Origin of the sequence: Paracoccus alkanivorans (assembly GCF_003697785.1) — a bacterium.
Lineage (GTDB): Bacteria > Pseudomonadota > Alphaproteobacteria > Rhodobacterales > Rhodobacteraceae > Paracoccus > Paracoccus alkanivorans.
Window position 1 is genome coordinate 167004 of record NZ_QOKZ01000006.1, and the last position, 111168, is coordinate 278171.

Annotated in this window: 119 protein-coding genes and 2 tRNA genes (2 of these 121 running past the window's edge); 33 read left to right on the forward strand and 88 right to left on the reverse strand. The window is 63.3% G+C overall.

The genetic code is table 11. The features are described from left to right. A protein-coding gene (locus C9E81_RS15850; protein WP_243698687.1) for an alpha/beta fold hydrolase crosses the window boundary here: on the forward strand, window positions 1-226 show its 3' end. Its footprint begins 500 nt before the window's first position; the window shows 226 of its 726 coding nt (coding positions 501-726); the start codon falls outside the window, past its left edge; its stop codon occupies window positions 224-226. Window positions 227-292: 66 nt separating this feature from the next. Here C9E81_RS15850 and C9E81_RS15855 read toward each other — a convergent pair whose 3' ends face one another. The 6 genes from C9E81_RS15855 to C9E81_RS15880 all read right to left on the reverse strand — a co-directional run bounded on the left by C9E81_RS15855 (window position 293) and on the right by C9E81_RS15880 (window position 7009). Then, window positions 293-1864 carry a ribulokinase gene (locus C9E81_RS15855; protein ID WP_122113330.1) on the reverse strand — a complete coding sequence of 524 codons (1572 nt, stop codon included), beginning with the start codon at window positions 1862-1864 and terminating at the stop codon, window positions 293-295. A gap of 28 nt (window positions 1865-1892) precedes the next feature. Continuing rightward, complete coding sequence (araD, locus tag C9E81_RS15860; RefSeq protein WP_122113331.1) at window positions 1893-2582, reverse strand: L-ribulose-5-phosphate 4-epimerase AraD; 690 nt, start codon at window positions 2580-2582, stop codon at window positions 1893-1895. 98 nt (window positions 2583-2680) lie between these two features. Beyond that, on the reverse strand, window positions 2681-3628 hold the full coding sequence (locus tag C9E81_RS15865; protein ID WP_122113332.1) for an ABC transporter substrate-binding protein: 948 nt from the start codon (window positions 3626-3628) through the stop codon (window positions 2681-2683). A 45-nt stretch (window positions 3629-3673) separates the two neighbouring features. After that, entirely contained in the window at window positions 3674-4669 is a 996-nt protein-coding gene (locus C9E81_RS15870) for an ABC transporter permease subunit (protein ID WP_122113333.1), read from the reverse strand. Window positions 4670-4703: 34 nt separating this feature from the next. Further along, the gene (locus C9E81_RS15875; protein ID WP_122113334.1) at window positions 4704-6230 is read right to left on the reverse strand and encodes a sugar ABC transporter ATP-binding protein; all 1527 of its coding nucleotides are present in this window, start codon (window positions 6228-6230) and stop codon (window positions 4704-4706) included. Next, the gene (locus C9E81_RS15880; protein WP_208021199.1) at window positions 6227-7009 is read right to left on the reverse strand and encodes a DeoR/GlpR family DNA-binding transcription regulator; all 783 of its coding nucleotides are present in this window, start codon (window positions 7007-7009) and stop codon (window positions 6227-6229) included. Before C9E81_RS15880 ends, C9E81_RS15875 begins: the two co-directional genes overlap by 4 nt. A gap of 25 nt (window positions 7010-7034) precedes the next feature. Here C9E81_RS15880 and C9E81_RS22725 point away from each other — a divergent pair, with 25 nt between their 5' ends. Continuing rightward, complete coding sequence (locus C9E81_RS22725) at window positions 7035-7463, forward strand: hypothetical protein (RefSeq protein ID WP_147457616.1); 429 nt, start codon at window positions 7035-7037, stop codon at window positions 7461-7463. On the opposite strand, the gene C9E81_RS15890 is transcribed toward C9E81_RS22725, so the two are convergent. The 5 genes from C9E81_RS15890 to C9E81_RS15910 all read right to left on the reverse strand — a co-directional run bounded on the left by C9E81_RS15890 (window position 7429) and on the right by C9E81_RS15910 (window position 12971). Beyond that, entirely contained in the window at window positions 7429-8283 is an 855-nt protein-coding gene (locus C9E81_RS15890; RefSeq protein WP_122113337.1) for a sugar phosphate isomerase/epimerase family protein, read from the reverse strand. The genes C9E81_RS22725 and C9E81_RS15890 overlap by 35 nt on opposite strands. Before the next feature lie 38 nt (window positions 8284-8321). Further along, entirely contained in the window at window positions 8322-9338 is a 1017-nt protein-coding gene (locus C9E81_RS15895; RefSeq protein WP_122113338.1) for an ABC transporter permease, read from the reverse strand. Then, a complete protein-coding gene (locus tag C9E81_RS15900; protein WP_122113339.1) occupies window positions 9335-10360 on the reverse strand; it encodes an ABC transporter permease in 1026 nt (341 codons plus the stop codon). The genes C9E81_RS15895 and C9E81_RS15900 overlap by 4 nt, the downstream gene beginning before the upstream one ends. After that, on the reverse strand, window positions 10353-11870 hold the full coding sequence (locus C9E81_RS15905) for a sugar ABC transporter ATP-binding protein (protein WP_122113340.1): 1518 nt from the start codon (window positions 11868-11870) through the stop codon (window positions 10353-10355). Before C9E81_RS15905 ends, C9E81_RS15900 begins: the two co-directional genes overlap by 8 nt. Before the next feature lie 96 nt (window positions 11871-11966). Continuing rightward, on the reverse strand, window positions 11967-12971 hold the full coding sequence (locus C9E81_RS15910) for a substrate-binding domain-containing protein (protein ID WP_166461948.1): 1005 nt from the start codon (window positions 12969-12971) through the stop codon (window positions 11967-11969). Window positions 12972-13159: 188 nt separating this feature from the next. Between C9E81_RS15910 and C9E81_RS15915 the strand changes: the two genes are divergently transcribed. Next, the gene (locus C9E81_RS15915) at window positions 13160-14182 is read left to right on the forward strand and encodes a LacI family DNA-binding transcriptional regulator (protein ID WP_122113341.1); all 1023 of its coding nucleotides are present in this window, start codon (window positions 13160-13162) and stop codon (window positions 14180-14182) included. 129 nt (window positions 14183-14311) lie between these two features. Here C9E81_RS15915 and zapA read toward each other — a convergent pair whose 3' ends face one another. The 3 genes from zapA to C9E81_RS15930 form a co-directional block, all read right to left on the reverse strand. Then, the gene (gene zapA / locus C9E81_RS15920) at window positions 14312-14674 is read right to left on the reverse strand and encodes a cell division protein ZapA (protein WP_122113342.1); all 363 of its coding nucleotides are present in this window, start codon (window positions 14672-14674) and stop codon (window positions 14312-14314) included. Continuing rightward, a complete protein-coding gene (locus C9E81_RS15925) occupies window positions 14675-15283 on the reverse strand; it encodes a hypothetical protein (protein ID WP_208021200.1) in 609 nt (202 codons plus the stop codon). A gap of 106 nt (window positions 15284-15389) precedes the next feature. Further along, window positions 15390-17051 (reverse strand): BCCT family transporter, encoded by a 1662-nt coding sequence (locus C9E81_RS15930; protein WP_166461954.1) that lies wholly within the window; start codon window positions 17049-17051, stop codon window positions 15390-15392. A gap of 332 nt (window positions 17052-17383) precedes the next feature. Between C9E81_RS15930 and C9E81_RS15935 the strand changes: the two genes are divergently transcribed. From C9E81_RS15935 to hisH, 4 genes are all read left to right on the forward strand, one after another. Further along, window positions 17384-18073, forward strand: a complete 690-nt coding sequence (locus C9E81_RS15935) for a potassium channel family protein (RefSeq protein WP_425010653.1) — start codon at window positions 17384-17386, stop codon at window positions 18071-18073. A gap of 74 nt (window positions 18074-18147) precedes the next feature. Further along, on the forward strand, window positions 18148-19416 hold the full coding sequence (locus C9E81_RS15940) for a TrkH family potassium uptake protein (protein ID WP_122113483.1): 1269 nt from the start codon (window positions 18148-18150) through the stop codon (window positions 19414-19416). A 46-nt stretch (window positions 19417-19462) separates the two neighbouring features. Continuing rightward, window positions 19463-20050 carry an imidazoleglycerol-phosphate dehydratase HisB gene (hisB, locus tag C9E81_RS15945; protein WP_122113345.1) on the forward strand — a complete coding sequence of 196 codons (588 nt, stop codon included), beginning with the start codon at window positions 19463-19465 and terminating at the stop codon, window positions 20048-20050. Continuing rightward, entirely contained in the window at window positions 20050-20679 is a 630-nt protein-coding gene (hisH, locus tag C9E81_RS15950) for an imidazole glycerol phosphate synthase subunit HisH (RefSeq protein WP_122113346.1), read from the forward strand. Before hisB ends, hisH begins: the two co-directional genes overlap by 1 nt. A gap of 35 nt (window positions 20680-20714) precedes the next feature. On the opposite strand, the gene C9E81_RS15955 is transcribed toward hisH, so the two are convergent. The 15 genes from C9E81_RS15955 to C9E81_RS16025 form a co-directional block, all read right to left on the reverse strand. Continuing rightward, window positions 20715-21818 carry a substrate-binding domain-containing protein gene (locus C9E81_RS15955; protein ID WP_122113347.1) on the reverse strand — a complete coding sequence of 368 codons (1104 nt, stop codon included), beginning with the start codon at window positions 21816-21818 and terminating at the stop codon, window positions 20715-20717. A gap of 34 nt (window positions 21819-21852) precedes the next feature. Next, window positions 21853-22899, reverse strand: coding sequence for an ABC transporter permease (locus C9E81_RS15960; RefSeq protein ID WP_122113348.1), 1047 nt, complete (start codon window positions 22897-22899; stop codon window positions 21853-21855). Next, the gene (locus C9E81_RS15965; RefSeq protein WP_122113349.1) at window positions 22899-24476 is read right to left on the reverse strand and encodes a sugar ABC transporter ATP-binding protein; all 1578 of its coding nucleotides are present in this window, start codon (window positions 24474-24476) and stop codon (window positions 22899-22901) included. Before C9E81_RS15965 ends, C9E81_RS15960 begins: the two co-directional genes overlap by 1 nt. Next, on the reverse strand, window positions 24473-25396 hold the full coding sequence (locus C9E81_RS15970; protein WP_122113350.1) for an SMP-30/gluconolactonase/LRE family protein: 924 nt from the start codon (window positions 25394-25396) through the stop codon (window positions 24473-24475). Before C9E81_RS15970 ends, C9E81_RS15965 begins: the two co-directional genes overlap by 4 nt. Before the next feature lie 67 nt (window positions 25397-25463). Beyond that, on the reverse strand, window positions 25464-26441 hold the full coding sequence (locus tag C9E81_RS15975) for a YncE family protein (protein ID WP_122113351.1): 978 nt from the start codon (window positions 26439-26441) through the stop codon (window positions 25464-25466). Window positions 26442-26553: 112 nt separating this feature from the next. Continuing rightward, the gene (locus C9E81_RS15980) at window positions 26554-27219 is read right to left on the reverse strand and encodes an aspartate/glutamate racemase family protein (protein ID WP_122113352.1); all 666 of its coding nucleotides are present in this window, start codon (window positions 27217-27219) and stop codon (window positions 26554-26556) included. Next, window positions 27216-28676, reverse strand: coding sequence for a dihydropyrimidinase (hydA, locus tag C9E81_RS15985; RefSeq protein WP_122113353.1), 1461 nt, complete (start codon window positions 28674-28676; stop codon window positions 27216-27218). Before hydA ends, C9E81_RS15980 begins: the two co-directional genes overlap by 4 nt. A gap of 2 nt (window positions 28677-28678) precedes the next feature. Then, window positions 28679-29467, reverse strand: coding sequence for an SDR family oxidoreductase (locus C9E81_RS15990; RefSeq protein ID WP_122113354.1), 789 nt, complete (start codon window positions 29465-29467; stop codon window positions 28679-28681). Continuing rightward, a complete protein-coding gene (locus C9E81_RS15995; RefSeq protein ID WP_122113355.1) occupies window positions 29467-30402 on the reverse strand; it encodes a dihydrodipicolinate synthase family protein in 936 nt (311 codons plus the stop codon). The genes C9E81_RS15990 and C9E81_RS15995 overlap by 1 nt, the downstream gene beginning before the upstream one ends. Then, window positions 30399-31025 (reverse strand): flavin reductase family protein, encoded by a 627-nt coding sequence (locus C9E81_RS16000; RefSeq protein ID WP_122113356.1) that lies wholly within the window; start codon window positions 31023-31025, stop codon window positions 30399-30401. Before C9E81_RS16000 ends, C9E81_RS15995 begins: the two co-directional genes overlap by 4 nt. Continuing rightward, window positions 31022-31948, reverse strand: coding sequence for an N-carbamoyl-D-amino-acid hydrolase (locus C9E81_RS16005; RefSeq protein ID WP_122113357.1), 927 nt, complete (start codon window positions 31946-31948; stop codon window positions 31022-31024). The genes C9E81_RS16000 and C9E81_RS16005 overlap by 4 nt, the downstream gene beginning before the upstream one ends. A 10-nt stretch (window positions 31949-31958) precedes the next feature. After that, window positions 31959-32624 (reverse strand): amino acid ABC transporter permease, encoded by a 666-nt coding sequence (locus C9E81_RS16010; RefSeq protein WP_122113358.1) that lies wholly within the window; start codon window positions 32622-32624, stop codon window positions 31959-31961. A 3-nt stretch (window positions 32625-32627) separates the two neighbouring features. Further along, window positions 32628-33311 carry an amino acid ABC transporter permease gene (locus tag C9E81_RS16015; protein WP_122113359.1) on the reverse strand — a complete coding sequence of 228 codons (684 nt, stop codon included), beginning with the start codon at window positions 33309-33311 and terminating at the stop codon, window positions 32628-32630. Then, window positions 33308-34114, reverse strand: coding sequence for an amino acid ABC transporter ATP-binding protein (locus C9E81_RS16020; RefSeq protein ID WP_122113360.1), 807 nt, complete (start codon window positions 34112-34114; stop codon window positions 33308-33310). The genes C9E81_RS16015 and C9E81_RS16020 overlap by 4 nt, the downstream gene beginning before the upstream one ends. Beyond that, on the reverse strand, window positions 34080-34910 hold the full coding sequence (locus C9E81_RS16025) for a transporter substrate-binding domain-containing protein (RefSeq protein ID WP_122113361.1): 831 nt from the start codon (window positions 34908-34910) through the stop codon (window positions 34080-34082). Before C9E81_RS16025 ends, C9E81_RS16020 begins: the two co-directional genes overlap by 35 nt. A gap of 210 nt (window positions 34911-35120) precedes the next feature. On the opposite strand from C9E81_RS16025, the gene C9E81_RS16030 reads away from it, so the two are divergent. Then, entirely contained in the window at window positions 35121-36050 is a 930-nt protein-coding gene (locus C9E81_RS16030) for a LysR family transcriptional regulator (RefSeq protein ID WP_122113362.1), read from the forward strand. A gap of 98 nt (window positions 36051-36148) precedes the next feature. On the opposite strand, the gene C9E81_RS16035 is transcribed toward C9E81_RS16030, so the two are convergent. Next, window positions 36149-36745: a nitroreductase family protein gene (locus C9E81_RS16035; RefSeq protein WP_147457617.1), complete on the reverse strand. Its 597-nt coding sequence runs from the start codon at window positions 36743-36745 to the stop codon at window positions 36149-36151. A 350-nt stretch (window positions 36746-37095) separates the two neighbouring features. Between C9E81_RS16035 and C9E81_RS22965 the strand changes: the two genes are divergently transcribed. Beyond that, entirely contained in the window at window positions 37096-37272 is a 177-nt protein-coding gene (locus tag C9E81_RS22965; protein ID WP_166461949.1) for a hypothetical protein, read from the forward strand. An 84-nt stretch (window positions 37273-37356) separates the two neighbouring features. On the opposite strand, the gene speB is transcribed toward C9E81_RS22965, so the two are convergent. The 5 genes from speB to C9E81_RS16060 form a co-directional block, all read right to left on the reverse strand. Continuing rightward, window positions 37357-38328, reverse strand: coding sequence for an agmatinase (gene speB, locus C9E81_RS16040; RefSeq protein WP_122113364.1), 972 nt, complete (start codon window positions 38326-38328; stop codon window positions 37357-37359). 83 nt (window positions 38329-38411) lie between these two features. Further along, the gene (locus C9E81_RS16045; RefSeq protein ID WP_122113365.1) at window positions 38412-40676 is read right to left on the reverse strand and encodes an adenosylcobalamin-dependent ribonucleoside-diphosphate reductase; all 2265 of its coding nucleotides are present in this window, start codon (window positions 40674-40676) and stop codon (window positions 38412-38414) included. A 60-nt stretch (window positions 40677-40736) separates the two neighbouring features. After that, the gene (gene olsA, locus C9E81_RS16050) at window positions 40737-41621 is read right to left on the reverse strand and encodes a lyso-ornithine lipid O-acyltransferase (protein ID WP_122113366.1); all 885 of its coding nucleotides are present in this window, start codon (window positions 41619-41621) and stop codon (window positions 40737-40739) included. Beyond that, entirely contained in the window at window positions 41618-42400 is a 783-nt protein-coding gene (olsB, locus tag C9E81_RS16055) for an L-ornithine N(alpha)-acyltransferase (RefSeq protein WP_122113367.1), read from the reverse strand. Before olsB ends, olsA begins: the two co-directional genes overlap by 4 nt. A 152-nt stretch (window positions 42401-42552) precedes the next feature. Then, on the reverse strand, window positions 42553-42732 hold the full coding sequence (locus tag C9E81_RS16060) for a DUF3553 domain-containing protein (protein ID WP_122113368.1): 180 nt from the start codon (window positions 42730-42732) through the stop codon (window positions 42553-42555). A gap of 38 nt (window positions 42733-42770) precedes the next feature. On the opposite strand from C9E81_RS16060, the gene C9E81_RS16065 reads away from it, so the two are divergent. Further along, a complete protein-coding gene (locus C9E81_RS16065) occupies window positions 42771-43403 on the forward strand; it encodes a histidine phosphotransferase family protein (RefSeq protein WP_122113369.1) in 633 nt (210 codons plus the stop codon). Window positions 43404-43458: 55 nt separating this feature from the next. Here C9E81_RS16065 and C9E81_RS16070 read toward each other — a convergent pair whose 3' ends face one another. Next, window positions 43459-44724, reverse strand: coding sequence for a glutamate-5-semialdehyde dehydrogenase (locus tag C9E81_RS16070; RefSeq protein ID WP_122113370.1), 1266 nt, complete (start codon window positions 44722-44724; stop codon window positions 43459-43461). 100 nt (window positions 44725-44824) lie between these two features. On the opposite strand from C9E81_RS16070, the gene C9E81_RS16075 reads away from it, so the two are divergent. Continuing rightward, window positions 44825-45292: a DUF1203 domain-containing protein gene (locus C9E81_RS16075; RefSeq protein ID WP_122113371.1), complete on the forward strand. Its 468-nt coding sequence runs from the start codon at window positions 44825-44827 to the stop codon at window positions 45290-45292. A 40-nt stretch (window positions 45293-45332) separates the two neighbouring features. Here C9E81_RS16075 and C9E81_RS16080 read toward each other — a convergent pair. The 3 genes from C9E81_RS16080 to C9E81_RS16090 form a co-directional block, all read right to left on the reverse strand. After that, window positions 45333-45409: transfer RNA gene (locus tag C9E81_RS16080), tRNA-Asp, on the reverse strand. A gap of 27 nt (window positions 45410-45436) precedes the next feature. Further along, window positions 45437-45513 (reverse strand) — tRNA-Asp (locus C9E81_RS16085). Window positions 45514-45757: 244 nt separating this feature from the next. After that, window positions 45758-46873, reverse strand: coding sequence for an anhydro-N-acetylmuramic acid kinase (locus tag C9E81_RS16090; RefSeq protein ID WP_122113484.1), 1116 nt, complete (start codon window positions 46871-46873; stop codon window positions 45758-45760). Between the two features lie 61 nt (window positions 46874-46934). Between C9E81_RS16090 and tyrS the strand changes: the two genes are divergently transcribed. Next, window positions 46935-48182, forward strand: coding sequence for a tyrosine--tRNA ligase (gene tyrS / locus C9E81_RS16095; RefSeq protein WP_122113372.1), 1248 nt, complete (start codon window positions 46935-46937; stop codon window positions 48180-48182). A 190-nt stretch (window positions 48183-48372) separates the two neighbouring features. After that, complete coding sequence (locus tag C9E81_RS16100; RefSeq protein ID WP_122113373.1) at window positions 48373-48975, forward strand: thiamine phosphate synthase; 603 nt, start codon at window positions 48373-48375, stop codon at window positions 48973-48975. Between the two features lie 39 nt (window positions 48976-49014). Here C9E81_RS16100 and C9E81_RS16105 read toward each other — a convergent pair whose 3' ends face one another. Together C9E81_RS16105 and C9E81_RS16110 are read right to left on the reverse strand one after the other, a co-directional pair. Then, window positions 49015-49242, reverse strand: coding sequence for a DUF1150 family protein (locus C9E81_RS16105; RefSeq protein ID WP_122113374.1), 228 nt, complete (start codon window positions 49240-49242; stop codon window positions 49015-49017). Window positions 49243-49252: 10 nt separating this feature from the next. Further along, window positions 49253-49663, reverse strand: coding sequence for an Hsp20 family protein (locus C9E81_RS16110; RefSeq protein WP_122113375.1), 411 nt, complete (start codon window positions 49661-49663; stop codon window positions 49253-49255). Window positions 49664-49891: 228 nt separating this feature from the next. On the opposite strand from C9E81_RS16110, the gene C9E81_RS16115 reads away from it, so the two are divergent. Genes C9E81_RS16115 through C9E81_RS16125 form a run of 3 tightly spaced genes read left to right on the forward strand, consistent with a single transcriptional unit; the run spans window position 49892 to window position 51697 of the window. Then, window positions 49892-50125 carry a YdcH family protein gene (locus C9E81_RS16115; RefSeq protein ID WP_122113376.1) on the forward strand — a complete coding sequence of 78 codons (234 nt, stop codon included), beginning with the start codon at window positions 49892-49894 and terminating at the stop codon, window positions 50123-50125. 56 nt (window positions 50126-50181) lie between these two features. Further along, on the forward strand, window positions 50182-50667 hold the full coding sequence (purE, locus tag C9E81_RS16120) for a 5-(carboxyamino)imidazole ribonucleotide mutase (protein WP_122113377.1): 486 nt from the start codon (window positions 50182-50184) through the stop codon (window positions 50665-50667). Then, window positions 50660-51697 carry a 5-(carboxyamino)imidazole ribonucleotide synthase gene (locus C9E81_RS16125; protein WP_122113378.1) on the forward strand — a complete coding sequence of 346 codons (1038 nt, stop codon included), beginning with the start codon at window positions 50660-50662 and terminating at the stop codon, window positions 51695-51697. The genes purE and C9E81_RS16125 overlap by 8 nt, the downstream gene beginning before the upstream one ends. A 151-nt stretch (window positions 51698-51848) precedes the next feature. Here C9E81_RS16125 and C9E81_RS16130 read toward each other — a convergent pair whose 3' ends face one another. Next, a complete protein-coding gene (locus C9E81_RS16130; protein ID WP_122113379.1) occupies window positions 51849-52649 on the reverse strand; it encodes a bifunctional sulfate adenylyltransferase/adenylylsulfate kinase in 801 nt (266 codons plus the stop codon). Window positions 52650-52796: 147 nt separating this feature from the next. Further along, window positions 52797-53789, reverse strand: coding sequence for a thioredoxin-disulfide reductase (gene trxB / locus C9E81_RS16135; RefSeq protein WP_122113380.1), 993 nt, complete (start codon window positions 53787-53789; stop codon window positions 52797-52799). 147 nt (window positions 53790-53936) lie between these two features. Here trxB and C9E81_RS16140 point away from each other — a divergent pair, with 147 nt between their 5' ends. Next, window positions 53937-54437 (forward strand): Lrp/AsnC family transcriptional regulator, encoded by a 501-nt coding sequence (locus C9E81_RS16140; RefSeq protein ID WP_122113381.1) that lies wholly within the window; start codon window positions 53937-53939, stop codon window positions 54435-54437. A gap of 108 nt (window positions 54438-54545) precedes the next feature. Here C9E81_RS16140 and C9E81_RS16145 read toward each other — a convergent pair whose 3' ends face one another. From C9E81_RS16145 to C9E81_RS16265, 25 genes are all read right to left on the reverse strand, one after another. Beyond that, window positions 54546-56222 carry a ribonuclease J gene (locus C9E81_RS16145; RefSeq protein ID WP_122113382.1) on the reverse strand — a complete coding sequence of 559 codons (1677 nt, stop codon included), beginning with the start codon at window positions 56220-56222 and terminating at the stop codon, window positions 54546-54548. Continuing rightward, a complete protein-coding gene (locus C9E81_RS16150) occupies window positions 56215-56994 on the reverse strand; it encodes a type III pantothenate kinase (protein WP_122113383.1) in 780 nt (259 codons plus the stop codon). The genes C9E81_RS16145 and C9E81_RS16150 overlap by 8 nt, the downstream gene beginning before the upstream one ends. A 3-nt stretch (window positions 56995-56997) precedes the next feature. Next, window positions 56998-57774 carry a biotin--[acetyl-CoA-carboxylase] ligase gene (locus C9E81_RS16155; RefSeq protein WP_166461932.1) on the reverse strand — a complete coding sequence of 259 codons (777 nt, stop codon included), beginning with the start codon at window positions 57772-57774 and terminating at the stop codon, window positions 56998-57000. Next, the gene (nuoN, locus tag C9E81_RS16160; RefSeq protein ID WP_122113385.1) at window positions 57767-59302 is read right to left on the reverse strand and encodes an NADH-quinone oxidoreductase subunit NuoN; all 1536 of its coding nucleotides are present in this window, start codon (window positions 59300-59302) and stop codon (window positions 57767-57769) included. The genes C9E81_RS16155 and nuoN overlap by 8 nt, the downstream gene beginning before the upstream one ends. Before the next feature lie 10 nt (window positions 59303-59312). Beyond that, the gene (locus C9E81_RS16165) at window positions 59313-60881 is read right to left on the reverse strand and encodes an NADH-quinone oxidoreductase subunit M (RefSeq protein WP_122113386.1); all 1569 of its coding nucleotides are present in this window, start codon (window positions 60879-60881) and stop codon (window positions 59313-59315) included. 1 nt (window position 60882) lies between these two features. Further along, window positions 60883-63030 carry an NADH-quinone oxidoreductase subunit L gene (nuoL, locus tag C9E81_RS16170; RefSeq protein ID WP_122113387.1) on the reverse strand — a complete coding sequence of 716 codons (2148 nt, stop codon included), beginning with the start codon at window positions 63028-63030 and terminating at the stop codon, window positions 60883-60885. Between the two features lie 6 nt (window positions 63031-63036). Continuing rightward, window positions 63037-63342, reverse strand: coding sequence for an NADH-quinone oxidoreductase subunit NuoK (nuoK, locus tag C9E81_RS16175; protein ID WP_122113388.1), 306 nt, complete (start codon window positions 63340-63342; stop codon window positions 63037-63039). A 99-nt stretch (window positions 63343-63441) separates the two neighbouring features. Further along, complete coding sequence (locus C9E81_RS16180) at window positions 63442-64044, reverse strand: NADH-quinone oxidoreductase subunit J (protein WP_122113389.1); 603 nt, start codon at window positions 64042-64044, stop codon at window positions 63442-63444. Then, window positions 64041-64454, reverse strand: a complete 414-nt coding sequence (locus C9E81_RS16185) for a carboxymuconolactone decarboxylase family protein (protein WP_122113390.1) — start codon at window positions 64452-64454, stop codon at window positions 64041-64043. Before C9E81_RS16185 ends, C9E81_RS16180 begins: the two co-directional genes overlap by 4 nt. Continuing rightward, window positions 64451-64942, reverse strand: coding sequence for an NADH-quinone oxidoreductase subunit NuoI (nuoI, locus tag C9E81_RS16190; protein ID WP_122113391.1), 492 nt, complete (start codon window positions 64940-64942; stop codon window positions 64451-64453). Before nuoI ends, C9E81_RS16185 begins: the two co-directional genes overlap by 4 nt. A gap of 3 nt (window positions 64943-64945) precedes the next feature. Further along, entirely contained in the window at window positions 64946-65977 is a 1032-nt protein-coding gene (gene nuoH, locus C9E81_RS16195; RefSeq protein WP_122113392.1) for an NADH-quinone oxidoreductase subunit NuoH, read from the reverse strand. An 18-nt stretch (window positions 65978-65995) separates the two neighbouring features. Next, window positions 65996-66763, reverse strand: a complete 768-nt coding sequence (locus C9E81_RS16200) for a hypothetical protein (RefSeq protein ID WP_243698689.1) — start codon at window positions 66761-66763, stop codon at window positions 65996-65998. Window positions 66764-66768: 5 nt separating this feature from the next. Next, the gene (gene nuoG, locus C9E81_RS16205) at window positions 66769-68790 is read right to left on the reverse strand and encodes an NADH-quinone oxidoreductase subunit NuoG (RefSeq protein WP_122113393.1); all 2022 of its coding nucleotides are present in this window, start codon (window positions 68788-68790) and stop codon (window positions 66769-66771) included. An 11-nt stretch (window positions 68791-68801) separates the two neighbouring features. Then, entirely contained in the window at window positions 68802-69221 is a 420-nt protein-coding gene (locus tag C9E81_RS16210) for a DUF5333 domain-containing protein (RefSeq protein ID WP_243698690.1), read from the reverse strand. Window positions 69222-69403: 182 nt separating this feature from the next. Next, the gene (locus C9E81_RS16215) at window positions 69404-69790 is read right to left on the reverse strand and encodes a hypothetical protein (RefSeq protein ID WP_122113394.1); all 387 of its coding nucleotides are present in this window, start codon (window positions 69788-69790) and stop codon (window positions 69404-69406) included. Between the two features lie 3 nt (window positions 69791-69793). Next, entirely contained in the window at window positions 69794-71089 is a 1296-nt protein-coding gene (nuoF, locus tag C9E81_RS16220; RefSeq protein WP_122113395.1) for an NADH-quinone oxidoreductase subunit NuoF, read from the reverse strand. Window positions 71090-71117: 28 nt separating this feature from the next. Continuing rightward, entirely contained in the window at window positions 71118-71333 is a 216-nt protein-coding gene (locus C9E81_RS16225; RefSeq protein ID WP_122113396.1) for a DUF5337 family protein, read from the reverse strand. Then, entirely contained in the window at window positions 71333-72070 is a 738-nt protein-coding gene (locus tag C9E81_RS16230; RefSeq protein ID WP_122113397.1) for a hypothetical protein, read from the reverse strand. Before C9E81_RS16230 ends, C9E81_RS16225 begins: the two co-directional genes overlap by 1 nt. A gap of 31 nt (window positions 72071-72101) precedes the next feature. Next, window positions 72102-73181, reverse strand: coding sequence for an NADH-quinone oxidoreductase subunit NuoE (gene nuoE, locus C9E81_RS16235; protein ID WP_122113398.1), 1080 nt, complete (start codon window positions 73179-73181; stop codon window positions 72102-72104). Window positions 73182-73188: 7 nt separating this feature from the next. Continuing rightward, window positions 73189-73536: a hypothetical protein gene (locus C9E81_RS16240; RefSeq protein WP_122113399.1), complete on the reverse strand. Its 348-nt coding sequence runs from the start codon at window positions 73534-73536 to the stop codon at window positions 73189-73191. Between the two features lie 19 nt (window positions 73537-73555). Next, window positions 73556-74794, reverse strand: a complete 1239-nt coding sequence (locus C9E81_RS16245) for an NADH-quinone oxidoreductase subunit D (RefSeq protein ID WP_122113400.1) — start codon at window positions 74792-74794, stop codon at window positions 73556-73558. Next, window positions 74794-75216 carry a GFA family protein gene (locus C9E81_RS16250; protein ID WP_122113401.1) on the reverse strand — a complete coding sequence of 141 codons (423 nt, stop codon included), beginning with the start codon at window positions 75214-75216 and terminating at the stop codon, window positions 74794-74796. Before C9E81_RS16250 ends, C9E81_RS16245 begins: the two co-directional genes overlap by 1 nt. Then, window positions 75213-75833: an NADH-quinone oxidoreductase subunit C gene (locus tag C9E81_RS16255; protein WP_122113402.1), complete on the reverse strand. Its 621-nt coding sequence runs from the start codon at window positions 75831-75833 to the stop codon at window positions 75213-75215. The genes C9E81_RS16250 and C9E81_RS16255 overlap by 4 nt, the downstream gene beginning before the upstream one ends. A gap of 2 nt (window positions 75834-75835) precedes the next feature. Further along, complete coding sequence (locus C9E81_RS16260) at window positions 75836-76360, reverse strand: NuoB/complex I 20 kDa subunit family protein (RefSeq protein WP_208021206.1); 525 nt, start codon at window positions 76358-76360, stop codon at window positions 75836-75838. Continuing rightward, window positions 76360-76725, reverse strand: a complete 366-nt coding sequence (locus C9E81_RS16265; RefSeq protein ID WP_106690306.1) for an NADH-quinone oxidoreductase subunit A — start codon at window positions 76723-76725, stop codon at window positions 76360-76362. Before C9E81_RS16265 ends, C9E81_RS16260 begins: the two co-directional genes overlap by 1 nt. A gap of 330 nt (window positions 76726-77055) precedes the next feature. Here C9E81_RS16265 and C9E81_RS22730 point away from each other — a divergent pair, with 330 nt between their 5' ends. Continuing rightward, on the forward strand, window positions 77056-77364 hold the full coding sequence (locus C9E81_RS22730; RefSeq protein WP_147457618.1) for a hypothetical protein: 309 nt from the start codon (window positions 77056-77058) through the stop codon (window positions 77362-77364). Window positions 77365-77418: 54 nt separating this feature from the next. Here C9E81_RS22730 and C9E81_RS16275 read toward each other — a convergent pair whose 3' ends face one another. The 3 genes from C9E81_RS16275 to C9E81_RS16285 all read right to left on the reverse strand — a co-directional run bounded on the left by C9E81_RS16275 (window position 77419) and on the right by C9E81_RS16285 (window position 82620). After that, window positions 77419-80853, reverse strand: coding sequence for a pyruvate carboxylase (locus tag C9E81_RS16275; RefSeq protein ID WP_122113404.1), 3435 nt, complete (start codon window positions 80851-80853; stop codon window positions 77419-77421). A gap of 166 nt (window positions 80854-81019) precedes the next feature. Further along, window positions 81020-81949: a nickel/cobalt transporter gene (locus C9E81_RS16280; protein WP_122113405.1), complete on the reverse strand. Its 930-nt coding sequence runs from the start codon at window positions 81947-81949 to the stop codon at window positions 81020-81022. Further along, on the reverse strand, window positions 81946-82620 hold the full coding sequence (locus C9E81_RS16285) for a DUF1007 family protein (RefSeq protein WP_122113406.1): 675 nt from the start codon (window positions 82618-82620) through the stop codon (window positions 81946-81948). Before C9E81_RS16285 ends, C9E81_RS16280 begins: the two co-directional genes overlap by 4 nt. Before the next feature lie 167 nt (window positions 82621-82787). Between C9E81_RS16285 and C9E81_RS16290 the strand changes: the two genes are divergently transcribed. The 4 genes from C9E81_RS16290 (at window position 82788) to parE (ending at window position 86195) form a co-directional block, all read left to right on the forward strand. Next, window positions 82788-83447, forward strand: a complete 660-nt coding sequence (locus tag C9E81_RS16290) for a glutathione S-transferase family protein (protein WP_122113407.1) — start codon at window positions 82788-82790, stop codon at window positions 83445-83447. A gap of 55 nt (window positions 83448-83502) precedes the next feature. Beyond that, window positions 83503-83751, forward strand: coding sequence for a type II toxin-antitoxin system Phd/YefM family antitoxin (locus C9E81_RS16295; protein ID WP_122113408.1), 249 nt, complete (start codon window positions 83503-83505; stop codon window positions 83749-83751). Beyond that, on the forward strand, window positions 83751-84125 hold the full coding sequence (locus C9E81_RS16300) for a type II toxin-antitoxin system death-on-curing family toxin (RefSeq protein WP_122113409.1): 375 nt from the start codon (window positions 83751-83753) through the stop codon (window positions 84123-84125). The genes C9E81_RS16295 and C9E81_RS16300 overlap by 1 nt, the downstream gene beginning before the upstream one ends. Before the next feature lie 108 nt (window positions 84126-84233). Next, window positions 84234-86195, forward strand: coding sequence for a DNA topoisomerase IV subunit B (gene parE, locus C9E81_RS16305; protein ID WP_122113410.1), 1962 nt, complete (start codon window positions 84234-84236; stop codon window positions 86193-86195). A 164-nt stretch (window positions 86196-86359) separates the two neighbouring features. Here parE and guaB read toward each other — a convergent pair whose 3' ends face one another. Further along, window positions 86360-87808, reverse strand: coding sequence for an IMP dehydrogenase (gene guaB / locus C9E81_RS16310; protein WP_122113487.1), 1449 nt, complete (start codon window positions 87806-87808; stop codon window positions 86360-86362). A 270-nt stretch (window positions 87809-88078) separates the two neighbouring features. Between guaB and C9E81_RS16315 the strand changes: the two genes are divergently transcribed. The 6 genes from C9E81_RS16315 (at window position 88079) to C9E81_RS16340 (ending at window position 94344) form a co-directional block, all read left to right on the forward strand. Then, window positions 88079-89242: an OmpP1/FadL family transporter gene (locus C9E81_RS16315; RefSeq protein WP_122113411.1), complete on the forward strand. Its 1164-nt coding sequence runs from the start codon at window positions 88079-88081 to the stop codon at window positions 89240-89242. Between the two features lie 485 nt (window positions 89243-89727). Continuing rightward, window positions 89728-90579: an ATPase gene (locus tag C9E81_RS16320; protein WP_122113488.1), complete on the forward strand. Its 852-nt coding sequence runs from the start codon at window positions 89728-89730 to the stop codon at window positions 90577-90579. 5 nt (window positions 90580-90584) lie between these two features. Beyond that, entirely contained in the window at window positions 90585-91511 is a 927-nt protein-coding gene (locus C9E81_RS16325) for a homoserine O-succinyltransferase (RefSeq protein WP_122113412.1), read from the forward strand. A gap of 5 nt (window positions 91512-91516) precedes the next feature. Next, on the forward strand, window positions 91517-92398 hold the full coding sequence (gene ppk2, locus C9E81_RS16330; protein ID WP_122113413.1) for a polyphosphate kinase 2: 882 nt from the start codon (window positions 91517-91519) through the stop codon (window positions 92396-92398). Window positions 92399-92476: 78 nt separating this feature from the next. After that, window positions 92477-93220: an SDR family oxidoreductase gene (locus tag C9E81_RS16335; RefSeq protein ID WP_122113414.1), complete on the forward strand. Its 744-nt coding sequence runs from the start codon at window positions 92477-92479 to the stop codon at window positions 93218-93220. A gap of 83 nt (window positions 93221-93303) precedes the next feature. After that, window positions 93304-94344: an ABC transporter substrate-binding protein gene (locus tag C9E81_RS16340; protein WP_122113415.1), complete on the forward strand. Its 1041-nt coding sequence runs from the start codon at window positions 93304-93306 to the stop codon at window positions 94342-94344. A gap of 67 nt (window positions 94345-94411) precedes the next feature. Here C9E81_RS16340 and C9E81_RS16345 read toward each other — a convergent pair whose 3' ends face one another. Further along, window positions 94412-94771, reverse strand: coding sequence for a Rieske (2Fe-2S) protein (locus C9E81_RS16345; protein WP_122113416.1), 360 nt, complete (start codon window positions 94769-94771; stop codon window positions 94412-94414). A gap of 66 nt (window positions 94772-94837) precedes the next feature. Here C9E81_RS16345 and C9E81_RS16350 point away from each other — a divergent pair, with 66 nt between their 5' ends. Continuing rightward, the gene (locus C9E81_RS16350; RefSeq protein ID WP_122113417.1) at window positions 94838-95041 is read left to right on the forward strand and encodes a dodecin family protein; all 204 of its coding nucleotides are present in this window, start codon (window positions 94838-94840) and stop codon (window positions 95039-95041) included. Window positions 95042-95101: 60 nt separating this feature from the next. Here C9E81_RS16350 and hppD read toward each other — a convergent pair whose 3' ends face one another. Then, window positions 95102-96214, reverse strand: a complete 1113-nt coding sequence (gene hppD, locus C9E81_RS16355) for a 4-hydroxyphenylpyruvate dioxygenase (protein ID WP_122113418.1) — start codon at window positions 96212-96214, stop codon at window positions 95102-95104. Window positions 96215-96335: 121 nt separating this feature from the next. Here hppD and C9E81_RS16360 point away from each other — a divergent pair, with 121 nt between their 5' ends. Next, complete coding sequence (locus C9E81_RS16360) at window positions 96336-96809, forward strand: Lrp/AsnC family transcriptional regulator (protein WP_243698691.1); 474 nt, start codon at window positions 96336-96338, stop codon at window positions 96807-96809. A 19-nt stretch (window positions 96810-96828) separates the two neighbouring features. Here C9E81_RS16360 and C9E81_RS16365 read toward each other — a convergent pair whose 3' ends face one another. The 12 genes from C9E81_RS16365 to C9E81_RS16420 all read right to left on the reverse strand — a co-directional run bounded on the left by C9E81_RS16365 (window position 96829) and on the right by C9E81_RS16420 (window position 107654). Then, window positions 96829-97869, reverse strand: coding sequence for a threonine aldolase family protein (locus C9E81_RS16365; protein WP_122113419.1), 1041 nt, complete (start codon window positions 97867-97869; stop codon window positions 96829-96831). After that, complete coding sequence (locus C9E81_RS16370) at window positions 97866-98306, reverse strand: YcgN family cysteine cluster protein (RefSeq protein WP_122113420.1); 441 nt, start codon at window positions 98304-98306, stop codon at window positions 97866-97868. Before C9E81_RS16370 ends, C9E81_RS16365 begins: the two co-directional genes overlap by 4 nt. Beyond that, window positions 98306-99235, reverse strand: coding sequence for a bifunctional riboflavin kinase/FAD synthetase (locus C9E81_RS16375; protein ID WP_122113490.1), 930 nt, complete (start codon window positions 99233-99235; stop codon window positions 98306-98308). Before C9E81_RS16375 ends, C9E81_RS16370 begins: the two co-directional genes overlap by 1 nt. A 31-nt stretch (window positions 99236-99266) precedes the next feature. Then, the gene (locus tag C9E81_RS16380; RefSeq protein ID WP_106692559.1) at window positions 99267-99710 is read right to left on the reverse strand and encodes a MaoC family dehydratase; all 444 of its coding nucleotides are present in this window, start codon (window positions 99708-99710) and stop codon (window positions 99267-99269) included. A 188-nt stretch (window positions 99711-99898) separates the two neighbouring features. Beyond that, window positions 99899-100768, reverse strand: coding sequence for a TIGR01459 family HAD-type hydrolase (locus C9E81_RS16385; protein WP_122113421.1), 870 nt, complete (start codon window positions 100766-100768; stop codon window positions 99899-99901). Continuing rightward, window positions 100768-101685 (reverse strand): manganese-dependent inorganic pyrophosphatase, encoded by a 918-nt coding sequence (locus tag C9E81_RS16390; RefSeq protein ID WP_122113422.1) that lies wholly within the window; start codon window positions 101683-101685, stop codon window positions 100768-100770. Before C9E81_RS16390 ends, C9E81_RS16385 begins: the two co-directional genes overlap by 1 nt. Before the next feature lie 363 nt (window positions 101686-102048). Beyond that, window positions 102049-102405: an iron chaperone gene (locus C9E81_RS16395; protein ID WP_122113423.1), complete on the reverse strand. Its 357-nt coding sequence runs from the start codon at window positions 102403-102405 to the stop codon at window positions 102049-102051. 156 nt (window positions 102406-102561) lie between these two features. After that, complete coding sequence (locus C9E81_RS16400; RefSeq protein WP_122113424.1) at window positions 102562-103071, reverse strand: CarD family transcriptional regulator; 510 nt, start codon at window positions 103069-103071, stop codon at window positions 102562-102564. Window positions 103072-103440: 369 nt separating this feature from the next. Then, entirely contained in the window at window positions 103441-103779 is a 339-nt protein-coding gene (gene fdxA / locus C9E81_RS16405; RefSeq protein WP_106692535.1) for a ferredoxin FdxA, read from the reverse strand. A gap of 257 nt (window positions 103780-104036) precedes the next feature. Continuing rightward, the gene (locus tag C9E81_RS16410) at window positions 104037-104348 is read right to left on the reverse strand and encodes an RNA-binding S4 domain-containing protein (RefSeq protein WP_122113425.1); all 312 of its coding nucleotides are present in this window, start codon (window positions 104346-104348) and stop codon (window positions 104037-104039) included. Beyond that, the gene (locus tag C9E81_RS16415) at window positions 104345-107176 is read right to left on the reverse strand and encodes a helicase-related protein (RefSeq protein ID WP_122113491.1); all 2832 of its coding nucleotides are present in this window, start codon (window positions 107174-107176) and stop codon (window positions 104345-104347) included. The genes C9E81_RS16410 and C9E81_RS16415 overlap by 4 nt, the downstream gene beginning before the upstream one ends. 10 nt (window positions 107177-107186) lie before the next feature. Further along, window positions 107187-107654 carry a tetratricopeptide repeat protein gene (locus C9E81_RS16420; RefSeq protein ID WP_341802644.1) on the reverse strand — a complete coding sequence of 156 codons (468 nt, stop codon included), beginning with the start codon at window positions 107652-107654 and terminating at the stop codon, window positions 107187-107189. A gap of 175 nt (window positions 107655-107829) precedes the next feature. Between C9E81_RS16420 and C9E81_RS16425 the strand changes: the two genes are divergently transcribed. Beyond that, window positions 107830-108114, forward strand: a complete 285-nt coding sequence (locus C9E81_RS16425; RefSeq protein WP_122113492.1) for an SCP2 sterol-binding domain-containing protein — start codon at window positions 107830-107832, stop codon at window positions 108112-108114. An 11-nt stretch (window positions 108115-108125) separates the two neighbouring features. Beyond that, entirely contained in the window at window positions 108126-109073 is a 948-nt protein-coding gene (locus tag C9E81_RS16430) for an alpha/beta fold hydrolase (RefSeq protein ID WP_243698692.1), read from the forward strand. Window positions 109074-109205: 132 nt separating this feature from the next. Here C9E81_RS16430 and C9E81_RS16435 read toward each other — a convergent pair whose 3' ends face one another. Further along, window positions 109206-109754, reverse strand: a complete 549-nt coding sequence (locus tag C9E81_RS16435) for a peroxiredoxin (RefSeq protein ID WP_122113427.1) — start codon at window positions 109752-109754, stop codon at window positions 109206-109208. A 147-nt stretch (window positions 109755-109901) separates the two neighbouring features. On the opposite strand from C9E81_RS16435, the gene lipA reads away from it, so the two are divergent. Beyond that, window positions 109902-110855: a lipoyl synthase gene (gene lipA, locus C9E81_RS16440; RefSeq protein WP_122113428.1), complete on the forward strand. Its 954-nt coding sequence runs from the start codon at window positions 109902-109904 to the stop codon at window positions 110853-110855. A gap of 30 nt (window positions 110856-110885) precedes the next feature. On the opposite strand, the gene C9E81_RS16445 is transcribed toward lipA, so the two are convergent. Further along, window positions 110886-111168, reverse strand: partial view of an AraC family transcriptional regulator gene (locus C9E81_RS16445; RefSeq protein ID WP_122113429.1) — the end only. It continues 701 nt past the right edge of the window; only the last 283 of its 984 coding nucleotides appear in the window; its start codon lies off the right edge, out of view; its stop codon occupies window positions 110886-110888.

Consider the following 111168-nt stretch of genomic DNA (forward strand, 5'->3'; position numbering starts at 1 on the left):
TCGCCCCCGGATCCTGCGTGAAGGCGGGCTCGAATCGATCACCGCGCCGGTTCTTTTGATTTCGGGAGGCGACTCGCCGCGGGTGATCCACGATATCGCCGATGCTCTCGCCGCGCGGCTGCCCGATGTCGGGCGGGCGACGGTGCCGGATGCGGGGCATATGCTGCCGATCACCCATCCCGACGAGGTGTCGGGACTGATCGGCGTCAACCTGGACCGGGCATGAACCAAAGGCGGTTCCCTGCCGGAACCGCCTTTCCGCAAGCGGGTATTCCTCTTGGGCAGATGCCCGTCACTGCCCGAGCCTGAATTGCCGGAGGGCAGGCAGAACCCGGCTCAGATCGCAGTCCCGGCCCTCGCCAAAGGCGAAATAGACATCCCGGAACAACTCCGAGAGCTGCGCATAGGCATCGGCCCGGTCCGGTCGCGGGGCAAAGACGCGCATCGGCGGACACATGCGGCGCTGCGCGCTGGCCACGTCGGGAAAGGCTCCCGCAGCCGTCGCCGCGAAGATGCAGGCGCCAACACCGACAGGCGAGCGCTCGGGCACATGGACCTCGCGCTGCAGCACATCGGCATAGATCTGGTTCAGCACATCGTTCTTTTGCGGGATGCCGCCCGCGTTGATGACGCGGCTGAAAGAGGCACCGCCGGATTCCATCCGGTCGATGATCAGGCTGACATGCATGGCCATGCCCTCGATGGCGGCATGCATCTCGTCGGCGGCCGTGTGGCCGAGATCCCAGCCCAAGGCGATACCGCCCAGATCGGAACGCACAAGCACGGTGCGGTCGCCATTGTCCCATGGCAGACGCAGCATTCCCGTCGCGCCGGGGCCATAACCGGCGATACCCCGGCACAGGCTGGCCACATCGCTGCCGGCGCGTCTCGCGATGGCGTCGAACAGGTCCCCGGTCGCCGACTGGCCGGCCTCGATCCCCATGGCCCCGGGAATGACGCTGTCGGGCACCGCGCCGCAGATGCCGGGAACAGGGCCACTGTCAGCTCCGCCCAGGGCGATGATGCAGGTCGAGGTGCCGACCACGTTGACCACATCGCCCGCCGCGCAACCCGAGCCGATGGCGTCCCAATGCGCATCGAATGCACCGATCGGGATGGGAATGCCCGGCTTCAGCCCCATCCTTTCGGCCCATTCCGGCGCGAGATGTCCGGCCAATTGCAGCGAATGGCCCCACCTGCCCGTCATCCGGGCATTGATACCTTCCAGCAGCGGATCGACGCCGGACAGGAACTCCTGCGGCGGCAGCCCGCCCCAACGCCTTCCCCACATCCATTTATGCCCCATGGCACAGATGCTGCGCGGCATCTCCTCGACCGAGGTGATGCCGCACAGGGTCGCGGCGACCATGTCGCAATTCTCGGCGGCCGTCGCCAGCCGGTCGCGCAGGTCCGGATTGTGGCGCAGGAAATGCAGCAGCTTGGAATAGCCCCATTCATGGCTGTAGACCCCGCCGCACCACTCTATCGCCTCGATCCCGTCGGCATGGGCGCGGGCGGTGATTTCGCCCGCCTCCTCATGGGCGCTGTGATCGCACCAAAGGTAATAATCAGCCAGTGGCTGCAGTCGCGCATCCAGAGGGATCACGCTCGATCCCGTCGTATCGGCGGCGAAGGCGGCGATATCGTGGCCGTCGATCCCCGCCTGCCCGATCGCCTCTTTCATCGCCGCGCAAAGCGCGCGCATCTGATCGTCATGGGATTGCCGTGCAACCAGCGGATCCCCGGGCGTCCGGTGCAACGGATACGGGGCGGCAGCGGATGCCAGCGTCTCGCCGCTTTCGCTGTCCATGATGGTCACGCGCGTGCTGAGCGTGCCGAAATCCGCTCCGGCAACATAGGTCATCGGCGGATCCTCCCTCGAAGCTGTTGGGTTACTGTCCGTAGGTGGCATTGGCACCGTGCTTGCGCAGGTAATGCCGGTCAAGCAGGGTTTGCGAGATCACCGGCGGCTGCGGGTCGATCACCGCACCATGCCACGCCATCTTTGCCACCTCTTCGAGGATCACCGCGTTGAGCACCGCCTCCTGCGGATCACGCCCCCACACGAAAGGCCCGTGCCCTGCCACCAGCACCGCCGGGATCTCCAACGGATCGCCGTCGCCGACGGTTTCGGCGATCACCTCGCCGGTGGCCGCGACATAGCGGGTGTTGATCTCTTCGGAGGTCAGGTCACGGGTCACGGGAATGGTGCCGTGGAAGTAATCGGCATGGGTGGTGCCAAGCGGCGGAACCGGGCGGCGGGCCTGCGCCATGATCGTGGCATAGGTGGAATGGGTATGGATGATCGCGCCGATCTGCGGAAATTCGCGGTAGAGAACCACATGGGTGTCCAGATCGGACGAGGGCCGCAGGCGGTTGTCCAGCGGCACGCCGTCAAGATCGGTGATGACCATGTGATCGGGGGTCATCCGGTCATAGGGAACACCCGAGGGCTTGATCGCGATGCGTCCGCTTGCGCGGTCGATGCCGCTGGCATTGCCGAAAGTCGCCTTGACCAGGCCATGGCTCACGGTCGCAAGATTGGCCTCCAATACGGCGGTTTTCAACGCGGTCAGCGGCATGGGTCGCGGTTCCTTCCTTCCCCTCGGGATCAATGGGCCGCCTGCGATGCGGCCCGGAATTGGCAGCGCCCCCGGCCAGGGGCGCTGCCATCGGCAGATCAGCGCGCTGCGGTCCAGCCCTGGTAGCTGTCGAGATTGTCGGCGGTGATCAGCTTGGGCTCAAGCAGCACGGTATCCTCTTCGGGCGTCTTGCCCATGAAGACGTCGTAACCCATCTTCATCGCCTCGCCGGCCATGACATAAGGGTCCTGCGATGCCGAAGCCTTGATCAGCGAATCCCCGCTCGCCAGTTCCTTTTCGATCTCCGGAGCGCCATCGACACCGGTGATGATGAACTCGCTGCGGTTCAGCTGCTTGGCGGCCAGCGCCGCGCCCACGGCGGTCGGGTCGTTGATCGCGAAAACCGCGTCGATATGGTCGTAACGGGTCAGCAGCCCCTGCATCACTTCCAGCCCGCCATCGCGGGAGGCCTGCCCGTTCTGGTCGTCCGAAAGCACATTGATGCCCTCATTGGCAGCGAACACCTCCTGGCAGCCCTTGACCCGGTCGATGATCGACGAGCTTTGCGGCCCGTTGATGATGATCACATCGCCCTTACCCTCCAGGTGATCGACGATGTGCTGGCAGGCCTTGCGCCCGGCATCGACATTGTCGGTCATCACCGTGACATTTGCACCCGGCGCCGACACGTCGAAGGCCGCGACCACGATACCCGCCTCGGTGGCCCGCGTGACCGCCGGAGCGATGGCGCTGGCATCGACCGCGTTGAGCATGATGATATCCACGCCCGAGGCGATGAAATTGTCGATCTGGCTCGCCTGCTTGTTCAGGTCGTAATCGGCAGAGACCGCGGTGACCTCGACATCGGGATTGATCTCTTTCGCGCGATCCTCGATGCCCTTGATGGTGGCGACGAAGAACGGGTTGCCCAGCAGCCCGACCGAGATGCCGATGCTTTCCAGCTTCTTGTCCTGCGCCTGTGCTCCGCCCGCCAGCATGAGTGCCGCCGTGGCCGCCGTTGCCATGAACTTCGTGACTTTACGCATGGTTTCCTCCCTTGGATGCGTGAGAATATGCTGCCTGACAGTGCGTCATGTGCGCGCTCCGCCCTGCAGCCGGTAACGGTCGAGGGCCACGGCGATGATGATCACCAGCCCCTTGATGATGAATTGCCAGATATCCGACACGCCGGTCAGGATCAGCCCGTTGGACAGGACCGCGATGATCAGCGCACCGATCAGCGTGCCCCAGATCGAGCCGACACCGCCGACAAAGGAGGTGCCGCCGAGGATCACCGCCGCGATGGCGTCGAGTTCGTAGGCCTGTCCAAGCTGCAAGCCGTTCGCGGCATAAAGCCGGGCGGCGGACATTACCCCGCCAAGACCGGCGAACAGCCCCGAGATGCCATAGACGAAAAGCAGCACGAGGCCGACCTTGATACCCGCCAGCCGGGCTGCCTCCTGGTTGCCGCCGACCGCGTAGATCCAGGTGCCCAGCACCGTGCGGCGCAGGATGAACCACGAGACCAGCACCACGGCGAGCGCGAAAATGGCCAGCCAGGGAACGCCGAACAACGAGCCGTTTCCGATGAATTCGAAGGGCAGATCGGGGTTGAACACGGTGGTGTCGCCGCCCATCAGCCGGGCGACGCCGCGCACCGCGGTCAGCGCCCCCAATGTGACGATGAATGGCGGCAGGCCGACAAAGGCGACAAGGGCGCCATTCGCGATTCCGAATGCCAGCCCCATCGCCAGCCCCGCCGGGATACCCGCCATGCCCCAGCCCGGGATCAGCGAGATGCTGACCGCCGCCATCGCCGCTGCGGCAAGGACAGAGCCCACCGACAGGTCGATCCCGCCGGTCAGGATGACAAAGGTCATCCCCGCCGCCAGCACGATATTGATCGATGCCTGCTGGGTGACGATCGACAGGTTGTTGACGGACAGGAATTTCCCGGTCAGCAGCTCGAAACCGATTGCCAGCAGGATCAGCACGGGCAGCATCCCCAATGCCATGATGGTGCTTTTCAGCCTCGCGGAACCGGCCGGACCGTCCCTCGTGGCAGAGATGTCTTGCGTCTCGCTCATTGCGTGTCAGTCCTCCTGTATCCCCCGGGCGCCGTCACGCGGCGCTCCCGGTCGATAATGTCATGATCTCTTCCTGCTCCACCGGCTTGCCCGGCGCGGCGCGGACCTCGCCGGCGATATGCCCGTCGCGCATGACCAGCACACGATCCGCCACGCCGACGATCTCGGGCAGTTCGGACGAGATCATCACCACCGCGAGCCCTTCGCGGGCCAGGGCGTCTATCAGGCGATAGATTTCCGATTTCGCGCCGACATCGACCCCCCGCGTGGGTTCGTCGAGGATCACCACTTTCGGCTTGGCCTCGAGCAGCCGCGCCAGCAACACCTTTTGCTGGTTCCCGCCCGACAGCGCGCCGACATTCAGCCTTGCCGAAGGCGTCTTGATCCCAAGATCGCGGATGGCCCTGCCCGCGCGTTCGGCGGCGGCCCGGAAGTTTAGCACCCCGCCCCTGCCCGCATCTGCCTGCAACACGCAGATCGAGATATTCTGCTGGATCGACATGTCGAGGAACAGGCCAAGCGCCTTGCGGTCCTCGGTCAGGTAGACGATCCCGTGGGACAGCGCCTCACGCGGGCTTTTGGGCGTCACCTCGGTCCCGTTCAACCAGACCTTTCCCGCGCTGGCCGGATCGGCGCCATAGATCAGCCGTGCAAGCTCGGTCCGGCCCGATCCGACAAGCCCCGAGATGCCCAGCACCTCGCCCTCATGCACCTCGAAGCTGCAATCGCTGACCAGCCGTCCGTCGGACATCCCCTCGACCTTCAGCACCACGTTGCGCGGGCTGTCCACGGCAACATGATCCTTCTTGTAGAATGAACTCAGATCGCGCCCGACCATCATCGAGACCAGCTTTCTGGCGGACAGCTCGTCGCGGGTAAGCGTTCCGACATAGCCGCCATCCCGCAGCACCGAGCAACGGTCCGAAAGCCGGTAGATCTCGTCCATGCGGTGACTGATATAAACGATCGCGATGCCCTGCGCGGTCAATGCCTCGATGACACCGAAAAGCCTTTCAGTCTCGCGGCTTGTCAGCGAAGTGGTCGGCTCGTCCATGACGATGATCCGCGCGTCCGAGGCCAGCGCGCGGGCGATCTCCACCAGTTGCCGTTCACCAAGCGAAAGGCTTGCGACCCGGGTGCCGGGGGCGAAATCCACGCCCAACCGCTCCAGCACGGGCTGCGCGCGGGCGGACATGCCGCGCCGGTTGACCATCCCCCGCGAGGCGGGCTCCCGCCCCAGGAAGATGTTCTCGGCCACGCTCAGATTCGGCGCCAGCGACAGTTCCTGGTAGATGACCGCAATACCGCGCGCCCGCGCCTCCTTGGGATCGCCCGTCGGCATGGGCCGGCCATCCACAAGGATCTCGCCGCCCCGGTCGGCCACATAGGCGCCCGAAAGCACCTTCATCAGCGTCGATTTCCCGGCTCCGTTCTCTCCCATCAGGGCATGGACTTCGCCCGGCCATGCCGACAGCGAGACATCCCGCAGCGCTTTTACCGCCCCGAAGGTCTTGGAAATGTTGCGCATCTCCAGAAGCGGCGTTCCGGTCGTTTCGCTCATGCTGCCCCCGTTCTGGTCTGGGCCACCGTGAAGGTGACGCCTTCCTCTTCCAGCATCGCGGCGTCGCGGTCGCTGAGCCCGTCATCGGTGATCAGCCGGGTCACCCGCGCCAGCGGCAGGGCGACATTCGGCGGACGCTCGGAAAACTTGCGGCTGTCGACCAGCACGATGATCTCGTTCGACAGCCCGCACATGTCGTTGATGAACCGCACCAGGAGCGGGTGGCTTTCCAAAAGCCCGTCGCTGCTGACGCCAAGCGCGCCGACAAAGAATTGCGACGCGTAGAATTCATATCCTCCCCGCGCGGGATCATAGAGGATACCCGGTTCGCGGTGCAGATCCCCTCCGCCGACGGTCAACTGGCAGGTGCCGTGCTCGCTCAGATAACCGGCAAGCGGCATGGAATTGGTGAAGACGCGGATATTGCGGTTGGCGATATGGGTGCCGAACTGAAAGCAGGTAGAGCCACCATGCACGATGATCAGGCTGCCGTCGCGCACCAGCAGACCAGCCTCGCGGGCGATGGCACGCTTTGCCTCGACGGCGATATCGCGGTTCTCGATGAATGGCAGCGAGACGGCCTTGCGGCGCGGCGTCCCTTCGAGCGCGGCGAGCCCGCCATGCACCTTGCGCGCCAACCCCGCCTCGTCGAGCTTGTCGATATCGCGCCTGACCGTCGCCGGCGAGACTGACAGCATGAGCTGCAACTCCTTCACAGAGATGAAGGGCCGCTCGTCCAGCAGCGAGATGATCATGTGATGACGATGAGATTCGCTCACCCCGGCCCTCCGTTTCGTCACAGTAATGACGGAAAAACATCATTTTGCAATTATTTTTTCAAATACCGATCAAATTATTGAAATATATACGATATTTATCTTCATGAATGAATTTTATGCTTGGTATCAATCAGGGAATCCAGAAGATATGATTCGAAAAACGCATCATGAGACTTTTCCCGCACCCAACCGCTCTTACCGGCAGAACCGGCAGCGCACCTTCGGGCACCGACAATCCGTCGGCCGGAACCGGGCCGAAGCAAGAATGCCGGATCACATAGGACATGCCGAGGCCGCAGCCGGAATCGTGCCTGCATCGGACAGATTCCGGCCGCGCCTCGGCTGCATCGCCATCCATTGGAAAGGCGGCAAGAAATGCGCAGGTCAGGGAGAGCGCGGTCCAGCGCCCGCCCCGGCGGTCAGATCAGGCCGTATTGCCGCGCCTTCATCTTGAGGAAATTCAGCCCGTCGGTCAGCACCTCCTCGCGGGACGGGGCGACCGCGCGCCAGACCGACAATGCATCCGCGATCTGCGGCGGAACGGTGATGAAGCTTTCCATCGCCATGCCGCCCCGGTAGTCGATGGCCGCCAACGCGGCGAACACCTCGTCCCACTGGATCGTGTCCATGCCGGGCGTTCCCCGGTCGGATGCCGAGAGATGGATATATTTCAAATGCTCCCGCGCCCGCAGGATGCCGTTGGCCAGTCCCTTTTCCTCGATATTCATGTGATAGGTATCAAGATGGACAAAGAGATTGTCGGCCCCGACCTTCTCGCAAAGATATACCGCCTGCTCGGCGGAATTGAGCAGGTGGTTCTCGTAGCGGTTCACCGCCTCCAGCCCGTATCCCATCCCCTTCGACTTCGCATAGGCCGCGGCTTTCTCGACAACACGGGCGGTGGCATCATATTCGGCCTCGGTGGGTGGCTTCCCGGTGCGCTGACCGATGCCTCCATAGATCACGCCGCTCATCGCCTTGGCACCGATGGCCTCGGATACATCCAGCGCCATCCTGAGGAAATCCAGCGCCCCTTCCGGGTTGTTGGTGGGCAGCCTGTCCAGCGGCAGCCCCAGTGACGCGACGCACTCGACCTCGTTCGCCTCCAGCAGGCTGCGGGTATGGGCGGTATCGACATTCCCGGGGTCGAGCATGGTGATCTCGAGAAAGTCGATATCGTATTTCACCGCCTCCGGAATGGCGAATTCCGCCGCCTCGCGATTCCATTCCATGGCCCACATCGCCGTGTGCACGCCAAAGCCGCTAACGCTCATTTCCAATTCCTTTCATGATTGGCAAAGACAGGCAGGGATCAACGCATCCGGCCGGCGACCCTGCCCCAGATAAAGCGCATCACCATCACCGAGATGAGAATGCCGCCCCAAAGCGCGGTCGCCAGATGCTGGTTGGTGCCCAGAAGGTTCAGCCCCGATCCGATGACCTGCAGGATCACCAGCGCGAGAATGACCGGCGCGACGCGGCCGAAACCTCCGAACGGGTCCACGCGGCCCAGGAAGCAGGCAAGGACCGTGATCAGCAGATAGGCCTCGCCATGGCCAACACGGACCGAGTTGAAGCGGCTGGCCATGACGATACCCGCCACCGCGCACATGATGCCCGACAGGACATAGACCATGGTCAGCGCCCATCTGGTATTGATACCGGAATAGCGCGTCGCCTCCAGGTTCGAGCCAAGCTGGTAGATCGCAAAGCCCAGCCTTGTCCGGGTCAGGATCAGCGCCCAGATCCCGACGCAAAGCGCAAAGATCACAAGCGGCACCGGAATGCCCATTACATTGCCCTGCCCCAGCCAGGTCACTTCCGGCGGAAACCCCGAGACACTGCCACCACGGGTCAGGAACTCGCCCAGCCCGCGCAGGAAGATCATCATCGCCAGAGAGGCAAGGATGGGATGCGCCCCGGTATAGGCAACGACCGCGCCCAGCACCCAACCGATCACGGCGCCGCTGACAAGCGCCAGGATGATTGCCGGGATCAGCGCAGTCAGTCCCGCATCCGCGCCGCCTCCCCACATCAGCACCCAGGCCAATACGAGCCCCGAGATATTGGCCGAGAAGGTCACCGCCAGATTCAGCCCGCCCGACAGGATCGGGATCAGCATGGCCAGCGTCAGCAGGCCCAGCTCCGGCAATTGATAGGCGATCGAGGCAAAGGTCGCGCCGGTCAGGAAACGATCGCTGATTGCCGAGAACAGGACCACCAGCCCGAACAGCACGGCCACGAGGGCGAGATTCTCGCGCGCGGCTGGAACCGATGCCGCACCGGGGCCGGGCTTGCCGGAAAGCAGTTGCGCCAGGATCTGTTTCATTCGGCACCTCCACTGGCGACATCATCGGCACGGCGCGAGCGGCGCATGCGCTCGGTCAGGAAGCCGAGCGTTTCGCCCGACATGCTGATCGCGACGAGGATGATAAAGCCCACGATCATGCGGAACGCATAGGGCGATACGCCCAGCAGGTTGAGGCCGTTCTGCGTAATGGCGACCAGTGCCAGTCCCAGGATCGCCCCGAGAAGCGTTCCCCGTCCACCGCCAAGCCGCGCCCCGCCCAGCACAACCGCTGCCAGCACCTCGAGCTCGCGGCCATAAAGCGCGTTGGGCACGACCTCTTGCGCGTAATGCGCCTGCATCAGCCCGGCAATTCCGGCACAGGCGCCAAGCCAGCCATAGGCAAGATAATGCATCGCACCGATATTGATGCCCAAGCGCCGCGCGCCTTCGACATTGTCGCCCATCGCGAAGATCTGCCGCCCGAGGCTCAGCTTGCGCATCAGGAACCAGGTCGCCAGCACCACCACCGCCATCACCAGCACCGGCAAGGTGATCTCTGCCCAGCCTGCCGGTGTTTCATGCTCGAACAGGATGACCCGCCGCGTCATCCAGTCAGGCAGCAGATAGATCGAGACGCCGCCGGTAAAGAACATCAGCAACCCGAAGAACAGGTTGAACGTGGCTATGGTCACGACGATCGAGATGATCCGGAAATGATAGATCAGGGTCGCGTTGACCGCACCCAGGCAGAAACCGAAGAAAGCCGCCAAAATCAAGCCGATGGCCCAGTTTCCTCCGCCCAGCTTCATCAGCGCGATGACGGCCAGATACTGCACGACCGAGGCCCCGACCGCAAAAGAGATGTCGATGCCGCCCGCCACCAGCACCACCAGCAGCCCCGCCGCAAAGATCACGTTCACCGCCGATGAATTCAGCAGGTCAAAGGCGTTGACCAGCGTAAAGAAAGTATCGGTCGCCAGCGACAGGCCGATGCAGATGCAGGCGATGACAAGGATCAGCCAGCGTTCGGTGGCACCGATGGAGGAAAGAAATCTAGGCATGAATGGCCTCCTCCACATGGTCAAGCGTGGTTCGGGCCGGGATGAACTCTTCGATCAGGCGCCCGTCGCGCATATGCAATATCCGGTCCGCGTTGAAATAAACCTCGGGCGCCTCGTCAGAGATCAGCAGGATCGCCAGCCCGTCCTTTGCCAGTTGATCCACGATGGCAAAGATTCCCGCCCGCGCGCCGACATCGACACCGACGGTAGGGCTGTCCAGGATCAGCAGCTTCGGCTCGGTCGCCAGCCATTTGGCCAGCACGATCCGCTGCTGGTTGCCGCCCGACAACGTCGATACCGGATCCCCGGCCGCGCCGATCTTGACCCTCAGCCGGTCGATCCAGTCATCGACCAGCCGCTTTTTCTTTTTCGGAGACAACAGCTTGCCCGGCCCCAACAGGCGGTCAAGCACCGTCACCACGGTATTGTCGGCAATGGATTGCGGCTGCACCAGCCCCAGTGACAACCGGTCTTCCGAGACATAGGCGATACCGGCGCGGATGGCATCGCGGTTCGATTGCAGGCGCAGCGGCCTGCCCTGCCAGATGATTTCGCCCGCATCGGGCCGGGTCATGCCAAACAGCGACAGCGCCAGCTCCGTCCGGCCAGAACCGAGGCGCCCCGTCAGGCCGACGACCTCGCCCGGCGCGATGTCAAAGCTGACATCCCGGTATTCGCCCTCTCTCGTCAGGTTCTTCACCGACAGGATCGGCGCGGGCCTGTCGGTTCTTTCCGGCCGCGCGGCATAATCGAAACTGCTGCCGGTCATCAGCTCGGTCAGCCGCGCCTGCGTCATGCCCTCGGTCGAATAGGTTCCCACATAGCGGCCGTCGCGCAGCACCGTGACCCGTGACGAGATCTCCAGCACTTCGGCAAGCCGGTGCGAGACGAAGACCACCGCGATATTCTGTTCGCTTAGCCGCCGGACAATGGCGATCAGCGCATCGGTCTCTTTCTGCGAAAGCGAGGCGGTAGGCTCGTCCATGAAGACCAGCCGCGCATCGGCGACCAGCGCGCGGGCGATAGCCACGAGCTGGCGGTTGGCGATCGACAGGCTGCGCACCGGCGCATCCAGCGGGATGCTCACGCCCAGGCGTTCTAGTATGGCACCCGCTTCCCTGCGCATGGCGGCGGCATCGACCACGCGCGGCCTTGCACCGAGATTGCGTTCGAAGGCGATATTCTCGGCCACCGACATCTCGGGAAACAGCGCCAGATCCTGCCAGATGACCTGGATCCCCATCGCCCGTGCCCTGGCCGGGTCGAGGCCGGTCATGTCCTGCCCCTCCCACTCCATGACCGCCCCCGGCTCGGGCCTGTGCACGCCGCTGATGGTCTTGATCAGGGTCGATTTCCCGCAGCCGTTCTCGCCGGCAAGGCACAGCACCTCGCCCGGACGAATGTTGAAGGAGATGTCATCCAGCGCCTGCACACCGCCAAAGCGCTTGGAGACATGCTCCAGCCGCAGAAGATACGGGCCACGTTCGTCGGTAGTCGCGTCGTTGTTCATGGCGGAAACTCTTCGTCCGGGCCGTGGCGGCCAGGCTCGTTTCGGGTGAACGGAACAGCGGGCCGGCCGGAAAACGCACCGGCCCTGCTTGCGGCCTTACAGGCCCAACGCGGCGAGATCGTCGACCGTGTCGGGATTTATCTCGACCAGCTGATCGACGATGATGTCCTTGTTCTCGGCATCCGGCTCGACCACGCCAAGCCCCTCGATCTCCATACCGGATTCGATCGGCTCGCCATTGGCGATCATGTTCCCGAGCGTCACGAACACTTCGCCCGCCTGTTTCGGATTCCACATGTAGCCACCGGTCAGGATTCCGTCATGCATCAGCTGACGCCCCTGCCCCGGCGAGAACGGCCCCATCACCAGGATCTCGCCACCCTTGCGCCGTTCCTCGACGGCGCGCGCGGCGCCGATCGGCCCCTGGCTGCCAAAGGCCAGGAAGCCTTTCAGATCCTCGTGGGCACGCATCAGGTCAAGTGCCGTACGCCGCGACGCGTCCACGTCCTCGGCCACGCCGTAACGGTCGCCGACGACTTCCATATCGGGGTAGTTTTCCTCGATATAGGCGATGGCGGCATCGGCCCAGGCATTGTGCAGCGGCACGGTCAGACCGCCGACGAATACCGCGTATTTTCCCTTGCCGCCCAGCATCTCGCCAAGCTGCTTGCCATAGGCTTCGCCGAACCCCTTGGCCGAGGCCAGTTCGAAATTCCAGTCGACATTCTCCTGGTCCGGCGATTCATGGGAAATAACGTGGATACCCTGTTCCTTGGCCCGGGCCAGCACCGGTTCAAGCACGGCGGCATCGTTCGGCACGACGCCGATCACATCGACCCCCTGCGCGATCAGATCCTCGACGGCACGGACCTGCAAGGCCGGATCCGAGCTGGTCGGGCCGACCATGAAAGCCTCGACTCCCAGTGTCTCGGCGCGTTCCTTGATGCCGGCCTCCATCGCGTTGAACCACGGGATGCCGCCGATCTTGACGACGACGCCGATGGTCGTCTTGTCGTCCTGGGCAAACGCCGTGCCCGCCATCAGCCCGGTCGCAACGGCAGCGCCAATCAGCACCCGGCGTGTGAAACTCAGTCTTGTCATGGATTTTCCTCCCTCTCCTGTCACACAGCAACCGACTTTCCACCGATCGGATTTCGCTGTTGAACTTCTGCTAAATCCATTTAGCATATTTCGTCAACAGGCAAATTTTCTGCCGATGCGGGGGCAGATTTCCACCCTATTGCGGGATAGATGGAAAACACCCCGCGAAAGAAGGTCATATAACCGCTATGAACAGGCAGGGAAAAAAGATCACGATCAGGGAACTCGCCGAGGCCGCCGGAACTTCCGCGGCAACAGCGAGCCTGGTGATGAACGGTTCATGGAAACAGCACCGGATCAATCCCGATACGGCCGAACGGATACGGGTGCTGGCCCAGCAACTCGGCTACCAGCCGAATCAGCGGGCCCGGGCGCTCAGGCTCAGCCGGTCATCGCTTTCGGGCCTTATCATCCCCCATCATCGCAACCGATTCTTCGCCGGGCTGGCAGAGCATTTCGAACATGAATCCCATCGCCGCGGGCTGATTCCGATCATCGGCAGCACGCAGCGCGTTCCCGAGATCGAGGACAAGGTCGGCGCATCGATGATCGCGCAGGAGGTCGAGTTCCTGGTCCTGGCAGGGATCAGGAATCCGTCGAAGATCAATGCCATGAGCCGCAGGGCGGGTGTGCGCTGCGTCAATCTCGACCTGCCCGGGAAGGATACGTTCTCGGTCGTGACCGACAATATGGGCGGGGCGCTGGAACTGACCCGCCGGCTGCTGGCCGGGCTGCCCCTGAACGCTCCGGTGATGTTTCTTGGCGGGCGCATGCGCGAATACGCCACCGATCTGAGGATCGAGGGCTTTCACGCCGCATTGAGCGAGACCGGGCGGGCAAAAACATCGGCAACCGTCTTGTGCTGCGGCTATGATCCGCAAGCCGCCCGCGACGCCTTGCAGCGGATAATCGATGCGGGAAACGACCTGCCCGCCGCGCTTCTGGTCAACTCGATCACCGCCTTCGAGGGCTTCGCCACCCTCTGGCGCGATCATCCGGAGCTGTTCAGCGGTATTCGGGTCGCCTGCTTTGACTGGGATCCTTTCGCGTCATGCCTGCCGATAGAGACAATCATGCTGCGGCAGGATGTCGAGGGGCTTATCGGCCGCTGCTTCGACTGGTTCGATGCCGGACAGGAGCGCGCCGGAGAACTGGTCCTTGTCCCGCCGCGGGTCGTTCTGGACAACTATCCTCCCGACAGGAACAAATGACGGGCATGGAACCGGCGCTCCTTGAGCTCGCGGATGAATGAAAAAACCTGAAGGGCGTGCGGCAGGCTGGAGCGAGGCAATACCCCGGCCATCGCGGAACACGAAAACCCATCAGGCCCGACAGGCCGCTCAGCCGTTCTGCTGATCCTCCAGGCGCTCGGCCAGCGATTCAGCGCGGGCGGCCAGTTCGGCCATCGCCTCTTTCAGGTCGGACGGGATCACCGGCACCTCGACGCGAGTCGGGTTGGATTGCAGGCGATTGGCAAGCCTCTCGGCCTTCTCGGCGCGCGCCTCCACCGACGCGAAACGATCCGCCAGCATCAGCCCCGCCAGCAGCAACAGCCTTGGCTCGGGCATCCGGCCCGCCTGCTCGATGATCTGCCGCGCCTCGCCATCCAGAATGGCGGCGGCACGCTGCAACTGCTTTTCCTCGCCATCCTGGGTTCCAAGATTGTATTGCTTGTGCCCGATGGTGAATTCGACTTCCGCCATTTACTTGTCCTCCACCCCGGTTCCGTCATCGGGCGCGTCGCCATATACACCGGAGAAAACGCCCTGCTCCTTCCGGCGGCCGCCATCTTCCTCGTCTTCAGGCACGCCGACATCATCACCGGCCATCTCCGGCACGGGCGCCGGGCTGTGATCGGCTTCGGGCAACAATCGCTCCAGTTCGATGATGATATCGCCGAGATTCGAAATCTCGGCGGCGCGGGCGGCCCGCAGGGCCTCGATCTCGGCCTCCAGCGCCTCGCGGATGGCGGTGACGGAATCCCCGTCGGCCTGCGCGGCGGTCTCGATCAGCACCCGGTTCGCCGCCGCGAGTTCATCATTCGCCGCCGCCAGCCTCGCCGCCTGCTCGCCCGCCTCGAAAAGCCGGTCTCCGGGATCGTCGGACGCGACTGCATCCGGGCTCTTTCGGAGTTCCGCGATTTCGGCCCTGAGCCGGGCATTCTCAGCCTGCGTCGCCTCCAGCGCGGCCCGCAGATCCGGATCGCCTGCGGCAAGCGGCTGCGCGGATCGGAAGCGGCCTGTTTCAAGAAGCTGGTCAATGCGATCGAGTGCGGCGCTGAGACGGCGTTCACTGGCGGTAATTTCGCTCATCGTGGCAGTCCTTCGGAATCGATATCCCCGGTTTTGACACCCATGGACCGATAAAACAAGAACGGGCGGGAAAATCCCGCCCGTTCCGATGACTATCGCCGCAAACTCAGGCGAGTTCTCGCCGCTCCGCGATCAGCCCTTTCACCATGGCCCAACAGGCGCCCAGCAGGACCAGGGTGAACGGGAAGCCCGCCGAGACGGCCATCGCCTGCAACGCGGTCAACCCACCGCCCAGCAACAGGGCGATAGCGACCAGACCCTCGATCGAGCACCAGAAGATCCGCTGCGGAACCGGCGAGTTCACCTTGCCGCCCGCCGAGATCGTGTCGATCACTAGCGAGCCCGAGTCGGAAGAGGTCACGAAGAACACGATGACCAGCACGATCCCGACAAAGCTGGTGATCGCCGTCAGCGGCAGATGCGAGAGCATCTCGAACAGCTTCAGCTCCAGCGCGGCATCGGTGATCGTGCTGACCCCTCCCTGGGTCAGCGATACCGCCGTGCCGCCAAGCGCGGTCATCCACAGCACCGAGATCAGCGACGGCACGATCAGCACCGCGATAAGGAACTCGCGCACGGTGCGCCCGCGCGAGACACGGGCGATGAACATGCCGACAAACGGGGACCAGCTTATCCACCAGGCCCAGTAGAAGGCAGTCCAGCCCTGCCGGAAATTGTCATCCGTGCGTCCGAACGGGTTGGACAGCGGAATCAGCTCTTTGGCATAAGCACCGAGATTGCCGAAGAAGCCGGTGATGATGGCCATGGTCGGCCCTACCGCGATCACGAAGAACAGCAGGATCACTGCAAGGATCATGTTGATCTCGGACAACCGCTTCACGCCCTTTTCCACGCCCAGGACGACCGACATCGTGGCGACGAAGGTGATGGCGATGATCAGGACGATCTTGGTTGTGCCGCTTGCCGTCAGACCCAGAAGGAACTCCAGCCCCGCGGCAGCCTGTTCTGCCCCCAGTCCCAGAGATGTGGCCAGTCCGAACAGCGTCGCCAGCACTGCCAGCACATCGATGATATGGCCCGGCCAGCCCCAGACCGCCTCACCGAAGAGCGGATAAAAGACCGAGCGCAGGGTCAGCGGCAGCCCCTTGTTATAGGCGAACAGCGCCAGCGACAGCGCGACGACGGCATAGATGGCCCAGGGATGCAGGCCCCAGTGGAAAATCGTCGCGGCCATGCCGAGGCGACGTGCGGCGGCCTCGTCGCCCTCCGCCCCGTTCAACGGCGCCCAATCGGTGCGCACACCATCCTCGACGGTGGGTCCGTCAAAGGCGGCCTGGAAATGCCCGAGGGGTTCGCTGACACCATAGAACATCAGCCCGATCCCCATGCCAGCGGCGAACAGCATCGCGAACCAGCCGGTATAGGTGAAATCGGGCGTCGCCTCCGGTCCGCCGAGCCGTATCTTGCCGAGCGGCGAGAAGATCAGCCCGAGGCTGAGCAGCACGAAGATATTCCCGGCCAGCAGAAAGAACCAATCCAGGTTCGAGGTCAGCGAGTCGCGCAGACCGGTAAAGACAAGCTCGATTCCGCTGGATTGCGCAACACCGTCGATGGGTGGCACCGCCGTCGCGTATTGCAGGATGACCGTTCCAAGGGTGAAGAGCACGGCAGAGCCCGCTGAAATCGCGAAGACCGGGTTATGGATATCGAAGGGAAACGGAGCCTGTCCCTCGATATTGTCCTGCCCGATCTGGAATTCGGTCGCGATGATCTCGGTCGGTCCTTCGGGCTGTGGCATCGCCTCCATGCCCGGATCGGGCTCGGGCTCAAAGCGGCCGCTCAGGGCGTCGCGTTCGCGCCGCTCGTCGCCGGGCCGGCCTTTATGCCCCTTGCGCAGCCCCTTGCCGGGTGGGTTGGGTGTTTGATCTGACATGCGTCCCTTTCTCGTTCCGTTTCGGTTTCGGTCGGGTCGGTCCGGCACTGCCGTGGATCAGGGATCTCACGCAGCGCTCACTGACATTCACATTCCTATCACAATGACCAAAGGGCTGCAAAAAGCGCCACATTTACGACAGGTTGCCGGTCACAAACGACCAATACCCCGCTGGTGCTTGACCTTCGCGGTGCCGCGGGGGAAAAATGGACGGCATTTGGCAATCCGCCGGAGACCCGATGGGCAAGGAAAATCGTAGTTTCGTCGTCGTCGGTCTTGGCTCTTTCGGCGGCGTGGTCGCAGCGGAACTGGCGCGGTTCGGCAATCGTGTCCTGGGCGTGGACAGGGATCACAAACGGGTCGCGGCACTGGCCGAACAGCTTTCCAACGTGGTGATACTCGACGCCACCGACGAGGGCGCGCTGCGCGAGGCCGGGGCGGATCGTTACGATGTCGGGCTGGTGTCGATCGGCAATGACCTGGAAAGCAGCGTCATCGCGGCAATGAACCTGCGGCTGATCGGGATCGAGACCATCTGGGCCAAGGCCGAAAGCCGCACCCATCACCGCATCCTTTCCAAGGTCGGCGCCGATCGGGTGGTTCTGCCGGGACTCGAAATGGGCCGTCATACCGCGCAGATGCTGAACAATCCGGCGGTGCAGGATTACGTCAGCCTCGGCAACGGGTTCTCGGTGGTCAACCTGCTGATCCCCGAACGGCTGAAGGGCAGGAAGCTGTCCGACCTGCCGTTCAATTCCGCCATCACCAGGCTGGGAATGATGCGCGGCACCGAGTATTTCGATCTGCACGAGTGCGACCCGGTCCTGATGACCAATGACCGGCTGCTGCTGCTGGGCAAGCGGGCCGAACTGACCCAGTTTGGCGACCAGTTGTGAAGCTTCCATTCTGGACTGCCCTGCGGCGCTGGCTTGGACGGACACCGCCGCCCGCGGTGCTGGCCACGCTTTACATGGTGCTGATCCTGCTGGGCGGCCTGGCACTGATGCTGCCCTGCATGACACGAGAGGCGATCAGCCTCAGCGACGCGCTTTTCACCTCGACCTCGGCCGTGACCGTGACCGGGCTTGCCGTGATCGATACGGAGCTGACGCTGACCTTCTGGGGCCAGCTTGTGCTGGTGCTGCTGATCCAGCTGGGCGGCTTGGGGCTGATGACCTTCGCCGTGCTGGTCCTGTCGGCACTGGGGCTGCCGCTTGGCATCACCCATCACACCTATCTGCGCGAGGACCTCAACCAGACTTCCTATGTCCGGCTGATGAAACTGGTGAAGACGATCTTCCGGGTCGTGCTGATGGCCGAGATCGCGGGCGCGATGCTGCTTTGCCTGGTCTTTATCCCGAGCACCGGGCTGGGGCCGGGATTGTGGCACGCGGTCTTCCACTCGGTCTCGGCCTTCAACAATGCGGGCTTCTCGACCTTTTCATCGGGGCTGACGGGCTATGCCACCGATCCCGTCGTCAACAGCGTCATCCCGCTGCTGTTCATCATTGGCGGCATCGGCTATGTGGTCATCTCGGATGTCTTCCGGCAGCGGTTCTGGCATAGCTGGTCGCTGCATACCAGGCTGATGCTGGTGGGCACGGTGGCGCTGGTGGTGATCGGGGTCGGACTGACCGCCATTCTTGAATGGAACAATCCCCGCACGCTCGGCGCCTATGACAGCGCCACATCGCGGATGACGATCGCGTGGTTCCAGGGCGTGACGACGCGGACGGCGGGATTCAACACCACCGATATCGGCGGGCTGCATGATTCCACCTCGCTGCTCTACATGGCGCTGATGGTGATCGGCGGCGGGCCGACCTCGACGGCGGGCGGCGTCAAGGTAACGACGGTGGTTGTCATGCTGCTGGCCACGCTGGCCTTCTTTCGCCGCCGCACCGAGATATGGGCCTTCGGGCGTTCGGTCGGACTGGACGAGGTGCTCAAGGTCATGGCCCTGATCGCCATCGCCGCGATGCTGCTATTCACGGCAATGTTCCTGATGACGGCCACCCATGACGGCCATTTTCTCGATATCAGCTTCGAGGTCGCCTCGGCCTTCAGCAATACCGGCCTGACGCGCAGTTACACCACCGAACTGAACGAGCTTGGTCGTGGCGTCATCATGCTGGTGATGTTCCTGGGCCGGGTCGGGCCGCTGACGCTCGGCTTTTTCCTTGCCACACGCATCCCCCCCCGCGTCCGCTATCCCGAGGGTCAGGTCCATCTTGGCTGATCGCGCCGCCCGTCCTATAAGCGCCATGCAATGAGAAGGATATCCCATGCGCAAGGCCAAGATCACCCGCAAGACCGCCGAGACGCAGATCGAGGTGGAGCTAAATCTCGATGGAACCGGGCAGTATGAAAATCATACCGGCGTGGGGTTCTTCGATCACATGCTGGACCAGCTCTCGCGGCATTCGCTGATCGACCTGAGCGTGACCGCCAGGGGAGACCTGCATATCGACGATCACCACACGGTCGAGGATACCGGCATCGCCATCGGGCAGGCGCTGGTCAAGGCGCTTGGCGACAAGAAGGGCATCCGCCGCTATGGCAGCTTTCACCTGGCGATGGATGATGCGCTGGTCCGCGCGGCGCTGGATTTGTCGGGGCGGTCCTATCTGGTCTGGAATGTCGATTTCCCCAGTCAGAAGATCGGCACATTCGACTGTGAGCTGATACGCGAGTTCTTCCAGGCGCTGTCCACGCATGGCGGCATCACCTTGCATATCGACCGGTTGCACGGGCTGAACAGCCACCATATCGCCGAGGCCGCCTTCAAGGCCGCCGCCCGTGCCCTGCGCGAAGCGGTCGAGCCCGATCCGCGCATGCCCGGCGTGCTGCCCTCGACCAAGGGCGCGTTGTGATGCGCGTCGCGCTGATCGATTACGACAGCGGTAACCTCCATTCGGCGGCCAAGGCGTTCCAGTTGATGGGGCGCGAGGCCGGGGCCGAGGTGGTCGTGACCTCGGACCCCGAAACCGCCCTCGCCGCCGACCGTATCGTGCTGCCCGGCGACGGCGCCTTCCCCGCCTGCCGCGAGGCCCTGGGCGAGGTGGACGGCATGGCCGAGGCGATCCGCGAGGCGGTGCTGGTGCGTGGCCTGCCCTTCATGGGGATCTGTGTCGGCATGCAGATGCTGGCCACCAAGGGATACGAATATCGCGAAACCGCCGGGCTGGACTGGATCGGCGGCAAGATCGAGGCCATCGGCGCGCCGGGCCTGAAAGTGCCGCATATGGGCTGGAACGACCTGGTGATCGACCGCCCGCACCCGGTGCTGGAGGGCATCGGGACAGGCGATCACGCCTATTTCGTCCATGGCTGGCAATTCCAGGTCGCCGATCCGGCGCATCTGCTGGCGCATGTCGATTACGGCGGGCCGGTAACGGCGGTGGTCGGGCGCGACAATATCGTCGGTACCCAGTTCCACCCGGAAAAATCCCAGCAGATCGGGCTGCGCCTGATCGCCAATTTCCTGCGCTGGACGCCCTGAAGGCATCGAGGCCGCGCGTGGCGGCCCCGACCTTGTCAGTCCTTGCTCCAGATGGCCCTGTAAGCCTCGCGGTAGCCGTTATCGGGATCGAACCGGTTCTCTGCTCCGCCGTCGCGCTCGACATTTTCATGGGTGACGACATGCAAAGGCGACTGATAGCCAGACCATTCCTCTTTGGCGAATGCGCGGTTCATCTCGTCGATCATCTGCCAGCCCTGCAGGTTCAGCGGCTCGGCAACGGTGACCGCCTGGTATTCCCGGCTCCGGATCCGCTGGTAGGCCGCCTCGGAGCCGTCGCCGGCCGCCACGGCCCTGGGCATGCCATCCCCGGGAATACCGGCGGCAGCAAGCGAGGGCCGCATGAAATCGAAATAAAGATCGTTGATCGCTAGCGAATGCGTCCATTTCGCGCCATGCCGTTGCAGCAGCGTCGTCGTAAGCTGCGGCATCCGGGTCGAGGTTTCGGCTATTGGCGTATCCACATATTCGAGCACCTCGCCCCCCAGGGACTCGATCGTCTCCTTCATCCAGTCCGCCTTGTTCACGGCAATTTCGAAGGTCGAGTCGGTAAAGATGATCACTCCCGGCTTTTCCTGCGCATCGAGATAGGCCCAGTAGGCCGCCGCCTTCGCGACATCCCGTGCATCTGTCGTCACGTTCACGAAGAACCCGTCCTCTTCGCTCGGGCCGTTTTCGGACAGCGAGTGCCATGCGATCATCGGCAGCCCGGCCCTTTCGACCTGCTCCAGCTGGGCCTTCTGTTCGGTCGGGTTATAGCCCAGGATGAAAATCCCGTCGGGCCGCAGCGCCAGCGCCTGACCGAAGGAAGAGCTGCGCCCCGATACGGTGCCCCCGGCCTCGATGATCTTGATTTGCCAGCCGATCGCCTCGGCCGCTTCCTCAAGCCCGCGCGCCACGCCAAGAACGCCGCCATTGGTCAGGTCGTCCGCCAGCGCGACGACAAGCTTGTCCGGCACAGAGGCAGGGCCAGTGGTCGGGCCGTCCCATTCGGCGGCAGAGGCAGCCAATCCCTCGATGAAGGCGCGCGCCTCCGCGGCGCTGTTTTCCGCCCGGGCCATGGACATCGTGCCGGCGGCAAGCACGGCGGCAAGAACAAACCCGATTGCGTTTTTTCTCATGCGGCCATTCCTCCTGAAAGCAAAGATGAATTCGTTAATGATTGGATGCGGGATGCTTCGGCACCTGCCTTTGCGCACTGCGCCTGCGCTGTGCATAACCGACGATGCCGATGGCTGCCAGCAGGGTAATGCCGTTGAACATCGGCTCGACCCAGAACGAGCCCCCGAACTGCTGGATGCCCGAGATTCCCACCGCCAGGATGGTGACACCGACGATCGTGCCCCAGACATTGACCCGTCCCGGCCTGATCGTGGTGGAGCCCAGGAATGCACCGACCAATGCCGGCAACAGGAATTCCAGCCCGACGCTCGCCTGCCCGATCCGCAGCTTTGCCGCAAGCAGAATGCCCGCGAAAGCAGACAGGATGCCCGAGACGAAAAAGGCGCCTATCGCATAGCGCGTCACCGGAATCCCGTTCAGCGCCGCGGCGCGGGGATTCGCGCCGATGGCATAAAGGAACCGTCCTGCGGGCGTATATTCCATCAGGACCCATAACCCGATGGCCAGAACGAACACATAATAAGCGGTGATCGGCAGGCCGAACAGAAAGGTCGTGCTCAGCGCGTAGAAGGCGGGATCGAGCTGCGCCACCACCTGACGCCCGCCGGTATGCCACAGGGCAACCGCGTAGATCACCGTCCCAGTGCCGAGCGTCGCGATGAAACTGTCGATCCTCGCGATTTCGACAAGCAGGCCGTTCAGCAGCCCCAGCAGCCCGCCCAGTATCAGCACCAGCAGGCATGCAGCAGGCCATGGAAGACCGGCGACCTGCAGGCTGATGGCCAGGATATGCCACAGCACGATACCGTAACCCACGGTCAGGTCCAGCTTGCCCGTCGCCATCGGCATCATTGCCGCCAGCGCCAGGATCGCGACGATCGCCTCATCGGCAAGGATCGAGCGCAGGTTCAGCAGGGTCGGAAAGGTCTGCGGCAGCAATATGCTGAACAGCGCGATCAGCAGCAATGTCAGGATCGGCAACCCATAGGCCGGAAGCCGTCCGGTCAGCCGCGATATCCCCGATATTCCTGCAAGTTCGGATTCGGTGGGCTCAAGCGCATCGGACTTGATCGACGGCATCACGACACTCCTTGCGGGGCCGGTTTGCCGGCCAGAGCGGCATTCATCAACGCCTCGACCGTCAGATCGTTCCCGCCGATGCTTTCGACGATACGGCCGCCGGCAAAGACCAGCGCCCGGTGGCAGATATGCGCGACCTCCTCGAAATCGGTCGAGACGATAAGGATGCCGACGCCTCTGGCGGCGGTCTGGTTGAGCAGGGTGTAAACCTCGGTCCTCGCGCCGATATCCACCCCTGCGGTCGGATCCTCGCAGATCAACAGGCGCCTGCCGCTTTGCAGCCAGCGGCCGATAACCAGTTTCTGCTGGTTCCCGCCGGATAGCTGCTCTATCGGCAGATCGGGATCATTGGGAACAAGCCTGACCCGCCGCCCTATCTCGATGGCGCTCTCCGCTTCGGTGCGGCGCGATGCGATCTCCCACCGCCGGCGCCCGAAAGCACAGGGATTGAGAAAGAAATTCTCGCTGGTGCTCAGCCCCGGCGCGACCGATTCCTCCAGCCGGTCCCGCGCAACCAGCCCAATCCCCGCCGCCATGGCCCTTTGCGGCGAGGACAGGTCGAGCCGCCGCCCATCAAGCATGATATCGCCGTCATGACGCTCGATCCCGAAAATCGCCCGGGAGATGCTTTCCTGCCCCGCGCCGCGGAGGCCGGCGAGGCCGAGAATCTCGCCGTCACCGATATCGAAGGATACCGGCCCCACGGCCCCGGTGCGCAGCCCCCGGATCTGTGCGAGGGGCCTGTCCGACCGCGCGCGCGTCCGAGGCACGCTCCCCATATCGTCGCCGACAATCTCGCGCACAAGCCTTTCCGGGCTGGTATCGGCAACCGCACGGTCAGAGATCACTGCCCCGTCGCGCAATACCACCACGCGGTCGGCTATCTCGAAGATTTCGGGCAGGCGATGCGAGACATAAATCATTCCGACCCCCTGCCCGCGCAGCCTGCGCAGCGCCTCCAGCAATTCGGCGACCTCCTCGGCGGGCAGCGATGCCGTCGGCTCATCCAGCACCAGAAAGCGGCAATCCACGGCCAGGGCACGGGCGATGGCGACAAGCGACTTCTCGGTTCGCGTCAGGCTGTGGACCCGCACCGCCGGGTCTATTTCGCAATGCACCCTTGCCAACGCCTCTGCCGCAAGCCTCTCGACCCGCCGCCACGAGATCAGCCCGCCCCTGCGCGCGAAACCAAGCGCCAGCGCCATGTTCTCGGCCACCGTCATCCACTCGACCAGCCCGAGGTCCTGATGGATGAACGCCACCGCCTGCTTTTCGCCGAAGCGTGACGGGTGGTGGCGATACTCGGCCCCGTCGATCGTGACCGAACCGGAATCCGGGTGATGGATGCCCCCCAATATCTTGATCAGCGTCGATTTTCCCGCGCCGTTTTCGCCCAGAACCGCCACCACCTCGCCCGTGCCGACCGACAGGGATACGTCTTCAAGCGCCCGCGTGCCGCCAAAACTCTTGGTAATGCGGGTGAATTTCAGCCCGAGGTCCGGCGCGCAATCATATGCGCCCTCCGGCGGTTCCCGCCGGGGGGACTCGCCCGCCGCTCTTCCCGCTTTGCCTGTCATGGCCTCTGCACGCCCGAGCGGTTCAGCGTGATGGCGTAAAGCGAGGTCGTCGCGCAGATATACAGCCGGGATTTGCCGCGCCCGCCAAAGCAGATATTCGCGACGGTCTCGGGCACCAGGATCCTGCCGAGCAGTTCCCCTTCGGAAGAGATGCAATGCACGCCATCCCGGGCAGAGGTCCATAGATTGCCGTCGCTGTCAAAGCGGAAGCCGTCGGCAGCTCCGGGGCTGACCCTGTGAAATACCGCCCCCCCGGTCAGGCTATACCCATCGGAGCCAATGTCGAAAACACGGATATGCCGTTCTGCATCCGGGTCGAACATCCTGCCGGTCTCGGCGATATAAAGGCGGCTCTCATCCGGCGAAAAGGCCAGCCCGTTGGGGCAGGCGAAATCGTCGCAAACCATCTGCAATCCGCCGCTGGCGGGATCGATGCGATAGACATTGCAGGGCAGTTCCTGCTCTGACCGATGGCCTTCGTAATCGGTCATGATCCCGTAATGCGGATCGGTGAACCAGATCGAGCCGTCGGATTTCACCACCACGTCATTGGGAGAATTCAACCGCTTGCCCCGATAATGCGAGGCAAGTGTGGTGATCCTGCCGTCATGTTCGGTCCGGGTCACGCTGCGGCTTCCATGTTCGCAGCTGATCAGCCGCCCCTGAAGGTCGCGGCTATGCCCGTTGGCGAAGTTCGACGGGTTGCGATAGACCGACAGATGCCCCTCGCCCGGCCCGTTGGCGGGGACATAACGCATGATCACGTTGTTCGGAATGTCCGAGAACAGCAGGCAACCGGCATCGCCGAACCAGACCGGCCCCTCCAGCCAGCGAAAACCGGTTGCCAGCCGTTCAAGCGGGGCATTGCGCATCACGAAACGGTCAAAGCGCGGATCGTGGGTCTGGAACCATTGCGTCATCAGCGGGAACTCCCGGAATGTTGTGGGCGGTTCCGGCGAACGGCTCCGGTGCGGATATGCTTGATCGTCATGTCACGGCTGCTCCCCTGGTCAATATCGCGGCGTTATCGTCAAGCGACACAATGGCCGAAACATCGGGTTCTTTGCCAGTGGGGATCTTGCGGGTAACGGCAAGCCTGTCGAGATCGAGGCAATGCAGCTCATTCGCATCGGTGCTGATGAAAGCGCGCGTCATGCTTTTGTCGAAGCTGAGCGAGATGGGCGGAACCTCCAGTTCGACCCGGCCGATGGTTTTCAGGCTCCGGTCGTCCAGCAATGTCAGCGAACGTCCCCGGTAATCGACCGTCATCAGCCGGGACCGCCGCCTGTCGTGGAAAATCCGAACCGGATCGCCCGGCACGTTCTCGGATGCCGTGATTTCCAGCGTGACAGTATCGAGGGCGACCACGGTTTCGCTTTTCCGGTTGGTGACGAATAACAGCTTTTCGTCCTCGCGCAGCAGGCGCCCTTCCGGCATCTCACCGGTCGAGACAGGCACAGGCGTCACCGAAGGGTCCTGCGGGTCGAATACCGTGACATCGTTGCTGTCGAGATTCATCGAATAGCAGCGCCGGCCATCGCGGGTCACGGCGAAAAGATGCGGCTTGCGCCCCCCGGTCGGGGCGGTTCGGTCAGGTGCGCCGCCCTTGCGCGGGTCGTCCCAGATGACAAGCCGCGCCGCCGTCTCGGACAGGGCATAAAGGCGGCCCATACCATCCATCCCGATGCCATGCGGGCGGTTCATTCCTTCGCCAAGGCTGAACCTGTCCACGATCCTGCCTGCCGCCACATCCAGCGCCAGAACCTCGTGGCCGCCGGTATCTTCGCTGCCGGAATTCGCTACGCCGTAATGACCGATATAGGCGATCCCGCAATCCGCGTTCAGTGTGAACTCATGGGGAAATTCCGGCAAAGGCACAACATGTAGCAGCTCTCCGCCATCAATGTCGTAACAGGACAGTCGATGCGCGCTTTTCTCGATCAAGAGCAAGACGTCTTTTGGCATTGGACCTACCGGATTCTCTACTGGCTACACAAAACACACTCTTCCCCCACATGGTTGCGCATTGCATAACCCGCGATGATCGGTATTGCCAATCCTCCTGCGGCGACGTCCTTTATCCGGATGCCCGCATCTCTTGACCGGTCAGCACCGCGCCAAGCGCCATGGCCACCGCGGCCTGTGTCGGATCGATGACCGGCCGGTTCAGCTTTGCCTCGAGCGCGGCGCGGTGCCGGGCCATGCCTGCGCAGCCGAGGATCAGGACATCCGCGCCATCCGATATCAGGGCATGCCCAACCTCGACCAGCCGCTCGAACGTGCCCTCGCCCCGCGCGCTTTCGTCGACGCTCATGTTCAGCGCCCGCTCCCCCGCCAGCCGGTCGGTGACCCCCATCCGCCGCAGATAGCGCAGATGGCGCGGAATCGACGCGTCGGCGATGGCGACAACGCCGAAACGATCGCCGCGCGCCAGCGCCGTCAGCACCCCGGATTCCTGGATGCCGAAGACCGGCACCCTCGCCGTGGCCCGGCACAGGTCAAGCCCCGGATCCGAATAACATGCGATGACAAAAGCCGAGGCATCGGCCCGGCTTTTCACCAGCGAGGCCAGCGGCAGCGCGACCTGGTCGACGTGATGCTGGCTTTCGATTCCGAACGGACCTTCGGCTAGGGTCACGCATTCGATCCCGACCCCGCAGCGGAATGCGGCCAGCGCCTGTTCCAGCCCATCCGTCACCGCCTGGTTGGAGTTCGGATTGATGACGACGACAGGGCCGGTCATGGCGCGATATCCGCGCCGAAGTTCCGCGCCGGGTCGAGTTCGGGCGTGCGCGTGCCCGGATAACCGGTGAAGTCCGGCGGGCGGCGGGCGATGAACCGGCCCCGGCCCGGCTTGGCCAGCAGCTTGCCGCCATCCATTACCGTTTCGCCCCGCGACAGGACCGTGACCGGCCAGCCGGTGATCTGCCGGCCCTCGAATGGCGTGTAATCCATGTTGTCATGCTGGTCCTCGATGGTGACGCTGCGGGTCTCTTCGGGATCCCAGATGGCGATATCGGCATCCGATCCGATGGCGATGGTGCCTTTCTCGGGATGCATCCCGTAAAGTTTGGCGGCATTGGTCGAACCAAGCGCCACGAACTGGTTCAGCGTGATCCGCCCGGCCCTGACACCTTCCGAGAACAACAGCGGCAGGCGCAAGGCGATTCCGGGCATGCCGTTCGCGATCTGCTTGAAACTGGCATTCGGCCCCTTGGCCAGCTTGCCGCTTTCGTCAAAACGATAAGGCGCGTGGTCCGAGGAAAAGACCGAGAAGGTCCCCGCCTGCAAATGCCGCCACAGCGCCTCTTGCGTTTCCGTATCCCGAACCGGGGGCGAGCACATGAACTTGGCACCCTCCATTCCGGGGCGGTCCAGGTCCTGACGGGTCAGGAACAGGTATTGCGGGCAGGTCTCGCCGAAGATCTTCGCGCCTTCCAGCCGCGCCTGCGCCACCATTCCCGCACCCTCGGGGGTCGAGACATGGACGATCAGCAGGGGCGCATCGACGAAACGCGCCAGCGTGATCGCGCGGTTGATCGCCTCGGCTTCCGCCACTGCCGGGTGGCTGATCGCGTGATAGCGCGGCTGCGTATGGCCGGCCGCCACCAGACGGTCCGAAATCCACCTGATGATGCCGGAATTCTCGGCATGGACCATGGTCAGCGCACCGTGGGTTTTCGCCACCGACAGGATATCGAGGAACTGGCCGTCGTCGATCTTCATCAGGTCATAGGTCATGAACACCTTGAACGAGGTGATCCCGCGGGCGAATGCCTGCGGCAGCTCATCGCGCAGGACCTTTTCGGTCGGGTCGGCGACGATCAGGTGATAGCCGTAATCGATCACCGAGTTGCCCTGCGCCCGGCTGTCGTAGAGATCCAGCGTCTCGGTAACGCCCATGCCGCGATGCTGGGCGGCGAAGGGGACGAAGCTGGAATTGCCGCCGAATGCCGCCGAGATCGAGCCGCTGCGGTAATCATCCGCCGTCATACCGCCGGTCGCGCTTTCCTGCGCGATATGGCAATGCGCCTCGATCCCGCCGGGCAGGACCAGCTTGCCGCTGGCGTCGATTTCGCGCGCACCGCTCAGGTTTTCGGCAATGGCGGCGATGCGCCCTTCGCGGATACCGATATCGGCACGAAACGTATCCGATGCGGTGGCAACAGTGCCGTTCGTGATGACGAGATCAAGTTCCATGGTCACACCGATCTGATCGAGCCGCCATCACAGCGCACGAGACTGCCGGTGATGTAGCTGGCGGGTTCCGAGACAAGAAACGCGGCGGTCTTGGCGAATTCCTCGACCCTGCCGTAACGGCCCGCCGGGATGGTTTTGGCCGAGGCGGCGCGCACCTCCTCTACCGGGGTTCCCGTGCGCCTGGCGGCAGCAGCGTCCAGTTCGTCCGTCCGTTGGGTATGGATACGGCCGGGCAGCAGCATGTTCACGGTGATGCCCTCGGCGGCAAGGTCGTTGGACAGGGATTTCGACCAGCCCACCAGCGCCGCGCGAAGCGTGTTCGACATCGCCAGCGTCGGGATCGGCTGGACCACGCCCGAGGATCCGATAGTCAGGATGCGGCCCCAACCGGCGGCACGCATGGCGGGCAGCAGCCGCTCGGCGGTTTCCATCACCCGCAGCACCATCTGGTTGAACTGGGCGGCGAGCACGGCAAGATCCGCATCGGCCATCTTGCCCGGCGGCGGCCCGCCGGTATTGGCGACAAGGATATCCGCCGCGCCGAAATGTGTCTCGACCGCCTGCGCCATCCTGTCGGCGGCATCATCCTGCGCAAGGTCGCAGGCGACCCACTCGGCCCGGCCTGCCCCCTTGGCGGTGATCGCCTCGGCTTCCTGTGCCAGCCTGTCGGCGCTGCGCCCCGTCAGCAGCACATCGGCGCCTTCCCCGGCCAGCACCTGCGCGATGCCCAGCCCGAGCCCGCGAGACGAGGACATGACCAATGCGCGCTTGCCTTTCAGTCCCAGATCCATCAGCCCAGCTCCTTCAGTCGTTTCTCCAGACGCGAGGTCAGCCGCGTCAGCTCGTCATGATCCATCGCGCTCATCGCAGGTCCCGGCGCGCGCACCCGGGCCGAGGCAATCACGCCACGGCGGCGCAGGGTTTCCTTGCGGATGGCAAGCCCCAGCCCCGGTTGCTGCTCGTAGCGCACCAGCGGCAGATAGGCGTCGAAGATGTCCTCGGCCCGGTCGTGATCGCCCTTCAGCGAAAGTTCGACGACCTGCACCATCATCTCGGGAAAGGCGAAGCCGGTCATCGCGCCATCCGCGCCGCGCTGCATCTCCTGCGGCAGGAACAGCGCGGAATTTCCGGTCAGGATCGACAGGCGCGGCTGATCGGGGGTGCCGGTCTCGGCCCTGACGCGGGAAAGCTTGGCAAGACCCGGCCAGTCCTCGTGTTTCAGCATGACGATCTGCGGGTTGTCGCGCGCGATCTTCAGGATGCTGTCGACCGAGAAACGGGCATTGGTGGTCAGCGGGTAATCCTGCAGGCAGATCGGCACATCGCCGCCAAGCGCCTTGCAGACCTGCGCGAAATAGCCCTCCAGCCGGTCCTCCGGCCCAAGGCCCTGCATCGGGGCGACCATGACCCCCGCCGCACCCGCCGCCATGACATCGGAGGTCAGGCTGCGCATCGGGTCAAGCCCGGCCCCGGAAACCCCGACGATCACCGGCACGCGGCCTGCCACGCGGGCAAGGACACGCTCGGCAAAGATGCGCGACTCGGCATCCGACAGTTTCGGCGCCTCGCCCATGATGCCAAGGATGGTCATGCCGGTCACACCGCATTCGAGATAGAAATCGACCATCTTATCCGTCGATTCCAGATCAAGCGTGCCGTCCTCGGCAAAGGGCGTGGCGGCGATCACGAAAACGCCGGAGGAATTGCGGTGGATAAGTTCGGTCATGGCTGCTCCTTGGGTTGCGGGATGGGGTGGCAGGCGATCTCTTCAAGCCGCGCGTAGCGGTCGGCAAAGAGCCGGGCGAGCGGAAGGTTCCCGCCCCAATCGACATGCATCCTGCCGGTATCGATCAGCCCGTCGCGGGCCACAAGCGCCACCGCCTCCCCCACGACGATATCGCGTTCACCCGAATAGCGTAGCGTATCCCTGAGCCGGCATTCAATCGCCACGGGCGCGGCGGCCAGTCGCGGCGGCGCGACCTGGCTTGAAGGCGCAAGCGCCAGATCCAGCGCCTGCGGTTCGCTGACATCGGGCGGATAGGCGGAGGCGGTTTCCACCATCGGACCAATCAGATCGGGCGTGACGATATTGACGACGAATTCCCCGGTCGCCGCGATATTGCGGGCCGTATCCTTGGGACCGCTGCCGTCGCGGGCATGCTCCAGCCCAAGGATCACCAGCGCCGGATCCTGCCCGAAAAGGTTGAAGAAGGAAAATGGCGCGGCATTGACCCGCCCGAGCCTGTCCTGCGTGGTGACCCACGCGACCGGGCGCGGGATCACCACCGCCGTCAGCAGCTTGTAACGCTCTTGCGGCGCCAGCTCGGTCAGGTCGATCTGCGTCGTCATACCTTGCGCACCACTCCTGTCTGGCTGGTGATCAGGCCGTAATGCTCGATCCGTCGGTGGCGGGCGAAATCGAATATCGTCTCCTTGCCGAAGACCGACAGGTCCATGTCGCATTCATGGACCAGCAATTCGTCGCCATTGGTCTTTGCCCGCGCCACGACATAGCCGTTGGGATCGACGATGATCGAGCCGCCCATCAGCGGATGGCCGTCCTCGTCGCCCGCCTTGGCGACCCCCACGACCCATGTGGCGTTCTGATAGGCCCCGGCGGTCATCGACAGTTCGGAATGGTAAAGCCGCTTGTCTTCGCCCTCGGCGCTGTTCTGGCTGTTCACCGAAGGCGTGTTGTAGCCCAGGATCACCAGTTCGACCCCCTGCAAACCCATCACCCGGTAGGATTCGGGCCAGCGGCGATCGTTGCAGATCAGCATGCCGACAACGGCATCCTGCGTGCGCCAGACCGGAAAGCCCAGGTCCCCGGGTTCGAAATAGCGCTTTTCCAGGTGCTGGAAAGCGCGTTCGTTATCGTATTCGGAATGTCCCGGCAGATGCACCTTGCGGTATTTCGCGACGATATTGCCGTCCCGGTCGGTCAGGATCTGGGTGTTGAAGTGATGCCCGTCCGGTGTCAGTTCCGCATAGCCGAAGCTGATCGCGACCCGCAATTCCCGGGCCCTGTCGAAAAGCGGCTGCGTGGCGGCATTGGGCATCTCGGTCTCGAACCAGCAATCGACCTCGGCCTGATCCTCCATGTACCAGCGCGGGAAAAACGTGGTCAGCGCCAGCTCGGGATAAACCACCATCGTGCAGCCCGCCCCCGCGGCCTCTTCCAGCAGCGCGAGCATCCGGGCGACAATGGTTTCACGGCTGTCGGCCTTTTGGTTGGGACCCATCTGGGCGGCTCCGATGACGATTTTTCGCATGTTCTTCCTTTCAGGCGACAAGACGGCGCTGGTAGCGGCTGAGCAGCCGCACCACCGGCCATAGCAAGACGAGATAGATCACCGCCGCCAGCGTCAGCGGCGAGGCGTTATAGGTCACCGACCGGGCAAGGCTGGCGGCATGCAGCAACTCTCCCAGTGACACGACCGAGGCGAGCGAGGTCAGCTTGACCACCTCGACCGTGTTCGAGATCAGGTCGGGCAGCACGTTGCGGGTGGCTTGCGGCAGGATCACCCAGGTCAGCGTCTGGCGCTGCGTGAGGCCGGTCGAACGCGCCGCCTCCCATTGCCCCGTTCCAACCGAGATCAGCCCGGCGCGGAACACCTCGCCGTAATAGGCGGAGTTGTTCAGCAGGAAGGCCAGCACCACGGCCACGAAAGGCGACAGGCGGATACCGGCAAAGGGCAGACCGGCATAGACGAAGATCAGCAGCACCAGCGGCGGGATCGCACGGAACAGGTCCACCAGCGCCATGGCGGGCCAGCGCAGCCAGCGCGACCGGGCGGTCGAGGCCAGCGCGGCCCCCAGCCCTCCGGCCAGCCCGAGCGGGATCACCGCGCAGCAGATCAGCAGGGTCATGCCAAGCCCGCGCAGGATGGTCGGCAGGGCCTTGGCCATGATGTCGAGATTGAAGAACTGGACGGCAAGTTGATCCATCGCTCAGCCCTTCTTCCAGGCAAAGCGGCTTTCCAGCCAGCGCGACAGGATCACGAAAGGCAGGAAAAGCACTACATAGGCCAAGGCGGCCAGTGTCAGGGGCGAGGCGTTGCCCGAAAAGCTTTGCGCCGTGGTGGCCTGGTTGAGAATGTCGGGCACCCCGATCACCGTGCCGAGCGCGGTCATCTTGGTGATGGCGATGGCGCGGTTGGTCAGCGGCGGGATCACCATGCGCACGGCCTGCGGCAGCACAACGTAGCCGAGGGTCTGGGTAAAACCGAGGCCGGTGGAACGCGCCGCCTCCCACTGGCCCTTGTCGGTCGCGGTGATGCCGGCCCAGATGATCTCTTCGGCGAAAGCGCCAAGCGTCAGGCCGAGGATGACGAACAACACCGCAAAGCTGGACAGCGTGATCCCCACGCTTGGCAGCCCGAAAAAGACCAGCAGGATCAGGACCAGCGGCGGCACGGCGCGGAAGATGTCGGCATAGATGACGATCAGGAAGGAAACCGGCCAGATCCGATAGGCACGTATGCAGGCCAGCAATGCCCCCCACAGCGTGCCCGCCACGACGATCAGCACCGAAAGCTCGATCGTCACCCAGACACCCTGCAGGATCGACGGCGTGTATTTCGCCAGAACCGATCCGTTCAGGAAAGTCTCGATGAAGCGGTCCAGATTGGTCATTGGCTGTAACGGGCAAGAAAGGCGCGGGTGCGTTCATGCTGCGGGTTTCCGAACAGCTCCTCGGGCGGTCCTTCCTCGACGATCTCGCCATCGGCCATGAAAACCACCCGGTCGGCGGCCTCGCGTGCGAAGGCCATCTCGTGGCTGACAACCAGCATCGTCATCCCGTCCTGCTTCAACTCGCGCATGACGCCCAGCACATCGCCGACCAGTTCGGGATCGAGCGCCGAGGTCGGCTCGTCGAACAGCATCACCGCCGGTTCCAGCGCAATGGCGCGGGCGATGGCGACGCGTTGTTGCTGCCCTCCCGAAAGCTGCGAGGGATAATTCGCGGCCTTGTCGGCCAGCCCGACCCGGGTCAGCGCGGTGATGGCACGGGCATCGGCCTCGTCACGTGACAGCTTCAGCACCTTGCGCAGCGCCAGCGTGACATTTCCGCGCGCATCGAGATGGGGATAGAGATTGAAACTCTGGAACACCATGCCGATGCGGCGGCGAAGCCGGTCGAGATTCACACCGCGCCCGGTGATCTTCTCGCCTTCCAGCAATATGTCGCCCGAATTGGGCTCCTCCAGCCGGTTGCAGCAGCGCAGCATGGTGGATTTGCCCGAACCCGAGCGGCCAAGCACGAAGACCATCTCGGATTTCGCCACCTGCAGGCTGACGCTTTTCAGCACCTCGACCGTGCCGAAGGATTTCTTCAGCCCGACAACCTCCAGCGTGGGCCGCGCCCCGATGGCAGCGGCCCCGCCCCGATCCTGCCCCGGATTACGCACAGCCGGGCGCGTGATCGTCAGCGACATGGCCGGGGAATTCCGGTTCACCCCAACCCGGGCGCGGTGTGACGGCGGCGGAACCCTCGGCAGGTTCGGTGCCGAACCATTTCACATGAAGTTCCGCGATCGTGCCGTCGGTCTTCAGGCATTCGATGGCTCCTTCCACCTTTTCGCGCAACTGGTCGTCGCCCTTGCGGAAAGGCATGCCCCAGACCAGCCCGGTCGAATGCAGATAGCTGAGCTGCACTGCCGGGTTCTGCTTGGCGGCCCATGCGCTGACGGTATTGCCCGCCACGGTCGCGAAGGCCCGGCCCGACACCACCGCCTGCACCGCATCGGTCGCCGTGCCGTAGCTTTCGATGGTCCAGCCGATCTCGTCGGTCAGATCGCGCGCCCAACTGTCATAGACCGAGCCCTTGTTGACCGCGACCACCTTGCCCTTGAGCTGTTCCAGCGCGGTGATTTCCGGCCCGCCGGCTTTCACCAGGAACTGGAAATCAGTGTTCAGATAGCCTTCGGAGAAGTAATAGGCCTCGGCGCGTTCCTGGGTGATCGTGGTGGGCGCGATCACGAAATCATAGGTTTCGGCCTGCAGGCCCGGCAGGATGCCCGAGAACTGGGTGGCGACGATCTCCATCTCGGCGCCGAGGCGCTCGCCAATGGCATTGGCCAGGTCGATATTGAAGCCCTCCAGCCCGCCATCCATCGTCGGCATGGCATGCGGGGCAAAAGTTCCGTCCACTGCCACGACATATTTGTCTTGTGCCAGTGCGGGGCTGCCCAAGGCCAATGACAGTGCCAGCCCGTTGATCAGGTATTTCATGTTGGTTTCCTCTCTGTTGGTTTGCCCTGGGATCAAGGCGGTCCAACCGGCGATCAGGCCGGGAAGCGTGAAACGACACGGTCCTGAACTCCGCTGCCCGAAGTTCAGCATGGGCATGGCGGGTGGTGCAATATAGTAAGTTATTAATTATTGGATGAGAAAATAATAATCTATTATATTGCCTTCCAACACGGCATTCCAGGGATTCCCATGTTCACATTGAGGCAGTTGGAGATCTTCCGCGAAGTCATCCGCGCGCGGACCACGATCGGTGCGGCCAGGGCGCTGAACGTGTCGCAACCCCTGGTTTCGAACATGATCCGGCAGATGGAGGCGAAGATCGGTTTTCCACTATTCGAACGTTTCGGCAACAGGCTGGTCCCGACACCGGACGCGGATGAGATCTATCACGACAGCGAGTCGATCTTTTCCATATACCAAGCCTTTACCAAAAGGATCGAAGCCCGCCAGCGCAGCGAGAGCGGGCATCTGCGGGTCGTCGGCACGCCGCCCATGGCCAATGCGCTGATCCCCCGGACCCTCAAGGAATTCCTGTCGAAGCGCCCCGCGGTGCGGGTGCATCTGGACACGCGGCGGATTACCGGGGTGCTGGAATCGGTGCAGTCCCGGATGGCGGATATCGGGCTGGGGCTGAACCCGCCGGAACGCGAGGGGCTGTCCTACGAGGTGCTGGCGATGGCCCAGATGGTCTGCGTGTTTCCGCCCGGGCATCCGCTGGAAAGCAAGCTCGCCATCACGTCGCGGGATCTCGTCGGTCAGCCGCTGATCCTCTACGAGCCGAGTTCCAGCCTCGATCTTGCCATCTCCCGCGATATCCTCACCCCCGAATTGCGGGCGCAGGCGATTGCCGAGGTGCGCTATTCCTCGGTGGCCTGCCTGATGGCCGAGGTGGGAATGGGCGTGGCCTTCGTGGATTCGCTGACCGCCTCGGTCGGCGACCGCTATCGCCTGTCGGCCCGCCCGCTTTATCCAAGCCAGCCGGTGCCGATCTGCCTCATCACCCGCAAGGACGAGCCGGCCAAGCGCATTCAGGCCAGTTTCCTTGCGGAATTGCGGCGGTCCCCGACGCTGACGGCACTTCGGGAATTCGGAGGCGATGGACCCGATACCGGCCATTGATTGGCGACAGTCAGGAGACTGGCCATTAGCGGTCAATGAGACTAGTCACGGCCAGCACGTCCGCTTTGCGGACAAAACAGACTTCGGATAAAAGCTGTTCAGCCTTCGGATGCCGCGTGGCCTACGCACATCAGAATGATCGGTGTAACCGGTGCCTGAAGACCGAGGATCTCGGCGGTGGCTTCATCATCAAAGCCGCCGACCCAGACACTACCCAGTTCTTCGGACACGGCCTGAAGTTGAAGGTTCTGGGCTGCCGCACCAGCTTCGAGATAGACATACCGTGGTCCGCGCAGACCGTAGGGCTTCTGGTCGGCGAAAGCTTGGCTCGGCGACACCATATCAGCACAGAACGCAATGATGCAGGCGGCATCAGTTACCCATTGAGGGTCCCCGATAGAAGCCTTTCTCAGCGCGACCCGCAGGTCCGAAGACATCAAGGGCTTTACAGAGAGATCAAGTGGATCGATCTCGTAGAGGCCCTTGTCCAGTCCTTCCACATGGTTCGCCACCACGAATAGCCGAAGTGGGTGCATGGCATGGGCTGATGGTGCAGTTCTCTTCCCGCTATCATCGGTAGCACCCTGCGCAGCCCATATGAGCCTTTCAAGTGACGCCATGGAAATTGACGCGCGACTAAACTGCCGAACGGTGCGGCGCCGTGACAGCGCTTGGGTAATCGTAACTTCTTCCAACTCGTTTCTCCAACCAAGCCTCGAACTCGACCTTTCGTGGACTTGCGATATTCAAACAATGTGGGGCTCGGAGCAAGCTCCCACCTCAGACGCTGCGCCACTCAATACCAATTTCGTCTGTTTTCGTCCATTTGGACTCAACGCGTATGCTGTGCTGGCCGCGACCGGCAGTCCGTAAATCACGCCATCCAGCTTGATGACCCAGCCCGACCTATCTCCTGACTGTCGTCAATTGATGCCGCGTTCACCCGGGATTCCCGGAAACTTTGTCACAATGCTCTTGCCAAACGGAACCAATGCCCGCATCGGAATGTTTGAAACCATAACAGCTTTCCCAAGAGGAAACCGCCATGCAGAAACTGACAGCCATTTTCCTGTGCGGATTGGCATTGACCGCCGCGGCCTGCGGACCGAATACCGCCACCCGCGCCACCACCGGAGCCGCAACCGGTGCCCTTGTCGCCGGACCTGTCGGGGCAGTCGCCGGAGCGGCGATCGGGGGCAGTGGCGCCGTAAGGATCAGGTAAGGGCAAGGCCGTCACAGCCACCACTGCTGCCCCGCAATCCCCGGGCATGCGGCCCGTCCGCAAAAGCCTGGCCTGCAGCCTGCCTCAGAGCCTGCCGACTTCCTTGCCTGCGGCCCCCTTGGCCTTGGCCAGAAGGCACAGCCAGTCATGCGCCACGGTCGCGGCGGCAATCGCGGTGATCTCGGACTGGTCGTAGGGGGGCGAGACCTCGACGACATCCATTCCCACGAGGTTCAGGCCGCCAAGGCCGCGAATGAACTCCAGCGCCTGCCATGATGCAAGCCCGCCCGGCACCGGTGTCCCCGTGCCCGGCGCGAAAGCCGGATCCATGCCATCGACATCGAAGGAGATATAGACCGGCGCATCGCCCGCACGCTCCCGCGCCACCGCGATGGCGGCATCGATACCGTTGCGGTGGATCCAGGGGCTGGTCAGGATCTCGAAGCCGAAATCCTCGTCGTTGAAGGTCCGCAGCCCGACCTGCGTGGATTTGGCCACGTCGATGATCCCTTCGCGCGCGGCCCGCAGGAACATCGTGCCGTGATCGTATCGCACGCCGTCATCTTCCCAGGTGTCGCAATGGGCGTCGAACTGGATCAACGCCACCGGCCCGTGTTTTTTCGCATGCGCCCTCAGCAGAGGATAGGCGATGGAGTGATCCCCGCCCAGGGTCAGGATTCGCGCGCCCGCCGCCAGGATCCCGTCTGCATGGGCCTCGATCGCCGGGCGGATGGTTTCGGGATGATGCGGGTCCAGATACACATCGCCGTAATCCACCACCGACAATGCCTCGAACGGATCGAAACCGAAGGGGAACGCCTTCAACTCGGCCAGCTGCACCGAGGCCGCCCGGATCGCCTGCGGCCCCAATCTGCAACCGGGCCGGAACGTGACCGCGTTGTCATAGGGCACGCCGGTCACAGCGACATCGACACCCCGCAGATCGCGGCTGTAATTGCGGCGCAGAAAGCTGAGCGCGCCGCCATAGGTCATCTCGTGCCACCGGCCCCCGGTCGTATCCTTGCGGCGGAAGGCCTGATCACCCATCTCCGGCATAGTCTTGCTCCCGTTGGTTTGCGGCGCATCGGAATCGCCGGACCTGCCGCGCCCCTATGGCTGCGGCAGCAGTGTTCCCGCCCTTATCCGCATTTGGAATGACCGCAGCTCGGGCAGGTCATGCAGCCTTCCACCATGCGCATCCCGTATTGGCCGCAACTCGGGCAGGCCGGGCCGCGCGGGCGTTCCCCCACGGCCATGACCTCGGCCTGAGGATCGGATTTCAGGCCCAGCCCCTCGCCCTCCAGAAAGCCGGTCGCGATCATGTGACGCTCGATCACGCCACCGATGGCCGCAAGGATCGAGGGAACATAGCGCCCCTGCATCCACGCACCTCCGCGCGGATCGAAGACCGCCTTCAGTTCCTCGACCACGAAGGATACGTCGCCGCCGCGCCGGAACACCGCCGAGATCATCCGCGTCAGCGCGACGGTCCAGGCGAAATGCTCCATGTTCTTGGAATTGATGAACACTTCGAACGGGCGGCGATGCCCGCCCTGCACGATGTCGTTGACGGTGATATAGATGGCGTGCTCGGAGCCCGGCCATTTCAGCTTGTAGGTCGAGCCCTCCAATGCGGCGGGGCGGTCCAGCGGTTCGGTCAGGTAGACGACATCGGCGCCCCGGTCGGCCTCGGGCACATCCTCGGTCTTTTCCGAGACCGACAGGACCGAGCCGGTCACGTCGTTCGGGCGATAGGTCGTGCAGCCCTTGCAGCCCAGATCCCATGCGGCCAGGTAGACATCCTTGAAATCCTCGAAGGAAATATCCTCGGGGCAGTTGATGGTTTTCGAGATCGAGCTGTCCACCCATTCCTGCGCCGCCGCCTGCATGGCGACGTGATCCCTGGGCGCAAGGGTCTGGGCATTGACGAAATGATCCGGCAAGGGCGCATCGCCATGCAGGTCGCGCCACATCTGCACGGCGTAATCCACCACCTCTTCCTCGGTGCGCGATCCGTCCTTTTGCAGCACCTTGCGGATATAGGCATAGGCAAAGACAGGCTCGATCCCCGAGGACACGTTACCGGCGTAAAGGCTGATCGTGCCGGTCGGCGCGATCGAGGTCAGCAATGCGTTGCGGATGCCGTGTTCCGCGATGGCGTCGCGCACATCCGCATCCATTTTTTGCATGAAGCCGGATTTCAGGAACTCATCCGCATCGAACAAGGGGAAAGCCCCCTTCTCGCGCGCCAGATCGGCGCTTGCCAGATAGGCCGAGCGCGCGATGGCCTTCATCCATTTGCGGGTCTGCTCGACCGCACCCGCCGCACCATAGCGCAAGCCCAGCATCAGCAGCGCATCGGCCAGCCCGGTCACGCCCAGCCCGATCCGGCGCTTGGCCTGCGCCTCGGCTGCCTGCTGGTCCAGCGGGAATTTCGAGGCATCCACCACGTTATCCATCATCCGCACAGCCGTGCGCACCAGTTCATCCAGCGCCGCCTCGTCCAGCCGGGCCGCATCCGTGAACGGGTCAGCGACCAGCCGCGCGAGGTTGATCGAGCCCAGCAGGCAGGCGCCATAGGGCGGCAGGGGCTGCTCGCCGCAGGGATTGGTGGCCGAGATGGTCTCGGCGTAATGCAGGTTGTTGGCCTGGTTGATCCGGTCGATGAAGATCACCCCCGGCTCGGCATAATCATAGGTCGCGCGCATGATCCGGTTCCACAGATCGCGCGCCTGCAGGGTGTGATAGACCTTGCCGTCAAATTTCAGATCCCACGGGCCATCGGCCTTCACCGCCTCCATGAAATCATCCGTCACCAGAACCGACAGGTTGAACATGCGCAGCCTTGCGCTATCCTGCTTGGCCTCGATGAACTGCTCGATATCGGGGTGATCGCAACGCATCGTCGCCATCATCGCGCCACGGCGGCTGCCCGCCGACATGATCGTGCGGCACATCGCGTCCCAGACATCCATGAAGCTCAGCGGGCCGGAGGCATCGGCGGCCACGCCCTTCACCTCGGCCCCGCGCGGGCGGATGGTGCTGAAATCATAGCCGATCCCGCCGCCCTGCTGCATGGTCAGCGCGGCCTCTTTCAGCATTTCGAAGATACCGCCCATATTGTCGGGGATGGTGCCCATGACAAAGCAGTTGAACAGCGTGACGGCGCGCCCTGTCCCTGCCCCGGCAAGGATACGGCCCGCCGGCAGGAACTTGAAATCCTCCAGCGCGGCATAGAAACGTTCTTCCCATTTCGCCGGATCCTTCTCGACCCGCGCCAGATCGCGGGCGACCCGGCGCCAGCTATCCTCGACCGAGGCGTCCACCGGCTGCCCATCGGCGTCCTTCATCCGGTATTTCATGTCCCAGATCTGTTCGGCGATGGGGGCGGCAAAGCGGGTCATCGGGCATCCTTGGTGGCGTTGGAAAGGGGATATACAATATATGGTGAGGACGTCGTGGCTTCAAGCCCGATTATCCACCCCGATCAGCGCCGCATCAAGCCCGTTCAGCACTGCTTCCCGCGTCTTGGCGGCCAATGTCTTGCGGTTCTCTCCCGCGACGGGAACCGGTGGATGCAGCATCACCTCGACATGGCCCTGGCGCGGCGCGGACAACACCGCCAGCAAGTGATCGGCCAGCGCCATATCCCCCCACCAGCCGTAAAAGCGCGGATCCGATTCCGCGGGTGCATGATAGGCAACACTCATCGGCTGGATTGCCAGATCCCCGGGCAGTTCGGGATCAAGAAAGCCCTGGAACAGCGTCGGCTTGAAGGGCAGCACCCGGCGGCCATCGGTCGAGGTGCCCTCGGGGAAGAACAGCAGCCGGTGTCCGGCGCGGATGCGGGCGGCGAATTCCTCGGCCTGCGCGCGGGCGAATTTCGGGTCGCGGATGACGAAATGCGTATTGGTGACGGCGGTCAGGATATTGACCCCCGGCCAGCCGCGCACCTCGGCCTTGGAAACGAAGAACACCGGCAGCGCGGCATTCATCGTCAGGATGTCCAGCCAGCTCGAATGATTCGCCACGATCGCGCCGGGGCCACGCAGCGCCCGTCCCTCGCGCCGCCAGCGCAACCCGATGCAGAGCAGCACCAGCCGGCATACCAGTTGCACATGCGGCCCGCTCCAGGGGCGGCGGGGGCCATGGAACAGTTTCTCGATGCCCCGCATGGGCAGGATCAGGATCACCCCGGCCAGCAGGACCAGAATCGCGGGCAGGCCGCGCCGGATAACCCGCCACCAGCCGGCAATGCCCCTGGGGCGCGGCAATTCGGGGGCTTCGCCCCCGCGCCAGGTCGTCCCATCCCGGCCGGGATCAGTTCGTGAGACGCGGGTCTCGTTCATTGTCCCTGCCAGCGGTCTTCATAGAATTTCCGGTGCTTTTCCGACATCGCCGCCGTATCCATCAGCAAAAACACATCCGTGGTGTTGAAGGCGCGGTCGATATAGGCTCCCTCGCCGACCCGGCCGCCAAGCCGCAGATAGGCCTTGATCAATGCAGGCATGCCGATCAGTGCCTCGCGCCGCTCCAGCTCATCGGCGGGGATCAGGTCCATCGGCTGATAGCCTTCGGGCCGAGCCACGGGGCGCAGCGCCTCGGCCGCCAGGTGGTTGTGATGCAGCCAGCTCAGCGATGGCGCCAGTTGCCTTGTGTCGGTGCCGTGAAAGCTGGCGACACCGAACAGCAGCTCGATGCCAAGATCCAGCACGTAATCGGCCAGCGCATTCCACAGCAGGAACATTCCCGAGCCGCCACGATAGGCGGGATCGACGCAGGACCGCCCCAGTTCCAGCAGCGAGCGCCCGGATTGGCGCAGCTTGGTCAGGTCGTATTCGCTGTCGCAATAAAAACGTCCGAACTCCTCGGCACGCATTCCCGGCAATAGGCGATACACGCCCACGACATGCTCCAGATCCTCTGCCGAGCGCCTTGAATCGATCAGGCAAAGGTGATCGACCACGGGATCGAACTCGTCGCATTCAAGCCGGTTCTGATGATCGACCAGGGCCCCGTCGCCGCCCAGTTCCTCGACAAAGACCCGATAGCGCAGACGTTGCGCCCCACGCAGGTCACGCTCGCAGGTCGCGATGCGGATATCGAAATAGGACGGGTCGGATTTCATCGGGCCTGCCGGGATTGCAGAGATATGCTTGAACCGGCTGTCTAAGTGCGCAAATGCCGCATTGCAACCATTTGCGCAATTCGAATACAGGCAAAAGAGGTTCCAACAAGATAAAAATCAACTTATGGTTGTGTTATGTTAGTTCCCACATATCATGATTCGTTCCAACGCAGGATTTCCAGCGTGACCCGCTTGCCATCGATGACCTGTTTGCCGGCCTCGGTGAAATTCACGGTGATGCGATCGCCGATACGGGATTGCACTTGCCCTTCACCCCATTCCGGGGCTCCGGGATGCAGCACGATCATGCCGGGTTCCAGCAGTTCATTCATGTTCGCCTCTGTCTTGCCAGCTTAAAAGGTATGTTCCGATGAGCGCCCACACAATGCGTATCGATCCCCGCCAATTGGCCGCACTGGTCGGATCGCGGCTATGCCATGATCTTGTATCTCCGCTTGGTGCCATAGGTAACGGCATAGAACTGCTTGAATTGTCTGATGAATTTCCCGGACTGACGAAAACGCCCGAGATGCGGCTGATCGCTGAATCGGTAAATGCCGCGCATAGCCGTATCCAGGCTTTCCGGGTCGCTTTCGGTCACGCCGGGAAGGATCAACAGGTCACGCGTGCCGAACTGGCAAGGTTGATCGAAGGGATGACAGGACAATCCCGGTTGCGCGCCGAGCTGACCGCCTATGGAACCTTTCCCCGCCCCGAGATCCGCATGATCGTGCTGGCGATGATGTGCCTCGAACATGCGTTGCCCAGGGGCGGAAAGGTTTCGATCCTGCATAGCAGCTCTGGCTGGCGTCTGCTCGCGCAGGGCGAGCAGACGCGTCCTGACCCCGCCTTGTGGTCATGGCTGGATAGCTGCGACACTGCGTCACGGCGCACGCCCGCGCCGTCAGAGGTGCAATTCGCCCTGCTGGCCGAAGCGGCGACGGAGCTGGAGCGCAGGCTCCGCTGGAAAATGACCGACAGGAATGCCGAGATCGCGTTCTGACCAAACGCCGGGCGCCGGGGTTCCGGGGCAGTGAATTTCCGCCTTTCCGGCAGGATCAGCCGCGAAGCGTTCCCTGCCCCGTGACCAGATATTTGAAACTGGTCAGCTGTTCCGCCCCCACCGGACCACGCGCATGCAGCTTGCCCGTGGCGATGCCGATCTCTGCCCCCATGCCGAACTCTCCGCCATCGGCGAACTGGGTCGAGGCGTTGCGCATCAGGATCGCGCTGTCGAGACCGGCAAAGAATCGCTCTGCGGTGGCGTCGTTCGCGGTCAGGATCGATTCGGTATGCTGGCTGCCGAAACGGCGGATATGTGCGATGGCCTCGTCCACGCCATCGACCAGCTTGGCGGCAATGATCATGTCCAGGAACTCGCGTCCGAAATCGTCGGGCTGCGCCTTGGCGGTGCCGGGGATCTTCGCCAGTTCGCCCTCGGCCCGGACCTCGACACCGGCGGCCAGCAGATCCTCGATCACCGCGGCCCCGTGTTTCGTATAGAACTGCCAGTCGATCAGCAGGCATTCCGCCGCACCGCAGATGCCGGTGCGGCGCGTCTTGGCGTTCAGCACCACCTGCCGCGCCATCTCGGGATCGGCGTCGCGGTCTACATAGATATGGCAGATGCCTTCCAGATGCGCGAAGACCGGCACCCGTGCCTCGCGTTGCACAAGCCCGACCAGCCCCTTGCCGCCGCGCGGGATGATCACGTCGATCACCCCCTGCGCGCCCAGCATGGCACTGACCGCCGCCCGGTCGCGGGTGGGGACAAGCTGGATCGATGCCTCGGGCAGGCCGGCCTGATGCAGCCCCTCGACCATGCAGCCATGGATCGCCGTGGATGAATGCAGGCTTTCCGAGCCGCCGCGCAGGATCACCGCATTGCCGGATTTCAGCGCCAGCGCCCCGGCATCGGCGGTCACGTTCGGGCGGCTTTCATAGATCACCCCGATCACGCCGATGGGCGTGCGCACGCGCTGGATATGCAGCCCGGTCGGGCGGTCCCATTCGGCGATGACCTCGCCCACCGGGTCGCGCTGCTCGGCCACGGCGCGCAGGCCGTCCTCGATCCCGCGCAGCCGGTCCCCGTCCAGCCGCAGCCGGTCCATCATCGCGTCCGACAGCCCCTTTTCGCGGCCGAATTCAAGATCGCTCGCATTGGCTTCGAGGATCTCGGGCGCGCGTTTGCGGATCTCATGGGCGGCGCCGATCAGCGCCGCGTATTTCCGCTCTCCCGGGGCCTGCGCCAGCTCGACTGCGGCCTCGCGGGCGGCTTCGCCCATCTTCGCGATCAATGCGTCAGCTTCGACCATATCCTTCATCGCCCATTACCCCGTTCGTCGAATGAAACGCCCGATTTCAGCGCCCCTATATTCCGGCCTCCATGCATAACCAGTTTCGCATCGAAACAGGAGTCCCGAAATGCAAATCCGCTTTTGTCCCATCCCAAGCGAAACCGCCCGCGCCTGGCGCAGCGGATCACCCGACGCTTACGGGCTTGCGCCCGAATGGGTGGAGGCCTCGTCCGGCAGTGGCACTCCCTGCCGCCACTGCCTCGATCAGGTGCCGGCGGGCAAGCCTTACCTGATCGTCGCGCATCGCCCGTTCGAGGGGCTGAATCCCTATACCGAGACCGGCCCCATCTTTCTTTGCGCCGGGGATTGCGCCGCTGGCGGCCCCGGATTTCCCGAGCGATTTCTGGCGTCGGAACAATATATCACCCGCGGTTATTCTGCCGATGAACGGATCATATACGGCACCGGCGCGGTCACGCCCACCGGCAGGATCGAGCAGAGATGCAGGGAGTTGTTCGCACGGAAAGAGATCGCCTTCATCCACATCCGCTCGGCCAGCAACAACTGTTTTCACTGCCGGGTCGAACGCGGATGACATATGCCGCGCTTTCATGTTGAAATGAAATGAAAACGAATGGCGCGGTTGACGGGGCTCGAACCCGCGACCCCCGGCGTGACAGGCCGGTACTCTAACCAACTGAGCTACAACCGCGCATTTATCCGGGCGAAAAGATGAGAGTGGCGCGGTTGACGGGGCTCGAACCCGCGACCCCCGGCGTGACAGGCCGGTACTCTAACCAACTGAGCTACAACCGCACACTCATCCTCCCCGGCTGATCGCCCGCCGGGTGAGCGGGGTTTAAGCGGGCAGTCAGGCCGCGTCAAGATAGCTGAAGAAAAAACATCCGCGCATCGGAGGACAATGCGCGGATGCCATTGGACACCCGCGCGGAGGAGAGGCGGGTCACGCCCATGTTTTCATCCCGCCCGATATCGCAACGGCATAATCCCGACATGTTTCGGTCATATGACGACAGGATCGCGCCGGAATCAGGGCGGGTTACCAGGACGGGCGGCCCATGCGCGGATGGCTGATCCGCCCGCCGCAGACCGGAGCTGCCACGCCGGTCGTCATCGGCCCCGATATCGGCAGGCCCCGCTGCACGCGCACCGCCAGCCATCCGAAAGCCTGCGCCTCCAGCATGTCGCCATCCAGCCCGGCCGACTCGACCGGCTGGACATCGGCTTCGACCGTCTCGCGCAGCGCTTGCATGATCGTGCCGTTATGACGCCCACCGCCACAGACCAGCAAAACGGCGGGCATGGATGGCAGCCAGCGCATCCCCGCCGCGACCGATCCGGCCAGCGCCGCGACCAATGTGGCCGCCGCATCGGCGTCGGACAATGACGCCACCGCTTCGCTCAACCCGGTAAACTGGTCCCGGTCCAGCGATTTGGGCGGGGGACGGTCGAAATAGGGATGCTGCAGAAACTCTGCGACGATCCCCTGATCCGCGCTGCCCGAGCCCGCCAGTGCGCCGCCCTCGTCACGGGCCTGCCTGCGGCGCGTCCGCATCAGGTCGTTGATCGGCGCATTCGCCGGGCCGGTATCGAAGGCCACGCAGGCGCCGGGGGATTCGGGCGCCCGAGTCCCCGGGTCCACCCAGGTGATGTTGCCCACCCCGCCAAGATTCAGGAAGGCCAGCGGCGCGGAAGGCAGCTTCCCCTCCCTGATCGCCCATTCGGCACAGGCCCAGTGAAAGAACGGGGCAAGCGGCGCGCCCTCTCCGCCCTGCCGGACATCCTCGCTGCGGAAATCCCAGATAACCGGACGGCGGGACATCCGCGCCAGCGCCGCCCCGTCTCCGGCCTGATGGGTGCCGCGCCCATGCGGATCATGCGCCAACGTCTGGCCGTGATAGCCGATCAGTTCGGCCTCGGGGAAGCCCTCGGCCAGCGCGGCATGGCTGGCCACCGAGATATCGGCCGCATCCGCCACCCCCTCCTCGCCCGGCCAGCGCCCGAGCGCCGCATGCAACGCCGCCGCCTCGTTATCGGAATAGGCGCGGAACACGCTGCGGCCGAAACCGCCGATACGGATCCCGTCGGTTTCGATCATCGCCGCGTCCACCCCGTCGAGCGAGGTGCCCGACATCATTCCCAAAGCCCGGATCATCACGCCTTTTCCTTTGCCCTCGCAGCCGGTATATCCGCCCCGCAGAAGAGGAAACAGCCCCATGACCTACCAGCCCAGATCGGATTTCCTGCAAATCATGCGCGAGCGCGGCTATATCGCCGATTGCACGGATTACGAGGGGCTGGACAAGGCGCTGCTGGCCGGGCCTGTCACCGCCTATATCGGCTATGACGCGACGGCGGCCAGCCTGCATGTCGGGCACCTGCTGAACGTGATGATGCTGCGCTGGTTCCAGAAGACCGGCAATCGCCCGATCACGCTGATGGGCGGAGGAACCACCAAGGTCGGCGATCCCTCCTTCCGCTCGGAAGAGCGCCCCTTGCTGGACCAGGCCGCGATCCAGGCCAATATCGACGGTATGCAGAAGGTCTTCGCCCGCTATCTCGATTACCGCGAGGATGGCGGCGCGATGATGCTGAACAATGCCGAATGGCTGGACGGGCTGAACTACCTGGATTTCCTGCGCGATATCGGCCGGCATTTCAGCGTCAACAGGATGCTGTCCTTCGAGTCGGTGAAATCGCGGCTGGATCGCGAGCAGTCGCTGTCCTTCCTCGAATTCAACTACATGATCCTGCAAGCCTATGATTTCCTGGAACTGCACCGGCGTTACGATTGCAGCCTGCAGATGGGCGGCTCGGATCAATGGGGCAATATCGTCAACGGGATCGACCTGACCCGGCGCGTCGATGACGCGACCATCTGGGGGTTGACCTCGCCCCTGCTGACCACCAGCGACGGGCGCAAGATGGGCAAATCGCAGGGCGGTGCGGTCTGGCTGAACGGCGAGATGCTGTCGCCCTATGAGTTCTGGCAATTCTGGCGCAATACCACCGATGCCGATGTGGGCCGGTTCCTGAAGCTCTATACCGAGCTGCCGGTCGCCGAATGCGAGCGGATGGGGGCGCTGCAAGGATCCGAGATCAACGAGGCGAAGGTGCGGCTGGCCAATGAAGTGACCACCCTTCTGCATGGCGCCGAGGCCGCGGCCAGCGCCGAGGCAACCGCACGCGAGGTGTTCGAACAGGGCGGCGCTGGCGGCGACCTGGAAGTTGCGCTGCTGCCGTCGGATGCGCTGAGCGATGGGCTGACGGTGGTGCAGATGCTGGTCCAGACCGGAATCACCGCCAGCGGCAAGGAAGCCAAGCGCCTGATTGCCGAGGGCGGCCTGCGGCTGAACAACGAGGCGGTGAACGATCCGCAACTGCCGGTCGACGCAAGCCTGATCGGCGGCGGGCTGAAGGTTTCGGTCGGCAAGAAAAAGCATCGGATGGTGCGGGTCGGCTGACCTGGAACGGTTGTTCGTTGCGTCCCGCGACGGCGGGGCTCAGCCCCGTCGCCGGCAGGTCACGCGGACCCGTGGCGCGACCCGCCAGCGACCTTCCGGGATATTTGGACACGGAAGAAGCCGGGACAGAACGGAGACCGCTTGCTTAATCGGCTTGCAGTCGCCGGGACGGAATGTGAAAGAGGATGTCATGACAGAGGCACCGCAGCTTTACCTGATGACTCCCGCCGGCGCGCAGGCTTCGGCGCTCGGCCCCCTTCTGAGCGAGGTGATGGACCGCTTCCCCGTCGCCTGCCTGCGTATCCGCGGCGGTGTGGAAGAGGACGAGCTTGGCCGTCTTGCCGATCTGACGCGCGAGATCGCCCATGCCCGCGACGTGGCGGTGGTCATAGATGACCATCTGCGGCTGGCGCAGCGGCACGGGCTGGACGGGGTGCATCTGACCGATGGCGCCCGCGGCGTGCGCGCTGCCCGCAAGGAACTGGGCGCGGACGCCATCATCGGCGCGTTCTGCGGATCGTCGCGCCATGACGGTATGACGGCAGGCGAAGCCGGAGCGGATTACATAAGTTTCGGGCCGGTCGGCGAAACCGCACTGGGCCGCGGCGCCCCCGCCCCGTTCGAGCTGTTCGAATGGTGGTCAGAGATGATCGAGATCCCGGTCGTGGCCGAGGGCGCATTGTCGCGCGAACTGATCCAGAAAATCTCGGCCGCCTGCGATTTCATCGCCATCGGCCCCGAGATCTGGGGCGAGGACGACCCCGTCGCGGCGCTTGCCGCGATATGGGGATGACCCGAAACATCACCGGCTGATGGTTCCAGTTCGCACCCCTTAGTGAACGCTTACCGGGGTCAGCTCGTTCTGACGGGCCAGCATGAAGGCCATCTTGCGGTCGCGGACCAGTGCCAGACGCTCGCCATCGGTATCATGAACCGCGTAGAGACTGTCGATATCGGGAAGCTGGTCCCGCACTTCCTGCGGCAGGGTGCTGGTTGCGACCTGCCGGATATAGACGATGTTCTCGGCCGGATGATCGCCGAAATCGAATTTGCTATCCATGATGATCTCCTTACTTGCGGCTGATCGGGATGGTCTGGACGACCTGCTCGGGCTGAACCCGACGCAGATCTATATGCAGAAGCCCGTTCTCCATCTGGGCCGAGACGACCTCAACCCCGTCGGCCAGAACGAAGCTGCGCTGAAAGGCCCGCGCGGCGATCCCGCGATGCAGGAAGACGCGGTCCTCGCCCGCCTCGGCCATGCGCCCGCGGATCACGAGCTGGCGATCCTCGGTGGTGACGCTCAGATCGTCCTCGGCAAAGCCGGCCACTGCCAGGGTAATGCGGAACCCGTCGGGGGCGTTATGCTCGATATTGTATGGCGGATAACCCTCGGCGCCCTTGGCGGCCCGTTCCGCCATCCGCTCAAGCTGGTCGAAACCCAGAAGATAGGGATGCGCCCCTAACGATATCTTGCTCATTTTCAGCCCTTTGTCTGCAAGCGACTGTGGGTGGCAGGCCCCGATGCGGCGACCTGCCTGCAAACAATATGTGAACGCGGATTGCCGGACGCAAGGCCCCGTTTGGCAAGCCATCGTCCCCGATTGCGGTAAAATACCCGGCATGACCGGGCAGGATTATATTAACAGAGCCGAAACAACAGGCTATAATCGCGCGGCCAGCATCACCGTTCAACCGGACATCGCCAGATGAATATGCACCACGAGCCCACCAGTCGCGAGATGACGCATGACGAGATCATGCGTGCCGAATTGTCGGTCCTGCGTGCCGCGCATCGCGATCTGGACCGGGAAATCGCGGCATTGTCCGAACAGAAACTTACCTCCACGCTGACCCTGCAGAGGCTCAAGAAGCAGAAGCTCGCGCTCAAGGACCAGATCGCCCGGCTCGAGGACGAGGTCACCCCCGATATCATCGCCTGATTGCGGGTGCCGCGCCCGCGCGTTATGGAAACCTGACGCGACGAAAGGGGCAGAGCATGGAAAAACCCGTCGGAATCATCATGGGCAGCCAATCGGACTGGCCGACCATGCGCGAGGCGGCGCAGATCCTGGACGAGTTGGGCGTGGGCTACGAGACAAGGATCGTCAGCGCCCACCGCACCCCCGACCGGCTGTGGGATTACGGCAAGACCGCGGTTTCGCGCGGGTTGAAGGTAATCATTGCCGGAGCCGGAGGGGCGGCGCATCTGCCGGGCATGATGGCCTCCAAGACCCGCGTGCCGGTGATCGGCGTGCCGGTGCAGACACGGGCGCTGTCGGGGGTCGATTCGCTTTACTCCATCGTCCAGATGCCCAAGGGCTTTCCGGTGGCCACCATGGCGATCGGCGCGGCGGGGGCGGCGAATGCCGGGCTGATGGCGGCGGGAATCCTGGCCATCAGCGACCCGGAACTGGCCGGACGGCTGGACAAGTGGCGGGATGCTTTGTCGGCCTCGATCCCCGAGGAGCCCGCCGATGAGTGAGATCCGCAGCATCGGGATACTCGGCGGCGGCCAGTTGGGGCGGATGCTGTCGGTCGCGGCCAGCAGGCTGGGGTTGCGCTGCCATATCTATGAGCCGGGGGCAGCGCCTGCCGGGGATGTCGCCCATGCCCTGACCACCGCACCCTATGACGATGAAGCGGCGCTGCGCGCCTTTGCCGAATCCGTCGATGTCATCACCTATGAATTCGAGAACGTGCCGACCTCGGCGCTGGACCTGCTGGAATCGATCCGGCCCATTCGCCCGAATCGGCGTGCATTGGCGGTCTCGCAGGACCGGCTGACGGAAAAGACCTTCCTGAACGAGATCGGGCTGGCCACCGCGCCTTTCGCCGATGTGCCTTCCGAGCGTGACCTTGCGACTGCCGTGGAACGGATCGGTGCGCCCTCCATCCTCAAGACCCGGCGCATGGGCTATGACGGCAAGGGGCAGGTCAGGATCACCGATCCCGGACAACTCGAATGGACCGGCGCGCCATCCGTGCTGGAAGGCTTTGTCGATTTCAGCGCAGAGATCAGCGTGATCATCGCCCGCGCCGCCGACGGTCAGGTTGCTGGGTTCGATCCGGGGCTGAATGTCCACGAGGGCGGTATCCTGCGGACGACCACCGTGCCTTGCGGTCTGCCGGGCAAGGTGACGACCGACGCGGTGTTGATCGCCGCCAGGATCGCCAATGCGCTGGATTATGTCGGCGTGATGGGGGTCGAGCTGTTCGTGACGCCCGCCGGGCTGATCGTGAACGAGATCGCGCCGCGGGTTCACAATTCCGGCCACTGGACACAGGCGGGCTGCGCCGTCGATCAGTTCGAACAGCATATCCGCGCCGTGGCAGGGCTGCCCCTGGGCGATGGCAAGCGCCATGCCGATGTGGTGATGGAGAACCTGATCGGCGACGACATGAACCGGGTGCCCGAACTGCTTGCCAGCCCGAGGACACAGATTCACCTTTACGGCAAGGGTGAGGCCCGGCCCGGGCGCAAGATGGGGCATGTGAACCGGATCACGTCCTGACGGCCATCACTTCGCGGAAAACGCTTTCCAGCATTCGGCCCTGTCCCCGATGCCGCAGCCGGATGTAACCGGCCTGCCATCGCCGCCAGCCTTCGAATGCAGGAAGGTATTTGGGCAAGGAAGAAGGGACGCGGACAATCTTGCCGGAATGCTACCCCCGGTGAGGCAGAAGCAACAGCCCCGCCTCTTCCAGCAGTTTTCCCAGTTCTGGTTCATCACCGGCAAGAACATGGGTCGCGCCATGATTTCGGGCGACGAGCGCCTGCAGAACCAGTATCCGGATCCCCTGCCCTCGCGCGACCAGATTGACCTCTGCCATGCAGGCGCCCGCGTGCCCGGCAATCGCGGTCTCGTATCGCCGCCGCAATCCGGCATGTTCCGCCGCCGGGATATCTCCCGCCAGAAGCATCAGCATCGCCACCATCCCCTCCGGAACAGGCAGCGCAGCGCAATCGTCCAGCGCCACCACCTGATCCCGGTCATGATCGCGAAATAACCCGCGCAGATGATTGGGCCTCGTTCCGGCCCCGGCAGGAGGGCGCAAACCCTTGACCTTGCCGCCAAGGCAGACGGGGCCCGCCATCCCGCCCCCGGGGCGCCAGTGATCGGTGACCGACATGATGGCCAGCAGCACATCCTGCCCGTCCAACAGACCGATATCGTCCCCCGGCTCGATCCGGGCGGCGAAATCCTCGCCGACTTCCAGAGTCACCGGCACCGGCCACAGCGCTCCCGAAGCCAGCCGCATATCCCGGGCGACATGCTCGCAATCGGCCTGCGTCATGAAGCCCTTGAGCGGAAAGAACCCCCCGTTCATCAGCAGTTCCAGATCGCAAAGCTGCCGGCGCGTCAGCCTCCAGCCGGGCAGCCTGGCCCCCTCGGCAGCCAGTTTCCCGGCGGCCTCGGGCGATACGAAAAGCTCGGGGATGGGGATCTGGTTCAGCTTGGTCATCGGCAGTCCTCGTGGCGGATGCTCCGCCCGTAACCTTGCCCGTCTCCGGGATCAACCGGGACAATCGGGGGAGTTCCCACGGCCCGCCATCGACCGCTTCCGCGACCGGCCAGGCTGGCTGCGATGCCTGCCACCTGTGAGGGGCGTCTATTCCGCCGGAGTCTTTTCCGGCTCGGCCTTGACGGGACTTGCCCCGGCCTCTTCCTGCGCGGCCAGCCAATGCTCGGCATCCAGCGCCGCCATGCAGCCCATCCCGGCGCTGGTAACCGCCTGGCGATAGAAATGGTCGGTCAGGTCGCCCGCCGCGAAGACACCGGGAACCGAAGTGCGGGTGCTGCCCGGTTCGACCTTCACATAGCCGCCATGGTGCAGCTCCAGCTGGTCCTTGACCAACTCGCTGGCAGGCGCATGGCCGATCGCCACGAAAATGCCATCGGCGGGCAGTTCGCGCGTCCCGCCATCCTTGGTCGAGCGCAACACCGCGCCGGTCACCCCCAGGGGATCGTCGGCACCTTTCACCTCGATCAGTTCGTGATCCCAGATGATCTCGACCTTGGGGTTCTTGAACAGGCGGTTTTGCAGGATCTTCTCGGCCCGCAGGCTGTCGCGGCGATGCACCAGTGTCACCTTCGAGGCGAACCTGGTCAGGAACAGCGCCTCTTCGACCGCGGTATTGCCGCCGCCGATCACCAGCACCTCGCGGTTGCGATAGAAGAACCCGTCGCAGGTGGCACAGGCGCTGATGCCGAAGCCCTTGAACTTCTCTTCCGAGGGCAGGCCCAGCCAGCGCGCCTGCGCGCCGGTCGCCAGGATCACCGCATCCGCCGTGACCCGCCGCCCGCTGTCGCATTCCGCGACGAATGGCCGCTGCCCCAGATCCAGCCGTGTCACCATGTCGGTGACGATATCGGCACCCATGGCGCGGGCATGTTCCTCCATCTTCACCATCAGCTCGGGGCCCTGGATCTCGGTCTCGCCCGGCCAGTTCTCGACCTCGGTGGTGATGGTCAGCTGCCCGCCCGGCTGCAACCCCTGGATCAGCATTGGCTCCAGCATCGCCCGTGCACCATAGACGGCTGCGGTATAGCCCGCCGGACCCGAGCCGACGATCAGGAGTTTGGTATGGGTGCTGTCGGTCATCTTGCGCCTCGATCTTGACTGTCGTGCCTAGGTAATGGCCCCGGCGCCCCTGCGCAATGGCTGCGCAATATGCAGAAACAATGTTGCGCAACAGCGGGGCGCATTGTAGTTTCCGGCAATCCAAAATGAACAGGGAAGAAGGCCAGCATGACCGGCACGAAACTGGACGAGATCGACCGTAAAATCCTGGCCGAGCTGCAGGCGGACGGCCGGATGACGAATGTCGAGCTTGCGCGCCGCGTCGGCATTTCCGCCCCTCCCTGCCTGCGCCGGGTCCGCTCGCTGGAGGAAATGGGCTTCATCCGCGGCTATCACGCCGATATCGACGCGCGGGAACTGGGCTTCGAGGTGCAGGTATTCGCGATGGTGCGTCTCGCCTCGCAATCCGAGCGCGACCTGTCGGCCTTCGAGGCGCTGGTGCAGGGCTGGCCGCTGGTTCGCGAATGCCACATGCTGAATGGCGAGATCGACTTCATCCTGAAATGCGTCTCGCCCGATCTGCCGAGTTTCCAGCGCTTCCTGACCGACCAGTTGACCGCCGCGCCGAACGTGGCCAGCGTCAAGACCTCGCTGGTCATTCGCGGCGCCAAGGACGAGCCTTCGGTCCCCTTCGAGATCGTCGAAGAGCGGGTGCGGCAGGCCGGATGATCCTGACGGCGACCTTCCCGCGATGGGTGCGGGAAGGCAGTGCATGGCTCGGGAGAGTTTGGGAAGCAAGCAGTTTCCGCCAGGACCGGGGCCGCTGGCGGAATCGCCTCAATCCGCCGTCAAACGGCTGATGATGACCGTGACTTCGGGCTTCTTGCCGATTTCCTCCATGCTGACCTGACGGGCAATCTTGCGGATCGCCTCGTCCATCTTGCCGTCATCGGCAACCACCTTGTCATCAGCGCTTTCCAGGAACTCGGCCAGTTCGGTCTCGATATGCCGGGCCAGATCGTCGCCGCCACGGGTCCGCTCGGGCAGGCCCATCAGTTCGACCCATGCATCGGGCAGGACGTTGTCGTCCTCGTCGACGATCACGCTGACCAGCGCATGCCCGTTCAGCGCCATCCGGATACGGTCGCGCACGATCCCGTCCATCGCGCCGATCAGCGTGTTGCCGTCAAGGTAAAGCCGTCCCGTCTCGACCTGATCGATCACCCGCGGCGCATCGCCTGTCAGCTCCAGCATGGTGCCATTCGTGGCGATCTCGGCCTTGATGCCCTTGCCGCGCGCAATCTGCACATGCTCACGCAGATGCAGATGCTCTCCATGCATGGGGATAACGATCTGCGGCTTCAGCAAGTCATGGATCTTCTCGATATCCGGACGGTTGGCATGGCCGGAAACATGGTAAAGCCCGTCCTGATCGTCGAACACATCGACGCCCAGTTCGCTCAGCGCGTTCATGATCCGCCCGACCGAGCGCTCATTGCCCGGAATGGTCTTGGAGCTGAACAGGAAACTGTCCCCCTCTTTCAGCGATAACCCCAGGTAACGGCCCCGCGACAACTGCGCGCTTGCGGCGCGGCGCTCGCCCTGCGAGCCGGTGACGATCAGCATCACCTTGTCACGCGGCATATCCGCCGCCTCTTCCGGACCGATCGTCTCGGGAAAGTCCCTCAGGATTCCGGTTTCGAAACCGACCGAAACCATCCGGCGCATCGCCCGCCCCAACAGGCAGACCTTGCGCCCCGAGGCGATGGCCGCATCGGCAAGCGTCTTTAACCGTGCGATATTGCTGGCGAATGTTGTCGCCACGACCATGTTTTTCTGCGCCATCACCCAATCGCGGATCGGATCGGCCAGAAGCGATTCGGAACGGCCGGGATGGGAGGAAAACACATTGGTCGAATCGCAGGTCAGGATCTTGACCCCCTGCCCTTCGCCGGCGATCTCGCTCCATTTCGCGGGGTCGAAAGGGTCGCCCACGACCGGTGTCTCGTCCAGCTTGAAATCGCCGGTATGCACGATACGCCCGGCGGGCGTGTCGATGATCAGCGCCGCGCTTTCCGGGATCGAGTGGCTGACCGGCATGAACTGCACCGAGAACGGCCCCTTTTCGATCACCTGCGGGCGCGGATCGACGAATTTCACCGTCTCTGCCGGATGCCCCATCTCTTCCAGTTTCAGCCGGCACAGCGTGCCGGTGAACTTGCGCGCATAGACGGGTACCCCGAGCCGCGCCCACAGATGGCCAAGCCCGCCCAGATGGTCCTCGTGACCATGGGTGATGAAGATCGCCTCAAGCCGGTCGCGATTTTCCTCGAGCCAAGTCAGATCCGGCATGATCAGGTCAATCCCGGGGCTTGAATCCATATCCCCGAAGGTCACGCCCAGATCCACGAGGATCAACCGTTCCTTGCCCGGCGCGCCATATCCATAGACATAGGCGTTCATGCCGATTTCGCCCGCGCCGCCTAGCGGCAGATAGATCAGGCGGTCAGCCATTGCCCATCTCCTTGTTGTAATCGTGTATCAATCTTAGCCCATGCACCGTCAAATCGTCCTCGATCGCATCGAAGAGGTCAAATCCCTGATCGAAGAGCGGTGCCAGCCCCCCTGTCGCGACCACTTTCATCGGCCGGTCGCGTTCGGCCCTTATGCGTTGCGTGATGCCTTCGATCAAGCCGATATATCCCCAATAGATACCCGACTGGATACAGGCCACGGTATTCGTGCCGATCACCCGCTCGGGCGTGGTCACATCGACATGGGGCAGCGCCGCAGCAGCCATGTGCAGTGCTTCCAGCGACAGGTTGACCCCCGGCGCGATGACCCCGCCGACATAGGCGCCGTCCTTATCAACCACGTCGAAATTCGTCGCGGTTCCGAAATCGACGACCACCGTATCGCCGCCATGCCGATCAAAGGCGCCCGCGGTATTGGCAAGGCGGTCCGGTCCCGGCCGCTGTCCCGGATCGACCCGTGGCTGCACAGGAAGAAGACATTCGGGCTTGCCGACGACAAGCGGCCTCAGGTTGAAATAGCGGCTGCACAGCACCCGCAGGTTGAACACCACCCGTGGCGCCGTGGCGCTGATGATGCAGGCGTCGATCTCTAGGCCGAATTTCTGCCCCGTGATCAGCGTCGACAGCCAGACGAAATACTCGTCCGCCGTGCGGCGGTGATCGGTCGAAATGCGCCAATGCGACAGGAACTTACGGCCGTCCCATATCGAGAACACGGTATTGGTATTGCCGGTGTCGATGCACAGAAGCATGGCTCAGCCTCCGCTGAAATAAATCTCGGCGGCGGGAATCGCCTGCCGTCCTCTGGATGTGACAAGAATCAGGGCGCCGGTTTCGTCGATCCCCTCGAAACGGCCCTCGGTCTGTGTCGTGCCGGTGCGCGCGGTGATGGTTTCGCCCAGTTTCGCGGCACGCGCCAGCCAGGCCTGCCGGATCGGCGCGAAACCATAATCCCGCAACTGCCGCCACCAGCGGTCAAAGGCCGGGGCCAGCGCGTCCAGCAACTCTTCCGGCGTGACCGTCAGCCCGGTCTCGCCCCTGAGACTGACCGGGCGCGTGGCCCGTTCCTCGACGGCTTCCCTGTCCGGGGCATCCGCGAGATTGACACCGATGCCAATGGCAAGCGCGGTCATGTCCCTGCCCGTGCCGGCGCTTTCCAGCAGGATCCCCGACAGCTTGCCGCCATTCAGCAGGACGTCATTGGGCCATTTCAGCGCGATATTCAGCCGCGGACCGCATAGCCCGGTCAACGCCTCGTGCAGGGCCAATGCGGCGACAAAGGACAGCCGCGCCGCGTCGGCAGGCCCGCCTTCGGGGCGCAGGACCAAGGTCGCTGCGAAATTGCCGGGTGGATCGGACCATGCCCTGCCCCGGCGTCCGCGTCCCGCCTCCTGCCGTCGCGCCATGATCCAGGCGGGGCCACCGAGCTGCGGAGCCAGCCGAAGCGCCTCGGCATTGGTGCTGTCCACCCGCTCGAGGATATGGCGGGCAACACCTTCGGGCCAGTCGCCCTCCGTGGCCGGATCACTCACTCGTGGGCTCGGCAGGTGTCGGGTCGGCTGGTGCCTCGCCCGACACTTCGGGGCCGCCTCCTGTGGCGCCGGTTTCAGCCGCCGCCTCGGGTGCGACCAGCGATTGCGCGGCGGTCGCTGCGGCGTCATCCATGCCCAGCATGGTCACTGCCCCCAGCAGCAGAACGGCGGCGGGCAGGATCAGGGCAAGGAACTGCACCAGCCCCATGCGGCTCTCGACCCCCTCGCTCTCGGCGCCGAAGAACATGTAATAGACGATCCGCAGATAATAGAAGGCGCCGATGACCGAGGCGACCACACCCGCCACGGCCAGCCAGGCCATTCCCGCCTCGACCGCAGCAGACAGCACGCCCAGCTTGGCGAAGAAACCGAGGAAGGGCGGCACACCGGCAAGGCTGAACATCAGGAACAGCACGGCCAGCGCCTTGAGCGGTTCCTTCGAGGCAAAGCGGTTCAGGCTGTCCAGGTCGGTGACCGGCTGGCCATCACGCTCCATCGACAGGATGAAAGCGAAACTGCCGACATTCATCGCGGCGTAGATCGCCATATACATCAGCATCGCCTGCACGCCATCGGCATTGCCCGCGGCCAGCCCGACCAGCGCGAAGCCCATATGGGCGATCGAGGAATAGGCCATCAGCCGCTTGATATTGCGCTGCCCGATCCCGGCGATCGAGCCGAGGAACATCGACATGACTGCCAGCGCGGCGACGATCTGGCCCCAGTCCCCAGGCACATTGCCGAAGGCGCCGAACAGCAGCCGCGCGATCAGCGCCATCGCGGCAACCTTGGGTGCGGTGGCGAAGAAGGCGGTGACCGGTGTCGGCGCGCCTTCGTAGACATCGGGCGTCCACATGTGGAAGGGCACGGCCGAGACCTTGAAGGCCAGGCCGACCAGCAGGAAGACCATGCCGAAGAGCAGCCCCATCGACAGCTCGCCCGCATTCACGGTGCCGATGATGCCGGCAAAGCTGGTGGTGCCCGCAAAGCCGTAAACCAGCGAGGCGCCGAACAGCAGCAACCCCGAGCTGAGCGCGCCGAGGACGAAATATTTCAGCCCCGCCTCCGACGATTTGGCGCTTTCGCGGCGCATCGCGGCGATGACGTAAAGCGACAGCGATTGCAGCTCCAGCCCCATGTAGAGCGACAAAAGATCGCCCGCCGAGACCATCATCATCATCCCCACCCCGGCCAGCGTGATCAGGATCGGGTATTCGAAGCGCATCAACCCGTGCCTGACCATGTAATCGGCGCTCATCGCCAGCACGGCGGCAGCAGAGAGCAGGATGGTCACCTTGGCGAAACGCGCGAAAGCGTCGTCGATGAACATGTCGAAAAAGACGGTCTGTGCAGGATGGCTGCCCAGCCCGATATACAGCCCCGCAACCAGCAGCGCCGCAACGGTCGCCCAGAGCAGGGGCTTGGCGATCTTGTCCTTGCCGAAATAGGCCCCCGCCATCAGCGCCGCCATCGCATAGATGGCCAGCAGCAGCTCGGGCAGGATGGTCGAGAAGTCGAGCGCGGTCATCTTGCTTTCCTCAATGGCTGGTCTCGGACGCGGCTGCCGCGCCCATCGGGGCAAGGCCGTCGGCCACGTCGTGCGGCAAGGCGTCGTGATAGCCGACCAGCAGCGATTCCACGGCCGGGCCGGTAATGTCAGTCACCAGTCGCGGATAGACGCCCAGCAGCAGCGTCATGGCGACCAGCGGCGCGAAAATCCATTTCTCGCGCGGGGTCATGTCCGAGATGGTCTTGAGGCTCTCCTTGATCAGCGCCCCGAAAGTCACCCGGCGATAGAGCCACAGCGCATAGGCCGCCGACAGGATCACCCCGGTCGCGGCAACAAAGGCGACCCAGGTATTGGCCTTGAACGTGCCCATCAGGGTCAGGAACTCGCCCACGAAGCCCGAGGTGCCCGGCAGGCCGACATTGGCCAGCGTGAAGAACATGAACACCAGTGCATAGGCGGGCATCCGGTTCACCAGGCCGCCATAGGCGTCAATCTCGCGCGTATGCATCCGGTCATAGATCACGCCCACGCAAAGGAACAGCGCGCCCGAGATAAATCCGTGCGACAGCATCTGGAAGATCGCCCCGTCCAGCCCCTGCTGGTTGGCGGCGAAAACCCCCATGGTGACATAGCCCATATGCGCGACCGAGCTGTAGGCGATCAGCTTCTTCATGTCGGTCTGCGCCAGCGCCACCAGCGAGGTATAGACGATGGCTATGGCCGACATCCAGAACACCAGCGGCTGCAGCATGTCGCTTGCCACCGGGAACATCGGCAGCGAGAAGCGCAGGAAGCCATAGCCGCCCATCTTCAGCAGGACCGCCGCCAGTACCACCGAGCCGGCCGTCGGCGCCTGCACATGGGCATCGGGCAGCCAGGTATGCACCGGCCACATCGGCATCTTTACCGCGAAACTGGCGAAGAAGGCGATGAACAGCAGGGTCTGCATGCCGCCGACAATGGTGAAGCCCAGCACCCGAACCGTCCCGGACGGGAAGTCGTGATCCAGCAGGGCCGCGATATCGGTGGTGCCCGCGCTGCGATACATGGCAACCATCGCCACCAGCATCAGCACCGAGCCGAGGAAGGTGTAAAGGAAGAACTTGAAAGCCGCGTAGATGCGGTTCTGTCCGCCCCAGATACCGATGATCAGGAACATCGGGATCAGCCCGGCCTCGAAGAACAGGTAGAACAGGAACAGGTCCAGCGCCGTGAAGACGCCGATCATCAGCCCTTCCAGCACCAGGAAGGCGATCATGTAATCCTTGACCCGGTCCGTGACATGCCAGGTCGACAGGATTGTCAGCGGCATCAGGAAGGTGGTCAGCAGCACGAAGAGGATCGAGATCCCGTCCACGCCCATCTTGTAACGCAGCCCCATGATCCAGGGGTGATCCTCGACGAATTGAAAGCCGGTATCCGCCGGGTTGAAGCCCGCCAGCAGGAAGAGCGAGATCAGGAAGGTCGCCGAGGTCGCGATCAGTGCCAGGTATTTGGCGTTTTTCTGTGCGGCCTCGTCCTCTCCGCGCAGGAACAGCGCCAGGATGAGCGCGGCAACGATCGGCAGGAAGGTGATGATCGAAAGTAGGTTCGTCATGTCAGTGCGTTCCCCGCATCATCACCCAGATCAGCAAGCCCACGATGCCAAGCACCATCGCGAAGGCATAATGGAACAGGTAGCCCGATTGCACCCGGCCGGCAAAGCGCGTCAGGCGCGGGATGATTCCCATGGCCACCCCGTTGATGGCGCCGTCGATAACCGCTCCGTCGCCGCCCGTCCACAGCTTGCGGCCCAGCCATCTGGCGGGTCGTGTGAAAATCACGTCGTAGAGCTCGTCGAAATACCATTTGTTCAGCAGGAACTGGTACAGCCCCGCCTGCTGCGCGGCCAGCTTCGCGGGAAGCTCCGGCTTGCGGATATAGAATATCCACGCCAGCAGCAGCCCGCCCAGCATGGCGAAGAAAGGCGAAACCTTGACCCATGCGGGGGAATGATGCGCCTCGTCCAGAACATGGTTGTCGGGATGCATGTAGATCGCACCGCCGACCGGTTCCGGAACATCGGTGGCAATCGCGTGGCCTTCTTCACCCTCGGCGGCCTCGCCCTCCGCAGGTGCGGCGGCGGCGTCATGGCTTTCTTCCGCGCTTGCGGCCTCTTCTCCGCCATGCTCGGCCGGGGCAGCCTCGCCATGTCCGGCATCAGTGCTGGCATGCTCTTCGCCATGGCCCATGTGGAAGAACTGGGCGACGCGGTCATGGCTGCCGAAGAAGGGCTGATACCAGACCATCCCGGCGAATATCGCACCCACGGCCAGAACGCCCAGGGGAACGGTCATCACGCGCGGGCTTTCATGGGCATGCTGATGCGCATGATGATCGCCGCGCGGCTCGCCCCAGAAGGTCATGAACATCAGCCGCCAGCTGTAGAAGCTGGTAAAGGCGGCGGCGATGACCAGCATCCAGAAAGCGTAGGAATTACCGGCCCATGCGCTTTCGATAGCGGCGTCCTTGGAGAGGAAGCCGGCAAAGCCGATATGGGTCAGCGGAATGCCCACTCCGGTGATGGCCAGCGTGCCGATCAGCATCGCCCAGAAGGTCAGCGGCACTTTCTTGCGCAGTCCACCGTAATTGCGCATGTCCTGCTCGTGATGCATCGCATGGATGACCGAGCCCGCGCCAAGGAACAGCATCGCCTTGAAGAAAGCATGGGTCAGCAGGTGGAACATGGCGACCGAATAGACGCCAACGCCTGCCGCCACGAACATGTAGCCAAGCTGCGAACAGGTCGAATAGGCGATGACGCGCTTGATGTCGTTCTGCACCAGCCCCACGGTGGCGGCAAAGAAAGCGGTAGTCGCGCCGATCACGGTCACGAAAGTCTTGGCATCCGGCGCGAATTCGAACAGCGGGGACATACGGCAGACCAGGAACACCCCTGCCGTCACCATGGTCGCGGCGTGGATCAGGGCGGAAACCGGGGTCGGACCCTCCATCGCGTCGGGCAGCCAGGTATGCAGGAAAAGCTGCGCCGATTTGCCCATCGCGCCGATGAACAGCAACACCGCCAGCACCTCGGCCGCGTTCCAGTCACGCCACAGGAAATGCATCTGCGTCTGCGCCAGTTCGGGCACTTGCGCGAAGATCGTGTCGAACTGGATCCCGCCGGTCATCCAGAACAGCCCGAATATCCCCAGCAGGAAACCGAAATCGCCGACCCGGTTGACGATGAATGCCTTCATCGCCGCCGCGCCTGCCGACTGTTTCCTGAAATAGAAACCGATCAGCAGGTAGGAGGCGACGCCCACGCCCTCCCATCCGAAGAACATCTGCAACAGGTTATCCGCCGTCACCAGCATCAGCATGGCGAAGGTGAAGAAGGACAGATAGGCGAAGAAACGCGCCTTGTAGTTCTGGTCGTGGTCGAAATTCTCGTCATGGGCCATGTAGCCCATCGAATAGAGGTGAACCAGCGCCGAGACCGTGGTCACCACGACCAGCATGATCGCGGTCAGCCGGTCCAGCCGGATCGCCCATTCCGAGGTGAAGTCACCCGAGACCACCCAGTCAAAGACCGGGATCTGCCGTATCTCGCCGTCGAAGCCGAGAAAGATGATCCAGCTGAACAGCGCGGCCGCGAACAGAATGCCCGTGGTCAGGTATTGCGCCGCCTGCTCGCCGATCATGCGCCAGCCGAACCCGGCGATGATCGCGCCCAGCAAGGGGGCAAAAAGGATGAATTGCGCCATGATCCCTTACCCCTTCATCACGTTGACATCTTCGACCGCGATCGAGCCGCGGTTGCGGAAGAACACCACCAGGATGGCCAGCCCGATGGCGGCCTCGGCGGCGGCGACGGTCAGCACGAACAGGGTGAAAATCTGCCCCGCCAGATCGCCGTGGTGGGTCGAGAAGGCGACGAAATTGATATTCACCGCCAGCAGCATCAACTCGATCGACATCAGGATGACGATGACGTTCTTCCGGTTCACGAAAATGCCGAAAATACCGGTGACGAAAAGTATCGCCCCCACGACCAGGTAATGCGTCAAACTCACCATCGTCCTTGTCCCTCCGGGTCCGTTACCCGTTGAAATATCCGTTTGCCACAAGCACCGCCACGACGATGCCCACGGCCATTGTTATCCAGCCGCCGGCACTCAGAGCCCCTGCCCCGGCTTGACGTCGCGCATCTCCATCGTCTTGGCCGGATCGCGGTGCATCTGTGCGACCACATCCTGGCGCTTGATATCCCTGCGATGCCGCATGGTCAGGGTGATCGCACCGATCATCGCCACCAGCAGGATCAGTCCGGCAAGCTGGAACGGCAGCAGGTAGCGGTCATACAGTACCAGGCCGATGGCATGCGAATTCATCGCATCGGCGGTGATCGGCGCGGCGCGCAGCGCCTCGGCCTGCTCGGCGCTTTGCCAGGCGCCCAGGGCGATGGCCAGCTGCGCCAGCAGCACCACCGCAATCAGCCCGCCAAGCGGAAGGTAGCGGGCGAATTCGCCCTTTAACTCGGCGAAATCCACGTCCAGCATCATCACGACGAAAAGGAACAGCACCGCGACCGCGCCGACATAGACGATGATCAGCAGCATGGCCACGAATTCGGCCCCCTGCAGCACGAAAAGCCCTGCCGCCGACAGGAAGGCGAGGATCAGCCACAGGACCGAATGAACCGGGTTCCTGGACAGCACGACCATCAGGCCGGCCACGCAGACAGAGATCGCGAACAGGTAGAATGCGAAAGTGATCATTCGGTCTCGTCCTTGTCAGATTCGGTGAATACGCCCTGCGCGATTTCCAGCGCCTTCTGCATCGCCGGGATGCCGCCGAACATCCCCATCTGATAGATCACCTCGGCAATCTCCCGCGGGGTCGCGCCGGCCTCGATGGCATGGCGGATGGTCAGGCGAAGCTGCGGCTCGGCATGGGCGCCCTGCACCGTCAGCGCCGCGATAGTCACCAGCAGCCGGGTGCGCGCGTCCAGACCGTCGCGGTTGAAGGTCTTGCCGAACCACATTTCCAGCATGTCCGAGGGCATGGTCGGGATCAGCTTCTCGAAGGCCTTGCTGTCCACATGCTCCAGCGCCGGGTTGAAGGCGCGTGCCATCTCCTGCCCGGATTGCAGCATCTGCTGGAACATCTTGTTGAACGTGTCGGTCATCTGTAGGGCGCGTCGATTGCGAGGTTGCGGGCGATCTCGGCCTCCCAACGGGCGCCGTTATCCAGAAGCTTCTGCTTGTCGTAGAACAGCTCTTCGCGGCTTTCGGTGGCGAATTCGAAATTCGGCCCCTCGACAATGGCATCGACCGGGCAGGCCTCCTGGCAGAAGCCGCAATAGATGCACTTCGTCATGTCGATGTCATAGCGTGTGGTGCGGCGGCTGCCGTCCTCGCGCGGTTCGGCATCGATGGTGATGGCCTGGGCCGGGCAGATCGCCTCGCAAAGCTTGCAGGCGATGCAGCGCTCTTCCCCGTTGGGATAGCGGCGCAGCGCATGCTCGCCGCGGAATCGGGGCGAAAGCGGCCCCTTTTCATGCGGATAGTTCAGCGTCGCCTTGGGGGCGAAGAAATACTTCATCCCGAGGCCGAAGCCCTTGATGAAATCCATCATCAGGAAATACTTGGTCGCGCGGGCGATATCGAAAGCCATGTCTTATACTCCCGCCCAACGGGTCCAGAGCCCGCCGAGCACTTCGTATTTTGCTAGGAACGCCACGATCACCACCCAGGCCAGCGACAGCGGCAGGAACACTTTCCAGCCGATCCGCATCAGCTGGTCATAGCGGTAGCGCGGCACGATGGCCTTCACCATGGCGAACATGAAGAACCAGAAGACCATCTTCAGGAACATCCACAGCGCCCCGTCCGGAATGCCGGGGATCGGCGACAGCCAGCCGCCGAAGAACAGCAGCGAGATCAGCGCGCACATCAGCCACATGGCGATATACTCGCCGGCCATGAACAAAAGGTAAGGCGTCGAGGAATATTCGACCATGAAGCCCGCGACCAGTTCCGATTCCGCCTCGGGCAGATCGAAGGGCGGGCGGTTGGTCTCGGCCAGCGCCGAAACGAAGAACAGCACCAGCATCGGCAGATGAGGCAGCCAATACCAGGACAGCAGCCCCGCGCCGCTTTGCGCCTCGACGATCGCCGTCAGGTTCATCGAGCCGGAAGAGATGATGATGCCGATGATGATCAGGCCAAGGCTGACCTCGTAGGAAATCATCTGCGCGGCGGAGCGCAGCGAGCCGAGGAACGGGTATTTCGAGTTCGAGGCCCAACCGCCCATGATCACGCCATACACCTCGAGCGAGGAGACGGCGAAGATGAACAGGATGCCGACATTGATGTCGGCCATTACCCAACCCGGCGCGAAGGGAATCGCGACAAAGGCCAGCAGCGCCAGCACCATCGACAGGAAAGGCGCGAGGAAGAAGACGAACTTGTCGGCGCCCGCCGGGACGACGATTTCCTTGACGACATATTTCAGCGCGTCGGCAAAGGTCTGCAGCAGCCCCCATGGCCCGACCACGTTGGGGCCGCGCCGCATCTGCACGGCGGCCCAGATCTTGCGGTCGCCATAGACCATATAGATGAGCGAGCCCATCACAAAGGCGATCAGCGCAAGTCCCTGTAGCAGCAAGCTTAGCGCGATGCCCCAGGAGGATGCCCAAAAATCAGCCATATCGCCTGTTCCTCTTTCTCATGCCGCGGGAATGCCGCGCGCCTTGCATTCGCGCAAGGCATCTTCTGTTTCCATCACCCGCAGCCCCAGTGGCTTCTCGTCCGAGATCGTGAAGGCGGCGTCGATCAGCAATCTGCCGTCGCGCGTATCCTGTAACGTGCGGATATGACGCCCGTAATTCGTTCCCTCGGTCTTGGCCCATCCTGCCAGCGCGCAGGTGGCATACGAAAAGGCGATATCGGCGTCCACCCCCTTGCGCAGATTCGCGACCACGCTGACCAGATCATCGCCCTTACCCTTGTTCAGCACCGTGATCTTCGTGCCGATGAACATCTCGGGATCGATCTCTGTGCCTTCCCGCCATGTCGGCAAGGCGGGTTGGGTCCTGGCGGCAAAGGCCTTCAGCGCCTTTTGCTGCGCGGTCATTTCCGGCGGCCGGCCAGCGCTTCTTGCAGGGGCGGCCGCGCCGGGTATCTCCAGGTCGAGATTGGCGTTGAGCGCCATCAGCTCTTCCTCGGTGATGGCGAATGCGTCCTGCCCCTCGGGACTGTCGAGGTCCATCGAGGTGACCTTTCCATCCGGCTCCAGAATCAGGATCTCGCCCGATTTGGTCGAGATCCGCGCCCGTGTCAGCGCTGCGCCGCCCTGTCCGGGGGCTGCGAGCCGCGCTGTCAGTTGCTCGGGCTTGGTGGGCGGGCGCTGATCGCCCCCACCGCAGCCGGCCAGCAGTGCCAGCCCCAGAAGGGCGGCACTCAGGCTGGCAGGCTGGCGCAGGGCTGGCCACATGATGCTTACTCCGCAGCTATCGCCGGCGCACGGCGCGCGGCGGCCATCCGCGACAACTCACCCATCAGGGGTGAACTGCGCGCGATCGGGTTGGTGAGATAGAAATCCGCGATCGGATTGACGAAACCGGCACGGCCCAGAGCCGCCGCTGCCAGCGGCTGCCATTCGTTCTCCGGCACCTCGTCGATCCGGGCCAGATGCGGCACAGCCGCGACCAGCGCGCGGCGCAGCCCCGCCAGGCTGTCCCATGGCAGGGTCTGGCCCAGCTCCGCCGAAAGCGCCCGCAGGATCGCCCAGTTCTCCTTGGCTTCGCCGGGCGCGAAATTGGCGCGCATGGCAAGCTGGGGACGGCCCTCGGTATTTACGAACAGCCCGTTTTCCTCGGTATAGCAGGCCGCAGGCAGGATAATGTCGGCGCGATGCGCGCCCCGATCGCCATGGCTGCCCTGGTAGATCACCAGCGGCCCTGCGGCGATATCGACCTCGTCAGCACCCAGGTTGAAGATCACCTCGGCGCCGTCGATGGCTGCGGGCAGCCCGCCTTCGGTCACCGCACCCACATCCATCGCGCCGACACGGCTAGCGGCGGTATGCAGGATCAGCAGTTTCGAATTCGAATTCTCGGCCAGTTTCATGGCATGGGCCAGAACCGCCTCGCCATCGGCCTCGCGAATGGCCCCCTGCCCGACGATCACCACGCTCGGCCTGTCGCGCGTCTCGTCGCTGATTTCCCGTGAGCTGAGCTTTTCGAGCGCGGCGCGATCCGTGCCGACATGGGCATAATCATAGGTCAGGTCGACCGCTTCGCCCACCAGCCCGATCTGCGCCCCCTTGGCCCATGCCTTGCGAATCCGGGCGTTCAGCACCGGCGCCTCTTCGCGCGGATTGGTGCCGATCAACTGGATCATTGCAGCATTGTCGATATCCTCGATCCGCGCCGTGCCGGCATAGCCGGAACGGTTTCCGGCAGGCAGTTTCGCCCCGTCAGTGCGGCACTCGACGCTGCCCCCGAGCCCCTCGACCAGGGTCTTGAGGCTGAACGCCGCCTCTACCGGGGCCAGGTCGCCGACCAACCCCGCGACCTTCCCGCCCCGCATGGCACGGGCGGCGGCGGTCAGTGCCTCGGGCCAGCTTGCCGGTCGCAGCTTGCCGTTCTCGCGGATATAGGGCCGGTCCAGCCGCTGGCGGCGCAGCCCGTCCCAGACAAAGCGGGACTTGTCGCTGATCCATTCCTCGTTCACGCCGTCATGGTTGCGCGGCATGATCCGCATCACCTCGCGCCCCTTGGTATCGACGCGGATATTGCTGCAAAGCGCGTCCATCACGTCGATACTCTCGGTCTTGGTCAGCTCCCACGGGCGGGCGGTGAAGGCATAGGGCTTGCTGACCAGCGCCCCCACCGGACAGAGATCGATGATATTGCCCTGCAGGTTCGAGGCCAGCGTCTCGTTCAGATAGCTGGTGATCTCGCTGTCCTCGCCGCGGCCGGTCTGGCCCATCTGGGTGATTCCGGCCACCTCGGTGGTAAAGCGCACGCAGCGGGTGCAGGAAATGCAGCGGGTCATGTGGGTCTCGACCAGCGGGCCAAGGTTCAGTTCCTCGGAGGCCCGCTTGGGTTCGCGGTAGCGGCTGAAATCGACGCCATAGGCCATTGCTTGATCCTGCAGGTCGCATTCGCCGCCCTGATCGCAGATCGGGCAGTCCAGAGGATGGTTGATCAGCAGGAACTCCATCACCCCTTCCCGGGCCTTCTTGACCATGGGTGAATTGGTGCGGATCTCGGGCGGGGCGCCTTCCGGTCCCGGGCGCAGATCCTTGACCTGCATGGCACAGGAGGCGGCGGGCTTGGGCGGACCGCCGACCACCTCGACCAGACACATCCGGCAGTTGCCGGCGATGGACAGCCGCTCGTGATAGCAGAAACGCGGAATCTCGACCCCGGCCTGTTCGCAGGCCTGGATCAGGGTCAGATTGGGATCGACATCGATTTCAATGCCGTCGATCTTGATTGTCCGCGTATCGGCCATCATTGCAATCCTTACTTGGCACTCAGAAGCGATCCGGTGACCGTCTTCCTTGCGATTTCGTCCCGCCCGAGGCGGCAATAACTCTCTGTGTCACCCTTTGTCACGCCATTGCGTGTCATGTAATCCTCCGCCACGGCATAAATGCGCTCCTTATCGGGCTCGCTGTCTAGGAACGCCTTGATCTGCGCCTCGGAATAGCCCTTGTCGCGGGCATATTTCTTGAGTGCACGCGCCTGAGACCAGGCGTAGACCATGCGCGCATCGATCGAATCGCATTCGCGCCGGATCCGGTCGGCGATCCGCGCCGCGATCAGCCGGTCGTTGATGTATTTTTCCTGGCTCAGCGGCTCCAGCGCGGCGGCGGGAAACGCGGTCAGGATCAGGGTCGTCGCGGCAAGGGCTGCCGCCATGCAGTTGCGAATGGTTTTCATGGCTCGTGCCTCCGTTCTGTCATGTCCGCAGGACATAGCATGCGAAAGCGGTTTCGTTCCGACACGGTGAGGTGAGCGGGGCGTGAGAGCATTGCTCTGCAACGGCGTCGGCAAGGCATCGCCAACCCTTGCCGAACGGGGCTGGCGCCCTGTGCAGCGTCCGGCCTTGTTCGCGCCCCACATCACTCCTTGCACTCCCCGAAACGGTAAACCGTCCTGCCCTGATAATGCGACAGACCACCCGGACCGATCAGCCCCTTGCAATGAGCCGAAAACGCCCGATAGGCCCCCTGTTCGTCGGCGGCGGTCATCGGCTTGCCATCCGCGCGGCTGACGATCCAGCCCGAACCGCTTGCAGCAAGGTCAAGCGGCGACTGCGCCACGCCCGGGGACTGACCGGGTTCGACCGCATCGACGCGATATTGCACGCCATTCACTTCGGCACTGGCCAAGGGCGGCGGGGCGTCAGCCCCTCCAAACCCGAAGCAGCCCGCCAAGGCGGTCACCGACAGCAAGCCGGCCAGTATCCCGGCACGATCGGTGATGTAGTGCATTCCGACCATCGCCATCCTCTATTCCGCCGCCATGGCGCCCATGCGCCCGGTGCGTTTCGCCTTGATCCGGTCCTCGATCTCCTCGCGGAAATTGCGGATCAGGCCCTGGATCGGCCATGCCGCCGCGTCTCCAAGAGCGCAGATCGTGTGGCCCTCGACCTGCTTGGTCACGTCGAGCAACATGTCGATTTCCTCGACCTCCGCATCGCCGCGGACCAGACGGTCCATCACCCGCATCATCCAGCCAGTGCCCTCGCGGCAGGGCGTGCATTGCCCGCAGCTTTCATGCTTGAAGAATTTCGACAGCCGCCAGACCGCCTTGATGACATCGGTGGACTGGTCCATCACGATCATGCAGGCGGTGCCGAAGCTGGATTTCAGATCGCGCATGCCATCATAATCCATGATCGCGGCCTCGCATTGCTCTGCGGTCAGGATCGGACAGGAGGCGCCGCCCGGGATGACCGCCTTGAGGTTCTTCCAGCCGCCGCGCACGCCGCCGCCATGTTTCTCGATCAGCTCCTTCATGCTGATCGACATGGATTCCTCGACCACGCAGGTATTGTTCACATGACCGGTCAGGCCGAACAGCTTGACACCGGCATTGTTGGGGCGGCCAAAGCCCGCGAACCATTCCGGACCACGCCGCAGGATGGTCGGCACCACGGCGATGGATTCGACATTGTTTACCGTGGTCGGGCAGCCGTAAAGCCCCGCCCCCGCCGGGAAGGGCGGCTTCATGCGCGGCATGCCCTTCTTACCCTCGAGGCTTTCCAGCAGCGCGGTTTCCTCGCCGCAGATATAGGCGCCGGCGCCGTGATGCAGGTAAAGATCGAAATCCCAACCCGACCCGGCGGCATTCGCCCCCAGCAATCCGGCGTCGTAGCATTCGTCTATGGCGGCCTGCAGCGCCTCGCGCTCGCGGATATATTCGCCGCGCAGATAAATATAGCAGGCATGCGCGCCCATGGCGAAACTGGCGATCAGCGCGCCTTCGATCAGCGTATGCGGATCATGGCGCATGATCTCGCGGTCCTTGCAGGTCGCAGGCTCGGATTCGTCGGCATTGATGACCAGATAGGCCGGGCGCCCGTCGCTTTCCTTGGGCATGAAGGACCATTTCAGGCCTGTCGGGAAACCCGCCCCGCCGCGCCCGCGCAGGCCCGAGGCCTTGACTTCCTCGACGATCTTGTCGCGCCCCCGGGCGATGATGGCGGCGGTGCCGTCCCAATGGCCGCGCTTTTTCGCGCCATTCAGGCTGCGGTCGCCCATGCCGTAGAGGTTGGTGAATATGCGATCCTGGTCTTTCAGCATCTAGGCCTCGTTCCTCATCATCCGGGCGTTACGCATCATTCCTGCGCCGCCAGATACGCCAGGTCACAAGCAGCGACCAGACAAAAGCGCCAATGGCGGCAAGGTCGATCAGATAGGCCCATTTCGCCGCCCAGCTATAGTGGCCGCCAAGCCACTGCATGGCCAGCCACGCAACCATCGCCACGGCAATCACCACGGCCGCCAGCCGCATCTGCCCCGTATCATGGTCGCGTTGATGGTCCATCAATAAAGCTCACCCTTTTCGACGCGCTTCGAAAATTCCGTGCCGCCGCCCCGAGCAAGGGTGCGGGCTTGCCCGACCCAGTCATCGCTGCGGATACGGCTGCCCATCCGGCCGATCAGTTCGGCGAAATGGTCCATCTCGGCCTCGCCCCATTCGGCGATCTGCGCATAGCGGGTTACCCCGTTCTCATGCAGCAATTCCTCAAGTTTCGGCCCGACTCCCCTGATTTTCTTCAAATCATCAGATCCGGTTACGATTTCAGCCGCTGCCGGTTCCGCTATCCCCGCCGATTTTGCGGCGGGTTCCGTTGCGGCCTCTTCATCACCAGCCGCGCCGCTTCGGGCCTGCGCGCCCGCATATATGTCGTTCCGCCCGGACATGCTGCGCGCTGCACCACCGCCCTGCAACTGCGCATCGCCCGCAGGCCCAACCGCTTCAGACGATCGCGCAGGCTCACTGCCCGCCACAAGACCCGTTGCCGATGCGGTCCGTTGCGGTTGCGATGCCGTCCCGCCCGGCGACAAGGGCGAAGGCCGCCATTTCTCGGCCGTTTCGGCAGGGGTGCCGTCGCAAAGCAGCCAGATCAGGAAACGCCCCGTCAGCCCCGCGGCAACCAGCCCCAGAAACAGGCCCTCGTACCACCGCAGCGGGCCGATGCCAGCCGTGATGATCCAGACCAGAAAGCCCAGTATGGCTCCGGCAATCCAACAGTTTCTGGTGCAGTTCGCGGTCGGCATGAGTCCTCTCCTGTCTTAGCGGCGCCTTGTCCTACTCCTCATCATAACGGTCATCCCGCTCGGCGCGGGCGGAAAATTCGGTCTCGCCGCCTTCGGCAAGAATTTTTGCCTGGCCCGCCCAATCATCGCGGGAGGCGCGGCCCTTGAATCCTTCCAGATTGGCATCGACCCATGCCAATTCCTCCGGACCCCAGGAGGCAATCTGGTCGAAATGCCAGAAACCGAGCTTGTTCAGAAGCTTCTCAAGTTTCGGTCCGACACCTTTGATCATCTTGAGATTATCGGCGCCGCCATCCCTCGGGGCATCGAGTCCCTCGGGCCGGCGGCCGGTATCCTCTGCCTCATCCGCAGACGCTTCACTCCCCGTAGCCCCGCCTGCAGGTGCCGCTTCCGTGCGCCGGTCGGATTTCAGCCATCTCGTCAGAATCGGAGCCTCGGTGCCATCGATCCGCTTGACCGTCTCTCCGAACTGGCGGGCAAGTGCGGCACTGGCGTTCAGATCACCGCCCCCGCCGCCGTGATCTTCCAGGCTGGTCAGGCCACTGGCCGGTTCGGAAGCGAAACGGCCATTCTGCGGCCCCGGCAGAGGCACCTTGCCCTCGGAGAAAGCGTCAATCAACGCCTCGAGTTTCGCTGGTGTCAGATCCTCGTAATAATCCTTGCCGATCTGCGCCATGGGTGCGTTGGCGCAAGCCCCCAGGCATTCGACCTCTTCCCAGCTGAACTTGCCGTCAGCCGACAGGGTATGCGGCGAGGGGGCGATCCTGCGCTTGCATATCTCGATCAGGTCCTCGGCCCCGCAGATCATGCAGCTCGTCGTGCCGCAAATCTGAATATTTGCAACACTGCCAACAGGTTGTAACTGGAACATGAAGTAGAATGTCGCCACTTCCAGCGCCCGGATATGCGGCATTCCCAGAAGATCGGCGCAATATTCGATGGCCGGGCGGCTCAGCCAGCCCTCCTGCTCCTGCGCGCGCCACAGCACCGGGATGATCGCCGATTGCTGGCGGCCTTCCGGGTATTTGGTGATCTGCGCCTTCGCCCATTCCAGGTTGGCGGGCGTGAACTCGAAGCTGTCCGGTTGGTCGGGATGAAGTCGGCGAAGCATGAAACCCTCAGCTCATCGTGAAAAGCGACAGGAAGGCGCCGATTGCGGCAGCCCCCCCGATCGCAAGATGAAGCCAGAACGGATGTCCCGCCCGGCGGTAAATATAGGTGTCGCCCAGACCGATGACGGCAATCGCCACCAGCAGGCCGAACAGAACCCTTGGCGCCCCGATCCATGAGGCGATCAGGGCGAGCGCGGTCAGCCCTGCATAGCGGACCAGCATAGCTCGCGGCAACATCTCGACCCGGTGCTGGATCAGCCTGAGACCGCTTTGCCTGTTGAACGCAAGCAGCAGCGTGACGCAGATCATGGCCAGCGCCAGCAGCCACCCCAACCAGTTGACCAGCGTTGCCATCAGGCAGCCTCCACACTCATTACCGGTCCACCTCGCCGAACACGATATCCATCGTGCCGATGATCGCGGACACATCGGCCAGCAAATGCCCCTTTGCCATCCAGTCTATGGATTGCAGATGCAGGAAGCCGGGGGCGCGCAGCTTGGCACGGTAAGGCTTGTTGGTCCCGTCACTGACGAGATAGACGCCGAATTCACCCTTGGGCGCCTCGACCGCGGCATAGACCTCGCCCTCGGGAACGCGGAAACCCTCGGTATAAAGCTTGAAGTGATGGATCAGGCTTTCCATGTCGCGCTTCATCTCGCCGCGCTTGGGCGGGGCCAGCTTGCCGCGCGCCATGACGTCACCCTCGGGCTCGGCCCGCAGCTTGGCGATGGCTTGTCTCATGATGCTGACGGATTGCCGCATCTCTTCCATGCGGATCAGGTAGCGGTCGTAGCAATCGCCATTCTTGCCGACCGGGATCCGGAAATCGAACTCGTCATAGCATTCATAGGGCTGGCTGCGCCGCAAATCCCAGGCCATGCCGGAACCCCGGACCATCACCCCGGAATAGCCCCAATCGAGGCAATCCTGCTCTTTCACCACGCCGATATCGACATTGCGCTGCTTGAAGATCCGGTTTTCGGTCAGCAGACCGTCAAGATCGTCCACCACCTTCAGGAAGGGATCGCACCAGGCCTCGATATCATCGATCAGTTCGGGCGGCAGGTCCTGATGCACGCCACCGGGGCGGAAATAGGCCGAGTGCAGCCGCGCACCGCAGGCGCGTTCATAGAACACCATCAGCTTCTCGCGCTCCTCGAAACCCCAGAGCGGCGGGGTCAGCGCGCCGACATCCATGGCCTGCGTCGTGACGTTCAGCAGGTGGTTCAGGATCCGGCCGATCTCGGAATACAGGACCCGGATCAGGCTGGCGCGGCGCGGGATCACCGTGCCGGTAAGTTTCTCGATGGCCAGGCACCAGGCATGCTCCTGGTTCATCGGCGCCACGTAATCGAGACGGTCGAAATAGGGCAGGTTCTGCAGATAAGTGCGGCTTTCCATCAGCTTTTCGGTGCCGCGATGCAGCAGGCCGATATGCGGGTCGCAGCGTTCGACAACTTCGCCGTCCAGTTCCAGAACCATACGCAAAACACCATGTGCAGCAGGGTGTTGCGGGCCGAAGTTGATGTTAAAGTTGCGGATGCGCTGTTCACCGGTCAGCAGGTCTGCGCTACCGTCGTCATAGCTGTTGTTGCGGATATCGCCATCCATCAGTCAGCCTCCTGTTCCGGGGCAACCATTGCCATGAACTCGGCCCCCGTCATGCGCGGACGCTCACCCGCCAGATCGTAGCTGGAGGGCTTTTCGTCGATGAAGATTTCGCTTTCCAGCGGAAATTGCGACGGATCGTCGAAGCACCCGGCCGACGCGACATAATGCGCGTCATCCACGGTTCTGTACAGCAGTGAACTGCCGCATTCAGTGCAAAAGAGCCGCTCGGCCCATTCCGATGATCGGTAGACGCCAAGCTTGGCCTCATCCTGAAAAACAGGGGCCTCGGCCAGATCGACCGCGATATTTATTCCGCCCGTCCATTTCCGGCACATCGAACAATGACATACCGATGCACCCGCCCGGGGAACGGCAGAAAAGCGAACCGCGCCGCAAAGGCACTGAGCATTCAGACCCGTCATTTCGCCGATTCCTTCTCATCGCCGGGCAATACGTATTTCGCCCCTTCCCACGGGGAGAGGAAATCGAACTGGCGGTATTCCTGAGTCAGATTGACGGGCTCGTAAACCACGCGCTTTTCGGATTCGTCGTAGCGAACCTCGACATAGCCGGTGGTCGGGAAGTCCTTGCGCAGCGGATGACCGCGAAAACCATAATCGGTCAGCAGGCGGCGCAGGTCGGGATGGCCCGAGAACATGATCCCGAACATGTCGAAGATCTCGCGCTCGAACCAGTTGGCCGAGGGATGGATTCCGATCAGGGACGGTACGATCTCATCCTCGCGGATGGCAACCTTCACGCGGATGCGCTGGTTCTGGTACATCGACAGGAAATGCCAGACCACGTCGAAACGCTGCGGGCGGGCCGGGTAATCGACCGCGGTGATATCCACCAGCGTCGAGAAACGGCAGCTGGAATCGCTGCGCAGGAATTCGACCAGATCGAGCAGCCCGCTGACCGTGCTGGTCACGTTCAGTTCGTCATGCTCGACCGTGGCGTCCAGCACCTCGCCCTTGCGGCGCAGCTTGATATGCTCGCCCAGTTGCTCCAGCGCGTCGAGATCGGGATAGATTGCCATCGTTACCTCACCAGCGTGCCGGTGCGCCGGATACGGCGCTGAAGTTGCAGGATGCCGTAAAGCAGCGCCTCGGCGGTCGGGGGGCAGCCGGGGACATAGATATCCACCGGAACGATGCGGTCGCAGCCACGCACCACCGAGTAGCTGTAATGGTAATAGCCGCCGCCATTCGCGCAGGAGCCCATGGAAATGACATAGCGCGGCTCTGGCATCTGGTCATAGACCTTGCGCAGCGCGGGCGCCATCTTGTTGGTCAGGGTGCCGGCGACGATCATCAGGTCTGACTGGCGCGGGGAGGCGCGTGGCGCGGTGCCGAAACGCTCGACATCGTAGCGCGGCATCGAGACCTGCATCATCTCGACCGCACAGCAGGCCAGGCCGAAGGTCATCCAGTGCAGCGAGCCGTTGCGCGCCCAGTTGATGATATCCTCGGTCGTGGTCAGCAGGAAACCCTTGTCCTGCAACTCGGAATTCAGAGCCTTCGTCGCGAATTCGCGGTCGGCCCCGGCGGTATTGGCACCGGTCATCACGCCCATTCCAGCGCCCCCTTCTTCCATTCATAGGCAAAGCCGATGGTCAGCACGGCAAGGAATACCATCATCGACCAGAAGGCCGCATCCGACAGCCCCGCGAAGCCCACCGCCCAGGGGAACAGGAAGGCCACTTCGAGGTCGAAGATGATGAACAGGATCGAGACCAGGTAGAACCGGACATCGAATTTCATCCGCGCGTCGTCGAAGGCATTGAAGCCGCATTCATAGGCGCTGACCTTTTCGGGGTCGGGGTTGCGGACCGCGATGACCACGGCGGCGAGAATCAGGACCAGCGCAAGGCCAGAGGCCATCGCCGCAAAGACGAGGATCGGCAGATATTCCTGCAGAAGATGTTCCACGGGCAAAATCCCCTTGTCGGTCGCGAGGATCCTGCTGGCTGCCCCGCGACGGGTTGGCTTGGGCCGGGTTTAGACCCGACGGTCAACGGGGTCAACGGGCGGAGGGGCAGGATGGTGGAGGAAAATGCATGGCATTTCTCGCTCTTCCTCAGGCCTGTTAGCTGTTTTTAAACATTCGCCGCGAACACTGAAACACTACGAAACAGAATCATTCGGGGTGTCATGCGCAGACTATTATCGCTCATTACTGTACCTTTTCTGCTTGGTGCTTGCGCAGATCAGGCTAACACGAAGCCTCCGGCGAAGACCGGACAGCTAAACGTTACTCAAGTGACTGAGACAGATAGAGCAATCATTGAAGATCATTTCAGATCGCGTTTTGGTGTGCTGATTGCGGTTTCGCTATCCGACATAAAAGGCACATATCGCAACGATCCCCAAAAAATGACCGTCTGTGGTCTCGCGAACTTCCAGCCAATCAACGCGCACGAAACTGGAAAACTGCCGTTCGTCGCATTCATCGACCGGGGAAGCAGGGGGGAAAAAGGCAGACTTGATCTTATTATCGTCACTAAGAAAGGTACAAAGGCAGCCTCCGACCTGCAGGACAGCTGCCAAAAAATCGGTAAGCCTGACTGATTGCAACACTCCGGGCGGGGCCGCGCTCTACCGAATATCCGTTGCGTTCCGGCATCACTCGATCTCTACCATCAGGTCCTTGGCGTCGATCTGCGCGCCGGGCGAGACGTGAACCGCCTTCACCGTGCCGTCATGATCTGCATGGATGGCGGTTTCCATCTTCATCGCCTCGATAGTCAGCAGCAGATCTCCCTGCTTGACCCCCTGCCCCTGATGCACCGCGACCGAGGCCACCACGCCCGGCATCGGCGCGCCGACATGGCCGGCATTCGAGGCATCCGCCTTGGGCCGGGCCACGGTTTCGGACTTCACCTTGCGGTTCGGCACCCGGACGCTGCGCGGCTGGCCATTGAGTTCGAAGAATACCTTGACCTCGCCCTGCTCATCCGTCTCGCTCATGGTCTGAAAGCGGATTTCCAGCGTCTTGCCGGGGTCGATCTCGGCGGTGATCTCCTCTCCCGGCTCCATGCCATAAAAGAAATTCCGCGTCGGCAAGGTACGCACCGGGCCATAGATGCGATGGCGGCCCATGTAGTCAAGGAACACCTTGGGATACATCAGATAGCCGTTCAGATCCTCGTCATCGACGGATTTGCCCTCCAGTTCCCTGGACAGTTTGGCCCGCTCGGCCTCCAGATCGACCGGGGGCAGATGCGCCCCGGGACGATCGGTGAACGGAGCCTCGCCCTTGAGGATCTTCTTCTGGATCGCCTCGGGCCAGCCGCCGGGAGGCTGGCCAAGACTGCCGCGCATCATGTCGATGACCGAGTCGGGGAAGCTGACATCCACCGCCGGGTCCATCACCTGCTCGGGCGTCAGGTTCTGCGCCACCATCATCAGCGCCATGTCGCCGACCACCTTGGAAGACGGGGTGACCTTGACGATATCGCCGAACATCCGGTTCACGTCGGCATAGGCCTGCGCCACCTCGTGCCAGCGATCCTCCAGCCCCATCGAGCGCGCCTGCGCCTTGAGATTGGTGAACTGGCCACCCGGCATCTCGTGCAGGTATATCTCGGAGGCCGGTGCCTGCAGGCCGGATTCGAAGGCCGCGTAATTGTCGCGCACCCGCTCCCAGTAATTCGAGATGGCGCGGATATGGCCGATATCAAGGCCGGTGTCGCGTTCCGTTCCGGCCAGCGCCTCGACCACCGAACCGAGCGTCGGCTGTGAGGTATTGCCCGACAGCGCGTCCATGGCGCAATCGACCGCATCGACGCCCGCCTCGGCTGCGGCCAGGATCGTCGCGCCGCCCATGCCGCTGGTGTCATGGGTGTGGAAATGGATCGGCAAGCCGACCTCTTCCTTGAGCGCCTTGATCAGCACGGTGGCGGCGGCGGGTTTCAGCAGGCCTGCCATGTCCTTCAGCCCCAGCACATGCGCACCGGCGGCTTTCAGGTCCTTGGCGGTCTTGACGTAGTATTTCAGGTCATATTTGGACCGGTCCGGGTCCAGCATGTTGCCGGTATAGCAGACCGAGCCCTCGCAGATCTTGCCCGATTCGATCACCGCGTCCATCGCCACGCGCATGTTCTCGACCCAGTTCAGGCTGTCGAAGACGCGGAACACATCCACCCCGGTCTCGGCCGCCTGTTTCACGAAGAACTGCACCACGTTATCGGGATAATTGGTATAGCCGACCCCGTTCGAGGCCCGCAACAGCATCTGCGTCATCAGGTTGGGCATATGCGCGCGGATGTCGCGCAGCCGCTGCCAGGGGCATTCCTGCAGGAAGCGGTAGGCCACGTCGAAGGTCGCACCGCCCCAGCATTCGACGCTGAAAAGCTGCGGCAGGTTGGCGGCATAGACGGGCGCGACCCGGATCATGTCGATCGAGCGCATCCGCGTGGCCAGCAGCGACTGATGCCCGTCGCGCATGGTCGTGTCGGTGATCAGCAACTGCTTTTGCGCGGCCATCCAGTCGGCCACGGCCTGCGGACCCTTTTCCTCCAGCAACTGCCTTGTGCCGGGCGCGGGATCGGCGGCAGGCGCCGGCAACAGGAAGGCGCGGGCCTGGGCAGGCGGTGCCTCGCGGCCCGCAGTTTCGGGATGACCGTTCACGGTGATGTCGGCCAGATAGGTCAGGATCTTCGTCGCCCGGTCGCGGCGCTTGCGGAAGGTGAACAGCTCGGGCGTCGTGTCGATGAACTTGGTCGTGTATGTGTCATCGAGGAAGGTCGGATGTTTCAGCAGGTTGATGACGAAATCGATATTCGTGCTGACCCCGCGCACCCGGAATTCGCGCAGCGCCCGGTCCATCCGCTTGATCGCCTGATCGGGCGTCTGTGCCCATGCCGTCACCTTGACCAGCAGCGAATCGTAATAACGGGTGATCACGCCGCCCGAATAGGCCGTGCCGCCATCCAGCCGGATCCCCATGCCGGTGGCCGAACGATAGGCGGTGATACGCCCGTAATCGGGGATGAAATTGTTCTGCGGATCCTCGGTCGTCACCCGGCATTGCACCGCATGACCCGACAATTCGATCTCGCCCTGAGCCCCTGCCCCGGTGGCCTCGGCCAGAGTCGCGCCCTCGGCGATCCTGATCTGGGCCTGCACGATATCGATGCCCGTCACCTCCTCGGTCACGGTATGTTCGACCTGCACGCGCGGGTTCACCTCGATGAAATAGAACTGCTGACTGTCCATATCCATCAGGAATTCGACCGTGCCGGCGTTCTGATAGCCGACCGCCTGCCCGATCCTGAGCGCAAGCGCGCAGACCTCCTGCCGCTGCGCCTCGGTCAGATAGGGGGCGGGCGCGCGCTCGACCACTTTCTGGTTGCGGCGCTGCACGGTGCAGTCACGCTCATACAGGTGATACAGCCCGCCATGGCTGTCGCCCAGCAACTGCACCTCGACATGACGGGCGCGCAGGATCATCTTTTCCAGGTAGCCCTCGCCATTGCCAAAGGCGGCCTCGGCCTCGCGCCTTCCCTCGCGGACCTTGTCCACCAGCTCGTCCGGGCCGTTGATCGGGCGCATCCCGCGCCCGCCGCCGCCCCAGGAAGCCTTGAGCATCAGCGGATAGCCGATCTCGTCCGCCTCTTTCCTGATGGCATCGAAATCATCGCCCAGAACCTCGGTCGCGGGGATGACCGGCACGCCCGCCTCGATCGCCACCCGCCGGGCGCTGGCCTTGTCGCCAAGGGCCCGCATAGTTTCGGCCCTGGGGCCGATGAAGGTGATCCCGGCCTCCCGGCAGGCATCGACGAAATCGGGATTCTCGGACAGCAGGCCATAGCCCGGATGGATCGCGTCGGCGCCCGATTCCCTGGCCACCCGGATGATCTCGGGAATCGACAGATAGGCCGCGACCGGCCCCAGCCCCTCGCCGATCCGGTAAGCCTCGTCCGCCTTGAACCGGTGCAGGCCCAGCTTGTCCTCTTCGGCATAGACGGCAACCGTTCGCTTGCCCAGTTCATTCGCCGCACGCATGACGCGAATGGCGATCTCGCCACGGTTAGCAATCAGGATCTTCTTAAACATGCCGGTCTCCCATCGACGATTTGGCGCATCCTAGCGATGCTGCACCGCAGCGCAAGCATCTGTATCACCGGTCCCACACCTTGGCATGAGAGCAGGCGCAAGCTTGCTGATCGCAAGACAGCCCGCCCGGACAGTTCCGGCCCGAGCGGGAACATGTCCGGCGCGATTATGCCAGCAAAGTCACGGCGACGATAGCCACGACCGCCCCGGCGGCGAGTTGCAGGATACCGGGCAGCCACCGGACTATCGCGGCCAGAGGGCCGGTTTCGGGGATCATCGCGAAACTGCCCTCGCGCGCCCAGACCGACAGCACCGCGACCGCCAGAGTGACCGAAGCCGTGCCCAGCCCCATCGCCACGGCTCCGGCGATCCCTGCGGGAAAGAACTCCATCCGCCATGTCAGCAGCAACAGGAATACCGCCCCGGTGCAGGGCCGCGCCGCGATACCCGCGATCAGGGCGACCGCGTCACGCAGCGAGCGTGTGGCGGCGGCTTCCTCGATGCTCGGGCCATGGGCATGGCCGCAACCGCAATCGGCATCGTGGACATGATCGTGGTGGTGGTGGTGATGCCGGGCCTGTTCCGCACGTCCGGCCCGGAGCAGCAGCCGCAGCCCACGCCATGCAAGCCACAGCCCGACGCAGCCGATCATCGCGGCGCTGATATCGGCCATGAGATCCTCGGTCAGATCGGTCAGCGCCTCGCGGGACAGATCGAAGAGCGTCAGCCCGCCCCAGACCAGCAACACCGCCGTCAGTGCCTGCGCCAGCGATGCCGCCACCGACAGAAGCGCAAGCCGTCCAAGCGCAACCCTGGTGCCAAAGCCGTATCCGCCGATCAGCACCTTGCCATGTCCCGGCCCGACCGCATGCAGAAATCCATAACCGAAACAGATTCCCATCAGCGCGAGATTCGCTCCCGGATCGCCCGCCCGCAAGCGGCGCAGCGCCCCGGCCATCAGGGCCTGCGTCTCGCGCTGCTGCATCGCGGCCCATTGCTGCAGCCCGGCCAGGCCACCGCTTTGCCACAGGATCAGCACGATGGCGGCGATCAGCAGCCCGGTGACGGCAAGGATACGGGCGGAGATACGCGTCATTCACCCGGCCCCGGGCCGCAGCGGATATCAGCCTCGTCGGCCCCGGCCGAACCGATATCGACGGTTACGACATCGGCCTCCGCCGGATCGGCGCCGCTGCCCAGCACAGCCTCGATCGCCTCGCGATAGGCATCGGGCGCGGCCGACGGGTCGCCCGGAATCAATTCCACCTCGCAATCCGCGCGTCCCTCGATCACCGGGGCCTCCGGCATCGAGAAATCCACGTAGAATTCCGGATCGTAGACCTGCAGTTTCAACGGCGCCTCCATGGGAAGCGGCTCGGCCAGCGGATGCAGATGGCGCGAGATCAGCCGCCCGTCACGATATTCCGCCGTGAAGTCCCGCACGTCTTCAAGAGCGACCGGCTTGCCGTCCGCGCGCGGATACAGCCGGCCATCGAAACCCGGTTCCCAATCGGCGTCGAATCCCTGGATCAGGGCGTTCTCCTCCTCGGTCAGGACACCGTCGCCATCCTGATCCAGCCCCATATCCTCTATGATCAGGAGCGAATACAGCTCGTCATAGCTCCACTCGACCTCGAATGCCGTCAGGGTGCCACTGTCATCATGGATCAGCTTTATCCCGGCATCGATATAGACATGCGGATGCGCCAATGCCGCTGCGGGCGGCAGCGCCAGGCACAAAGCGGCAATCAGGCAATGGGGTGACATATGCGAACCTCGCGCGGAACTGCGCCTCCTGTTAATTCGCCTGGCTGGCCGATGCAATTCACGGCTGCGCGGGCGATGCAATATGAATCGGCTTGACAGCCCGCCCCGGTCCCGCGTCACATCGCCCGCGCAGCACCACGCCGCCGATATGTAAAGAGGAGAGTTTCATGCTGACCATCCACGGTGTCACCCGCTCGCGCGCCTCGCGCATTGTCTGGCTGTGCCACGAGATTGGCATCGAATTCGAACAGGTGCCGGTGATCCAGGCCTATCGCCTGTCAGATCCCGACGCGCCGGATGCGCCGCTGAATACCCGCTCGCCGCAATTCCTTGCCCTGTCGCCCGCCAGCGCCATCCCGGTGATCGAGGATGACGGGCTGATCCTGAGCGAATCGATGGCATGCACCCTGTATCTGGCGCGCAAACACGGCCAGCCCTTCGGCCCCGCCGATCCGCAGGAGGACGCCCTGATGATGCAGTGGAGCTTCTATGCCGCCACCGCCATCGAGCCCGACGCGCTGACGCTCCTGTATCTGCATGGCTCGGGCAAGGCACTGTCGGCCAGCGATCAGGCCGCCGTCGGGAATGCCGCCGAACGGCTGACCCGCCCGCTGCGCGTGGTCGAGAACCATCTGGCGACGCATAGCCACATGGTCGGCGGACGCTTCACCGTCGCCGATATCAACATGGCAGAGGTGCTGCGCTATGCCCAGTGCCATGATGCGCTGATGGAACGGTTCGAGGCGATCCAGGCATGGCTGACCGATTGCCAGACCCGCCCGGCCTTTCAGAAGATGTGGGAGGCGCGGCTGGCCGAACCGGCATAGCCATTGAAATATGCACTCGGATATGCGATATAATGGCATCTGAAAGGATGCCGCCATGACCCGCCTGCTGACCAACCACATCTGCACCATGACCGAACTGCGCGAACCGCATAAGGTGCTGGAACGCTCGGGCGGCAAGCCGGTGGCGATCCTGAAGAATTCGCAGCTTGTCGGATATCTCGTGCCCGAAGAGGCGACCGGCAAGGGACAGCACCGCTACGCGACCCGCGAAGAGGTGATGGAATCGCTGCGGCGTCGGCGGGCAGTCAATCAACCCGTGCTGGATTATCTGAAAGACAAGTAATGGAATTGCTCCTTCTGACCGCCGAACTGGTCGAAGCGATCCATGACGAGGTTCTCAATCCCGGTGAATTGCCGGGGATGGCCATGAACAAATCCCTGGATTCGGCCCTTGCCCGGGTCGATAACCGCATCGCCTACGGGATGATTGACGATCTGTTCGATATCGCGGCGATGTATGCGATGGCCATTGCGCAGGGTCATTGCTTCAACGACGCGAACAAGCGGACCGCGCATCAATCCATGGACGCCTTTCTTGATCTCAACGGCGTACAGATCACTTGGTCGGCAGAGGAAATCGGCCAGAAGATCATTGCCCTCGCACAAGGGCTGATCGATGATGGCGACCTGGCCGAATGGCTGCGCGGCACCGCCTGACCTGCCGCAAGCAGTAGCGCAACGGCTCCCCTGCCCCACAAGCACTTGCGCCGATGACCCCTCGCATGAGATAGTCCGCCAAACACGTAAAAGAAACGAGCAGTCCAGATGGCAGATGATCTTCTCTCCGCCGCCGACATCAGCGTCGACAGCTATTCCGCCTCGTCCATCGAGGTTCTGGAGGGGCTCGAGCCTGTCCGCAAGCGTCCCGGCATGTATATCGGCGGCACGGATGAGCGTGCGCTGCATCACATGGTCGCCGAGATCCTCGACAACTCCATGGACGAGGCGGTGGCCGGCCATGCCACCCGGATCGAGGTCGAACTGCTCGCCGATCACAGCGTCGTCGTCCGCGACAACGGCCGCGGCATCCCGATCGACCCGCATCCCAAGTTTCCCGGCAAGTCGGCGCTGGAGGTGATCCTCTGCACCCTGCATGCAGGCGGCAAGTTCTCGGGCGATTCCTACGAGACTTCGGGCGGCCTTCACGGCGTCGGCGCCTCGGTGGTGAACGCGCTTTCCGACAGCATGGTGGTGCAGGTCGCGCGCAACCGCGAATTGTTCCAGCAAAGCTTCTCGCGCGGGGTTCCCCTCGGCCCGGTCGAGAAACTGGGCGCCGCCCCGAACCGCCGCGGCACGACCACCACCTTCCATCCCGATGCCGAGATCTTCGGCCATCACCGTTTCAAGCCCGCCCGGCTGCTGAAGATGGTGAAATCCAAGGCCTACCTGTTCTCGGGCGTCGAGATCCGCTGGAAATCCGAGATCGAGGAGGACGACACGCCGATGGAAGCGGTCTTCCACTTCCCCGGCGGGTTGGCCGATTACCTGGGAGAGACGCTCGGCGGCGCCAGCACCTATTCCGAGCGCCCCTTTGCCGGGACCGTCGATTTCAAGCGCTTCAACGCGCCGGGCAAGGTCGATTGGGCGATCAGCTGGACGCCGTCGCGCGACGGTTTCATCCAGTCCTATTGCAACACCGTGCCCACGCCCGAGGGCGGCACGCATGAAGCCGGGTTCTGGGCCGCCATCCTCAAGGGCATCCGCGCCTATGGCGAGCTGGTGAACAACAAGAAGGCCGCGCAGATCACCCGCGAGGACCTGTTGACCGGCGGCTGTGCGCTGGTGTCCTGCTTTATCCGCGAGCCTGAATTCGTCGGCCAGACCAAGGATCGGCTGGCCACGACCGAGGCGCAAAGGCTGGTCGAGAACGCGGTGCGCGACCATTTCGACAACTGGCTGGCGGCGGATACGAAATCGGCGGGCGCGATCCTCGATTTTCTGGTCCTGCGGGCCGAGGAGCGGCTGCGCCGCCGTCAGGAAAAGGAAACCGCCCGCAAATCCGCCACCAAGAAGCTGCGGCTTCCCGGCAAGCTGGTCGATTGCTCGAACGCGGCGCGTGATGGAACCGAGCTGTTCATCGTCGAGGGCGACTCGGCGGGCGGCAGCGCCAAGATGGCGCGCGACCGCACCAATCAGGCGCTGCTACCCCTGCGCGGCAAGATCCTGAACGTGCTTGGCGCGGCCTCCAGCAAGATGGGCGCGAACCAGGAAATCAACGATCTCTGTCAGGCGCTTGGCGTGGGCATCGGAAGCAGGTTCAATATCGACGACCTGCGCTATGACAAGATCATCATCATGACCGATGCCGATGTGGACGGTGCCCATATCGCCAGCCTGCTGATGACCTTCTTTTTCACCCAGATGCGGCCGCTGATCGACAAGGGCCATCTCTATCTTGCCTGCCCGCCGCTTTACCGGCTGACGCAGGGCGCCAACCGCATCTATGTCGCGGACGATGCCGAGAAAGAGCGCATGCTGGCCAAGGGGCTGGGCGGCAAGGGCAAGATCGATGTGCAGCGCTTCAAGGGCCTGGGCGAGATGGACGCCAAGGACCTGAAGGACACCACGATGAACCCGAAGACACGCAAGCTGATCCGGGTCAGCATCGACGAGGAGGCGGGCGGCGAAACCGGCGATCTGGTCGAACGGCTGATGGGCAAGAAGCCCGAATTGCGGTTCCAGTATATCCAGGAGAACGCGCGCTTCGTGGAAGAGCTGGACGTCTGAACCCGCCTGGCCGGCGGGCCACCGCATCCGGGCAGGGACATATCTGGCCCCGGCCCCTTCTTCTTCATGAAAATATCCTCCGGGGTCGATGGCGGGTGCGCCACCGGTTCGAGAGACCTGCCGGCGACGGGGGCGAAGCGCCCCCAGCTATCGCGGGACGCGAATTACCCTAGGCGGTAATTCGGGCTCTCCCGCGTGATCTGCACGTCATGGACATGGCTTTCCTTAAGCCCCGCCCCGGTGATCCGCACGAATTCGCAGTTCTTCCGCATCTCCTCGATGGTCGCGCAGCCGGTATAGCCCATCGCCGCCCGCAGGCCGCCGACAAGCTGGTGGATCACCGTGCCCGCCGGACCCTTGTAGGGCACCTGCCCCTCGATTCCCTCGGGCACCAGCTTGTCGGTCGCCGCGTCCTTCTGGAAATAGCGGTCGGCCGAGCCGCGCGCCATCGCGCCAAGGCTTCCCATTCCACGGTAACTCTTGAAGCTACGGCCTTGATACAGAATGACTTCTCCGGGGCTTTCGTCGGTGCCCGCGATGGCACTGCCGACCATGGCGCAGCTTGCCCCCGCCGCGATCGCCTTGGCGAAATCGCCCGAGAACTTGATGCCGCCATCGGCGATCACCGGCACGTCGCCCGCCGCACCCGCCGCATCCATGATCGCGGTCAGTTGCGGCACACCCACGCCCGCGACGATCCGCGTGGTGCAGATCGAGCCCGGTCCGATGCCGACCTTGACTGCATCCGCGCCCGCATCGATCAGCGCCCGGACAGCCTCGGCGGTGGCGACATTCCCCGCCACCACCTGCACCTCGTTCGAAAAGGCCTTGACCCGCTCCACCGCCTTGGCGACGCCCGCCGAATGGCCATGCGCGGTGTCGATCACCACCATATCCACCCCGGCATCGATCAAGGCCTGAGAACGTTCGAACCCTTCCTCGCCAACGGTCGAGGCGGCGGCGACGCGCAGGCGGCCCAGATCATCCTTGCAGGCCAGCGGGTTCAGCACAGCCTTTTCCGTATCCTTCAGCGTCAGCAGCCCGGTCAGCTTGCCCTGCCCGTCGGTAACCAGCAGTTTCTCGATCCGGCGTTCCTTCATCAGGTCGATGGCCTGCTGGCGGTCGGCGGGCTCGGTCAGCATGGCCAGCCGGTCGGATGTCATCATCACCCGCACCGGCGTCCTGTCGTCGCTGGCAAAGCGCATGTCGCGATTGGTCACGATGCCCACCACCCGGCCATCCTTTTCGACCACCGGGAAGCCTGTGACATTATAGCGCTCCTGCAACGCCTTGGCATCGGCCAGCGTCTGGTCCGGGCTGAGCGTGATCGGCTTGTAGACGATCCCGGATTCGAAGCGCTTGACCCGGCGCACCTCGTCGGCCTGCTGCTCGGTGGTCAGGTTGCGGTGAATCACCCCCATCCCACCCGACTGCGCCATCGCGATCGCCATCCGGCTTTCGGTCACCGTATCCATGGCCGAGGACAGCAGTGGAATGTTCATCCGGATGGAACGCGTCACATATGTCGTCACATCCGCCGTCGAGGGCAGGACATTGGACGCGGCGGGAACCAGGAGAACATCGTCAAAGGTGAGTGCCTCACGAATCTGCATGGCGGGGGTCCTTGCGATCATTTCGTTTGGCAGTTTCCCCTTTCATGCAATGGCAGATTTGTCCAGAGCGGATATGCGCGCCCCGCGCGCCCGTTTCGCAGCAGCCCCTTGGGCAAAAGAGTTGCCGCGAGGACACGCTGACGCAACGGCAGATGGAAGCAACGTTACGTCATCTGGCTGTGACAATTGATTCGCGCGGGCTTGGCGCTACGCTGGCTCATCAAGATTGATCCGGGACTGAGGAGGCCCGGACCTGCAAGGGAGGTATCTATGAAATACGTGTTTTCCGGCACCGCCGCGTTGCTGATCAGCGCTGCGCCCGTCCTGGCCGGCGGCATCGACCGTGGTGGCCAGTCCCTCGGCCCGCTCTGGGAGCCGGGCAATTACGCCGAGTTGAGCTTTGGCCATCTCGAACCCAATGTGACGGGAACCGATTTGCCGCTTGGATCATATCCGGGGAGCGAAAGAACCGGCAATGTCTCGTCGTCCTATAACGCCCTCGGCCTCGCCTACAAGCACCAGTTCAACGACAACTGGTCGGCAGCCATCATCATGGATCAGCCTTTCGGGGCGGATATCCTTTACCCTGCGGATGGATCGCTCAACCTTGGCAGCACCAGCGCCAATGTCGACAGCACGCATCTGACCGGGATTGTCCGCTTTGCCATGCCTGAAAACGGCTTTGGCGTTCACGCCGGTATCCGTGCCGCGAAAACGGATGCGAATGTGACGCTCAGCGGATTGGCATATGGTCCAGTCAACGGTTACAATCTGGATGTAGGCGAAGACACCGCCTATGGATGGCTTGCCGGTGTGTCCTGGGAAAGGCCCGACATAGCCGCGCGCGTGTCGCTGACCTACAATTCGGAGATCGAGCATGATTTCGACGTGACCGAGAGCGGTCCGCCGGTGGATCCTGACGGGCCGGGCCCGATACCTGCCTTGCCGCTGCTGGATGGAAGCTCCACGCTGAAGGTCAAGACACCGAAATCCTGGAACCTCGAATTCCAGACCGGCGTCAATCCCAAAACCCTGGTCTTCGGCTCGATCCGTTGGGTGGATTGGTCAAGCTTCCGCGTGGATCCGGACAGGTTCGTCCAGGTGACCGGCGGCGGTCTCGTCGATCTCGAGGACAGCACCACCTACACGATCGGCGTTGGCCGCAAGTTCACCGAGAACTGGTCGGGCGCGGCAAGTTTCATCTACGAGGAATCCGGCGACGACCTGGTTTCGCCGCTTGCGCCCACCAATGGCAGGAAGGGGATTACCCTCGCCGCGATATATACTCAGGACAGGCTGAAGATCACCACAGGCGTCAGTTATTACAAGCTGGGCGATGCCACGCCGGAAACCGGCACGCCCGATGCCCCCCGTGTGGATATGGAAGACAACCATGCCTGGGGTGTCGGGGTAAAGGTCGGCTACAGCTTCTGATCCCGCCCGTCATGAACCCGAAAGGCCCCGGCATCCGTGCGGGGCCTTTTCATTGGCACCGGCGGGTTGCGTCCCGCGATGGCCGGGGGGCCGCCTGCCCCCCGGCACCCCCCAGGATATTTGCATGAAGAAGAAGGGTGTGGGTTTTCTCTGGCGCGATCATTTATTCCATGAAGGAAACAGTCTCTCGAAAGTGAGAGGAATTATATGTCAAATGGAATCTGTTTTCGCGCCTTGCCACGCCGGATGCCGTTGAACCCATAGCAGCCGGCGCTGCCTGTGTATGCCCTGTGCACAGGTTGTGCATGCGCGGTGCACGGGTTGTGCAGTCAAATTCCCAGCAATTGTTGTGCAAAACGGGAAGGCCGCTGCCTCCGATCCGAATGCGGCGCGCGGCCTGCTGCGCTGCCTGGCATTTGCCCGCGGCCCCCTTCCCTCTTTTCTCCGGGCGCATTACCTATGCCCGGGTCAGCGAAAGGCGGAACATGATCTACAGGACCGGCAAAGAGTGGCAGGCAGCCCGGAACAAGCGCGTCGCGCTGTTCGGAATGTCAGGGCTTGGCAAGACCTTTTTGTCATCCATGTTGCGCGAGACCGGCGACTGGTTCCATTACTCGGTCGATTACCGCATCGGCACCCGCTACATGGGCGAGCGGATCACCGATAATTTCAAGCGCCACGCGATGCAGGTGCCGCTGCTGCGTGAATTGCTGATGTCGGACAGCGTGTATATCGCCAGCAATATCACCTTCGAGAACCTCGCCCCCCTGTCCACCTATCTGGGCAAACCCGGGGATCCGGCGCAGGGCGGGCTGGATTTCGACGAATACATGAAGCGCCAGAACCAGCACCGCGCCGCCGAGATCGCCGCGATGCTGGATACCGGTCACTTCATCGAACGCGCGCAGGATATCTATGGCTATGGCCATTTCGTCTGCGACACCAGCGGTTCGGTCTGCGAGGTCGTCGATCCCGAGGATGCGGACGACCCGGTGCTGACGGATATGGAAAGCCGGATGCTGCTGGTCTGGATAAAGGGTTCGGAGGAACATGTGGCGGAACTGGTCCGCCGTTTTGATCGTGCCCCCAAGCCCATGTATTACCAGCCGGAATTCCTTCATGACGCGTGGAGGGAATATGCCGCGGAACATGCCGGCCCGGTAAACCCGGATGCCTTCATCCGATGGACCTATGCCCGCGCATTGGCCCATCGCCAACCCCGCTATGCCGCCATGGCGCGGCGCGGCATCACCGTCACCGCCGAAGAAGTCGCGGCGGTGCGCAACGCTTCCGACTTCATCCAACTGGTGGCGCACGCCATCGACCGCAAGGAATAACCACAATGCCCATCACCCTGAACGAGAACCTTCCCGCCTACCGCATCCTGTCGGATGAGGGCGTGATGGTGATGTCGCCGGGGCGGGCCGCCACGCAGGATATCCGGCCTTTGCGCATCGGGCTGCTGAACCTGATGCCCCACAAGATCCAGACCGAGAACCAGTTCGCCCGGCTGATCGGCGCCACGCCCTTGCAGATCGATTTTCAGCTGATCCGCATGTCGGATCATGAAAGCCGCCATACCGCCGCCGACCATATGGAAAGCTTCTACCGCCCCTTCCGCGAGGTCGAGGCGGCGGGCGAGAAATTCGACGGCCTGATCATCACCGGCGCGCCCATCGAGCATCTTTCCTTCGGCGATGTCACCTATTGGGAAGAGCTCAGGCGGGTCTTCGATTGGACGCAGACGCATGTCCATTCCACCTTCGGTGTCTGCTGGGGCGGCATGGCGATGGCCTGGCATTTCCACAGGCTGGAAAAGCATATGCTGGAACACAAGGCCTTCGGCTGTTTCCGCCACAGGAACCTTTCTCCCGCATCGCCCTATCTGCGCGGTTTCTCGGATGACGTGCTGGTTCCGGTCAGCCGCTGGACCGAGATCCGGCAGGAGGATATCGACGCCCGCCCGGCGCTGACCACGCTCTTGGCCAGCGACGAGGTCGGGCCCTGCCTGATCGAGGATCCGGGCCATCGCGCGCTCTATATCTTCAACCATCTCGAATATGACAGCACCACGCTCAAGAACGAATACGACCGCGACGTGAAAAGCGGCAAGCCGATCAACGTGCCCTGCAACTACTACCCCGACGATGATCCGACCCGCCCCCCGGCAAATCGCTGGCGCAGCCATGCGCATCTGCTTTACGGTAACTGGATCAACGAGATCTACCAGACCACCTGGTATGACATGTCCCGTATCGGAGAGGCGTGAAAACCATGTCCGGAATGCCCGAATTGCCGCTTGTCGGCCAGATCAGCGACTACCTGGACAAACAGGCCCCGAAAGAGATCCGCAGGGCCATCGAAAAGGCCGGCAAAGACGACATTCTCGACCCAGGCTATCCCTACCGGGAAGAGATGGACAAGGACGATTACAAGGACCGGATGGAGCGGTTGCAGCTTCAGCTTGTCCGGATGATGCATGACGTTGTGGCTACCGGCAAACGCGTGGCAGTCCTGTTCGAGGGCCGGGACGCTGCCGGAAAGGGCGGCACGATCGAACGTATCCGCGAGAACCTGAACCCGCGTTCCGCCTATATCGTCGCCCTGCCCAAGCCGACCGAGCGCGAATCCGGGCAATGGTATTTCCAGCGTTACGTGGACTGGCTTCCCGCAACCGGGGAAATCGCACTGTTCGACCGGAGCTGGTATAATCGCGGGGTGGTCGAGAAGGTTTTCGGATTCTGTTCGGACGTCCAGCGCAATGCCTTCTTCCGCCAGCTTCCCGGCTTCGAGCAGACATTGGTCGATGACGGGATCGTGCTGGTCAAGCTGTGGCTGAATGTCGGCCGGGCCGAGCAGTTGAAACGTTTTCTCGACCGCGAGAAGGATCCGCTGAAGCAGTGGAAACTGTCCAGCATAGATGTCGATGGGCTGGCGAAATGGGACGAGTATACCGGGGCGATTACCGAAACGCTCAACCTGTCGCATTCGCCCATCGCGCCCTGGACGGTAATCCGCTCGGACGACAAGCGCCGCGCACGCATTGCCGCGATCCAGGCGGTGTTGAACGCGGTGGATTATGCGGGCAAGGATGTGAAAGCCATCGGCAAGATCGACCCGAAGATCGCCGGCGGGCCAGAGATGCTCAAGCGGTGATCCGGGTCGCGTGGTGCCACTGGTAGAACCCACTTGCACATGGCATGACATCCTCGGGAACATTACAGGGAGGACGGCATGGATCTGTCGAACGCGCGCGCCATCGTGACCGGGGGCGCCTCGGGATTGGGGGGCGCGACGGCCAGTCATTTCCGCTCTTGCGGGGCGCAGGTGGTGGTGCTCGACCTTGACGCGGCGGGGGAAGACGCCGCCTCGGCCATCGGCGCGAGCTATGTGCGGACCGACGTGACCGATGAGGCCAGCGTGACCGCCGCTATTGCCAGGGCAGTCGAGATCATGGGCGGCATCGATATCTGCGTGAACTGCGCCGGCATCGCAACCGGGGAAAAGACCGTCGGGCGCGAAGGCCCGCATCGGCTGGACGGGTTTCGCCGCACTATCGAGATCAACCTGATCGGCAGCTTCAACGTGCTGCGCCTTGCCGCCGCCGAGATGGTCAGGAACCAGCGCGAAGAGAAAGGCGTGATCGTCAACACCGCCTCTATCGCGGCCTTCGACGGGCAGAAGGGACAGGCGGCCTATGCGGCCTCGAAGGCCGGGATCGCCGGGATGACCCTGCCCATCGCCCGCGATCTTGCGTCCCAGGGAATCCGTGTCTGCGCCATTGCCCCCGGCATCTTCAGCACGCCGATGCTGCGCAGCCTGCCGCAGGATGTGCAGGACGGCCTGGCCGCCGAGGTCACCTTTCCCAAGCGCTTGGGCGATCCCAGGGAATATGCCCGCATGGCCGCTTTCATCGTCGAGAACGGCTATCTGAACGGCGAGGTGATCCGACTGGACGGCGCTTTGCGCATGCGTTGAACAACGGCCATGCGCGATCCTCTTGCGCGGTGCGGGTGCTGCGGCTAGCGTCGGACAAAACGCCACCAACAGGAGCCCCTCACATGCGTCTTTTCTCCACCACGATGCTGGTGTCCGCCCTTGCGGCACCGGCCTTTGCCGCCGATCCCGAGTTGACCGTGTTCGATTGGGCGGGCTTCGAGGAACCGTCGATTTTCCAGGCCTATGTCGACAAGCATGGCGACAGCCCGACCTATGCCTTTTTCGGCGATGACGACGAGGCTTTCCAGAAGATCGCCTCGGGATTCCAGGCCGATACCGTCCATCCCTGCAGCCAGATGGTCAGCAAATACCGCGATGCCGGGCTGATCGAGCCATGGGATACGTCGAAGATCCCGAATTTCGACAAGCTCGATCCGAAATTCCTCGATTCCGAGATTTTCAAGGATGATCAGGGTGTCTGGTATATCCCGACCGATTGGGGCGCGACCGCCGTGGCCTATAACAGCGAAACGGTGCCCGAGGAGGATGTCGCGAGCCTGCAGATCTTCGTCGATCCGAAATACCAGGGCCGCACCTCGCTGCCCGACAGTTCGGACGATGTATGGGCGCTGGCCTATCTGGCGACCGGCACTACCGACTGGACGGAAGTCACGGACGAGCAGTTCCAGGCCGCCGCCGACTGGCTGCGCAAGGCGCATCAGAATGTCGCCGCCTATTGGGCCGATCCGAGCGAGCAGGCGCAGCTGATGGCCTCGGGCGCGGTGGATGTGGCCTGGTCATGGAATGACGGCGTGGTCTATCTGCAGGAGGATGATTACCCCGTCGGCTTCCAGCGCGCGGCGAAAGAGGGTTCCTCGACTTTCTTCTGCGGCTTCGTGAACATGAAGAACGGGCCGGGCAGCGAGGAAAAGCTTTACGATTTCATCAATGCCTGGCTGGAGCCCTCGGCAGGCAAGGCCTTGCTGGACACGATCGGCTACGGCCATACATCGACCGAGGCGATGGAGACGATCAAGGATGAGCAGGCGGTGAAGGACGGGCTGAGCGAGGTCGATGCGCCGATCCTTGCGCAGACTCCGAACGATCCGGCACAGCGGGAAAAGCAGCTCGCCGAGTTCGAGAAGATTAAGGCCGGTTTCTGAGGAAACCGGCGGAAGCCGGGGGTTTCACACCCCCGGACCCCCGTGGGATATTTGCATGAAGAAGAAGTCAGCCCGTGGACGCGATACGGATTTGGCCATCCCTGACTTCGATCGGCACGGCGTCGAGCCCGCAATCGGCGCCCTGCAGTGCCTCTCCCGAATGGATATCGAACTGCGCGCCATGGGCAGTGCACATCAATTTCGTGCCATCCGCCGACAGCAGCCGGTCGCTACGGTAATTCAGCGGCAGGTATTGATGCGGGCAGGCATTGACATAGGCGCGGAAGGTGTCGCCAGCGCGTAGGAGCAGCAGGGGAAAACTGCCCCTTTCGGTGGTGAGCGACAGGGCCTGCGCGCCCTCGATATCGGATGCGGCACAGATCGGGGTGCCCGGCGCGGGAGCCGAGGCGTAATCGGTCCAGCTCATCACGGAACCTCACGAGGGAATGATACGTTGATCCTGATCTCAAGGGGAGAGAGGGAGAGCATCGCCATGTCCATTGCACGAGTAACCGAGATTTCGGCCTCATCGGAAACCAGTTTCGAAGATGCCGTCAAGAAAGGCGTCAAACGCGCCAACGAGACCCTTCGCAACGTCAAGGGCGCGTGGATCAAGGAGCAGAGCGTCGATTGCGATGCCGGCCAGATCACCAGCTATCGCGTCAACATGATGGTCACATTCGTTCTGGACGACTGACAGCACAAGACGGCCTGTCACGCCGCCTGCCATGTTGCGGGTGGCGTGACAGGGGAGAGATCAATCGGCCGGCTCAGAGCTCAGCACACCGCGGCGGATCTGGTCTTCCTCGATCGACTCGAACAGGGCGCGGAAATTGCCCTCACCGAAGCCGTCATCACCCTTGCGCTGGATGAACTCGAAGAAGATCGGGCCGATCACGGTTTTCGAAAAGATCTGCAGCAGGATCCGGGTTTCGCCACCCCCGACCACGCCCTCGCCATCGATCAGGATGCCATGCTTCTTCATCCGCTCGATGGGTTCCTCGTGGCCTTTGACCCGCTTGTGCGACATCTCGTAATAGATGTCGGGCGGACCGGGCATGAACTCCATCCCCGCCTCGGATATCCGGTCGGTGCCGGCATAGATGTCCTCGCTGGCGATGGCGATATGCTGGATACCCTCGCCCTTGTATTCCTTCAGATATTCCTCGATCTGGCTGTGATCGTCGGTGGATTCGTTGATCGGGATGCGGATTTTTCCATCGGGCGAGGTCAGCGCCCGGCTGACAAGGCCGGTCTGCTTGCCCTTGATGTCGAAATACTTGATCTCGCGGAAATTGAACGTGTCGTGATAGAACTTGTACCACGTATCCATGTTCCCGCGGATCACGTTATGGGTCAGGTGGTCGAGATAGTAGAAGCCAAAGCCCTCGGGACGTGGATTCGCCTCGCCCAGCCAGTCGTAATCGGCGTCATAGGCGCTGCCCTCATCGCCATAGGTATCGATGAAATACAGCAGCGAGCCGCCGATCCCGAAAACCGCAGGCGCCTCGATCGACTTGCCGGGGCCGGTATATTCCTCGGCCCCCAGGTCGAGGGCACGCTTCAGCGCCGCCTGCGCATCGACGACCCGCCAGGCCATGGCGGGCGCGCAGGGACCGTGCTCCTTGACGAAGCCCGCCGCATGGCTGTCCGCTTCGGCATTCAGCAGGTAGTTGATATCGCCCTGACGATAGAGGGTGATATTCTTGCTCTTGTGCTTTGCCACCGGGGTAAAGCCCATCTGGCGAAAGATCGTATCCAGCTTTTCAGGCTCCGGATGGGCGTATTCGACGAATTCGAAACCGTCGGTCCCGGCCGGGTTGGCCTTGCTGATCGTGGCTTTCGGGGCATCATGCGGGAAAGGACCCATTTGCTCCTCCTGTGACTGATGATCTGAGTTGAGTCCAGAATGCCGCCGGATCGATGCAAGAAGGTTGCAAGTTATGTCATCTTCGCGGCATTATTGCATGAAATACGCGGAAAAATATGGAATGACGCACGAAATGGAGCTGGATGGTTTCGACGTTGCAATTCTTGCTGCATTGCAGAGGGATGGCGCAATGACCAATGCCGCATTGGCAGAGGTGGTGAACCTGTCGGCCTCGCAATGTTCGCGCAGGCGTTCCGCGCTGGAGCGGGCGGGCGTGATCGAGGGCTATTCGGCACGCCTGAACGCGGCCCGGCTTGGCTATGGGCTGCGCGCCATCATCCGGGTGAACCTGTCGAGCCACGGGCAAGGCAAGGAGGACGATTTCGCCCGTTTCGTCGCCAGCCACCCGCAGATCCGTTCGGCCTTTTCAGTGTCCGGAGATGCCGATTACGTGCTTGATATCCGCACGCGCGACCTGGATGCCTTCGCCGATTTCGTCCACCGCCACCTGCTGCCGCATCCGCAGGTGTCTCAGGTCCGGTCCGAGATCGTGCTCAAGACGTTGAAGGACGATCGCGGGATCGCGGTGACGTGATACGCCCGCCTGCCCCCTGTCAGCCCGCCAGCACCGCGATCAGCGCCTCGACATCCGCCTCGGATGTGTCGCATGCCGTCACCAGCCGGATCGGCACCGGGTCCAGCCCCTCGGCGGATTTGTCGGGCCAGAGGTAATAGATCGCCCCGGCCTGCTTCGCCCGCGCATGGGCCTCGGGCGGGATCGTCGCGAAGACCGCGTTCGACTGCACCGGCGCCAGAAGCGAACCTCCGGCGGCGGCCACTCCCTCGGCCAGCCTGGCGGCCAGGCCATTCGCATGGCCAGCCAGTTCCAGCCACAGCCCATTCTCGACCAGTGCCAGCATCTGCGCGGCAAGGAAACGCTGCTTGGAGAATACATGCCCCGATTGCTTGCGGCGATAGTCGAATTCCTCGGCCAGATCGGGATTAAAGAACACCACAGCCTCGGCCCCCATCGCACCGTTCTTGGTGCCGCCAAAGCACAGCGCATCGACGCCCGCGCGCCATGTCACATCCGCCGCAGAGCACCCCAATGCCGCCACCGCATTGGCGAAACGCGCCCCATCCATATGCAGGGGCAGCCCGGCATCATGCGCCACCCGCGCCAGCGCCGAGACCTCGTCCGGCGTGTAGACGGTTCCCCATTCACTTGCGTTGGTGATCGAGATCAGCCCGTTGCGCCCGCCGTTCAACCCATCCGCCGCCCCGCGCCACATGGCATCGGTCAGTGCTTCGGGCTGCAGCTTGCCATGCTCACCCGGCAACGTCACCAGCTTGGCACCGCCGGTAAAGAATTCCGGCGCGCCGCATTCACTGGTCTCGATATGGGCGTCCCGGTGGCAGTAAATTCGCCCGTAGCGCGGTGCGAGCTGCCCGCAGACCAGCGCATTCGCCGCTGTCCCGGTTGCGACGAAGCGAACCACCGCGCGCGGCGCCTCCAGCGCGTCCCGGATCGCAGCCTCGGCGCGTGCTGTCACCGGATCGGCGCCATAGCCCATCACCGCGCCGTCATTGCAGTCCGCCAGCGCGGCCATAACCGCCGGATGCGCGCCATATGTGTTGTCGGAAGCGAAATTCATGACAAATCCTCGATGATGTGATCTTCCCAGTCCTCTTCGGACAATGCCGCCTCGCTGACAGTCCAGCCGCGTACACTGACACCGGCCCGATGCACCGATTCCGGATCGCCCGAGATCAGGTAATGCCATTCATAAAGCGGTTTGCCCTCGTGGCGCAGCCGGTATGCGCAGGTCGCAGGCAGCCACCATGCGATCTCTTTCAGCTTTTTCGGTGTCAGAACCACGCATTCAGGCACGTAATCATGCCGGTTCGCGTAGGAATTGCAGCGGCAGGCATGCCCGTCCAGCAGCTTGCAGGCGACGCGGGTGAAGGCCAGTTCGCCGGTATCCTCATATTCGATCTTGTTCAGGCAGCATTTGCCGCAACCGTCGCAAAGCGCCTCCCACTCGCCGGGGGTGAGTTGCGAAAGCGGCAATTCCCAGAATCTCTCGCGCATCACGCGCCTGCCAGAACCGCGCGCGCCTGTTTCGCGTCATCGGCGATCTGGTCGATCAGGATCTCGACACTTTCGAATTTCGCCTCGTCGCGCAGGAATTCGACAAGCGCGACGGACAGGTGCTGTCCGTAAAGATCACCGTCGAAATCGAACAGATGCACTTCGAGATTCGGGGCGTTCCGGCCGAACATCGGGCGCACGCCAAGACTGGCCACACCCTGGCAGGACAGCCGGTCCGGTCCGGTCAGCACATCGACCAGCACCGCGTAGACGCCAAGCCGCGGCAGATGTAGCCCCTCCATGCGCATATTCGCGGTGGGCCAACCGAAATCGCGGCCGCGCTTGTCGCCATGAACAACCTCGCCCTCGATCCGGTGCCAATGGCCCAGCATCCTTTCCGCATCGCGGGTGCGGCCCTCGGTCAGGGCCTTGCGGATCGCGGTCGAGCTGTAATCCTGTCCGCCCGTTCCCACCAGCGGCACGGCGGTCACGCCAAAACCCAGTTCTGTCCCCAGATCCTTCAGCGTCTGCGCATTCCCTGCCCGATCCTTGCCAAAGCAGAAATCGGCGCCCACCGTGACATGACGGATGCCCAGCCCTTCGACCAGCACCTCGCGGGCGAAGCCTTCGGGGCTCAGCCCGGCGAGAACGGCGTTGAAGGGCAGTTCGTATAACTGTTCCACGCCCAGGCGCGCCAGCCGATTGGCGCGGGCTTCGGCGTTCATCAGCCGGAAAGGCGCCGCATCGGGCACGAAGAATTCGCGGGGATGGGGTTCGAATGTCAGCACGCCAAGGGGTGCGTCGGCGGCCCGCGCCGCCGCCTCGATCACCGCGCGATGGCCCAGATGCACACCGTCGAAATTGCCCATGGCAATCGTCGCGCCATGGCTGCTGGCTGGCAGGCCGGTCCAGTCACGATGGATCTGCAATGCGCCCCCTATCGGGGCCATCCATGCCCCGTCAGTCGAACTTGCGGCTTGGCGCCAGAACGACAGCCTCGCCTTTCAGAACGACCGTATCGCCGACGAGACAGCGGGTTGCAAGCGTCACCCGACGTTTTGCATGATCGATCGTCTCGACCGTGACCTCGGCGCGAACCATGTCACCGGGACGGACAGGCGCCATGAATTTCAGCGTCTGGCCCAGATAGACCGTGCCATGGCCGGGAAGCTGTTCCCCGATCACCGCCGAGATCAAGCCCGCCGTCAGCATTCCATGCGCGATCCGCCCCTCGAAGATGGTGTCCTGAGCATAATCGTCATCCAGATGCACCGGGTTGCGATCGGTCGAAACTTCGGCAAACAGCTCGATATCGTGATCGGTTACCTGCTTTTGCAGGTAGCGGGTCATGCCGACTTCCAGATCCTCGATGACGATCGTGCCGCGGGGAAGATTGTCCAACATCTTGCGTTCCATAACTCAACCGGGTCTCAGGATAAATGCTGCATAGCAGCAAAAGTTCCGTCGCGCAAGAAAATATCATCGATTAGCAGTTGAAGTTAATTTTATTGCTTTTGAGTATTGCGACCTGATTAACGAAAACACCCGCACCAATCGGCGCGGGTGTCAGGACCATCAAGGCTGCGTGTGGATCAGCGCAACCGCCCGATACTGTATCGTGGGGCCATCTGCTGGGTCGCCAGCCATTCGCGCAACAATTCGGCATCGGGGTTCTCGACATCGGGGCCGAATGCCTCCGCCGCCAGCCCGCCGGTCACGAAAAGGCAGTCGATGCCCTCTTGCTGCGCACCCTTCACATCGGTGCGGATGCCGTCGCCCACCGCCAGGATGCGGGCGTCGTCACCCAGATCCATCAGCCGCCGCGCCCGGTCATAGATCGGCGGATACGGCTTGCCGAAGTAAAGCGACTTGCCGCCCAGTTCCTCGTAGAACTCGGCCAGCGCACCGGCGCAATAGATCCGCGTCTCGCCCATATCGACGACGACATCGGGATTGGCGCAAAGCAGCACCAGCCCCCGTTCGCGCGCCATCATCAGGCGGGCGCGGTAATCCTCGGGCGCCTCGTTCGCCTCGTCGAAGGGGCCTGTCGCGACGATGCCCTCGGCTTCTTCCAGGGATACGCGCGATACCGCCGGGGCATCCGCCCATTCGCCGGGGATATCGGTAAAGAAGCCGTCATCCTTTTCCGTGCCGATATGCCAGACCTTGCGGCCCACAGCCCCCGCGAACATGGCATCTTGCGCGGCATCGCCGGAACTGACGACCAGGTCCCAGGCATCGCGCGGCACGCCCATCCGGTCGAGCTGCGCGATCACATATTGATTGGGCCGCGGTGCATTGGTCATCAGGCAGACCCTGCCGCCCGCCTGGCGGAACTGCTGCAAGGCGCCGACCGCCGCAGGATAGGGTTGCTTGCCATTATGCAGGCAGCCCCAGAGATCGCAGAACAGCGCGTCGTAATCGCCGCCGATCTGCGACAGGTTCCCGATGATCTGGCTCATCAGACGGCCAGAACCGGGATGATCTGCTTCTTGCGGCTCATGACACCGGGCAGGACGACCGCGTCGCCCCCGACCGTGACGTCAAAGCTTTTCTCGGCGACTTGCTTTACGAAATCATTCGGGACCAGCAGCGTCGCCTCTTCCTTCAGGATGTCGATGATGAACAGCAGCACGTCGTCGGCGCCATCGGCCCCGGCCACGCCCGGCATGGCATCCATCAGCGCCTGCTTGCGGTCCAGCAGAACCTGCGGCGCAGTGGTCTCCAGAACCGATATGCGCAGCTTCTTGCCGCCCAGCTCGTATTCCTTGCTGTCCATCCGCAGCAATTCCTCGTCACTGAAGGCGCTGACATCGGATTTGGCGGCGAACATCTCGGCGGCGTATTCGGCGATCTCGATACCCAGTTCCGCCGCCAGCTTCTCGGCCACCTCGCGATCATGCGGGGTCGTGGTCGGGCTGCGGAATTCCAGCGTATCGGACAGGATGCAGGTCAGCATCGCGCCCTTCACCCCTTCGGGAGCGCCTGCCAGATCCTCGCCGATCAGGTCATGCATGATCGTCGCCGTGCAGGCCAGCGGGCGGATGGTGATATTGATCGGCGCGCGGGTCTTAACGCCACCGGCCAGCATGTGATGATCGATGATCTCGATCACATCGGCGTCGTTGATCGAGGCGGGCAGTTCTGCCGGGTTATTGGTATCGACGATGACGCATTGCTCGCCCGCCGCCACATCCGAGATGATCTCGGGCTTGTCCAGCCCCCACCGCTCCAGCATCCAGGCGGCCTCGGTATTGGGCTCGCCCTGCAGGACGGGCTTGGCCGGGGTCTTGCGGATCTCGCCCAGATACCAGGCCCAGATGATGGGCGAGCCGGTCGAGTCTGTGTCGGGGGCGGTGTGGCCGAATACCTTGATCATATGGCGCCTCTGCAGCTTCGGAATTTGCCGGGGTTATAGGAGGGCTGGCGGAGGATGTCCACGCGGCCCCATCCGTTGCCGTGTCACTGTCACAAAGCGTGGGGTCAGGCGGTCTTGCCTTGCGCGTATGAGAGACGGGAGTGAACCCTGGCCCGCCATCGCACGATACGGCAGTTAGAGCAATTTGCAGTTAACCGGGTTCAGCCGCGAACTGCACCTGCGATGGCCGGGGGCGCTGCCCCGTCGCCGGCAGGTCTCTCGAACCGGTGGCGCGACCGGCCGGCGACCCCGCGAGGTATTTGCATGAAGAAGAAGGGGGCCGGGCTGGATCCGAATAAGCGCAAACTGCTTTAGCGGAAACTTTCACACCCCAAGCTCCTTTCGCGAAGCGAGAGCGAGCTTTGTGACCAACTCGTCGGGAATGGGTTTGCGCGACGAGAACGTGACGCCGGTCTTTGTGGCCTTCAGTCCGGCGGCGGCGATATCATCCGCATGCGAAGCAATGGCGCCCTTGCTGACATACAGGCCGCATTGCTTGCTGAAAGCCGCATAGCCCGCGATGACTGACTTTCCGAACCCGAACCCCGGGATATCATACATGATGAATTCTTCCGCGTCAGGAAGAGCCTGGGCGAGTTGCCTGCGCAATTGGGTCAGAAGTGGCCGAAACTGCTCGGGGGCCGCGGCAATATACGAATCATGATCTGCAAATTTCGCCATTCCCTGACTATGGGCAAATATGCATCCCGGCACAACTTCATGGGAAGCAATCGGCCAATAGCCGCAAAATCCGCCTGACCGGCAGCAGAAATTACGCCCCCACGATACAAAAGGCGCCCCGAAACGGGACGCCCCTGAAACGGATTTCGAAACGGATCAGGCCGCGCGGGCCGTCAGCACCTCGTCCACGCGCTTTTGCGCGGCGCCTTCGTCAAGCCCGCCCACTGCGGCGACCTCGCGGGTCAGGCGGTCCAGCGCGGCTTCGTAAAGCTGACGCTCGGAATAGGATTGCTCACGCTGCTCGTCATTGCGGTGCAGGTCACGCACCACCTCGGCGATCGACATGAGGTCGCCGGAATTGATCTTCTGTTCGTATTCCTGGGCGCGGCGCGACCACATGGCGCGTTTCACGCGGGCCTTGCCCTTCAAGGTTTCCAGCGCCTTGTTGACCAGATCCGGCGAGGACAGGCCACGCATCCCGATCTCGGTCGCGCGGGCGGTCGGCACGCGCAGGGTCATCTTGTCCTTGTCGAACGAGATGACGAACATTTCCAGCCGCAGCCCCGCAACTTCCTGCTCTTCGATCGACACGATCCGGCCGACTCCATGAGCCGGATACACGACAAAGTCATCGGGGCGGAATTCGTTCTTCTTGGCTTTCGACATATGGCTTCCTCTAGGTGGCGCCCCGGTCAAGGGCACAAAGAACCGCAAGCGGCGGCGGCCACCTTCGGTCCGTTTTGATCATTGTAATTGCCCGTGCCCGGCAGAGGGCGCGGGAACAGCAGCGACAGGCGCACATCCTTCGGGCCTCTGACTCCCATCAGATGCGACTTGAATTGAACATAACATAAATAAGACGTTAAAAAAAGCGGGCACGCCGCAGTTTGACGCCGCGACGCAGAAACGGGATTCCAAATTCTTTTCAATGCATTAACGTAAACAAACCTGGAAGTTCACGCAAATGCGCATGCGAATCGCCTGCGATTTCCCGTCACCTGCAACCGGATTTCCGGCCGATTGTGACAGTCCGGCTCAATCGCCCTCGCCCGGCGCCTCGGAGAAATATTTCTCCAGCTTGCCTTCCTGGCCATCCATTTCCTCGGCCGTGGGCAGCGGGTCCTTCTTCTGGGTGATGACCGGCCATTGCTCCGAATATTTCCGGTTGAACTCCACCCATTGCTCCATGTCGGGCTCGGTGTCGGGGCGGATCGCGTCGGCAGGGCATTCCGGCTCGCAGACGCCGCAATCGATGCATTCGTCGGGATGGATGACCAGCGTATTCTCGCCCTCGTAGAAACAGTCGACGGGGCACACCTCCACGCAGTCGGTGTATTTGCACATGATGCAGTTATCAGTCACCACATAGGTCATCGCGGGGCTCTTGGATTGGTCTTGTGGGCTTCACCTAGTCTCTTCACCCGGATCAATCAAGCCACCCTGCCCCAGATCGAAGCCGATCGCGTATCACCCGCAGGCCAATCCGAAGGACAGCGTTCCGGTCATTCGCGCCGGGCGGCAAATCGGTCGCGGCCCACCGGTCCGCTCCTCGACGGCGTTCCTGAATTTCCGCCCATTGCAGAATATCACGCCGGCACCGGAAATTTCGCCCGGCCCGGAGGTCGAAATCATCAATTGCCGGGATCGGGCGAATCGGCGCCGGACGAAGCGGTTTCCTCATGCTCGACATAAAGGGCTTGCGCCTCGCTGGCAGGCCCGCGGCGGAGCCCGAGCGCGACGATATCCAGTATCCGCACACGGCCATGGGCAGAGACGACCAGCCGGTCACCCGGCCTGACCACCCGCCCCGGCTTGCGGCAGGGCTGACCGTTCAGGCGGACGCCGCCCGCCTCGATACGCGAGGCAGCAAGCCCGCGTGACTTGAACAGCCGCGCGTGAAACAGCCATTTATCAAGCCGCAGTGTGTCGGTGTCCGCCGTCACTTCTTGTCTTTGAGCGCAGCCAGAACCGCGAAGGGGCTGTCGGGATCGGCCTTTTTCTCGGGGCGCGAATGGAAGGTCTTGGGGCCTTGAGGCTTGCCGCCCTTTTTCGGGCCGCCCTTGCCGCGAGGCTTGCCGGTTTCACGGCCACCCGGCTTGCCGCCCTCGGCACGTGACTCCTTGCGGGGGCCGCCGCGACGACCCTGCCCCTCGCTCTGCGGACGGCGGTTGCCGCGCGGCTTGGGTGCCCACCGGAAGGTGTAGAACACTTCCATCTCGACCGGCGCCTCTTCGTCCGGAGCCGTCTCTCCTGCCGCCTCTGCCTCGGCGCGGCGTTTCTCGGCCTGCTCCGCCTCCCATCTGGCGCGGGTCTCGGCGGCGAGGACGCTTTCCTCCTCGGTCATCGGCGCGTCCGAAGTCTCGCCCTCGGCTGCGGGCGGCAACACGGGCTCGACGGGTTTGACCTTTTCCCGCTCGCCCTTCTCGGCGGCATAGCCAAGACCCTGCATCAGCCCGGCGAACTGCTCCAGCGTCATGCCGGTGATCGACAGCATGTCGGCATTCGCCTCGAACCCGCCGCGCGTGTCCTGCGCGCGCAGCAGATCGGCAAGGCGTTCCAGCATGTCTATGCGGATCGCGCGCTCGCCCGCGGGGCGATAGCCCGACAGCGTGTAATAGCCGTCCGGCACCTCGGGTATATGCGGGATCGTGACCAGGCCGGGCGGCGGGCTTTCGGGAAATTCCTCCAGCCCCTCGGCCAGCGACCACAGCACCAGCCGCAACCGCGTCGGCGCGGGCTTCAGCAGGGCCGGCATGAAAATGGTGAACTGGCCGAAACGGACGCCATGCTTGCGCAACATCCCCCGCGCTTCCTGATCGAGCTCCTTCACCTCGGTAGCCACGCCCTCGCGCGGCACCACGCCGAGCGCCTCGACCAGCCGGAAGGCAAAGCCCTTGGCCAGGCCGGTGAGCGCCTCGTCCTTCTGCATGGCAATCAACGGCTCGAACAACGCGGCGACCTTGCGATCGATGAAATGCTGCAACCGGCGGCGCACCTTTTCGGCGATCTCGGGCCCGGTCTCTTCGTCCACGAAGACCTCGACGCCGGGATTAAGCGCATCCGCCCCGCGGCTCAGCTTGCCCACGGCGGCATCGCCCCACATGAGCCCGCCCTGCTCGGTGAAATCCAGCTCGGTATCGGGCGCGTTATAGAACCGGTCGGCGCGCAGATGGAAATGCGGGCGCAATGCCTCGTAGCTGACGCGGTTCAGCATCTTTGCCTCATCCGCTGTCGCGGTCTGGTCGGGGCGGAAACGGAAACCTTCCAACCGGCCGGCGAACTCGCCCTCGACCGTCACTTCGCCCTTGTCGTTCACTTCGGCCACAAGGCTCTCCTTCTGCTTGAGCCGGCGCAAGAGAACGGATGTGCGCCGGTCCACAAATCTTTGGGTCAGAGCCGCGTGGAGCGCATCTGACAATCGGTCTTCTACCGCGCGAGTCTCGCCGCGCCAATGGTTTTCGTCCTCGACCCAGCCACTGCGTTGGGCCACATAGGTCCAGGTGCGGATATATGCCAGCCGTTTCGACAGCGCATCGATATCGCCATGGGTGCGGTCAATACGCTCAATCGCCCGTGCCAGCCAGTCCGACGGAATCGCCCCTTCCTGCAGGAAGCCGAAGATCCGGGCTAGCAGCGCGGAATGCTCGGAAGGCGAAATGCCGCGGAAATCCGGCACCCGGCAGACATCCCAGAGCAGCCGCACATCGCGCCCGCCCTGCACCCGGTCCCGGATCTCGGGCAAGTCGCGCAGGGATTTCAGCGCCGCCACGTCATCGGCCTCGCGCCCCCGCGACAGGCGTTCATGCCCCGGAGCCATTTCGAGGCTGGAGACCAGCCGGTCCATGCTCCCGTATTCCAGCGCCCTGTTGCGCCACATCAGCCGCTGGATCGGGGCAAAACGATGGTTCTCGATGGCGTCGATCAGCCCCTCGTCCAGGGATTGCGCCTCGCCCGTCACCCCGAATGTGCCCGCATCGGTATGCCGCCCCGCTCTGCCCGCGATCTGGCCCAGCTCATGCGGGAACAGTTCGCGCACGCGGCGGCCATCGAATTTATGCGTGGCGCTGAAGGCGACATGGCGGATATCGAGGTTCAGCCCCATGCCGATGGCGTCGGTGGCCACCAGGTAATCGACCTCGCCCGCCTGGTACATCGCCACCTGGGCATTGCGCGTGCGCGGGCTCAGCGCCCCCATGACCACGGCGCAGCCGCCCTTTTGCCGCCGGATCAGTTCGGCCATCGCATAGACGTCATCGATGCTGAAGCCGACAATGGCCGAGCGCGCGGGCATGCGCGACAGTTTCCGCGACCCCACCCAGCCAAGGGTCGAGAACCTTTCGCGGCGCTGGAACTGCACATCCGGGATCAGCGCCGCAATGGCCGGACGCATCGTGTCGCTGCCCAGCAGCAGCGTTTCGTGCAGCCCGCGCATGTTCAGCAAGCGATCGGTAAAGACATGGCCGCGTTCCGGATCGGCGCAAAGCTGGATCTCGTCGATAGCGACGAAATCGGCGCCTATCTCGGGCATGGCCTCGGTGGTGGCGACCCAGTATTGCACCCGCTCGGGCACGATACGCTCCTCGCCCGTGACCAGCGCCACGACCGAGGGTCCGCGCGCCTTGACGATCCGGTCATAGACCTCGCGCGCCAGCAGCCGCAGCGGCAGGCCGATGACCCCGGTCCGATGGGCCAGCATCCGTTCGATGGCGTAATGGGTCTTGCCGGTATTGGTCGGGCCGAGGACTGCCGTGACCCGGCCGCGTGTTTGCATGTTCATGGCGTCAGATATCGGTGCCGGTCTGCTGCTTTTCCAGCCGTGCCACCCCGTCCCTGGCCTCTTGCTGATGGGGGTGGATCTTCAGGCTTTCGCGATAGGCGGCCAATGCGCCCTCGTAATCCTCCATCTCCTCCAGGATCACGCCAAGCTGTGTCAGGGCGGCGAAATGCCGGGGTTCCAGTTCCAGGGTGCGGGCCAGATCGGCGGCCGCGGGGCCGAAATAGCCGGCCGCCGCAAAGGCCGCCGCCCGGGCCTGCCAGCCGGCGGCGAAATCAGGCGCGTGGTCGGTCAGCGCGGTCAGATGGCCGATGGCAGCGTCAAGGTCGCCCATGTCCAGCGCCTCCTCGCCACGCTTGAGCAGCAGATCCATCGCCGGAGAACCTGATTTCGACCATTCCCGCAGGATGTCGGTTTCGGCGATTCGCCACGCGTCATTGTCGGGCCGGGCAAGCTGCGCGAACAGCCTGTCCATATCGGCATCCTGCGCCATGGCGGAAAACCCCGTCCATAGCAGGATCGCACATGCAATGATTGCACGCATGGCTGCCGTAACGATAAGGTGGAAAAAACTTCGGACCGGGCGCATATCGTGAATGTAACCACTGAGCCCGCCGGGCACCAGACATAGCGCAAGGAGACGCATGAAAATGAGCGATATCGTGAACGCCGCCGTCGAGAAGCTGAGCGAAAAGATCGGCAGCTTTTCCTCGACCGCCAAATTCGTGATCGAGGACGAGGGCTCGATCATGATCGACGACAGCGGCGTGCGCGCGGGCGACGACGAGGCGGATGTGACGCTGACAGCCAGCCGCGAGACGTTCGAGGGCATTCTCGACGGCAGCGTCAACCCGACCACCGCCTTCATGAGCGGCAAGCTCAAGCTCGACGGCGACATGGCCGTGGCCATGCAGCTTGGCCAGGCCCTGTCCTGAACGGCTGGCGCATGATCGAACAGGCACCGTTCCACCAGCTTCCCGGCGATCCCCTGACACCCGGCTCGGCCTTCTGGGTCAAGGCGGAGGATGGCGTGCGGCTGCGGCTGGCGCTGTGGCGCTGTGAAACCATCGATCCTGTGGGCGCGGTGCTGCTGTTTCCCGGCCGCACCGAGTATATCGAGAAATACGCCGCCTTCGCCCGGCAACTCACTGATTCGGGCTACGAGGTGCTGGCTATCGACTGGCGCGGCCAGGGGCTGTCCGACCGGCTGATCGACGATCCGCGCCCGGGCCATATCGGCAAGTTCACGGATTATCAGCGCGATGTGATCGAGATGGTCGTGGCCGCCTCCCGGGTCGATCTGCCGAAACCATGGCACCTGCTGGCCCATTCGATGGGCGGCTGCATCGGGCTGGCGGCGCTGGCCGACGAATTGCCGGTTGCCAGCGCTGTTTTCTCCGCCCCCATGTGGGGGATCGAGTCGCACGGGCTGCCGCGCCCCGCCGTTCTGGCTGTCGCATCGCTGGCCAGCAGGTTGGGTTTTGGCGAGCGCCCGGCGCCGGGCACCGGTGCGAAGGGCAGCTATTTCATCGACGAGGCGTTCGGCTCCAACCTGCTGACCCATGATCTTGGCGAATGGACGCGGCTTCTGCACGAGGCGGCGGCATGGCCCGACCTGACCATCGGCGGAGCGAGCTTCCACTGGCTGGGCGAGGCGTTGCGCGAATGCACAAGGCTGGCCCAGATGCCTTCGCCCGACCTGCCCATGACCGTATCGCTCGGAGACGGGGAGAAGATCGTTTCGGCCGAGGCGATCCGCAATCGCGCCGGCCGTTGGGACGACGCCCGCCTGCTGGAATTCGAGCATTGCCGCCACGAAATCATGATGGAAACCCCCGATCTGCGCGAGCGGTTCCTGGATGCCGCCCTGCGACAGTTCGATACCGCCCGGTAGAGCGGCTTCGGATTTAATCGAATCACGCTGCGACGATCGCAAAGCGGCTTATCGCCGTTTGGACCGATCCTTGTTCCAGCCGGATGCAAAAAGGGCCGCGAGGGCGGCCCTTTCTACATCATGAGGACGGCATCAGGCCGGTTCGGCCACGCGGGCGTTCTGCAACCAGCTCAGCACCGATTCGGGCGAGGTTTCCCCATAGGGGTCTTCGGGGCAGTTATCGATGCGTCCCGGCTCCTCGAACCACGCCTCGACCACGCCGTCGCGGACGACGGCGGCATAGCGCCAGGACCGGGCACCAAAGCCCAGGTTGTCCTTGCGCACCAGCATCCCGGCCTTTTCGGTGAACTCGCCCGATCCGTCCGGGATCACCGTCACGTTCTGCAGCCCCTGCGCCTTGGCCCATTGATTCATGACGAAACTGTCATTCACCGACATGCAGTAGATCGCATCGATGCCCAGTTCGCGCATCTGGTCAAAAGCCTTTTCAAAGCCCGGAAGCTGGTAGGTCGAGCAGGTCGGGGTGAACGCGCCGGGCAGCGAGAACAGCACCACCCGCTTGCCCTTGAAATAGTCGTCCGTGGTCATCTCTTGCCAGCGGAAGGGATTGGGACCACCCACCGCCTCGTCGCGGACACGGGTCTGGAAAGTCACCTGGGGAAGCCTGTCGCCGATTTTCATCTGTATCGTCCTTTATCATCCAAAACGCCTCCCCCCTTTTCACCCGCGCCGCAACGCAGCGCGGATATGCAGATGCAGCATGACCAGCGCCGTTGATCAACCCCCCGTTTGCGATTAGGTAGAAGAAAACTCATCGAAAGGTCGGAGATGACCGAGACGACTTCCCCGCCCCGCCTGCGCCATCCTGAAAAGGCCCATCGCGCCGATCAGTCGCAGCCCCGGAAACCCGACTGGATCCGGGTCAAGGCCCCTACGTCCGAAGGCTACAAGCAGACCCGCGACATCCTGCGCGAGAATCGCCTCTCGACCGTCTGCGAAGAGGCCGGCTGCCCCAATGTCGGCGAATGCTGGAGCCAGGGTCACGCCACCATGATGATCATGGGCGAGATCTGCACGCGCGGCTGTTCCTTCTGCAACGTCATCACCGGCAAGCCCGATTCGCTCGACGTGTTCGAGCCGGGGCGGGTCGCCCATGCGGTGCAGAAGCTGGGCCTGAACCATGTCGTCATCACCTCGGTCGATCGCGACGACCTGGACGATGGCGGGGCCGAGCATTTCGCCCAGACCATCCGCGCCATCCGCCACCGCTCGCCCGGTTCGACCATCGAGGTGCTGACCCCGGATTTCCTGAAATCCAAACCCGGATCGCTGGAAACCGTGGTCGAGGCGCGGCCCGACGTGTTCAACCATAACCTGGAAACCGTTCCGGGCCTTTACCCATCGGTTCGTCCGGGTGCCCGTTATTTCCACTCGCTGCGGCTGTTGCAGCGGGTCAAGGAGCTGGACCCAGCAATGTTCACCAAGTCCGGCATCATGGTCGGGCTGGGCGAGGACCGGCAAAGCGTATTGCAGGTGATGGACGACATGCGCGCCGCCGATGTCGATTTCATCACCATCGGGCAATATCTGCAACCGACCCCGAAACATCACCGGCTTGACCGCTTCGTCACGCCCGAGGAATTCGCGGCCTACGAGAAATCGGCCTATGGCAAGGGCTTCCTGATGGTGTCGGCCACGCCGCTGACACGCTCTTCATATCACGCGGGGGACGATTTCGCCCGGTTGCGCAGCGCGCGTCTGGAAAAACTCGGGCGCGCCTGAACCGGTCATCTACCCGCCTACGAACGCGGATTATCGCGGTTCCGCTGCCGTTACGTCGTCGCTGCGCCGGATCCGGCCGGGCGGGACACCGATGACCCGCTTGAAGGCCCGCGCGAATGCCGCCTGCGAGCCATAGCCCAACCGATATGCGACCGAGGCGATGGATTCGCCATCGCGTCCTATCCACTGGGCGGCAAGCCGCATCCGGAGATCGGTCGTGTAGCGCAAGGGGCTGGTCCCGACAATTGCTGTGAAACGCTCTGAAAACACCGAGCGGGACGCACCCATCAATTTCGCCATCGCCGGCACGTCC

Coding starts and splice junctions, on each gene's coding strand:
- C9E81_RS15855 (WP_122113330.1), bottom strand. CDS start 1,864: ATGACCTATGTTGCCGGAGCGGATTTCGGCACGCTCAGCACGCGCGTG.
- araD (WP_122113331.1), bottom strand. CDS start 2,582: ATGCCGCTGACCGCGTTGAAAACCGCCGTATTGGAGGCCAATCTTGCG.
- C9E81_RS15865 (WP_122113332.1), bottom strand. CDS start 3,628: ATGCGTAAAGTCACGAAGTTCATGGCAACGGCGGCCACGGCGGCACTC.
- C9E81_RS15870 (WP_122113333.1), bottom strand. CDS start 4,669: ATGAGCGAGACGCAAGACATCTCTGCCACGAGGGACGGTCCGGCCGGT.
- C9E81_RS15875 (WP_122113334.1), bottom strand. CDS start 6,230: ATGAGCGAAACGACCGGAACGCCGCTTCTGGAGATGCGCAACATTTCC.
- C9E81_RS22725 (WP_147457616.1), top strand. CDS start 7,035: ATGACGGAAAAACATCATTTTGCAATTATTTTTTCAAATACCGATCAA.
- C9E81_RS15890 (WP_122113337.1), bottom strand. CDS start 8,283: ATGAGCGTTAGCGGCTTTGGCGTGCACACGGCGATGTGGGCCATGGAA.
- C9E81_RS15895 (WP_122113338.1), bottom strand. CDS start 9,338: ATGAAACAGATCCTGGCGCAACTGCTTTCCGGCAAGCCCGGCCCCGGT.
- C9E81_RS15900 (WP_122113339.1), bottom strand. CDS start 10,360: ATGCCTAGATTTCTTTCCTCCATCGGTGCCACCGAACGCTGGCTGATC.
- C9E81_RS15905 (WP_122113340.1), bottom strand. CDS start 11,870: ATGAACAACGACGCGACTACCGACGAACGTGGCCCGTATCTTCTGCGG.
- C9E81_RS15910 (WP_166461948.1), bottom strand. CDS start 12,971: ATGACAAGACTGAGTTTCACACGCCGGGTGCTGATTGGCGCTGCCGTT.
- C9E81_RS15915 (WP_122113341.1), top strand. CDS start 13,160: ATGAACAGGCAGGGAAAAAAGATCACGATCAGGGAACTCGCCGAGGCC.
- zapA (WP_122113342.1), bottom strand. CDS start 14,674: ATGGCGGAAGTCGAATTCACCATCGGGCACAAGCAATACAATCTTGGA.
- C9E81_RS15925 (WP_208021200.1), bottom strand. CDS start 15,283: ATGAGCGAAATTACCGCCAGTGAACGCCGTCTCAGCGCCGCACTCGAT.
- C9E81_RS15930 (WP_166461954.1), bottom strand. CDS start 17,051: ATGGAGGCGATGCCACAGCCCGAAGGACCGACCGAGATCATCGCGACC.
- C9E81_RS15935 (WP_425010653.1), top strand. CDS start 17,384: ATGGACGGCATTTGGCAATCCGCCGGAGACCCGATGGGCAAGGAAAAT.
- C9E81_RS15940 (WP_122113483.1), top strand. CDS start 18,148: ATGGTGCTGATCCTGCTGGGCGGCCTGGCACTGATGCTGCCCTGCATG.
- hisB (WP_122113345.1), top strand. CDS start 19,463: ATGCGCAAGGCCAAGATCACCCGCAAGACCGCCGAGACGCAGATCGAG.
- hisH (WP_122113346.1), top strand. CDS start 20,050: ATGCGCGTCGCGCTGATCGATTACGACAGCGGTAACCTCCATTCGGCG.
- C9E81_RS15955 (WP_122113347.1), bottom strand. CDS start 21,818: ATGAGAAAAAACGCAATCGGGTTTGTTCTTGCCGCCGTGCTTGCCGCC.
- C9E81_RS15960 (WP_122113348.1), bottom strand. CDS start 22,899: ATGCCGTCGATCAAGTCCGATGCGCTTGAGCCCACCGAATCCGAACTT.
- C9E81_RS15965 (WP_122113349.1), bottom strand. CDS start 24,476: ATGACAGGCAAAGCGGGAAGAGCGGCGGGCGAGTCCCCCCGGCGGGAA.
- C9E81_RS15970 (WP_122113350.1), bottom strand. CDS start 25,396: ATGACGCAATGGTTCCAGACCCACGATCCGCGCTTTGACCGTTTCGTG.
- C9E81_RS15975 (WP_122113351.1), bottom strand. CDS start 26,441: ATGCCAAAAGACGTCTTGCTCTTGATCGAGAAAAGCGCGCATCGACTG.
- C9E81_RS15980 (WP_122113352.1), bottom strand. CDS start 27,219: ATGACCGGCCCTGTCGTCGTCATCAATCCGAACTCCAACCAGGCGGTG.
- hydA (WP_122113353.1), bottom strand. CDS start 28,676: ATGGAACTTGATCTCGTCATCACGAACGGCACTGTTGCCACCGCATCG.
- C9E81_RS15990 (WP_122113354.1), bottom strand. CDS start 29,467: ATGGATCTGGGACTGAAAGGCAAGCGCGCATTGGTCATGTCCTCGTCT.
- C9E81_RS15995 (WP_122113355.1), bottom strand. CDS start 30,402: ATGACCGAACTTATCCACCGCAATTCCTCCGGCGTTTTCGTGATCGCC.
- C9E81_RS16000 (WP_122113356.1), bottom strand. CDS start 31,025: ATGACGACGCAGATCGACCTGACCGAGCTGGCGCCGCAAGAGCGTTAC.
- C9E81_RS16005 (WP_122113357.1), bottom strand. CDS start 31,948: ATGCGAAAAATCGTCATCGGAGCCGCCCAGATGGGTCCCAACCAAAAG.
- C9E81_RS16010 (WP_122113358.1), bottom strand. CDS start 32,624: ATGGATCAACTTGCCGTCCAGTTCTTCAATCTCGACATCATGGCCAAG.
- C9E81_RS16015 (WP_122113359.1), bottom strand. CDS start 33,311: ATGACCAATCTGGACCGCTTCATCGAGACTTTCCTGAACGGATCGGTT.
- C9E81_RS16020 (WP_122113360.1), bottom strand. CDS start 34,114: ATGTCGCTGACGATCACGCGCCCGGCTGTGCGTAATCCGGGGCAGGAT.
- C9E81_RS16025 (WP_122113361.1), bottom strand. CDS start 34,910: ATGAAATACCTGATCAACGGGCTGGCACTGTCATTGGCCTTGGGCAGC.
- C9E81_RS16030 (WP_122113362.1), top strand. CDS start 35,121: ATGTTCACATTGAGGCAGTTGGAGATCTTCCGCGAAGTCATCCGCGCG.
- C9E81_RS22965 (WP_166461949.1), top strand. CDS start 37,096: ATGCAGAAACTGACAGCCATTTTCCTGTGCGGATTGGCATTGACCGCC.
- speB (WP_122113364.1), bottom strand. CDS start 38,328: ATGCCGGAGATGGGTGATCAGGCCTTCCGCCGCAAGGATACGACCGGG.
- C9E81_RS16045 (WP_122113365.1), bottom strand. CDS start 40,676: ATGACCCGCTTTGCCGCCCCCATCGCCGAACAGATCTGGGACATGAAA.
- olsA (WP_122113366.1), bottom strand. CDS start 41,621: ATGAACGAGACCCGCGTCTCACGAACTGATCCCGGCCGGGATGGGACG.
- olsB (WP_122113367.1), bottom strand. CDS start 42,400: ATGAAATCCGACCCGTCCTATTTCGATATCCGCATCGCGACCTGCGAG.
- C9E81_RS16060 (WP_122113368.1), bottom strand. CDS start 42,732: ATGAATGAACTGCTGGAACCCGGCATGATCGTGCTGCATCCCGGAGCC.
- C9E81_RS16065 (WP_122113369.1), top strand. CDS start 42,771: ATGAGCGCCCACACAATGCGTATCGATCCCCGCCAATTGGCCGCACTG.
- C9E81_RS16070 (WP_122113370.1), bottom strand. CDS start 44,724: ATGAAGGATATGGTCGAAGCTGACGCATTGATCGCGAAGATGGGCGAA.
- C9E81_RS16075 (WP_122113371.1), top strand. CDS start 44,825: ATGCAAATCCGCTTTTGTCCCATCCCAAGCGAAACCGCCCGCGCCTGG.
- C9E81_RS16090 (WP_122113484.1), bottom strand. CDS start 46,873: ATGATCCGGGCTTTGGGAATGATGTCGGGCACCTCGCTCGACGGGGTG.
- tyrS (WP_122113372.1), top strand. CDS start 46,935: ATGACCTACCAGCCCAGATCGGATTTCCTGCAAATCATGCGCGAGCGC.
- C9E81_RS16100 (WP_122113373.1), top strand. CDS start 48,373: ATGACAGAGGCACCGCAGCTTTACCTGATGACTCCCGCCGGCGCGCAG.
- C9E81_RS16105 (WP_122113374.1), bottom strand. CDS start 49,242: ATGGATAGCAAATTCGATTTCGGCGATCATCCGGCCGAGAACATCGTC.
- C9E81_RS16110 (WP_122113375.1), bottom strand. CDS start 49,663: ATGAGCAAGATATCGTTAGGGGCGCATCCCTATCTTCTGGGTTTCGAC.
- C9E81_RS16115 (WP_122113376.1), top strand. CDS start 49,892: ATGAATATGCACCACGAGCCCACCAGTCGCGAGATGACGCATGACGAG.
- purE (WP_122113377.1), top strand. CDS start 50,182: ATGGAAAAACCCGTCGGAATCATCATGGGCAGCCAATCGGACTGGCCG.
- C9E81_RS16125 (WP_122113378.1), top strand. CDS start 50,660: ATGAGTGAGATCCGCAGCATCGGGATACTCGGCGGCGGCCAGTTGGGG.
- C9E81_RS16130 (WP_122113379.1), bottom strand. CDS start 52,649: ATGACCAAGCTGAACCAGATCCCCATCCCCGAGCTTTTCGTATCGCCC.
- trxB (WP_122113380.1), bottom strand. CDS start 53,789: ATGACCGACAGCACCCATACCAAACTCCTGATCGTCGGCTCGGGTCCG.
- C9E81_RS16140 (WP_122113381.1), top strand. CDS start 53,937: ATGACCGGCACGAAACTGGACGAGATCGACCGTAAAATCCTGGCCGAG.
- C9E81_RS16145 (WP_122113382.1), bottom strand. CDS start 56,222: ATGGCTGACCGCCTGATCTATCTGCCGCTAGGCGGCGCGGGCGAAATC.
- C9E81_RS16150 (WP_122113383.1), bottom strand. CDS start 56,994: ATGCTTCTGTGCATCGACACCGGCAATACCAATACCGTGTTCTCGATA.
- nuoN (WP_122113385.1), bottom strand. CDS start 59,302: ATGACCGCGCTCGACTTCTCGACCATCCTGCCCGAGCTGCTGCTGGCC.
- C9E81_RS16165 (WP_122113386.1), bottom strand. CDS start 60,881: ATGACGAACCTACTTTCGATCATCACCTTCCTGCCGATCGTTGCCGCG.
- nuoL (WP_122113387.1), bottom strand. CDS start 63,030: ATGGCGCAATTCATCCTTTTTGCCCCCTTGCTGGGCGCGATCATCGCC.
- nuoK (WP_122113388.1), bottom strand. CDS start 63,342: ATGGTGAGTTTGACGCATTACCTGGTCGTGGGGGCGATACTTTTCGTC.
- C9E81_RS16180 (WP_122113389.1), bottom strand. CDS start 64,044: ATGATCACTTTCGCATTCTACCTGTTCGCGATCTCTGTCTGCGTGGCC.
- C9E81_RS16185 (WP_122113390.1), bottom strand. CDS start 64,454: ATGACCGACACGTTCAACAAGATGTTCCAGCAGATGCTGCAATCCGGG.
- nuoI (WP_122113391.1), bottom strand. CDS start 64,942: ATGGCTTTCGATATCGCCCGCGCGACCAAGTATTTCCTGATGATGGAT.
- nuoH (WP_122113392.1), bottom strand. CDS start 65,977: ATGGCTGATTTTTGGGCATCCTCCTGGGGCATCGCGCTAAGCTTGCTG.
- C9E81_RS16200 (WP_243698689.1), bottom strand. CDS start 66,763: ATGTGGCCAGCCCTGCGCCAGCCTGCCAGCCTGAGTGCCGCCCTTCTG.
- nuoG (WP_122113393.1), bottom strand. CDS start 68,790: ATGGCCGATACGCGGACAATCAAGATCGACGGCATTGAAATCGATGTC.
- C9E81_RS16210 (WP_243698690.1), bottom strand. CDS start 69,221: ATGAAAACCATTCGCAACTGCATGGCGGCAGCCCTTGCCGCGACGACC.
- C9E81_RS16215 (WP_122113394.1), bottom strand. CDS start 69,790: ATGGCGATGGTCGGAATGCACTACATCACCGATCGTGCCGGGATACTG.
- nuoF (WP_122113395.1), bottom strand. CDS start 71,089: ATGCTGAAAGACCAGGATCGCATATTCACCAACCTCTACGGCATGGGC.
- C9E81_RS16225 (WP_122113396.1), bottom strand. CDS start 71,333: ATGGACCATCAACGCGACCATGATACGGGGCAGATGCGGCTGGCGGCC.
- C9E81_RS16230 (WP_122113397.1), bottom strand. CDS start 72,070: ATGCCGACCGCGAACTGCACCAGAAACTGTTGGATTGCCGGAGCCATA.
- nuoE (WP_122113398.1), bottom strand. CDS start 73,181: ATGCTTCGCCGACTTCATCCCGACCAACCGGACAGCTTCGAGTTCACG.
- C9E81_RS16240 (WP_122113399.1), bottom strand. CDS start 73,536: ATGGCAACGCTGGTCAACTGGTTGGGGTGGCTGCTGGCGCTGGCCATG.
- C9E81_RS16245 (WP_122113400.1), bottom strand. CDS start 74,794: ATGGATGGCGATATCCGCAACAACAGCTATGACGACGGTAGCGCAGAC.
- C9E81_RS16250 (WP_122113401.1), bottom strand. CDS start 75,216: ATGACGGGTCTGAATGCTCAGTGCCTTTGCGGCGCGGTTCGCTTTTCT.
- C9E81_RS16255 (WP_122113402.1), bottom strand. CDS start 75,833: ATGGCAATCTATCCCGATCTCGACGCGCTGGAGCAACTGGGCGAGCAT.
- C9E81_RS16260 (WP_208021206.1), bottom strand. CDS start 76,360: ATGACCGGTGCCAATACCGCCGGGGCCGACCGCGAATTCGCGACGAAG.
- C9E81_RS16275 (WP_122113404.1), bottom strand. CDS start 80,853: ATGTTTAAGAAGATCCTGATTGCTAACCGTGGCGAGATCGCCATTCGC.
- C9E81_RS16280 (WP_122113405.1), bottom strand. CDS start 81,949: ATGACGCGTATCTCCGCCCGTATCCTTGCCGTCACCGGGCTGCTGATC.
- C9E81_RS16285 (WP_122113406.1), bottom strand. CDS start 82,620: ATGTCACCCCATTGCCTGATTGCCGCTTTGTGCCTGGCGCTGCCGCCC.
- C9E81_RS16290 (WP_122113407.1), top strand. CDS start 82,788: ATGCTGACCATCCACGGTGTCACCCGCTCGCGCGCCTCGCGCATTGTC.
- C9E81_RS16295 (WP_122113408.1), top strand. CDS start 83,503: ATGACCCGCCTGCTGACCAACCACATCTGCACCATGACCGAACTGCGC.
- C9E81_RS16300 (WP_122113409.1), top strand. CDS start 83,751: ATGGAATTGCTCCTTCTGACCGCCGAACTGGTCGAAGCGATCCATGAC.
- parE (WP_122113410.1), top strand. CDS start 84,234: ATGGCAGATGATCTTCTCTCCGCCGCCGACATCAGCGTCGACAGCTAT.
- guaB (WP_122113487.1), bottom strand. CDS start 87,808: ATGCAGATTCGTGAGGCACTCACCTTTGACGATGTTCTCCTGGTTCCC.
- C9E81_RS16315 (WP_122113411.1), top strand. CDS start 88,079: ATGAAATACGTGTTTTCCGGCACCGCCGCGTTGCTGATCAGCGCTGCG.
- C9E81_RS16320 (WP_122113488.1), top strand. CDS start 89,728: ATGATCTACAGGACCGGCAAAGAGTGGCAGGCAGCCCGGAACAAGCGC.
- C9E81_RS16325 (WP_122113412.1), top strand. CDS start 90,585: ATGCCCATCACCCTGAACGAGAACCTTCCCGCCTACCGCATCCTGTCG.
- ppk2 (WP_122113413.1), top strand. CDS start 91,517: ATGTCCGGAATGCCCGAATTGCCGCTTGTCGGCCAGATCAGCGACTAC.
- C9E81_RS16335 (WP_122113414.1), top strand. CDS start 92,477: ATGGATCTGTCGAACGCGCGCGCCATCGTGACCGGGGGCGCCTCGGGA.
- C9E81_RS16340 (WP_122113415.1), top strand. CDS start 93,304: ATGCGTCTTTTCTCCACCACGATGCTGGTGTCCGCCCTTGCGGCACCG.
- C9E81_RS16345 (WP_122113416.1), bottom strand. CDS start 94,771: ATGAGCTGGACCGATTACGCCTCGGCTCCCGCGCCGGGCACCCCGATC.
- C9E81_RS16350 (WP_122113417.1), top strand. CDS start 94,838: ATGTCCATTGCACGAGTAACCGAGATTTCGGCCTCATCGGAAACCAGT.
- hppD (WP_122113418.1), bottom strand. CDS start 96,214: ATGGGTCCTTTCCCGCATGATGCCCCGAAAGCCACGATCAGCAAGGCC.
- C9E81_RS16360 (WP_243698691.1), top strand. CDS start 96,336: ATGACGCACGAAATGGAGCTGGATGGTTTCGACGTTGCAATTCTTGCT.
- C9E81_RS16365 (WP_122113419.1), bottom strand. CDS start 97,869: ATGAATTTCGCTTCCGACAACACATATGGCGCGCATCCGGCGGTTATG.
- C9E81_RS16370 (WP_122113420.1), bottom strand. CDS start 98,306: ATGCGCGAGAGATTCTGGGAATTGCCGCTTTCGCAACTCACCCCCGGC.
- C9E81_RS16380 (WP_106692559.1), bottom strand. CDS start 99,710: ATGTTGGACAATCTTCCCCGCGGCACGATCGTCATCGAGGATCTGGAA.
- C9E81_RS16385 (WP_122113421.1), bottom strand. CDS start 100,768: ATGAGCCAGATCATCGGGAACCTGTCGCAGATCGGCGGCGATTACGAC.
- C9E81_RS16390 (WP_122113422.1), bottom strand. CDS start 101,685: ATGATCAAGGTATTCGGCCACACCGCCCCCGACACAGACTCGACCGGC.
- C9E81_RS16395 (WP_122113423.1), bottom strand. CDS start 102,405: ATGGCGAAATTTGCAGATCATGATTCGTATATTGCCGCGGCCCCCGAG.
- C9E81_RS16400 (WP_122113424.1), bottom strand. CDS start 103,071: ATGTCGAAAGCCAAGAAGAACGAATTCCGCCCCGATGACTTTGTCGTG.
- fdxA (WP_106692535.1), bottom strand. CDS start 103,779: ATGACCTATGTGGTGACTGATAACTGCATCATGTGCAAATACACCGAC.
- C9E81_RS16415 (WP_122113491.1), bottom strand. CDS start 107,176: ATGCAAACACGCGGCCGGGTCACGGCAGTCCTCGGCCCGACCAATACC.
- C9E81_RS16420 (WP_341802644.1), bottom strand. CDS start 107,654: ATGGACAGGCTGTTCGCGCAGCTTGCCCGGCCCGACAATGACGCGTGG.
- C9E81_RS16425 (WP_122113492.1), top strand. CDS start 107,830: ATGAGCGATATCGTGAACGCCGCCGTCGAGAAGCTGAGCGAAAAGATC.
- C9E81_RS16430 (WP_243698692.1), top strand. CDS start 108,126: ATGATCGAACAGGCACCGTTCCACCAGCTTCCCGGCGATCCCCTGACA.
- C9E81_RS16435 (WP_122113427.1), bottom strand. CDS start 109,754: ATGAAAATCGGCGACAGGCTTCCCCAGGTGACTTTCCAGACCCGTGTC.
- lipA (WP_122113428.1), top strand. CDS start 109,902: ATGACCGAGACGACTTCCCCGCCCCGCCTGCGCCATCCTGAAAAGGCC.